At 69.7% G+C, this 111,740-nt stretch carries 106 protein-coding genes, 2 tRNA genes and 1 pseudogene (1 of these 109 running past the window's edge); 54 read left to right on the top strand and 55 right to left on the bottom strand.

All coding sequences use genetic code 11. The annotated features are described in order from the left end of the window. Nucleotides 1–127, bottom strand: the 5' end (the start) of a protein-coding gene (locus ACIPY8_RS00545; RefSeq protein ID WP_400813828.1) for an FAD-dependent oxidoreductase. Its footprint begins 1,064 nt before the window's first position; the window shows 127 of its 1,191 coding nt (coding positions 1–127); it begins with the start codon at nt 125–127; its stop codon lies off the left edge, out of view. Nucleotides 128–130: 3 nt separating this feature from the next. After that, nucleotides 131–1,285 carry a tyramine oxidase subunit B gene (locus ACIPY8_RS00540; RefSeq protein WP_400813826.1) on the bottom strand — a complete coding sequence of 385 codons (1,155 nt, stop codon included), beginning with the start codon at nt 1,283–1,285 and terminating at the stop codon, nt 131–133. A 148-nt stretch (nt 1,286–1,433) separates the two neighbouring features. On the opposite strand from ACIPY8_RS00540, the gene ACIPY8_RS00535 reads away from it, so the two are divergent. Further along, entirely contained in the window at nt 1,434–2,378 is a 945-nt protein-coding gene (locus ACIPY8_RS00535) for a LysR family transcriptional regulator (RefSeq protein ID WP_400813825.1), read from the top strand. Here the strand turns inward: ACIPY8_RS00535 and ACIPY8_RS00530 are convergent. Further along, on the bottom strand, nt 2,363–2,644 hold the full coding sequence (locus tag ACIPY8_RS00530) for a hypothetical protein (RefSeq protein ID WP_400813824.1): 282 nt from the start codon (nt 2,642–2,644) through the stop codon (nt 2,363–2,365). The genes ACIPY8_RS00535 and ACIPY8_RS00530 overlap by 16 nt on opposite strands. A 259-nt stretch (nt 2,645–2,903) precedes the next feature. Between ACIPY8_RS00530 and ACIPY8_RS00525 the strand changes: the two genes are divergently transcribed. Further along, complete coding sequence (locus tag ACIPY8_RS00525) at nt 2,904–3,353, top strand: hypothetical protein (RefSeq protein WP_400813822.1); 450 nt, start codon at nt 2,904–2,906, stop codon at nt 3,351–3,353. A 10-nt stretch (nt 3,354–3,363) separates the two neighbouring features. Here ACIPY8_RS00525 and ilvD read toward each other — a convergent pair whose 3' ends face one another. Continuing rightward, complete coding sequence (gene ilvD / locus ACIPY8_RS00520) at nt 3,364–5,268, bottom strand: dihydroxy-acid dehydratase (RefSeq protein ID WP_400813820.1); 1,905 nt, start codon at nt 5,266–5,268, stop codon at nt 3,364–3,366. Between the two features lie 76 nt (nt 5,269–5,344). Between ilvD and ACIPY8_RS00515 the strand changes: the two genes are divergently transcribed. After that, the gene (locus ACIPY8_RS00515; RefSeq protein ID WP_400813819.1) at nt 5,345–6,169 is read left to right on the top strand and encodes a helix-turn-helix transcriptional regulator; all 825 of its coding nucleotides are present in this window, start codon (nt 5,345–5,347) and stop codon (nt 6,167–6,169) included. A 47-nt stretch (nt 6,170–6,216) separates the two neighbouring features. Continuing rightward, nucleotides 6,217–6,699, top strand: coding sequence for a DUF3253 domain-containing protein (locus tag ACIPY8_RS00510; protein ID WP_400813818.1), 483 nt, complete (start codon nt 6,217–6,219; stop codon nt 6,697–6,699). Nucleotides 6,700–6,811: 112 nt separating this feature from the next. On the opposite strand, the gene ACIPY8_RS00505 is transcribed toward ACIPY8_RS00510, so the two are convergent. From ACIPY8_RS00505 to ACIPY8_RS00485, 5 genes are all read right to left on the bottom strand, one after another. Beyond that, nucleotides 6,812–6,884: transfer RNA gene (locus ACIPY8_RS00505), tRNA-Ala, on the bottom strand. A gap of 26 nt (nt 6,885–6,910) precedes the next feature. Continuing rightward, nucleotides 6,911–6,984, bottom strand: a tRNA-Ile gene (locus ACIPY8_RS00500). Nucleotides 6,985–7,070: 86 nt separating this feature from the next. Next, nucleotides 7,071–8,009, bottom strand: a complete 939-nt coding sequence (locus ACIPY8_RS00495; RefSeq protein WP_400813816.1) for a hypothetical protein — start codon at nt 8,007–8,009, stop codon at nt 7,071–7,073. Then, nucleotides 8,006–8,695: a LuxR C-terminal-related transcriptional regulator gene (locus ACIPY8_RS00490; protein WP_400813815.1), complete on the bottom strand. Its 690-nt coding sequence runs from the start codon at nt 8,693–8,695 to the stop codon at nt 8,006–8,008. The genes ACIPY8_RS00495 and ACIPY8_RS00490 overlap by 4 nt, the downstream gene beginning before the upstream one ends. Further along, a complete protein-coding gene (locus ACIPY8_RS00485; RefSeq protein WP_400813814.1) occupies nt 8,683–9,951 on the bottom strand; it encodes a histidine kinase in 1,269 nt (422 codons plus the stop codon). Before ACIPY8_RS00485 ends, ACIPY8_RS00490 begins: the two co-directional genes overlap by 13 nt. A 247-nt stretch (nt 9,952–10,198) precedes the next feature. On the opposite strand from ACIPY8_RS00485, the gene ACIPY8_RS00480 reads away from it, so the two are divergent. Next, nucleotides 10,199–11,464 (top strand): Fic family protein, encoded by a 1,266-nt coding sequence (locus ACIPY8_RS00480; protein ID WP_400813812.1) that lies wholly within the window; start codon nt 10,199–10,201, stop codon nt 11,462–11,464. Nucleotides 11,465–11,566: 102 nt separating this feature from the next. Here the strand turns inward: ACIPY8_RS00480 and ACIPY8_RS00475 are convergent, their stop codons facing one another. From ACIPY8_RS00475 to dnaA, 7 genes are all read right to left on the bottom strand, one after another. Continuing rightward, on the bottom strand, nt 11,567–11,971 hold the full coding sequence (locus ACIPY8_RS00475) for a DUF3566 domain-containing protein (RefSeq protein WP_400813809.1): 405 nt from the start codon (nt 11,969–11,971) through the stop codon (nt 11,567–11,569). Continuing rightward, nucleotides 11,968–14,535 (bottom strand): DNA gyrase subunit A, encoded by a 2,568-nt coding sequence (gene gyrA, locus ACIPY8_RS00470; protein ID WP_400813808.1) that lies wholly within the window; start codon nt 14,533–14,535, stop codon nt 11,968–11,970. Before gyrA ends, ACIPY8_RS00475 begins: the two co-directional genes overlap by 4 nt. Before the next feature lie 52 nt (nt 14,536–14,587). After that, nucleotides 14,588–16,657 (bottom strand): DNA topoisomerase (ATP-hydrolyzing) subunit B, encoded by a 2,070-nt coding sequence (gyrB, locus tag ACIPY8_RS00465; RefSeq protein WP_400813806.1) that lies wholly within the window; start codon nt 16,655–16,657, stop codon nt 14,588–14,590. A gap of 118 nt (nt 16,658–16,775) precedes the next feature. Next, on the bottom strand, nt 16,776–17,279 hold the full coding sequence (locus ACIPY8_RS00460) for a DUF721 domain-containing protein (protein WP_400813804.1): 504 nt from the start codon (nt 17,277–17,279) through the stop codon (nt 16,776–16,778). Next, complete coding sequence (gene recF, locus ACIPY8_RS00455; protein ID WP_400813803.1) at nt 17,272–18,432, bottom strand: DNA replication/repair protein RecF; 1,161 nt, start codon at nt 18,430–18,432, stop codon at nt 17,272–17,274. Before recF ends, ACIPY8_RS00460 begins: the two co-directional genes overlap by 8 nt. A gap of 66 nt (nt 18,433–18,498) precedes the next feature. Beyond that, nucleotides 18,499–19,641 (bottom strand): DNA polymerase III subunit beta, encoded by a 1,143-nt coding sequence (gene dnaN / locus ACIPY8_RS00450; protein WP_400813800.1) that lies wholly within the window; start codon nt 19,639–19,641, stop codon nt 18,499–18,501. A gap of 495 nt (nt 19,642–20,136) precedes the next feature. After that, nucleotides 20,137–21,531: a chromosomal replication initiator protein DnaA gene (dnaA, locus tag ACIPY8_RS00445; protein ID WP_400813798.1), complete on the bottom strand. Its 1,395-nt coding sequence runs from the start codon at nt 21,529–21,531 to the stop codon at nt 20,137–20,139. A 318-nt stretch (nt 21,532–21,849) separates the two neighbouring features. Between dnaA and rpmH the strand changes: the two genes are divergently transcribed. From rpmH to ACIPY8_RS00385, 12 genes are all read left to right on the top strand, one after another. Then, nucleotides 21,850–21,987, top strand: a complete 138-nt coding sequence (gene rpmH / locus ACIPY8_RS00440; RefSeq protein WP_022879826.1) for a 50S ribosomal protein L34 — start codon at nt 21,850–21,852, stop codon at nt 21,985–21,987. Between the two features lie 6 nt (nt 21,988–21,993). Continuing rightward, nucleotides 21,994–22,338, top strand: a complete 345-nt coding sequence (rnpA, locus tag ACIPY8_RS00435) for a ribonuclease P protein component (protein WP_400813796.1) — start codon at nt 21,994–21,996, stop codon at nt 22,336–22,338. Then, on the top strand, nt 22,335–22,685 hold the full coding sequence (yidD, locus tag ACIPY8_RS00430) for a membrane protein insertion efficiency factor YidD (RefSeq protein ID WP_400813794.1): 351 nt from the start codon (nt 22,335–22,337) through the stop codon (nt 22,683–22,685). The genes rnpA and yidD overlap by 4 nt, the downstream gene beginning before the upstream one ends. A gap of 3 nt (nt 22,686–22,688) precedes the next feature. Next, the gene (gene yidC, locus ACIPY8_RS00425; protein WP_400813791.1) at nt 22,689–23,759 is read left to right on the top strand and encodes a membrane protein insertase YidC; all 1,071 of its coding nucleotides are present in this window, start codon (nt 22,689–22,691) and stop codon (nt 23,757–23,759) included. After that, nucleotides 23,756–24,247 carry a protein jag gene (locus ACIPY8_RS00420; protein ID WP_400813789.1) on the top strand — a complete coding sequence of 164 codons (492 nt, stop codon included), beginning with the start codon at nt 23,756–23,758 and terminating at the stop codon, nt 24,245–24,247. Before yidC ends, ACIPY8_RS00420 begins: the two co-directional genes overlap by 4 nt. Nucleotides 24,248–24,281: 34 nt before the next feature. Continuing rightward, nucleotides 24,282–24,914 (top strand): 16S rRNA (guanine(527)-N(7))-methyltransferase RsmG, encoded by a 633-nt coding sequence (gene rsmG, locus ACIPY8_RS00415; protein ID WP_400813787.1) that lies wholly within the window; start codon nt 24,282–24,284, stop codon nt 24,912–24,914. A 409-nt stretch (nt 24,915–25,323) separates the two neighbouring features. Next, nucleotides 25,324–25,782 (top strand): AAA family ATPase, encoded by a 459-nt coding sequence (locus tag ACIPY8_RS00410; protein WP_400813786.1) that lies wholly within the window; start codon nt 25,324–25,326, stop codon nt 25,780–25,782. 439 nt (nt 25,783–26,221) lie between these two features. Then, on the top strand, nt 26,222–27,148 hold the full coding sequence (locus tag ACIPY8_RS00405; RefSeq protein WP_400813785.1) for a ParA family protein: 927 nt from the start codon (nt 26,222–26,224) through the stop codon (nt 27,146–27,148). Further along, nucleotides 27,148–28,113, top strand: coding sequence for a ParB/RepB/Spo0J family partition protein (locus tag ACIPY8_RS00400; RefSeq protein ID WP_400813783.1), 966 nt, complete (start codon nt 27,148–27,150; stop codon nt 28,111–28,113). Before ACIPY8_RS00405 ends, ACIPY8_RS00400 begins: the two co-directional genes overlap by 1 nt. 63 nt (nt 28,114–28,176) lie before the next feature. Then, nucleotides 28,177–29,625, top strand: coding sequence for a sugar porter family MFS transporter (locus tag ACIPY8_RS00395; protein ID WP_400813781.1), 1,449 nt, complete (start codon nt 28,177–28,179; stop codon nt 29,623–29,625). A gap of 9 nt (nt 29,626–29,634) precedes the next feature. Continuing rightward, complete coding sequence (locus ACIPY8_RS00390) at nt 29,635–29,970, top strand: tryptophan synthase subunit alpha (protein ID WP_400813780.1); 336 nt, start codon at nt 29,635–29,637, stop codon at nt 29,968–29,970. A gap of 18 nt (nt 29,971–29,988) precedes the next feature. Continuing rightward, entirely contained in the window at nt 29,989–30,504 is a 516-nt protein-coding gene (locus ACIPY8_RS00385; protein WP_400813779.1) for a GrpB family protein, read from the top strand. Nucleotides 30,505–30,586: 82 nt separating this feature from the next. Here ACIPY8_RS00385 and trxA read toward each other — a convergent pair whose 3' ends face one another. The 4 genes from trxA to ACIPY8_RS00365 form a co-directional block, all read right to left on the bottom strand. Beyond that, on the bottom strand, nt 30,587–30,910 hold the full coding sequence (gene trxA / locus ACIPY8_RS00380) for a thioredoxin (protein ID WP_144875479.1): 324 nt from the start codon (nt 30,908–30,910) through the stop codon (nt 30,587–30,589). A 66-nt stretch (nt 30,911–30,976) separates the two neighbouring features. Next, nucleotides 30,977–31,951: a thioredoxin-disulfide reductase gene (gene trxB, locus ACIPY8_RS00375; RefSeq protein ID WP_400813777.1), complete on the bottom strand. Its 975-nt coding sequence runs from the start codon at nt 31,949–31,951 to the stop codon at nt 30,977–30,979. A 93-nt stretch (nt 31,952–32,044) separates the two neighbouring features. Next, complete coding sequence (murJ, locus tag ACIPY8_RS00370; RefSeq protein WP_400813775.1) at nt 32,045–33,664, bottom strand: murein biosynthesis integral membrane protein MurJ; 1,620 nt, start codon at nt 33,662–33,664, stop codon at nt 32,045–32,047. Then, entirely contained in the window at nt 33,661–35,772 is a 2,112-nt protein-coding gene (locus tag ACIPY8_RS00365) for a DUF6049 family protein (protein WP_400813774.1), read from the bottom strand. Before ACIPY8_RS00365 ends, murJ begins: the two co-directional genes overlap by 4 nt. Nucleotides 35,773–35,870: 98 nt before the next feature. On the opposite strand from ACIPY8_RS00365, the gene ACIPY8_RS00360 reads away from it, so the two are divergent. After that, nucleotides 35,871–37,400, top strand: a complete 1,530-nt coding sequence (locus ACIPY8_RS00360; protein WP_400813771.1) for a methyltransferase — start codon at nt 35,871–35,873, stop codon at nt 37,398–37,400. A gap of 29 nt (nt 37,401–37,429) precedes the next feature. After that, on the top strand, nt 37,430–38,485 hold the full coding sequence (locus ACIPY8_RS00355; RefSeq protein ID WP_400813770.1) for an LLM class flavin-dependent oxidoreductase: 1,056 nt from the start codon (nt 37,430–37,432) through the stop codon (nt 38,483–38,485). A gap of 70 nt (nt 38,486–38,555) precedes the next feature. Here ACIPY8_RS00355 and ACIPY8_RS00350 read toward each other — a convergent pair whose 3' ends face one another. Then, nucleotides 38,556–39,155 (bottom strand): TetR/AcrR family transcriptional regulator, encoded by a 600-nt coding sequence (locus tag ACIPY8_RS00350; protein WP_400813767.1) that lies wholly within the window; start codon nt 39,153–39,155, stop codon nt 38,556–38,558. Between the two features lie 92 nt (nt 39,156–39,247). On the opposite strand from ACIPY8_RS00350, the gene ACIPY8_RS00345 reads away from it, so the two are divergent. From ACIPY8_RS00345 to ACIPY8_RS00335, 3 genes are read left to right on the top strand one after another with little or no spacing between them, the layout of a single operon-like run. Next, the gene (locus tag ACIPY8_RS00345; protein ID WP_400813764.1) at nt 39,248–39,943 is read left to right on the top strand and encodes a GPP34 family phosphoprotein; all 696 of its coding nucleotides are present in this window, start codon (nt 39,248–39,250) and stop codon (nt 39,941–39,943) included. A gap of 40 nt (nt 39,944–39,983) precedes the next feature. Beyond that, nucleotides 39,984–40,556 carry a small multidrug efflux protein gene (locus tag ACIPY8_RS00340; RefSeq protein ID WP_400813763.1) on the top strand — a complete coding sequence of 191 codons (573 nt, stop codon included), beginning with the start codon at nt 39,984–39,986 and terminating at the stop codon, nt 40,554–40,556. A gap of 53 nt (nt 40,557–40,609) precedes the next feature. Further along, entirely contained in the window at nt 40,610–42,616 is a 2,007-nt protein-coding gene (locus ACIPY8_RS00335; RefSeq protein WP_400813762.1) for a collagen binding domain-containing protein, read from the top strand. Between the two features lie 130 nt (nt 42,617–42,746). On the opposite strand, the gene ACIPY8_RS00330 is transcribed toward ACIPY8_RS00335, so the two are convergent. Together ACIPY8_RS00330 and ACIPY8_RS00325 are read right to left on the bottom strand one after the other, a co-directional pair. After that, nucleotides 42,747–44,504 carry an alkaline phosphatase family protein gene (locus tag ACIPY8_RS00330; protein ID WP_400813760.1) on the bottom strand — a complete coding sequence of 586 codons (1,758 nt, stop codon included), beginning with the start codon at nt 44,502–44,504 and terminating at the stop codon, nt 42,747–42,749. 107 nt (nt 44,505–44,611) lie between these two features. Then, complete coding sequence (locus ACIPY8_RS00325; protein WP_400813758.1) at nt 44,612–47,152, bottom strand: fibronectin type III domain-containing protein; 2,541 nt, start codon at nt 47,150–47,152, stop codon at nt 44,612–44,614. Nucleotides 47,153–47,284: 132 nt separating this feature from the next. Here ACIPY8_RS00325 and ACIPY8_RS00320 point away from each other — a divergent pair, with 132 nt between their 5' ends. The 4 genes from ACIPY8_RS00320 (at nt 47,285) to ACIPY8_RS00305 (ending at nt 52,300) form a co-directional block, all read left to right on the top strand. Next, entirely contained in the window at nt 47,285–48,727 is a 1,443-nt protein-coding gene (locus ACIPY8_RS00320; RefSeq protein WP_400813756.1) for a CCA tRNA nucleotidyltransferase, read from the top strand. A 100-nt stretch (nt 48,728–48,827) separates the two neighbouring features. Further along, entirely contained in the window at nt 48,828–50,150 is a 1,323-nt protein-coding gene (locus tag ACIPY8_RS00315) for a GAF domain-containing protein (RefSeq protein ID WP_400813754.1), read from the top strand. A gap of 118 nt (nt 50,151–50,268) precedes the next feature. Beyond that, entirely contained in the window at nt 50,269–51,834 is a 1,566-nt protein-coding gene (locus tag ACIPY8_RS00310; RefSeq protein WP_400813752.1) for an aldehyde dehydrogenase family protein, read from the top strand. A 61-nt stretch (nt 51,835–51,895) separates the two neighbouring features. After that, nucleotides 51,896–52,300: a DUF779 domain-containing protein gene (locus ACIPY8_RS00305; protein WP_400813750.1), complete on the top strand. Its 405-nt coding sequence runs from the start codon at nt 51,896–51,898 to the stop codon at nt 52,298–52,300. Between the two features lie 275 nt (nt 52,301–52,575). On the opposite strand, the gene ACIPY8_RS00300 is transcribed toward ACIPY8_RS00305, so the two are convergent. From ACIPY8_RS00300 to ACIPY8_RS00290, 3 genes are read right to left on the bottom strand one after another with little or no spacing between them, the layout of a single operon-like run. Then, nucleotides 52,576–53,406: a zinc-ribbon domain-containing protein gene (locus ACIPY8_RS00300; protein WP_400813748.1), complete on the bottom strand. Its 831-nt coding sequence runs from the start codon at nt 53,404–53,406 to the stop codon at nt 52,576–52,578. Between the two features lie 56 nt (nt 53,407–53,462). Beyond that, nucleotides 53,463–54,590, bottom strand: a complete 1,128-nt coding sequence (locus ACIPY8_RS00295) for a hypothetical protein (protein WP_400813747.1) — start codon at nt 54,588–54,590, stop codon at nt 53,463–53,465. Next, complete coding sequence (locus tag ACIPY8_RS00290; protein ID WP_400813745.1) at nt 54,587–55,585, bottom strand: hypothetical protein; 999 nt, start codon at nt 55,583–55,585, stop codon at nt 54,587–54,589. The genes ACIPY8_RS00295 and ACIPY8_RS00290 overlap by 4 nt, the downstream gene beginning before the upstream one ends. Nucleotides 55,586–55,680: 95 nt before the next feature. Between ACIPY8_RS00290 and ACIPY8_RS00285 the strand changes: the two genes are divergently transcribed. The 3 genes from ACIPY8_RS00285 (at nt 55,681) to ACIPY8_RS00275 (ending at nt 58,211) form a co-directional block, all read left to right on the top strand. After that, nucleotides 55,681–56,694, top strand: coding sequence for a hypothetical protein (locus ACIPY8_RS00285; protein ID WP_400813742.1), 1,014 nt, complete (start codon nt 55,681–55,683; stop codon nt 56,692–56,694). Between the two features lie 134 nt (nt 56,695–56,828). After that, a complete protein-coding gene (locus ACIPY8_RS00280) occupies nt 56,829–57,188 on the top strand; it encodes a hypothetical protein (RefSeq protein ID WP_400813740.1) in 360 nt (119 codons plus the stop codon). A gap of 168 nt (nt 57,189–57,356) precedes the next feature. Beyond that, nucleotides 57,357–58,211, top strand: coding sequence for a hypothetical protein (locus ACIPY8_RS00275; RefSeq protein ID WP_400813739.1), 855 nt, complete (start codon nt 57,357–57,359; stop codon nt 58,209–58,211). 37 nt (nt 58,212–58,248) lie between these two features. Here the strand turns inward: ACIPY8_RS00275 and ACIPY8_RS00270 are convergent, their stop codons facing one another. Further along, nucleotides 58,249–58,836 (bottom strand): Lrp/AsnC family transcriptional regulator, encoded by a 588-nt coding sequence (locus tag ACIPY8_RS00270; RefSeq protein ID WP_400813737.1) that lies wholly within the window; start codon nt 58,834–58,836, stop codon nt 58,249–58,251. 148 nt (nt 58,837–58,984) lie between these two features. Here ACIPY8_RS00270 and ACIPY8_RS00265 point away from each other — a divergent pair, with 148 nt between their 5' ends. The 5 genes from ACIPY8_RS00265 to ACIPY8_RS00245 are packed head-to-tail and all read left to right on the top strand — an operon-like array spanning nt 58,985 to nt 64,229. Then, complete coding sequence (locus ACIPY8_RS00265; protein ID WP_400813735.1) at nt 58,985–60,571, top strand: ABC transporter substrate-binding protein; 1,587 nt, start codon at nt 58,985–58,987, stop codon at nt 60,569–60,571. 14 nt (nt 60,572–60,585) lie between these two features. Continuing rightward, nucleotides 60,586–61,647, top strand: a complete 1,062-nt coding sequence (locus ACIPY8_RS00260; RefSeq protein ID WP_400813732.1) for an ABC transporter permease — start codon at nt 60,586–60,588, stop codon at nt 61,645–61,647. After that, a complete protein-coding gene (locus ACIPY8_RS00255; RefSeq protein WP_400813730.1) occupies nt 61,644–62,555 on the top strand; it encodes an ABC transporter permease in 912 nt (303 codons plus the stop codon). Before ACIPY8_RS00260 ends, ACIPY8_RS00255 begins: the two co-directional genes overlap by 4 nt. Then, on the top strand, nt 62,552–63,397 hold the full coding sequence (locus tag ACIPY8_RS00250; protein WP_400813729.1) for an ABC transporter ATP-binding protein: 846 nt from the start codon (nt 62,552–62,554) through the stop codon (nt 63,395–63,397). Before ACIPY8_RS00255 ends, ACIPY8_RS00250 begins: the two co-directional genes overlap by 4 nt. Continuing rightward, nucleotides 63,390–64,229 carry an ABC transporter ATP-binding protein gene (locus ACIPY8_RS00245; protein ID WP_400813727.1) on the top strand — a complete coding sequence of 280 codons (840 nt, stop codon included), beginning with the start codon at nt 63,390–63,392 and terminating at the stop codon, nt 64,227–64,229. Before ACIPY8_RS00250 ends, ACIPY8_RS00245 begins: the two co-directional genes overlap by 8 nt. A gap of 291 nt (nt 64,230–64,520) precedes the next feature. Here ACIPY8_RS00245 and ACIPY8_RS00240 read toward each other — a convergent pair whose 3' ends face one another. Next, the gene (locus tag ACIPY8_RS00240; protein ID WP_400813725.1) at nt 64,521–65,513 is read right to left on the bottom strand and encodes a LacI family DNA-binding transcriptional regulator; all 993 of its coding nucleotides are present in this window, start codon (nt 65,511–65,513) and stop codon (nt 64,521–64,523) included. A gap of 175 nt (nt 65,514–65,688) precedes the next feature. On the opposite strand from ACIPY8_RS00240, the gene ACIPY8_RS00235 reads away from it, so the two are divergent. The 8 genes from ACIPY8_RS00235 (at nt 65,689) to ACIPY8_RS00200 (ending at nt 74,608) form a co-directional block, all read left to right on the top strand. Beyond that, nucleotides 65,689–67,551, top strand: coding sequence for a glycoside hydrolase family 2 protein (locus ACIPY8_RS00235; protein ID WP_400813723.1), 1,863 nt, complete (start codon nt 65,689–65,691; stop codon nt 67,549–67,551). Nucleotides 67,552–67,591: 40 nt separating this feature from the next. Continuing rightward, a complete protein-coding gene (locus ACIPY8_RS00230; protein ID WP_400813720.1) occupies nt 67,592–68,902 on the top strand; it encodes an ABC transporter substrate-binding protein in 1,311 nt (436 codons plus the stop codon). A 60-nt stretch (nt 68,903–68,962) separates the two neighbouring features. Next, nucleotides 68,963–69,910, top strand: coding sequence for a carbohydrate ABC transporter permease (locus ACIPY8_RS00225; protein ID WP_400813718.1), 948 nt, complete (start codon nt 68,963–68,965; stop codon nt 69,908–69,910). Continuing rightward, complete coding sequence (locus tag ACIPY8_RS00220) at nt 69,907–70,827, top strand: carbohydrate ABC transporter permease (RefSeq protein WP_400813716.1); 921 nt, start codon at nt 69,907–69,909, stop codon at nt 70,825–70,827. The genes ACIPY8_RS00225 and ACIPY8_RS00220 overlap by 4 nt, the downstream gene beginning before the upstream one ends. Further along, complete coding sequence (locus ACIPY8_RS00215) at nt 70,824–71,432, top strand: hypothetical protein (RefSeq protein WP_400813715.1); 609 nt, start codon at nt 70,824–70,826, stop codon at nt 71,430–71,432. Before ACIPY8_RS00220 ends, ACIPY8_RS00215 begins: the two co-directional genes overlap by 4 nt. 61 nt (nt 71,433–71,493) lie before the next feature. After that, a complete protein-coding gene (locus tag ACIPY8_RS00210) occupies nt 71,494–72,537 on the top strand; it encodes an ABC transporter substrate-binding protein (protein WP_400813713.1) in 1,044 nt (347 codons plus the stop codon). Continuing rightward, entirely contained in the window at nt 72,534–73,565 is a 1,032-nt protein-coding gene (locus tag ACIPY8_RS00205; protein WP_400813711.1) for a FecCD family ABC transporter permease, read from the top strand. Before ACIPY8_RS00210 ends, ACIPY8_RS00205 begins: the two co-directional genes overlap by 4 nt. Next, nucleotides 73,562–74,608, top strand: a complete 1,047-nt coding sequence (locus ACIPY8_RS00200; protein WP_400813709.1) for a FecCD family ABC transporter permease — start codon at nt 73,562–73,564, stop codon at nt 74,606–74,608. Before ACIPY8_RS00205 ends, ACIPY8_RS00200 begins: the two co-directional genes overlap by 4 nt. A 193-nt stretch (nt 74,609–74,801) precedes the next feature. On the opposite strand, the gene ACIPY8_RS00195 is transcribed toward ACIPY8_RS00200, so the two are convergent. Next, nucleotides 74,802–75,503, bottom strand: a complete 702-nt coding sequence (locus ACIPY8_RS00195; protein ID WP_400813708.1) for a hypothetical protein — start codon at nt 75,501–75,503, stop codon at nt 74,802–74,804. A 223-nt stretch (nt 75,504–75,726) separates the two neighbouring features. Between ACIPY8_RS00195 and rpsF the strand changes: the two genes are divergently transcribed. From rpsF to rplI, 4 genes are read left to right on the top strand one after another with little or no spacing between them, the layout of a single operon-like run. After that, nucleotides 75,727–76,095, top strand: a complete 369-nt coding sequence (gene rpsF / locus ACIPY8_RS00190) for a 30S ribosomal protein S6 (RefSeq protein ID WP_050723583.1) — start codon at nt 75,727–75,729, stop codon at nt 76,093–76,095. A 5-nt stretch (nt 76,096–76,100) separates the two neighbouring features. Further along, the gene (locus ACIPY8_RS00185) at nt 76,101–76,607 is read left to right on the top strand and encodes a single-stranded DNA-binding protein (RefSeq protein ID WP_050723584.1); all 507 of its coding nucleotides are present in this window, start codon (nt 76,101–76,103) and stop codon (nt 76,605–76,607) included. A 50-nt stretch (nt 76,608–76,657) separates the two neighbouring features. Beyond that, nucleotides 76,658–76,912 carry a 30S ribosomal protein S18 gene (gene rpsR / locus ACIPY8_RS00180; RefSeq protein WP_017203799.1) on the top strand — a complete coding sequence of 85 codons (255 nt, stop codon included), beginning with the start codon at nt 76,658–76,660 and terminating at the stop codon, nt 76,910–76,912. Nucleotides 76,913–76,923: 11 nt separating this feature from the next. Beyond that, entirely contained in the window at nt 76,924–77,376 is a 453-nt protein-coding gene (gene rplI, locus ACIPY8_RS00175) for a 50S ribosomal protein L9 (protein ID WP_400813704.1), read from the top strand. 390 nt (nt 77,377–77,766) lie between these two features. On the opposite strand, the gene ACIPY8_RS00170 is transcribed toward rplI, so the two are convergent. Beyond that, on the bottom strand, nt 77,767–79,638 hold the full coding sequence (locus ACIPY8_RS00170) for a beta strand repeat-containing protein (protein WP_400813701.1): 1,872 nt from the start codon (nt 79,636–79,638) through the stop codon (nt 77,767–77,769). 111 nt (nt 79,639–79,749) lie between these two features. Then, complete coding sequence (locus ACIPY8_RS00165; protein ID WP_400813699.1) at nt 79,750–80,742, bottom strand: hypothetical protein; 993 nt, start codon at nt 80,740–80,742, stop codon at nt 79,750–79,752. 540 nt (nt 80,743–81,282) lie between these two features. On the opposite strand from ACIPY8_RS00165, the gene dnaB reads away from it, so the two are divergent. Both dnaB and ACIPY8_RS00155 read left to right on the top strand, forming a co-directional pair. Continuing rightward, nucleotides 81,283–82,656 carry a replicative DNA helicase gene (gene dnaB / locus ACIPY8_RS00160; protein ID WP_400813696.1) on the top strand — a complete coding sequence of 458 codons (1,374 nt, stop codon included), beginning with the start codon at nt 81,283–81,285 and terminating at the stop codon, nt 82,654–82,656. Nucleotides 82,657–82,808: 152 nt separating this feature from the next. Beyond that, complete coding sequence (locus tag ACIPY8_RS00155; RefSeq protein ID WP_400813695.1) at nt 82,809–84,005, top strand: serine hydrolase domain-containing protein; 1,197 nt, start codon at nt 82,809–82,811, stop codon at nt 84,003–84,005. Nucleotides 84,006–84,228: 223 nt separating this feature from the next. Here the strand turns inward: ACIPY8_RS00155 and ACIPY8_RS00150 are convergent, their stop codons facing one another. The 7 genes from ACIPY8_RS00150 to ACIPY8_RS00120 form a co-directional block, all read right to left on the bottom strand. Beyond that, on the bottom strand, nt 84,229–85,014 hold the full coding sequence (locus tag ACIPY8_RS00150) for a DNA/RNA non-specific endonuclease (protein ID WP_400813693.1): 786 nt from the start codon (nt 85,012–85,014) through the stop codon (nt 84,229–84,231). A gap of 80 nt (nt 85,015–85,094) precedes the next feature. Beyond that, nucleotides 85,095–85,991, bottom strand: a complete 897-nt coding sequence (locus tag ACIPY8_RS00145) for an SDR family oxidoreductase (protein ID WP_400813691.1) — start codon at nt 85,989–85,991, stop codon at nt 85,095–85,097. Between the two features lie 68 nt (nt 85,992–86,059). Further along, nucleotides 86,060–87,865, bottom strand: coding sequence for a glycoside hydrolase family 15 protein (locus tag ACIPY8_RS00140; protein ID WP_400813689.1), 1,806 nt, complete (start codon nt 87,863–87,865; stop codon nt 86,060–86,062). A 101-nt stretch (nt 87,866–87,966) separates the two neighbouring features. Next, entirely contained in the window at nt 87,967–88,191 is a 225-nt protein-coding gene (locus ACIPY8_RS00135; protein WP_400813687.1) for an RNA-binding S4 domain-containing protein, read from the bottom strand. 116 nt (nt 88,192–88,307) lie between these two features. After that, the gene (locus tag ACIPY8_RS00130) at nt 88,308–89,162 is read right to left on the bottom strand and encodes a hypothetical protein (RefSeq protein ID WP_400813685.1); all 855 of its coding nucleotides are present in this window, start codon (nt 89,160–89,162) and stop codon (nt 88,308–88,310) included. Nucleotides 89,163–89,219: 57 nt separating this feature from the next. Beyond that, complete coding sequence (locus ACIPY8_RS00125; protein ID WP_400813684.1) at nt 89,220–90,533, bottom strand: sensor histidine kinase; 1,314 nt, start codon at nt 90,531–90,533, stop codon at nt 89,220–89,222. Continuing rightward, nucleotides 90,526–91,203 carry a response regulator transcription factor gene (locus ACIPY8_RS00120; protein ID WP_400813683.1) on the bottom strand — a complete coding sequence of 226 codons (678 nt, stop codon included), beginning with the start codon at nt 91,201–91,203 and terminating at the stop codon, nt 90,526–90,528. The genes ACIPY8_RS00125 and ACIPY8_RS00120 overlap by 8 nt, the downstream gene beginning before the upstream one ends. 141 nt (nt 91,204–91,344) lie before the next feature. Between ACIPY8_RS00120 and ACIPY8_RS00115 the strand changes: the two genes are divergently transcribed. Next, on the top strand, nt 91,345–92,232 hold the full coding sequence (locus tag ACIPY8_RS00115) for a hypothetical protein (protein WP_400813682.1): 888 nt from the start codon (nt 91,345–91,347) through the stop codon (nt 92,230–92,232). 17 nt (nt 92,233–92,249) lie between these two features. Here the strand turns inward: ACIPY8_RS00115 and ACIPY8_RS00110 are convergent, their stop codons facing one another. Next, nucleotides 92,250–93,275 (bottom strand): SDR family oxidoreductase, encoded by a 1,026-nt coding sequence (locus tag ACIPY8_RS00110; RefSeq protein WP_400813681.1) that lies wholly within the window; start codon nt 93,273–93,275, stop codon nt 92,250–92,252. 85 nt (nt 93,276–93,360) lie between these two features. On the opposite strand from ACIPY8_RS00110, the gene ACIPY8_RS00105 reads away from it, so the two are divergent. After that, on the top strand, nt 93,361–93,903 hold the full coding sequence (locus ACIPY8_RS00105) for a TetR/AcrR family transcriptional regulator (protein WP_400813680.1): 543 nt from the start codon (nt 93,361–93,363) through the stop codon (nt 93,901–93,903). A gap of 47 nt (nt 93,904–93,950) precedes the next feature. Here the strand turns inward: ACIPY8_RS00105 and ACIPY8_RS00100 are convergent, their stop codons facing one another. Both ACIPY8_RS00100 and ACIPY8_RS00095 read right to left on the bottom strand, forming a co-directional pair. Continuing rightward, a complete protein-coding gene (locus ACIPY8_RS00100) occupies nt 93,951–94,154 on the bottom strand; it encodes a CDGSH iron-sulfur domain-containing protein (protein ID WP_400813678.1) in 204 nt (67 codons plus the stop codon). Further along, nucleotides 94,151–95,185 carry an iron-containing redox enzyme family protein gene (locus ACIPY8_RS00095; protein WP_400813676.1) on the bottom strand — a complete coding sequence of 345 codons (1,035 nt, stop codon included), beginning with the start codon at nt 95,183–95,185 and terminating at the stop codon, nt 94,151–94,153. The genes ACIPY8_RS00100 and ACIPY8_RS00095 overlap by 4 nt, the downstream gene beginning before the upstream one ends. Before the next feature lie 129 nt (nt 95,186–95,314). Between ACIPY8_RS00095 and ACIPY8_RS00090 the strand changes: the two genes are divergently transcribed. After that, nucleotides 95,315–95,845, top strand: a complete 531-nt coding sequence (locus ACIPY8_RS00090; protein WP_400813674.1) for a hypothetical protein — start codon at nt 95,315–95,317, stop codon at nt 95,843–95,845. Nucleotides 95,846–95,873: 28 nt separating this feature from the next. Here ACIPY8_RS00090 and ACIPY8_RS00085 read toward each other — a convergent pair whose 3' ends face one another. From ACIPY8_RS00085 to ACIPY8_RS00050, 8 genes are all read right to left on the bottom strand, one after another. Continuing rightward, nucleotides 95,874–96,323, bottom strand: coding sequence for a carboxymuconolactone decarboxylase family protein (locus tag ACIPY8_RS00085; protein ID WP_400813673.1), 450 nt, complete (start codon nt 96,321–96,323; stop codon nt 95,874–95,876). A gap of 173 nt (nt 96,324–96,496) precedes the next feature. After that, nucleotides 96,497–97,258 carry an HpcH/HpaI aldolase/citrate lyase family protein gene (locus ACIPY8_RS00080; RefSeq protein ID WP_400813672.1) on the bottom strand — a complete coding sequence of 254 codons (762 nt, stop codon included), beginning with the start codon at nt 97,256–97,258 and terminating at the stop codon, nt 96,497–96,499. Nucleotides 97,259–97,290: 32 nt separating this feature from the next. After that, the gene (locus ACIPY8_RS00075) at nt 97,291–98,088 is read right to left on the bottom strand and encodes a carbon-nitrogen hydrolase family protein (RefSeq protein ID WP_400813671.1); all 798 of its coding nucleotides are present in this window, start codon (nt 98,086–98,088) and stop codon (nt 97,291–97,293) included. Then, entirely contained in the window at nt 98,085–99,002 is a 918-nt protein-coding gene (locus tag ACIPY8_RS00070; RefSeq protein ID WP_400813669.1) for a LysR family transcriptional regulator, read from the bottom strand. The genes ACIPY8_RS00075 and ACIPY8_RS00070 overlap by 4 nt, the downstream gene beginning before the upstream one ends. Before the next feature lie 2 nt (nt 99,003–99,004). After that, nucleotides 99,005–100,690, bottom strand: a complete 1,686-nt coding sequence (locus ACIPY8_RS00065; protein WP_400813666.1) for an ABC transporter ATP-binding protein — start codon at nt 100,688–100,690, stop codon at nt 99,005–99,007. Further along, complete coding sequence (locus ACIPY8_RS00060) at nt 100,687–101,532, bottom strand: ABC transporter permease (protein WP_400813664.1); 846 nt, start codon at nt 101,530–101,532, stop codon at nt 100,687–100,689. Before ACIPY8_RS00060 ends, ACIPY8_RS00065 begins: the two co-directional genes overlap by 4 nt. Continuing rightward, nucleotides 101,529–102,482, bottom strand: coding sequence for an ABC transporter permease (locus tag ACIPY8_RS00055; protein ID WP_400813661.1), 954 nt, complete (start codon nt 102,480–102,482; stop codon nt 101,529–101,531). Before ACIPY8_RS00055 ends, ACIPY8_RS00060 begins: the two co-directional genes overlap by 4 nt. Before the next feature lie 7 nt (nt 102,483–102,489). Further along, the gene (locus ACIPY8_RS00050; RefSeq protein WP_400813658.1) at nt 102,490–104,070 is read right to left on the bottom strand and encodes an ABC transporter substrate-binding protein; all 1,581 of its coding nucleotides are present in this window, start codon (nt 104,068–104,070) and stop codon (nt 102,490–102,492) included. Nucleotides 104,071–104,334: 264 nt separating this feature from the next. Between ACIPY8_RS00050 and ACIPY8_RS00045 the strand changes: the two genes are divergently transcribed. Then, nucleotides 104,335–104,751 carry a hypothetical protein gene (locus ACIPY8_RS00045; protein WP_400813656.1) on the top strand — a complete coding sequence of 139 codons (417 nt, stop codon included), beginning with the start codon at nt 104,335–104,337 and terminating at the stop codon, nt 104,749–104,751. Here ACIPY8_RS00045 and ACIPY8_RS00040 read toward each other — a convergent pair. The 6 genes from ACIPY8_RS00040 to sigJ form a co-directional block, all read right to left on the bottom strand. Further along, the gene (locus ACIPY8_RS00040; protein ID WP_400813654.1) at nt 104,740–105,345 is read right to left on the bottom strand and encodes an HD domain-containing protein; all 606 of its coding nucleotides are present in this window, start codon (nt 105,343–105,345) and stop codon (nt 104,740–104,742) included. The two genes, ACIPY8_RS00045 and ACIPY8_RS00040, sit on opposite strands and share 12 nt — an antisense overlap. A 190-nt stretch (nt 105,346–105,535) precedes the next feature. Continuing rightward, on the bottom strand, nt 105,536–106,921 hold the full coding sequence (locus ACIPY8_RS00035) for an LLM class flavin-dependent oxidoreductase (RefSeq protein ID WP_400813652.1): 1,386 nt from the start codon (nt 106,919–106,921) through the stop codon (nt 105,536–105,538). Between the two features lie 76 nt (nt 106,922–106,997). Beyond that, nucleotides 106,998–107,726 carry a nicotinamide riboside transporter PnuC gene (gene pnuC, locus ACIPY8_RS00030; protein WP_400813650.1) on the bottom strand — a complete coding sequence of 243 codons (729 nt, stop codon included), beginning with the start codon at nt 107,724–107,726 and terminating at the stop codon, nt 106,998–107,000. Then, nucleotides 107,726–108,277, bottom strand: coding sequence for a GNAT family N-acetyltransferase (locus tag ACIPY8_RS00025; RefSeq protein WP_400813648.1), 552 nt, complete (start codon nt 108,275–108,277; stop codon nt 107,726–107,728). Before ACIPY8_RS00025 ends, pnuC begins: the two co-directional genes overlap by 1 nt. 78 nt (nt 108,278–108,355) lie before the next feature. Further along, on the bottom strand, nt 108,356–109,558 hold the full coding sequence (locus ACIPY8_RS00020; RefSeq protein WP_400813646.1) for a hypothetical protein: 1,203 nt from the start codon (nt 109,556–109,558) through the stop codon (nt 108,356–108,358). Between the two features lie 44 nt (nt 109,559–109,602). Beyond that, a complete protein-coding gene (gene sigJ / locus ACIPY8_RS00015) occupies nt 109,603–110,526 on the bottom strand; it encodes an RNA polymerase sigma factor SigJ (RefSeq protein WP_400813644.1) in 924 nt (307 codons plus the stop codon). A 138-nt stretch (nt 110,527–110,664) separates the two neighbouring features. On the opposite strand from sigJ, the gene ACIPY8_RS00010 reads away from it, so the two are divergent. Then, nucleotides 110,665–111,420 (top strand): SDR family oxidoreductase, encoded by a 756-nt coding sequence (locus tag ACIPY8_RS00010; protein ID WP_400813643.1) that lies wholly within the window; start codon nt 110,665–110,667, stop codon nt 111,418–111,420. A 69-nt stretch (nt 111,421–111,489) separates the two neighbouring features. After that, nucleotides 111,490–111,740 (top strand): annotated as a pseudogene (locus ACIPY8_RS00005) (HNH endonuclease); the annotation flags it as partial.

Raw genomic sequence — 111,740 nt, 5'->3', positions numbered from 1 at the left:
CGCGTTCGAGCACGATCACCTCGGCGCCCGACTGGGCGAGGCGCCACGCGGCCGCCGCCCCCGTGAGGCCGGCGCCGATGATCGCGTAGGTCGCGGACTCCCCGCGGGAGGACAGTGAGGCGTGCACGGGTCAGGCCAGGTCCGGGGTGTTCCACAGGTTGAGCGTCGTGCCGATGCCGAGCTGGACGGCGTTCTCGTACACCGTCTTCGCCCACGCGACGTCCTCGACGCCCATGCCCCCGACGCTGAACAGCACGGGTTGCTCGTCGAACTCGCGGCCGGGGACCGTGCCCTCGAACACGTCGCCGATGTTGACGACGCGCGACTCGTCGAGCTCGCCCGCGTCGATGAGGTCCTGCCAATACAGGCCGATCATGCCGAAGGCGGTCTCGTGGGAGGGAGCGGGGTACTCCTCCGCCCAGGCCTCGTAGATCTTCTTCGCGTCCGCGATCAGTCGCGCCTTGCCGGAGAGCGTGTACTCCTTGTCCATGCGGAGGTTTGCGGGGAGGCTCAGGAACGCGCCCGGCTTGATCCAGTCGCCGTCGATGTACGGGTAGTTCTCCGAGCCGACGAGCCCCGTCACCGCCTCGGACACGATGTCGGAGTCGCGTACCGCGGCCTCGACCGTCTCGGCGATCTCGATCGTCGTGAACTGGGGGTAGTGCTCGCGCACATAGTCGGCGAACGCCTCGGAGGTCGATCGGCGCCGGCCGTTGATGCGGATGGTGTCGAGCGTCGGACGTGCGGCGGTCATGGCGTGCAGGGCGCTCTTGTTCATGGCGCCGGGGCCGATGATGCCCAGGGACTTCGCGTTCAGGGGTGCGAGCTTCTTGGCCGCGGCTCCCGGAACGGCCGCCGTGCGGTAGGCGCTCTCGAGGTTGCCCGACATGATCGCGAACGGGGCGCCCGTCTCCTTGTCGTTCAGCACGATGAGGTGGATCGAGCGCGGCAGCCCCTTGTCGCGGTTGTCGACGTTCGAGCCGTACCACTTGACGCCCGCCGTGTCGAAGCGCCCTCCGAGGTAGGCGGCCATCGCCATGAAGCGCCGGTCGGCGGCATCCAGCGGCATGGTCGGGAACGGCGACGACTGCGGGAAGCTGATCTGCGCGCCGTGCGAGTTCGCCGAGTTGCCCGCCATCCGGTAGTCGCCCTTCGCGACGAGGACGAGGACCTCCTCCATGACCTCCATGCAGCGGTCCATGTCCTTCATCCCGGCGGCGATCACCTCGGGCTCGCTGAGGTACAGCATGTCGATCCGGGTGTCTGCGGCGGTCTCTGCGGTCATGGCGGCGGTCCTTCCATCGGGGGCGTCCTCTCCAGAGAACCTTCGACAACAACCCCTGGTCAAATACCTTTTTCGCCGCGTATTGATAGCGTTTCGCTCGCAATGCGCCCGTAACGCCGCGGTAATACGAGACCCGTATCGTGCGGACATGGAACTCCGTCAGCTGCGCTACTTCATGGCGGTCGCCGACGAGCTCCACTTCGGACGGGCGGCCCAGCGGCTGCACATGTCGCAGCCGCCGTTGAGCGTGCAGGTCGGCCGCCTCGAGCGCGAGGTCGGACTGCCGCTGTTCGAACGCAGCACCCGTCGTGTGTCGCTCACACCGGCTGGCCGGCACCTGCAGGAACGCGCCCGACGGATCCTCGACGAGGTCGACGCGGTGCGCGCCGAGATGCGCGACTACGTCGACGGCCTCGCCGGCCAGCTCACCGCCGGGTTCGTGAGCTCCGCGAACTACACGGTGCTCCCCGAGGTCGTGCGGCTGTTCCGCGCCCGCCGCGACCGGGTGAACCTCACGCTCCTGCCCCTCACCTCGGGGGAGCAGTTCGACCGCTTGCGCGACGGCTCGATCGACGTGGGGATCGTGCGCGACGAGGTCCCGGAGGTCGGATCGTCACAACCCCGCCTGGTGACGGAGGTCGTGTTCGAGGAGCGGCTCGTGCTGTGCGTGCCGATCGGTCACCCGCTCGCGCAGCGCGACGAGGTGACGGCCGAGGAGGTGTCGTCGGTGCCGCTGATCGCGTACCCGCGGTCGCTCATGCCCGGGTTCGTGGACCGCGTGCACGAGGTGCTCGGGCTGGGCGCCGGCGGCCTGCGGATCGCCGAGGAGGTCGTGCACCAGGAGACGGCGCTCGGCTTCGTCGCGGCCGGCGTCGGCGGCAGCATCCTGCCCGAGTCCGTGCGTCAGCTCGTGCCGCCGTCGATCGCGGTCGTGCCGCTCGCGGGGTCGCCGACGACGCGCCTTCTCGCCGCCCGACGAGCCACGGCGGACGACGACGCGATCACGGCCGCCTTCGTCGCGTGCCTGCACGACGCGGCCTCGGCGCTCGCGCCGCTCGGCCCCGACCGCCTCCGGGGTCACAGGAGGTCGTAGTACCCGCCGTAGGGGAACTCGAGGTCGCCGGTGTCGCGCGCATCGAACGCCACGGTCGCGACGCTGATGGTCACGTGCGTGCGCGGCGTGATGAGCACGCTCACCGACCGGTTGCCCACCACGGTCATGTCGACGAACGTCCCGGCCGTCTCCACGGCCTCCTCGATCCGACGGCGCAGGTCCTCCACTGCCTGGTCCTGAGAGAGGAGGAAGCTGGCCCCGTCGATGGTCACCTCTGTTCTGATCATCGTCTTCGCTTCGCTCATGCCGGGCACCGTACGCCGATCGCCCGTCTATCGAGAGGGGGTTGCGACATCGACCGCCGGATGGCAGTGGCACCCACTCGCCGCCGGCGACGACTCGGCCGCGCCCGCATCCTGAGGGACTCCTATGGAAGCGCATCCACAAGTCTGAGAATTGCCTGAACCCCTGGTCAGAGTTGTTAACAGATTCATCCACAGCTGTGGATGACTGTATGACTGTTCAAGGGTTGTGCAGACGACGACGATGCGTAGCGTGGAGGGCATGACGACCGACATCCCGACCCCCGATATGCGACGCATCGACGAGTACCTCGTCCGCTATGCGGAAGCACTCACCGCGTTCGACGCCGAGACGTCGGCCGCGCTGTGGTCGACACCCGGGATGATCGTCGACGACCGCGCCGCCGGAGTCCTCGACTCCCACGAGGCCATGGTGCAGGGTCTCGAGCAGTCGTACCCGCTCTATCAGAAGCTCGGACTCTCCTCGGTGGGGCACGAGCTCCTCGACGCCCAGCAGCTGTCGCCGAGACTCGTGCTCGTTCGGGTGCGGTGGCTGTTCCGGGACGCCGAAGAGGCGCCGCTCACCGACTCGACGAGCTTCTACCTGCTGCGCGACGGCGACGACGGTCTCCAGGCCTGCGTCTGCGTGGAGACCGACGCCGCCGAGAAACTCGGCGCCCTTGCCGCGGCGAAGGGCGTCGACCTCGGCTGACGGATCGCGCTCAGACGAGAGCGGAGGCCGCGCGCAACTCCTGCTCGCGGAGCGCGCGCTCGACCGCCTCGACGTCGCGCACCGCGCCGCGGTCGGCCGACGTCGCCATGGTGGCGTACGACCGCAGCGCGAGCGACACCGGACGCTGGCGGTCCTTCGGCCGGTAGCCGCCGTTCTCCACCAGAGCCGCACGACGCCGCTCGAGTTCTGCCTCGTCGACCTGCAGGGTGAGGTCGCGCGTGGGGATGTCGATCGAGATGATGTCGCCGTCCTCGACGAGCGCGATCATTCCGCCCGACGCCGCCTCGGGCGAGACGTGTCCGATCGACAGCCCGGACGTACCGCCCGAGAAGCGGCCGTCCGTGATGAGAGCGCACACCTTGCCGAGGCCGCGGCCCTTGAGGAACGACGTCGGGTGCAGCATCTCCTGCATCCCCGGCCCGCCCTTGGGCCCCTCGTAGCGGATCACGACGACGTCGCCCGGCTGCACCTTCTTGCCCAGGATCTTCGCGACGGCCTCCTCCTGAGACTCGCACACGACCGCCGGCCCGGAGAACACCAGGATCGACGGGTCGACACCGGCGGTCTTCACCACGGCGCCGTCCACCGCGATGTTGCCGCGGAGCACGGCGAGACCGCCGTCGACCGAATAGGCGTGCTCGGCGTCGCGGATGCATCCGTTCTCCGCGTCGGTGTCCAGCTCCAGCCAGCGCTCCGACTGCGAGAACGCGCTCGACGAGCGGACGCCACCGGGAGCGGCGTACCAGAGGTCCTTCGCCTCGTCGGTGACGGTGTCGCGCCGGATGTCCCAGGCGTCGAGCCACGACGCCAGCGAGGACGCATGGATCGACGAGACGCCCTCATTGAGCGCACCCGCACGATGCAGCTCGCCGAGGATGCGGGGGATGCCGCCCGCGCGGTGCACGTCCTCCATGTAGTACATGCGTCCGTAGGCGGGGTTCGGGGCGATCTTCGCGAGACACGGCACACGGCGCGAGACCGCGTCGATCTCGTCGAGCCCGAAGTCGACGCCGGCCTCATGGGCGGCCGCGAGCAGGTGCAGGATCGTGTTCGTCGATCCGCCCATCGCGATGTCGAGGGCCATGGCGTTCTCGAACGCGTCGAAGCTCGCCACGGCGCGCGGCAGCACGGAGGCGTCGTCCTCGTCGTAGAAGCGCTTCGTGATCTCGACGGCCACCTCGCCCGCGCGCTCGTACAGCGCGCGGCGGGCGGTGTGCGTCGCGAGCACCGAGCCGTTGCCCGGCAGCGCGAGACCGAGCGCCTCGACGAGGCAGTTCATGGAGTTGGCGGTGAACATGCCGGAGCACGACCCGCACGTGGGACAGGCGTTCTCCTCGATGCGCTGGATGTCGGCGTCCGAGACCGTGTCGTTCGCGGCCTCGGAGATCGCGTCCACCAGGTCGAGCGTGCGTACGCTGCCGTCGACGAGCGTCGCGCGGCCGGACTCCATCGGACCGCCCGAGACGAACACCGTCGGGATGTTCAGACGCAGCGCGGCCATGAGCATGCCGGGCGTGATCTTGTCGCAGTTCGAGATGCACACCAGCGCGTCGGCCTGGTGCGCGTTGACCATGTACTCGACAGAGTCGGCGATGAGGTCCCGCGAGGGGAGCGAGTACAGCATCCCGCCGTGACCCATCGCGATGCCGTCGTCGACCGCGATGGTGTTGAACTCCCGCGGGATGCCGCCGGCCGCGGAGATCGCGTCGGAGACGATGCGTCCGACCGGCTGCAGGTGCGTGTGACCCGGGACGAACTCGGTGAAGCTGTTCGCGACGGCGACCATCGGCTTGCCGAAGTCGGCGGCGTTGACGCCGGCGGCGCGGAAGAGGGCGCGGGCGCCGGCGGCGTTGCGGCCGTGCGTCACGGTGCGGGAGCGGAGAGGAGTGGGCATCGTTCCACTGTGCCCTCGCGTGCGCGTACGCGGAAGACGGCGCTGACACTAGTAGTGGGAGCACTAGGTTTGTCTCATGGCCTCGGACCCGCAGAAGCGCAGCGAGCTCGGCGCGTTCCTGCGGGCGCGACGCGAGCAGCTCGATCGCGGCACGTACGGTCTGCCCGCCGCCGGCCGTGGCCGCACCGTGGGCCTGCGCCGTGAGGAGGTCTCGTTCCTGTCGGGGGTGAGCGTCACCTGGTACACCTGGCTCGAGCAGGGGCGCGACATCAACCCGTCACGCCAGGTGCTGGATGCCGTCGCCACGGCGTTGCACCTCACGGTGGCGGAGCACGACTACGCGCTGACGCTCGCCGGCTTCGCCCCGCAGCGTCCGGCCGGCGGAGAGGCGGTGGAGACGGCGCCCCCGCACGTGCAGCGGTTCCTGGACGCGCTCGACGAGCATCCTGCCTACGCCCTCGCCGCCGATTGGGGCATCGCGGGATGGAACCGCGCCTACGAGCGGCTGTATCCCCACGTCGCCACGACTCCACCCGAGCAGCGCAATCTCCTGCGGCTGATCTTCACGGACCCGGCGGTCCGCTCGCTGCTCGACGACTGGGACGACACGAGCAGCCGGTTCCTCGCCGAGTTCCGCGCGGAGGCGGGGCCGCGTCTGGGCGACCCGCGGTACCGCGACCTCATCGGCCGGCTCCGGGAGGAGAGCCCCGAGTTCCGGGAACGCTGGGAGAGCCACGGCGTCGGCGGCTTCGAGTCGCGGGAACGCGTGTTCCAGCATCCGTCGCTCGGTCGACTCGTGTTCGAGCATCACCAGATGCGGCCGTCGGACCAGTCCGACATCCAGCTCGTGGTCTACACCGCGGATGCCGAGACGCGCGCCCGCTTCGCCCCATCGGCGTAGCGGTCAAGCCCCTCGGCCTCGCGCGATCCGCACGGCAGACTGCGGACATGGCCGAGAAGGATCGCGCACAGCCGACGGAGGACGGACATCACGTCGTGATCGACGGCCGGAAGTGGCGCGCGACGGATCCGTCGATCCCCGACTCCCTCCGGCAGGAGCTCGTCGACGAGCTGATGGCTGCCCGCCGCGCGGTGAAGGCGGGCGAATCCGACGCCCGTGCCCGGGTGAACGACGCGAAGACCGCGCTCGGCGAGCGGGGTCACCCGTGGTGGGAGGATGCCGCGGGGGCGGCCTTCGACGAACGCATCGCCGCCGTCATCCGTGCGCTCACCCGCAAGCGCGCCGAGTCGTCCATCTGCCCGAGTGACGTCGCCCGCACGATCGGCGGCTCCTCGTGGCGGGGGCGCATGGACGACGTGCGCCGCGTCGCCGGTGAGCTCGCCGAACGCGGAGACGTCGCGATCACCCAGAGGGGAGAACCGGTGCGGATCGCCGAGGTGAAGGGTCCCGTGCGTATCCGCCGCATCTGATGTCCCCGAAGGACCCGGTTGTTAACAGGGTTGTTAACACCTGTGGACAGGACGGGAGAGACGAGAAGGCCCCGCACTCGGCGGGGCCTTCTCGAACTGTCTCAACACAGTGTGGAGCCTAGGAGATTCGAACTCCTGACATCCTGCTTGCAAAGCAGGCGCTCTACCAACTGAGCTAAGGCCCCGTGAGGGTACTTCTTGAGTTACAGGGTGGGGCTACCAGGACTTGAACCTGGGACCTCTTCATTATCAGTGAAGCGCTCTAACCGCCTGAGCTATAGCCCCGTCAACCTCCAAGACTTTACCGGAGAATCTCGGAAATACCCAATCGAGGGCGAGGGGTCTCGCGGACCCCTCGCCCTCGACCTCGATCACCGCCCCGGTCGGATCGTGACGTCGCCCGCAGACAGCGAGACGTCGATCACATGACGAGCCCCCGAGGACTGGTCGACCTTCGCGTCCAGCGACCCGGCGCTGATGTCCTGCTCGATCGTGTACGACTCGTCCGGGACCGTGAGATCGACGGATCCGGCGCTCACGTCGATGCGCGTCTCCTCGGGGGCGTCGCCCGTGAGCTCCACGACGAGGTCCCCGGCCGAGACCCCGAGCCCGGCTTTCGTCACCCCGTCGAGGATCACGTCGGCGCGCCCGGCGCTCATGTCGATGTCGAGCGTCGTCGCCGATCCCTCCACGTCGAGCGCACCCGCGCTGATGTCCACGTCGAGCAGTCCGAAGTCGCCGACCACGTCGAGGCTCCCCGCGTCGAGGGTGAGGGAGGCGTCGATCGCCTCGCTCTTCAGGCTCTCGGGGAGGGTGAGGACGGCGGACTCCTCCTCGTCGCCGAACCAGCTGCCGAACCACCAGCCCCACTGGAAGTCGGGGCTCCGCACCACGATCTCGTCGTCGGTGCGGTCGAGGGTCCATCCCGGGCTCCGCCCGTTCGTGACCGAGAGCCTCGCCTCGTCCACGTCACCGAACTCGACGCGCATGTTGCCGGCGTCGACGTCGAGGTCGAGGCTGCGCACCCCGTCGGCATCCACGGTCTGGACCGAGTCGCTGCGCTCGGAGGACGCGGCCATGAGCGTCCCCCCGGCGGCGACCGCGGCCGTGGCACCGGTGCCGAGGAGGGCGAAGCCGCCGACGACGGCCGTGCTCACGATGATCGCGGTGACGCCAGGTCCTCGCTTCGTCCGTGACGTCCCCGTCTCCGTCGGGGGTGTGGGGCCCGCGGCCGGCGGCGGGGTGAGCGGAGTGTGCGCGTCCCCGGTCGATGCGCCCCGGTCCGGGGTGCTGTTCTGATCCGTGCTCATCGTGCGGCTCCTGTCTGGCCGGTGGGCGGAGTGGTTCCGCCGGTGTTCTCGATGTGGGCGAGGGCGGCGAGCACGCGTCGGTTGCCCGACTCGTCCGGCTCGAACCCGAGTTTCTGGAAGATGGCGGTGATGTGCTTCTCGACGCTCGCCTCGGAGAGGAACAGCAGTCCGGCGATCGCCTGGTTCGACTTCCCCTCCGCGATGAGCGCGAGCACGGTGCGCTCGCGCTCGGTGAGGCGCAACATGCGGTCGTCGCGGTTGCGACGGGTCAGCAGCTGGGCGACCACTTCGGGGTCGAGCACGGTCGCCCCCTCGGAGATCCGCTGCACGGAGGCGAGGAACTCGGCGACGTCGGCGACCCGGTCCTTGAGCAGGTAGCCGAGAGGTCCGCCCTGTGCGGCGATGAGATCCGAGGCGTAGCGCTCCTCGACATACTGCGAGAGGACGAGCAGAGGGAGTCCCGGGTCCGTCGAGCGCAGTTCGAGCGCCGCCCGGATCCCCTCGTCGGTGAACGTCGGCGGGAGACGGACGTCGAGGATGCAGAGCTCCGGGGCGTCGTTCCGCACGGCCGCGGTCAGGCCCTCGGTGTCGGGGAGGGCGGCGACCACGGTGTGGCCGGCGTCCTCGAGCAGTCGTACGAGTCCTTCGCGGAGGAGGACGGAGTCCTCGCAGATCAGGATGCGCATGGCACATTCACCTCCAGGCTGGTGGGTCCGCCGAGCGGGCTCTCGAGACGGAACGTCCCTCCCGCGGCGAGGATCCGGTTGGCGATGCCGTCGAGGCCGCCGCCGGGCTGCACCTGCGCGCCGCCCATGCCGTTGTCCTCGACGCGCGCCCACAGCAGCCCGCCCTCGCGGAGCCGTACGGTCACGCGCGCTTCACTCGCCCGGGAGTGCTTGGCCGCGTTGGTCAGCGACTCGGCGATCGAGAAGTACACGGCGGCCTCGGCCTCGCGACTGCAGCGCCCGTCCATGCGGACGTCGAGGTTCACGGGGATGTGCGAGCGGCCGGCGAGGGCCGACAGGGCGGCGTCGAGGCCGCGGTCGTCGAGCACCGAGGCGTGGATGCCGCGCGCCAGTTGACGCAGTTCGGTGATGGCCGCCTTCGTCGAGGTGTGCGCCTCGGCGATCAGTTCCTTGGCGGCATCCGGATCGTTGTCGATCTTCTGCTGCGCGAGCCCCAGGGTCATGCCCACCGAGACCAGTCGCGGCTGGACGCCGTCGTGCAGGTCGCGCTCGATACGGGTGCGCTCCACATCGGCCGCACGCACGGCGCCTTCCCGCTGCGCGGTGCTGGTGCGCACGCGCTCCGTGAGCTCGGCCTCCTTCGCGCGGATCACGATGGACAGCGACAGCACGCGGTGCAGCGCGGCGAGTCCGATCATGCCCACGATGCAGGCGGCGATGCCGAGGATGCCGACGAGCGGCGCCCAGGGCGCGGTGATCCCGCCGCCGCCGAACGGCCCCATGACGGTCTCGGAGCCGATGAGCGGCGCGAAGCTGATGGCGATCGACCAGACCAGGCCCCAGGCCAGGCGGAGCACGACCCAGCCGAGCACGGCGGAGATCGCGAAGTTGGCGATCGCGCGCCACATCCGTCCGTCGATCGCCTGTCGTCCGAGTGCGCGCACCCAGCCCGAGAAGCCCGGGCGGTCGCGAGGACGCCAGCGGAGCGGCGGGATCGGCATGCGGTAGAGGCCGCTCACCCGGGCGACCTCGAACCAGCCGACACCGAAGAGCGCGTAGACGAGGCCGACGAGCAGGACGATGCCGACCCCGGCCGCGAACAGCAGACCGAGTCCGGTGCCCAGCAGCCCGGTGAGGGTTCCGAAGATGACGCCGCCGATGACCCCGACGCCGGCGAGATGCAGGATCGTGAGGAAGAGGCGCAGCGGCGGCTTGGCGGCCTTCGCCTGCTGCGGCATGGCAGTCTGTGTGGTCATGGTTCCAAGGTACGGGCGGCCCGATCGCGCCGACACCGAGGCATCCCGACACCCCGCTTACGGATTTCCCTACTCCGGCGAGAGTCGGATCCGATGGTCCACTCCCCATCGCTCGCTGATACTGTTTCCTCAACAAAGCAAAATCGTCTCGAGTATTTTGTTTTCTTTGGGGGATTAGATGCCGCTTCGCCAGCCCGCGCCATCATTGGCAGACCTCCGCCGACGAGTGCTGGCGGATTCGGAGCGGATGAATGCACTGCTCTTCGCTCCGCCTCTCGACGATTCGCAGTACTACCACTGGGAGCAGCTACTGAGGAGAGATCCGCCATCGGATCTGAGTCATGAGGAGTGGTGGTTCCGGCTCAAGCTCCAGCGAAGCTCGCAGATGCGAACCGTGGCTTTGAGAGCCAAGGATGGATCACACTTCACCTTCGCCATGACCGACGAGTTGCTCCAACTGACCGAGGAGATAGGTCGGCGTGCGGGTGGCAGCGTCGTCGGCGGCGGGGCTGCCCTGACACCGGACGGCCGCGACATGTTCGTCGTCCGGTCGCTCGTTGAGGAGTCCATCACCTCCAGCCAGTTGGAGGGGGCTTCCACGAGCCGACGCGTCGCCGTGGAGCTCCTCAGCACGGGCCGCGACCCCCGGACCAAATCCGAGCGGATGATCCTGAACAATTATCGGGCGATGCAGATCGTGACGGAGTCCTCGCCGGACTCGCTCACGCCCAGGTGGGTCCTCGACCTGCACGCCGTGCTGACTGAGGGAACGCTCGATGATCCTTCGGACGCCGGCCGTCTCGAGACGCCTGACCACGAGCGCGTCAGCGTGTGGGCCGGGGAGACGCAGGTTCATGTACCGCCTCCCGCTCAAGAGCTGCCGCAACGACTCCTCGAACTGACAGCGTTCGCGAACGGGAGCACGACCGACTCTCCCTACATCCCGCCCATCGTTCGATCCGTCATCACTCATTTCATGTTCGGGTACGATCATTACTTCGCCGATGGCAACGGGCGTATCGCACGGACGGCCTTCTACTGGTCGATGCTCCACAACGGATACTGGCTTGCCGAGTATGTGACGATCTCCAAGATCCTTCGCGCCGCCCCGGGCAAGTACGGCGACAGTTATCAGTACACCGAGGATGACGACAACGATCTGACCTACTTCATCCTTCACCAGCTCCGTGTGATCAAGCGTTCCCTCGACGAGCTCGACGCGTACATCGCCTCGCGGCATCGCGAATCACTCCGGGTGCAGAACGCACTGAAAGGTGCCGTCCGCGATTTCAACATGCGTCAGACACAGATCATCGAGTGGCTCACGAGAGAGTCACCGCTGGCTGTCACCGCCACGGAGATCGCCAACAGATATCGCGTATCGACGCAGACGGCACGTAACGATCTCACTCACCTTGAGTCGTTCGGACTCCTCGAGCGGGGACGGGCAAAACACCCGATCGCGTGGAGTCCCGTGCTCGACCTCGCCGCGAGGCTGACCGAACTCGAGTGATCTGTCAGAAAAACAAAATGGTTCCTCGATTTTGTTTTCTTTGCGACTCCGGGAACGCGAGAGGGGCGGATGCCGCAGCATCCGCCCCTCTCGTGACACGCGTCAGTTGGACATGAAGCCCACGAGCAACCCGCCCGTGACTTTGACGGCCACGTTGTAGATGCCGGCGACCACGGCGCCGAGCACCGTGAACACGATCAGGTTCAGGATCGACACGACCGCGGCGAACGCCATGACCTGCGGCAGTCCGGCGATCTCGGACAGGATCACCGCGTTGTCGGTGATCGTGCCGATGAAGTCGTCGGCCTGGGCGAGGATGCCGGTCGCCTGGAGCACGAGGTAGATGAGGAAGAACGACACCATCGTGACGATGGCGAGCGCGACGGCCCCCAGGAACGAGAGCTTCACGGCCGACCAGAAGTCGACGTAGACCAGGCGCAGGCGGACCTGCTTGCCACCGGTCTTGCGCGTCGACTTCTTCGCCAGCTTGTCGGCTACTGTGCTCATGCGTCTGTGTCCTCAGGGTTCTCTGTCGTCTCGGGGGAGATGGTGGGGGAGTCCGCCTCCGCTTCGGCCGATTCGTCGTCGTCGGCGAGGCCCCGCTCGCCGTTGCGGGCGATCGCGAGGATGCGGTCGGCTTCCGTCGTCCGCGCGAACACCACTCCCATGGTGTCGCGGCCCTTGGCGGGCACCTCGGCCACGGCAGAGCGTACCACCTTGCCGCTGGACAGAACCACCAAGACCTCGTCGTCCTCCGAGACCATGAGACCACCCGCGAGAGTGCCCCGATCGTCGTTCAGTTTCGCGACCTTGATGCCGAATCCGCCGCGTCCCTGGACCCGATACTCCTCGATCGCGGTGCGCTTCGCGTAGCCGCCGTCGGTGACCACGAACACGTACTGACCGAGCGCGGCGACCGACGCCGACAGCAGGCAATCGCCCTCGCGGAACTTCATGCCCTTCACGCCGGCCGTCGCGCGACCCATCGGTCGCAGGGCCTCGTCCGTCGCGCTGAACCGCACCGACATGCCCTTGCGGCTGATGAGCAGGATGTCGTCCTGGGCATCCACCATGAGCGCCGAGACCAGCTCGTCCTCGTCGTTCAGACGGATCGCGATGACGCCGCCCTGACGGTTGGTGTCGTAGCTCGACAGCGCGGTCTTCTTCACGAGCCCGTCGCGGGTGGCGAGAACCAGGTAGTCGGCGACCTCGTAGTCGCGGATGTCGAGGATCTGCGCGATCTTCTCGTCCGGCTGCAGGGCGAGGAGGTTCGCGACGTGCGTGCCCTTCGCGTCGCGTCCGGCCTCGGGCACCTCGTAGGTCTTCGAGCGGTAGACGCGGCCCTTGTCGGTGAAGAACAGCAGCCAGTGGTGCGTGGTCGTCACGAAGAAGTGCTCGACGATGTCGTCGGCCCGCAGCTGCGCGCCCTTCACGCCCTTGCCCCCGCGGTGCTGCGAGCGGTAGTTGTCGCTGCGCGTGCGCTTGATGTAGCCCTCGCGCGTGACGGTGACGACCATCTCCTCCTCGGCGATCAGGTCTTCCATCGAGACGTCGCCGTCGAAGCCGTGGAGGATGTGCGTGCGGCGCTCGTCGCCGAAGCGGTCGACGATGCCGGTGAGCTCGTCGCGGATGATGTCGCGCTGCAGCGCCTCGTCGGCGATGATCGCCTTGAACTCCTCGATCTTCGCGCGGAGCTCCTCGGCCTCCTCGAGGATCTTCTGCCGCTCGAGCGCTGCGAGGCGACGCAGCTGCAGGGCGAGGATCTCGTCGGCCTGGTCGGAGTCGACGTCGAGCAGCGCGATGAGGCCTTCGCGAGCGTCGTCGACCGTGGGCGAACGACGGATGAGCGCGATGACCTCGTCCAGCGCGTCGAGCGCCTTGAGGTACCCCTCGAGGGTGTGCATGCGCTTCTCGGCCTTCGCGAGGCGGAAGCGCGTGCGCCGGACGATGACCTCGAGCTGGTGGGTGATCCAGTTCGAGATGAACCCGTCGACACCCAGCGTGCGCGGCACGCCGTCGACGATCGCCAGCATGTTCGCGCCGAAGTTCTCCTGCAGCTGCGTGTGCTTGTACAGGTTGTTGAGCACGACCTTGGCGACGGCATCCCGCTTGAGCACGACGACGAGACGCTGACCGGTGCGGTCGGAGGACTCGTCACGGATGTCGGCGATCCCGGTGATCTTGCCGTCCCTGGCGAGGTCGCCGATCTTCACCGCGACGTTGTCGGGGTTGACCTGGTACGGGAGCTCGGTGATGACCAGGCACGTGCGGCCCTGGATCTCCTCGACGTTCACGACGGCGCGCATCGTGATCGAACCGCGACCCGTGCGGTACGCCTCCTGGACGCCCTTGGTTCCGAGGATCTGCGCGCCCGTCGGGAAGTCCGGCCCGGGGATGCGCTGGATCAGGCCCTCGAGCAGCTCCTCGCGGGAGAGACCCGGGTTGTCCAGCGCCCACAGCGCGGCGGCCGAGACCTCGCGCAGGTTGTGCGGCGGGATGTTCGTGGCCATGCCGACCGCGATGCCGACCGAGCCGTTGACGAGGAGGTTCGGGAAACGCGCCGGCAGAACGGTCGGCTCCTGGGTCTGGCCGTCGTAGTTGTCGGTGAAGTCGACCGTGTCCTCTTCGATGTCCCGCACCATCTCGAGGGCGAGCGGGGCCATCTTGGTCTCGGTGTACCGCGGAGCCGCGGCGCCCATGTTGCCGGGGGAGCCGAAGTTCCCCTGACCGAGGGCGAGCGGATAGCGCAGCGACCACGGCTGCACGAGACGCACCAGGGCGTCGTAGATCGCCGAGTCGCCGTGCGGGTGGTACTGGCCCATGACCTCGCCGACCACGCGCGCGCACTTCGAGAACGACTTGTCGGGGCGGAAGCCGCCGTCGTACATGCCGTAGATCACGCGGCGGTGCACCGGCTTGAGCCCGTCGCGGACGTCGGGCAGCGCGCGCCCCACGATGACGGCCATGGCGTAGTCGAGGTAGCTGCGCTGCATCTCCGACTGCAGGTCGACCTGGTCGATCTTGCCGTGGTCGTGGCCCTCGTTGATGTCGGGGCGGTCTTCGTCAGTCATGTGTTCTCTACAGTTTCCGGTCGTTGAGCGAGCGAAGCGAGTCGAAACGCGCTCAGATGTCGAGGAAGCGGACGTCCTTGGCGTTGCGCTGGATGAAGCTGCGGCGGGACTCGACGTCCTCACCCATCAGCACGCTGAAGATCTCGTCGGCGGCCGCGGCGTCCTCGATGGTCACCTGACGCAGCGTGCGCGTTGTGTGATCCATCGTGGTCTCCCACAGCTCCTTGGCGTTCATCTCGCCGAGACCCTTGTACCGCTGGATGCCGGCTTCCTTCGGGATGCGCTTGCCGTTGTCGAGACCGTGCTTGAGCAGGGCGTCGCGCTCGGCGTCGCTGAAGACGTACTCGTGCGGCTGGTTGGTCCACTTGAGTCGGTACAGCGGCGGCATCGCGAGGTACACGAAACCGGCCTCGATGAGTCCGCGCATGTAGCGGAACAGCATGGTCAGCAGCAGCGTCGTGATGTGCTGACCGTCGACGTCGGCATCCGCCATCAGGACGATCTTGTGATACCGGGCCTTCTCGATGTCGAAGTCCTCGCCGATGCCCGTGCCGAAGGCCTGGATCATCGCTTGGACCTCTTTGTTGCCCAGAGCCTTGTCGAGTCGCGCGCGCTCGACGTTGAGGATCTTGCCGCGGAGCGCCAGGATCGCCTGCGTGTGCGGATCGCGACCCTGCACGGCGGAGCCGCCGGCCGAGTCCCCCTCGACGAGGAAGATCTCGCTGATGGAGGGGTCCTTGCTGGTGCAGTCCTTGAGCTTGTCGGGCATCGCGGCCGACTCGAACACGCTCTTGCGGCGGGCGGTCTCCCGCGCCTTGCGGGCGGCCAAGCGGGCGGTCGCCGCGTCGATCGCCTTGCGGATCACGTTCTTCGCCTGGGCGGGGTTGCGCTCGAACCAGTCGCCGAGCTGATCGCCGACCACCTTCTGCACGAACGCCTTCGCCTCGGTGTTGCCGAGCTTCGTCTTGGTCTGCCCCTCGAACTGCGGCTCGCCGAGCTTGATCGAGATGACCGCCGTGAGACCCTCGCGCACATCGTCGCCGGAGAGGTTGTCGTCCTTCTCCTTGAGGAGGTTGTTCGCGCGGGCGTAGCGGTTCACAAGCGTGGTGAGCGCCGCGCGGAAGCCCTCCTCGTGCGTGCCTCCCTCGTGCGTGTTGATGGTGTTCGCGTAGGTGAACACGTTCTCGGTGTACGAGGTGGTCCATTGCATCGCGACCTCGAGCGAGATCTTGCGCTCCGTGTCCTCCGAGTCGAACGCGATGATCTCCTCGTTCACGACCTCGGCGTGACGCACCTTGTTGAGGTACTCGACGTAATCGACGAGCCCGCGCTCGTAGAAGAACACGTCGCCGGGCTGCTTCGTGACGGTCTGCCCGTCGACCTCGACCTCGTAGGCGGATGCCGCGCGCTCGTCGGCGAGCTCGATGCGGAGTCCCTTGTTGAGGAACGCCATCTGCTGGAAGCGTGTGCGCAGGGTGTCGTAGTCGAACTCGACGGTCTCCTGGAAGATCTCGGCGTCCGGCCAGAAGGTGATCGCCGTTCCGGTGGTGTCGGCGGCCTCGCCCTTCTCGAGCTTCTGCTGGGGGACGCCGCCGTCGGCGAAGCTGTGCCGCCAGACGAAGCCCTTCTGCTTGACCTCGACCTCGAAGCGGGTGGAGAGGGCGTTCACGACCGAGGAACCCACACCGTGCAGACCGCCGGAGACCGCGTACGCGCCGCCGCCGAACTTTCCGCCGGCGTGCAGGATCGTCAGCACGACCTCGACCGTCGACTTCGAAGGGTCGGAGGAGTGCGGGTCCACCGGGATGCCGCGACCGTTGTCGATCACGCGGACCCCGCCGTCGGCGAGGAGCGTCACGAGGATCGTGTCGGCATATCCGGCGAGGGCCTCGTCGACCGAGTTGTCGACGATCTCGTACACGAGGTGGTGCAGACCGCGCGGCCCGGTGGAGCCGATGTACATGCCGGGACGTTTGCGGACCGCTTCGAGACCCTCGAGGATCTGGATCGAGTCGGCGCCGTACTCACCGGGCTGCTGCGCCCGGGGTGTCGTGGACTCCCCGTTCTCGGGGGTTCCTCCGGCAGTGGATTCCGGCTCGTCAGCAGGGGATTCAGGCGTCATCAGAGAGGTTTCTCCACATCGATATCACGAACTCCCATTCTAGCGGGCTTTCGAGACGATATGCGGCTCAAAGGCCGTCTGCGGCCCTCTGAGCGTGTCGGACCCCTTGCGTGGTGTCCTACCCGTAGGTATCGCGCGGACCCCGCCCTGGGACGACTCTGGGACCCCATTTCCAGGAGGGGACGTCCGGTCCGATGAAGCGGAGGTTCTCCACACCGGCATCCGGGTAGCGGCGCGTGATCTCCGTCATGATCGTCCCGCGCATGTACTGGAGGTTCTTCGCCCACGCGGTCGAATCGCACTTCACCGTGAGCAGCCCGCGCTCGAGCGAGACCGGCTCCGAGTGCTTCGCGGTGTCGGCGCCGGCGAGATCCGCCCACTGCCGAACGAGGTCCTCCCGCGCGAGCGTGGTCTGCCAGCCGGAGTCCTTGCTGAGCTTGTCCAGCACCGCGCCGAGCGATCCCGGATCGCGGCCGGGCGTGAACGGCGCGTTGTCGTCGTCGGTCACGACACGACGCTTGCGCTTCCAGTTCTTCGAGCTCGGCTGGAGTCCCCGGAGACGCAGGTAGGTCGCGACGGTCTCCGGAGTCTCGGGGGTGGGCGAGTCCGCGATGTCAGTCATCCTCCGCCTCCCGCTCGTCGCTGATGGTCCCCGCCGAGATGCGCACGACGTGGGCGTGCAGCACCTCGGGGATATCCTCCTCCACGGCCGCCGTGACCACCACCTGCTCGTACCCCGCGGTCAGAGCCGCGAGCCGTTGCCGCCGGTCGGCATCGAGCTCGGCGAAGACGTCGTCGAGGACCAGCACCGGATCCCCGGCGGGGGATTCGCTGCGCAGCAGCTCGGCCGAGGCGAGCCGCAGGGCGAGCGCGACGGACCAGGACTCCCCGTGCGATGCGTATCCCTTCACCGGGAGGTCGCGGACGCGGAGGACGAGGTCGTCGCGATGCGGTCCCGTGAGCGTGAGTCCGCGGTCGAGCTCCTGGGTGCGCTTCGCCAGGAGCGATGCACGGAACATCTCGGCGATGTCGCCCGTGGTCTCGGCCGTCGATGCCTCGCCCTCTTCGGGGTCGCCCCCGCGGACCGACAGCGCCCAGTCGAGCTGCGGCCGGTGGTCGGCGCCGGCGATCGCGGCATAGGCGTCGGCGACCGGCCGCTGCAGGTCGGCGGCCAGACGCTGACGCGCCGCGATGATCTCCGACCCGAGCGCGACGAGCTTGTCGTCCCAGACGTCGAGGGTGCTCAGCCCCTCGCCGCGGATGCCCCGCGCCCGCGCCGACTTGAGCAGAGCAGTGCGCTGCTTGAGCACGCGGTCGTAATCGGCGAGCACGGCCGAGAGGCGCGGAGTGCGCTGGATCAGGAGCTGATCCGCGAACCGGCGGCGGGAGGACGGGTCTCCGCGCACGATCTGCAGATCCTCCGGCGCGAACAGCACGACGTGCGCGTACCGCGGCAGCTCGCTCGTCTTCGACGGGGATCCGTTGATGCGCGCCTTGTTCGAGCCCTGGCGATTCACCTGCACTTCGGCCAGGACCTTCCGCTCCCCGTGCGAGAGCCGGGCCCGGATGATCGCGAACTCCTGGCCGTCGCGCACCATCGGCGCATCCGACGAGACCCGATGCGAGCCGAGTGTGGCGAGGAAGACCACGGCTTCGGCGAGGTTGGTCTTGCCCTGTCCGTTGCGCCCGACGAGGACGTTCGGCCCCCGGTGGAGGGCGAGTTCCGCGGTCGCGTAATTGCGGAAATCAACCAGGCTCAGGTGTTCCACGATCACGGGATCAGCCTACCTTCGGGGTCCGACAGCCCTCGGGCGAGAGCCGGACCGTCCGCGTGACGCGCGTCAGCGCAGCAGCAGGTTGGGCTGGAGCAGGTACTTGAACGAGTCGAGACCGGCCTGGTCGACCGAGGTCTGGCTCGTGATGAGAACCGGGCTGAGCTTGTTGGCGTTGTCGCTGGAGGTGAACGTCACGCGCACGAACTCGCTCTTCACCGCGCCCAGCGCCTCGATGAGGTACTGCGGGTTCAGTCCGAGGGTGACCTCGTCGCCGCCGGAGAGGATCGCGTCGACGGACTCGGACGCACGGGCGTGCTCGCTGCCGGAGGCGTCCATCGTCACGCCGTCGGAAGAGAACGTGAAGCGCAGCGGCGCCGCGCGGTCGAGCACCAGGGCCACACGGCGCACGGCCTCGACGAGATCGGCGGTGTTCACGACCGCGTAGTGATCGGTCTGCTCGGGGAAGAGGCGGCGGACCGGCGGGAAGTTGCCCTTGATGAGCAGCGAGGTGACGGTCTTGTTGCCCGCGGTGAACGCGATGATCTCGCGGTCGCCGGCCCCCGAGAACGCGATCTGGATCGTGCCGGCGTGTCCGAACGTCTTGCCGACCTCGAGCAGCGTGCGCGCAGGGACGAGGGCGGTGGTCTCGACCGCCTCGCCGTCCCACGGGACGTCGCGGAGCGAGACGCGGTAGCGGTCGGTGGCGACGAGGCTCAGGCTCTGACCCGTGACCTCCAGCTGGACACCGGTGAGCACGGGGGTGACGTCGTCGCGCGAGGCCGCGAAGCCGACCTGCGCGATCGCGGTGCCGAAGTCGTCGGCCGGGACGACGCCCGAAGACCCCGAGACCTCGGGGATCGAGGGATATTCCTCGACGGGCATGGCCGCGAGGGTGAACCGGGCGGAGCCGCAGGTGACCGCGATTCCGCCGTCGTCCTCGACCGCGATCTCGATCGGCGCGTTCGGGAGCCTGCTCGCGATGTCCGAGAGCAGGCGGCCGTGGACCAGGATCGTGCCGGGCGTCTCGACGGTCGCCTCGATCGTCGTGCGTGCGGAGGCCTCGTAGTCGAACGCCGAGAGCGTGAGTCCGGAGCCGTCGGCCTCGATCAGCACTCCGGCGAGGATCGGCTGCGGGTTGCGCTGCGGGAGCAGCTTGACGACGAAGGACACAGCCTCGCTGAAGACATCGCGGTTGACCTGAAACCTCACGGGTTCTCCCTTGTCGTCGTTCTGTGACGCGTCGTGATCGGTCCTGCCAGTGCAGGGCTTCCCATGCTAGCCCCACACTCGCTCGGATCCCTACGTCCGGTGGATTCCGTCCGATCGCCGGACTTTCCCCAGCGTCTGGTGATCGGATGGCCCCTGATCTGACTTAACTCCTTAACGGTGTTAACACCTGTGGATACTGTGGATAAGTCGGTGGAAAGCAGACGCGAGTAGGGAACTACACGAGTGTCAGTTGTGGAATCCCTGAGGAATCCGCGGGTGGACGGCATCCTTGGGTCGAATTCTCCATCCCGGGTTATCCACAGGTCGAGCCGTTTCCCCCACATTCGTCCCGATGTCGGACCCGGTCATCCACAAGTTATCCACATGTGCAAACAGGCATCGACCGGATGCCGGGAACGGCACGCACGCGCACGAGAAAGGGGGTGCAGCGTCCTCGCGGACCCTGCACCCCCTTTTCCGGAGTGGCGATGCGACTCAGCGACGACCGAGCTGCGTGGTGATCTCGGTCACCTGGTTGTAGATGGAGCGGCGCTCCTTCATGAGCTCGCTGATCTTCTTGTACGCGTACATGACGGTGGTGTGGTCGCGGTTGCCGAACAGCTGACCGATCTTGGGCAGCGACAGGTTCGTGCGCTCACGGCACAGGTACATCGCGATCTGGCGTGCGGTGGCGATCTGCTGCGATCGGCTCGATCCGTAGAGGTCGTCGACCGTCAGCTTGAAGTACTGCGCCGTGGCGGTGATGATGTCCGTCGGCGAGATGATGTTGTCCTCGGCCGTGTCGACGATGTCGCGAAGCACCGTCTGGGCCAGCGAGATGTCGAGCGGCGAGCGGTTGAGGCTCGCGAACGCCGAGACGCGGATGAGTGCGCCCTCCAGCTCACGGATGTTCGATGACACGACGGTCGCGATGTACTCGAGCACCTCGTCGGGGATGTGCAGCGACTCGCTCTGCGCCTTCTTGCGGAGGATCGCGATGCGGGTCTCCAGATCGGGCGCCTGGACGTCGGTGATGAGACCCCACTCGAAGCGGCTCCGCATCCGGTCCTCGAAGCCGGTGAGGAGCTTCGGCGCCACGTCGCTCGTGATCACGACCTGCTTGTTGTGATCGTGCAGCGTGTTGAAGGTGTGGAAGAACGCCTCCTGCGTCTCGGCGCGCCCCTGCAGGAACTGGATGTCGTCGATCAGCAGGATGTCGACCTCGCGGTACCGGGCCTGGAACGCGGCGCCGCGGTTGTTCGCGATCGAGTTGATGAAGTCGTTCGTGAACTCCTCACTCGACACGTACCGGACCTTGACTCCCGCGTAGAGGGACTGCGCATAGTCGCCGATCGCATGGAGGAGGTGCGTCTTGCCCAGTCCGGAGTCACCGTAGATGAAGAGAGGGTTGTAGGCCTTGGCCGGCGCCTCGGCCACCGCGACAGCCGCGGCGTGCGCGAAGCGGTTGGACTGACCGATCACGAAGTTGTCGAACGTGTACTTCGGGTTGAGGCGGGACTCGTGACGCATCGGCGCAGGGCTCTGCTCCATCGGAGACTCGATCCGCACCTGCTCCTGGCGGCCGAAGTCGGCGACCGCGATCGGAGCGGTCGGCTGGTCGGCGAGCTCGTGGTTCACGACGACGCGATACGAGGTGACCTCGTCGCCGATGTGCGAGAGGGCCTCCATGATGGGGAGACGCAGACGCTTGTTGATCTGCGCCGCGGTGAGGTCGTTGGGGACCTCGAGGTACAGAGTGGCCGCCATCACGCCCGCCGGCACCGCGAGGCTCAGGAACCCCTGCAGCTGCGGGGTCACCCGGTCGTCTGCCTCCAACAGCTCTTGCACCGTGGCCCAGATCGGGACGTCGGGCTGGGCTGGTGAGGACATGGCGCTCCGGGCGGGGATCGCGGAGGGGCGTCGTCGGACGGGGCCCACCTGTGGATAACTTCGGTTGCCACGGTAGTCATCGACGTCCTGAACGGCAACCTGGCCGGGGAAAACCGGGCGCGTGTTGCGTCGACGGTCGTGCTCGAGGTTGTGGATAATGGCTGTGCGGACCTCCTCGGGCGAGGAACCGGGTGTGCGCGCAGATTTGCTCTGCGCGCCGGCAGGACGTACCCTTAGTCGGTTGACTTATGCCTGTACGGCAGTTCCCTATGTCTCCGGACGCACAGATCCCGGTGACAGCATTCCCGGAGTGATTCCATGAGCAAGCGCACCTTCCAGCCCAACAACCGTCGTCGCGCCAAGAAGCACGGCTTCCGCGCCCGTATGCGTACCCGCGCCGGCCGCGCCATCCTCTCGGCCCGCCGCGCGAAGGGCCGCACCGAGCTCTCCGCGTAAACCGCTGTGCTCGCCCGCCCGTTCCGGCTGACCCGCGGGAGCGACTATCGACTGGTCGTTCGACGCGGATCGCGGTGTGGCGGAGCCCGGGTCGTCACCTCGATGTTGACGACGGGCGAGAGCAGAGCCGCGAGGTTCGGATTCATCATCAGCAAGCAGGTGGGCACCGCAGTGGTGCGCAACACCGTGCGTCGACGGCTCAAAGCCGTCTGTGCGGAGGCGCTCCCGCGGGTGCCCGAGGGCACGGATGTCGTCATCCGTGCCCTTCCTGCATCTGCGACCGCGAGCTTCGCCGAACTGAGTGCCGACGTGAACCGCTGTCTCGGTCGTCTCGCGCAGGTGCGAGCATGACCGCGCTTCCGGCGTCGTCGATCGGGACGGCGCATCTCGACTCGAGGGACGTGCTGCGCAGCATCCCCCTCGTGCCTCGCAACCTCGTGCTCGGATTCCTGGCCGGATACCGCCGTGTGATCTCACCGATGTACGGGGACGTGTGTGCGTACTACCCCTCGTGTTCGGCTTACGCTGTAGGGGCGGTGCAACAGCACGGCGCGGTGAAGGGGGCGGCGCTCTCGGCATGGCGCATCCTCCGTTGCAATCCCTGGACTCGCGGCGGCGTCGATGACGTCCGTCCGCACGAACACTTCCGCTACGACCTGACCGCTCACGGTTTCGTCGTCCCCTCCCGAAAGGACTGACCGGTGGGTCTAGACCTCCTGCTCGCCAGCACCACCCCGTCGCCGGAACCGGCGTCCGGCGGGTTCGACCTGCTCGGGACGATCCTGTGGCCGCTGAAGTGGCTCGTCGAGATGGTCCTCGTCGCGTGGCACTGGCTGCTCACCGCGGTCGGTCTCCCCGCGGCCTCCGGCCTCACCTGGGTGCTCTCCATCGTCGGTCTCGTGATCGTCGTTCGTGCGGCTCTGATCCCTCTCTTCGTGAAGCAGATCAAGAGCCAGCGGAAGATGATGGAAATCGCTCCTGAACTGCGAAAAGTCCAGGAGAAGTACAAGGGCAAGAAGGATCAGCTCTCACGCGAGGCCATGAGTCGCGAGACGATGGCGCTGTACAAGAAGCACGGCACGACGCCGATGTCGAGCTGTCTCCCGCTCCTCGTGCAGATGCCCGTCTTCTTCTCGCTGTACAGCGTTCTGAGCGACGTGAGCAAGCATGCCCGCGACAACATCGGTGGTGTCGGACTGCTGAGCCCGGAGCTCACCAAGGAGTTCTACGACGCCAAGCTGTTCGGCGTGGCCTCCCTGCACGAGACTCTCGGCAACGCGGTGGACGCCCAGAACACCACGGCGATCATCATCCTCGTCACGCTCGTCGTGCTCATGATCGCGTCGCAGTTCTTCACCCAGCTGCAGATCATCTCGAAGAACCTGTCGCCCGAGGCCAAGACCGGCCAGGCGTACCAGATGCAGAAGATCATGCTCTACGTGCTGCCGCTGGGCTTCATCTTCTCCGGTGTGTTCTTCCCGCTCGGCGTCGTCGTGTACTGGTTCATCTCTAACATCTGGACCATGGGCCAGCAGTTCCTCGTCATCCGCGAGATGCCGACCCCCGGCTCCGAGGCCGCCAAGGCGCGCGAGGAGCGTCTGGCCCGCAAGGGCAAGGCGATCGACTCCTCCGGCAAGGTCGTGTCGATGGCGGTCTACGAGGCGGAGCAGCAGCGGATGGTCGACGAGGCCGAGAAGGCCAAGGCAGAGGCACCGAAGCGTCAGCAGCCGGTGGGCAAGAAGCGCGCCAAGAAGAAGGGGAGCGGCTCATGACCGACAACCTGACCGAGACCGTCGAGCCCTCCGTGGCCGAGCTCGAGAATGAGGGCGACGTCGCCGCGGACTACCTCGAAGAGCTCCTCGACATCGCGGACATCGATGGCGACCTCAACCTGGATGTGCGCCAGGGCCGTGCCTACGTGTCCGTCGAGGCCGAGGGCGACGCGCTGGCTTCGCTGTCGGCGCCCGATACGGTTCAGGCTCTCCAGGAGCTGACCCGACTCGCCGTGCAGAACCGGACCGGATCGTTCTCCCGCCTCATCCTGGACATCGGCGGATCGCGCGATGCCCGTCGTCGTCAGCTCGAAACCCTCGTGAACGCCGCCGCAGCGAAGCTCGACGAGGGCGCATCGCAGGCGTCTCTGCCGGCGATGTCCAGCTACGAGCGCAAGCTCGTGCACGACATCGCGGCTGAGCACGGACTCGTCTCCGAGTCGTACGGCGAGGGTGCGGACCGTCACACCGTGCTGCGCCGTCACTGACGTTTCACGTGAAACATCGCATCGAGGATGCCGCGTGAGTGACGTCGAGGTCGAACCGTCCGCAGCGACGGAGCTGTTCGGTGAGCGCATCGACCTCGCCCGCCGCTTCACGGCCGCCCTCGCTGATCAGGGCGAAGAGCGAGGCCTGATCGGACCGCTCGAACTCCCACGCCTCTGGACTCGACACATCCTCAACAGCGCGATCGCCGCACCGCTGTTCCATGGCTCCGTCGCCGACATCGGCTCCGGAGCCGGGCTCCCTGGCATCGTTCTCGCCATCGCCCGCCCCGACGTGCAGTTCACGCTCATCGAGCCGATGGAGCGCCGAGTCGCCTGGCTCATGGAGCAGAAGATCGACCTCGGCCTCGAGAACGTCGAGGTTCTGCGCGCCCGCGCGGAGGATGTGCACAGGCCTGAAGGGTTCGACGTCGTCACGGCCCGAGCCGTCAGTGCACTGCGGACACTGCTGCCCTGGACAGCGCCGCTCGTGCGCGACGGGGGAGAGCTCATCCTCCTCAAGGGGATCAACGCCTCGAACGAGATCGATGCTGCGCAGAAGCAGATCAAGAAGTACCGCCTGTCGGACGTGCGGGTCGAGGTTCTCGGAGAAGGTGTGCTGCCGGCGGCTGAGGTGACGCGCGTCGTACGGGCTCTGGTTCGGGCCTGAGTTTCTTGGTCTTGGCGTAGTTCTCGGTCGGCAGCGTCTCGCTTCGCTCGACGACTGGGCTTGTGGTTCTTGTGTGTCGGGTTGCGGGGTGCTCCCCGGTGAGGAGCAGATCGGGGACCCTCCCGCTTCGCGGGCCCCTCCCGATGCTCCTCACCGGGGACACCCCTCCACCCGACCGTCCCACGGAAACGGGGGACATTCTGGTGAGACGGGTGGCGAGGTCGCAACGGCACTCTGGGTGGCTCGCTGTTGGTCGCAGCGTCATCGCTTCGCTCGACGACTGCGTGCGCTCTGGGGGAGCGGGATGTTGTGGGATCGGGGTGTGCGGCGGCGATGTTTCACGTGAAACAACGCCTGGAGTGTGGGGCCGGGGTGAATGTTTCACGTGAAACGTCGGTAGCGTGAAGGGATGGGACGCGTGTTGCTGACGGGGATGTCCGGCGTGGGGAAGTCCACGGTGATCGCGGAACTGACAGCGCGTGGCGTGTTGGCGGTCGACACCGATGACGGGCAGTGGAAGACGGCGTCGGGGGAGTGGGATCTGCATGCAGTACGAGGACTGCTGGATGCTCACGCCGACATCGTTGTCGCGGGGACAGTCGACAACCAGGGAATGGTCTACGACCTGTTCGATCACATCGTTCTGCTCGCGGCCCCGACGTCCGTGATGATCGAGCGCGTGATGCAGCGCACGGACAATCCGTACGGTTCCTCCGCGGAGGAGCGAGAGGAGATCCTCGAGTACACCCGGTCGGTGGAGCCACTGCTTCGCGCGACGGCGACCGAAGAGATCGACACGACACAACCTCTCGACCGGACCGTCGAGCAGATCGAACACCTCCTCTCCACACCTCGTCGTTTCACGTGAAACATCGCGAAGTCCGCCACGGGTGATCCGGGCAGCGTGGAACTCGCCACCGTGTTGCGTTCCGGGAACAGGGTCGACCGCTGATCCTCCAGCGCTCGCGCACATCTTGACGGAGCACCGTGCGCATCGACAATTCCACAGTTGAGCCATGGGGGAGCGACCTGAGGTCTGGCACGTAGGTGCCGGAACTGCTCATCCCGCTCGTCGACCGCCGAAGCGTCGGTACCGAATGCGGCGGTTGAGCAGCGAATGGGCGACCCACACGCGTCGTTTCACGTGAAACAACACTCCGGCGCGACGTATGCCGTGGTCCTAACGGGCGGTTCAGGCGAGACCGCCCGTCCGCGGATAAGGCCGAGCACCGCGCGATCCCGCTGCCTTCCGATCGGGCGACGTCGGCGATAACGATTAGAGTGGAAGACGGTCCCGAAAGGAGTGGATGTTTCACGTGAAACAGTCCGAAAAGGCATCACCGAAGGACGCTTTCGGGATGGATACGCCGCTCGCGCGGGAACTCGCAGACCTCTCCGCTCGCCGCCGCGCGCTGGAGGATGTGCACGTCGACTTCTCGGGAGAGACCCGCGTGCTGACGGTGTCGAACCAGAAGGGCGGCGTCGGCAAGACGACCAGTGCGGTGAATGTCGCGTCGGCTCTCGCGGCTCTCGGCGCCAAGGTTCTGGTGATCGATCTCGACCCACAGGGCAACGCCTCGACGGCACTCGGCGTGCCGCACAACGCGGACACCCCGAGCGTCTACGACGTCCTCATCGAGGAGTTCCCCCTGGCGGACATCGTGCAGCCCAGTCCGGAGAGTGAGAACCTCTTCTGCGCACCGAGCACGATCCACCTCGCCGGCGCCGAGATCGAACTCGTTGCCCAGGTCGCGCGCGAGCACCGTCTCCGCCGCGCTCTCCTGGATTACCTCGAGGACAACCCGATGGACTTCGTGATCATCGACTGCCCGCCGTCGCTCGGCCTGCTCACGATCAACGCCTTCACCGCGGCGTCCGAGGTCTTCATCCCGATCCAGTGCGAGTACTACGCGCTCGAGGGTCTGAGCCAGCTGCTCGGCAGCATCCAGATGATCCAGAAGCACCTCAACCCGGGCCTGCACCTGTCGACGATCCTCCTGACGATGTATGACGGACGCACGCGTCTCGCCCAGCAGGTCGCCGACGAGGTCCGCAGTCACTTCCCGACGCAGGTCCTGGAGACCGTCATCCCGCGGTCGGTCCGCGTGTCGGAGGCCCCGAGTTTCGGGCAGACCGTGATCGCCTACGATGGGCAGTCCGCCGGTGCGATCGCGTATCGCGAAGCCGCTGTCGAGATCGCGTCGCGTGCTGCGGCGCAGAGCAAGGAGAAATGATGGCCAAGCGCACCGGATTGGGCCGTGGCATCGGCGCACTCATCCCCACCGCCGATCAGTCGGAGCGTCCCGTCGACGTGTTCTTCCCCGGGACGAGCATCCGTCCCGCGGAGCAGGCCGTGCCCGAGGTCGCCGACGTGCCTGACCTCGAGACCGTCCCCGGCATCCACCTGATCCAGATCGATCCGCAGAGGATCGTTCCCAACCCGCGGCAGCCGCGCACGCACTTCGACCCCGAAGACCTCGCGGAGCTCGTGCACAGCGTCCGTGAGTTCGGCGTGCTGCAGCCCGTCGTCGTGCGCAGGAACGGCGACGGCGACTACGAGCTCATCATGGGGGAGCGGCGTACCCGCGCCGCCCGAGAAGCCGGACTCGACGCCATCCCCGCGATCGTGCGCGAGACCGCGGACGAGGATCTGCTTCGCGATGCGCTGCTCGAGAACCTCCACCGCTCGGAGCTGAACCCGCTGGAGGAGGCGTCCGCCTACCAGCAACTGCTGGAGGACTTCGGCATCACCCAGGAAGAGCTCGCCACGCGGATCGGCCGTTCGCGTCCGCAGATCAGCAACACGATCCGCCTGCTCAAGCTCCCCGTCCCGGTGCAGCAGCGCGTCGCCGCCGGTGTGCTGACGGCGGGTCATGCTCGCGCGATCCTCAGTCTCGACACCCCGGAGTCCATGCAGCGCCTGGCCGACAAGGTCGTGAACGAGGACCTCTCGGTGCGTGCCACTGAGGAGGCGGCGAAGAGCACGCCCTCGGCGCCCGGTCGCAGTGCGAAGCCGACGCCGGGTGCGCGTCGTGCGTACCTCGACGAGGTCGCCGGTAACCTCGGCGACCGCCTCAACACCCGTGTGAAGATCTCCCTGGGGGCTCGCAAAGGCCAGGTCACGATCGATTTCGCGTCGATCCAGGATCTCAACCGGATTCTTGAGGAGCTGGGTGAGTCGAGTTACGGCTCGGCGTGAATGACGGACCGTTGAGGCCCCTCGTCCCCTAGACTCGCCACATCGCGACGAGGGGGGACGACAATGTCCGAACAACAGACTCCGACAGGCATCCGGCGCAAGGTGATCGCCGTGAGCATCGCGGCGGCGCTGGGAGGCTTCCTCTTCGGCTTCGACACCGCGGTGATCAACGGAGCCGTGGATGCTCTCGCCGGCACCGTGTCGGGTTTCGACCTGGGCGTCGGCCTCAAGGGCTTCGCGGTGTCGTCCGCACTCATCGGCTGTGCGGTGGGTGCCTGGTTCGCCGGCCCCATCGCGAACAGACGGGGGCGCATCCCCGTCATGGTCGTCGCGGCGGCGATGTTCTTCATCTCCGCGATCGGCTCCGGCCTGGCGTTCAGCGTCGTCGACCTGATCATCTGGCGTGTGATCGGTGGACTCGGTGTCGGAGCGGCGTCCGTCATCGCCCCCGCGTACATCGCCGAGGTGTCACCGGCAGCGATCCGCGGTCGCCTCGGATCGCTGCAGCAGCTCGCGATCGTGACCGGCATCTTCGCCGCCCTGCTGTCGGACGCCCTCCTGGCGGGGATCGCCGGAGAAGCGGATCAGCCGCTGTGGGGCCTGACGGCGTGGCGGTGGATGTTCATGGTGGCCGCGATCCCGGCGCTCGTCTACGGGATCGTCTCGCTGAGGCTGCCCGAGTCCCCCAGATACCTGGTGCGCAAGGGCGATATCCAGAGAGCGTCGGAGGTGCTGCAGACCGTCACGGGCACGGTCGACGTGAAGGCGAAGATCACCGAGATCACCGGGACGATCGACACCGAGAAGTCCGAGTCGCTGCGCGACCTCCGAGGCAGTCGCCTCGGTCTCAAGCCGATCGTCTGGGTGGGCATCCTGCTCTCGGTTTTCCAGCAGTTCGTCGGCATCAACGTGATCTTCTACTACTCGACCACGCTGTGGCAGTCGGTGGGCTTCGACGAGTCCAGCGCGCTGCTCACCTCGGTCATCACGTCGGTCACGAACATCGTCGTCACGATCGTCGCGATCCTCCTGGTCGACAAGATCGGTCGCCGCATCCTGCTGCTCGTCGGATCGGTCGGCATGACCGTCACGCTGGGCCTCATGGCCCTCGCCTTCTCGTTCGGCACGCTGAACTCCGAGGGGACGGCGACGCTTCCCGATCCGTGGGCCACGGTCGCCCTGATCTGCGCGAACGGCTTCGTGGTGTTTTTCGGTGCGACCTGGGGCCCTCTCGTGTGGGTCCTGCTGGGAGAGATCTTCCCGAACTCGATCCGTGCCGGCGCGCTGGCGGTCGCGGCCGCAGCGCAGTGGGCGGCCAACTTCTTCATCTCCACCACGTTCCCGGCCTTCGCCGAGATCGGGCTCACGTTCGCGTACGGCTTCTACGCGTTCTTCGCCCTGCTGTCGTTCTTCTTCGTGTACTTCAAGGTTCCCGAGACCAAGGGCAAGGAGCTCGAGGACATGACGGACGAGTTGGTGGTCGAGCGCCGGGGACGTCCGAAGCCGACGTAGGCTGGAAGCATGACCGAGTCCGTTCCCCGCCGTGCCAGCCTCGAAGTGCTGCGCGCCGAGGCCGCGGACGAGCTCGCTGTGCTGATCCAGGAGAGGCTCCTGGGCGGCGAGGATCCGTGGGACTTCATGGAGGAGCTGCCGAGCGTCGACGAGCTCGTCGTCTACCTGCTCCGCGCCGACAACATCACGGCGAACGACGGCGTGCGTCCCAACGAGGCGCGTCATTACCGGGTGCTGCGACAGATCGCCCTGGAGTATCCGGAGCTTACGCCCGCGGTGTGGGGGCTCCTCGACGAGAAGCAGCGTCACCGCCGCTGGGACCCGACGATCGCGGACGCCTCCTGACGCATGCCGCGGATGCTGGTGGCCTACGACCCCTCGTGGCCCGAGCGCTTCGAGGCGCTGGCTGACGGCATCCGCTCCGTCGCGGATCCGGACTGGGTCATCGAGCACATCGGGTCGACGGCGGTGCCCGGGATGCGGGCGAAGCCGATCATCGACCTCGCCGTCCGCATCCGTGACGATGCGGACTTCGACGCTCACCGATCCGCGCTGGAGCAGGCCGGCTGGGCGATCGGCAGCTCCGTGCGCACCCACCGCGTGATGGTGCGCGAGAGCGACGGCATCCGCAGCGCGATCGCGCACTTCTTCCCCGCGGCGGTCTGGGACACGGTGAGTCAGCGCCTCCTGCGGGACTGGCTGCGCGAGCACCCGGAGGATGCCACCCGCTACGCTCACGCGAAGTGCGATGCCGTGGCCGTCGCGGCGCGGGGCATGGGGTCGTACAACGCCGCGAAGACACCGGTGATCCAGGAGCTCGTGGACAGGGCACGTGCCGCCCGGGGGCTGCCGTCCGTGCCCGTGTCGGACAAGGGCTGAGCGTGAGTGCGGCGAAGGCTCGACCGAGACGCAGAGAGGGCGCGGACCGTGCGGTCCGCGCCCTCTCCGTGCGATCGGGAGATCAGCCGATGTAGGCGGCGAGATCCTGCTCGAGAGCGTGCTTCGGCTTGGCGCCGATGATGGTCGTCTTGACCTCACCGCCCTGGAACACCTTCATCGCCGGGATGGAGGTGATCTGGTACTGCATGGCCAGCTGCGGGTTCTCGTCCACGTTCAGCTTGACGATCGTGATCTTGTCGGGGTTGTCGGCCTGGATCTGGTCCAGGACCGGCGCGACCATACGACACGGACCGCACCACTCGGCCCAGAAGTCCACCAGCACGGGACCTTCGGCCTGCAGAACGTCCTGCTCCCAGGTCGCCTGGCTCGTAGCCTTTGCACTCATCAGAGTTCTCCTTGTTCGAGGTTCGCCTGCTACAACAGCAGCCGGGGTGAAACTGTTCCCTGCCGGTCAGGCGGTGATGATCTCCGCGGCCTCGGCAGCCGGCACCTCGACCGAGGCGTCATCGAAATCCGCGAGGAAGTGCTCGGCGTCCAGAGCGGCGACCGTGCCGGAGCCGGCGGCCGTGATCGCCTGACGGTAGGTCGGGTCGATGACGTCGCCCGCGGCGAAGACACCGGGGACCGAGGTCTTCGACGAGCGGCCGTCGACCCAGATGGTGCCCTCGGCCGTGAGGTCGAGCTTGTCGTGCACGAGGTGCGTGCGCGGGTCGTTGCCGATCGCGATGAACAGACCGTCGAGCGCGAGATCCCGCTGCGAGCCGTCGACCGTCGAGGTGAGCCTAACGCCGGTCACCGAGTCGCCGCCGAGGACCTCGGCGACTTCGCTGTTCCACACGAACTCGATCTTCTCGTTCGCGAACGCGCGCTCCTGCATGATCTTCGACGCACGCAACGTGTCCTTGCGGTGGATGACGTAGACCTTGTCGGCGAAGCGCGTGAGGAACGTCGCCTCCTCCATCGCCGAGTCGCCGCCGCCGACGACCGCGATGGTCTTCTCGCGGAAGAAGAAGCCGTCGCAGGTGGCGCACCAGGAGACGCCGTAGCCGGACAGGCGCTCTTCGCCGTCGATGCCGAGCTTGCGGTAGGCGGAGCCGGTCGCGTAGATAAGCGCCTGCGCCTCGTGCACGGCGCCGCTGCCGAGGGTGATCCTCTTGACGGGGCCAGCGACGTCGAGCTCGGTGACGTCGTCGTAGACGACCTCGGTGCCGAACTTCTCGGCCTGCTCCTGGAACTTCGCCATGAGCTCGGGGCCCTGGATGCCCTCGGGGAAGCCGGGGTAGTTCTCGACCTCGGTGGTGTTCATCAGCTCTCCGCCGACCTCGACCGAGCTCGCGATGAGCAGCGGCTTGAGATTCGCGCGCGCCGCGTAGATGGCGGCGGTGAATCCGGCGGGGCCGGAGCCGATGATGATGACCTGACGCATGTGCTCTCCGTGATCAAGGCGTTGCAGAGACGTCGGAAGACGCTCGACTGGTTCAACCCATGGTAACCGCGTCGCATTCCCGCGCGCCGGGGCTCAGCGGCCTGGCAGGAACCGGCGGATCAGAGACCCGGCGACCTTGAGCTCGGGGGAGCGGAACAGGGCGAGGATGCCGAGGTACACGACGACCACGGCCGCGCCGATGATGCACGTGCCGAGCGCGCCCTGGACCTTGTCCGCCGTGGTCCAGCCCGTGGGGCCGCCGAGAAGGAGGAAGACGCCCCACCCGGCCAGACCCGCGGGGATGCCCGCGATCGCGAAGCGCGCGATCGCGGTGAGCCACGACCGGATCTGCAGGCCGCCGATCTTGCGGTGCAGCAGCCAGGCGGCGACGACGACCTGGATCGTGCTCGCGATCGACTGCCCGAGCGCGATCGTCGCGGCGAGAGCCGTGACCGGGATCACATCCGCGGCCAGCATCCACTGCGCGCCGAGAGCGCTCAGCACGACGAGCGCGCTCTGGAAGAGGGTGAACCAGAAGGGCGTGCGGGTGTCGCCGTACGCGTAGAACGTGCGCTGCACGATGAACAGCACGGTGAGCGGGATCAGGCAGACGAGGAAGCACACGAGCACGAGCGCCGCGTCCGCCGCATCCGACGCCGCGTTCGTGAAGATGCGGGACGCGGGGATCGCCGCCGCGACCACCGCCGCGACCGCCGCGACGATGAAGAAGAGCAGGGTGCGGATGCTCCGGGCGATGTCACCGCGGACCTCGTCGTCGCGCCCCGCGGCCGCGTGCTCGCTGATCTGCGTGAAGTACGGCGTCCCGATCGACAGCACGATGATCGAGTACGGGAGCATGAAGATGAGCCAGGCGTACTGGAACGTCGCCACGGAGGCACCCAGGTTCGACGCCTCGGTGAGGACACGCGTCTGCACGAGGCCGGCCAGCAGGCTCGCGACAGCCATGAGGAACGTCCATCCGGCGAGACGGCCGACGTTTCCGAGACCGACTCCGCGCCAGCGGAAGTCCGGTCGCAGCGCGAGTCCCGTGCGTCGCCAGAAGATCAGCAGGATGGCCGCCTGGATGACGATCCCCAGCGTCGCAGTGCCGCCGAGGGCCGCGATCATCGGCGGAGTCCAGTCGTCGATCCGCGTGAGCGGCCCGCCGAACAGCGCGCCGATGATGAGGAAGCCGATGATCGAGACGACGTTGTTGACCACGGGGGCCCACGTGAACGGCCCGAAGATACGGCGGGCGTTGAGCGCCTCACCCAGCAGCGCGTAGAGGCCGTAGAAGAGGATCTGCGGCATGCACCAGTACGCGAACGCCGTGGCCAGGGCGCGGAACCCCGGCGTGGCGTCATCCCCCGCGAACAGCCAGACGAGCCAGGGTGACGCGATCGTGGCGATCGCGGTGATCACGGCGAGGACGACGGTACCGAGCGTGAAGAGCTTCGATATGAAGGCGTTGCCGCCGTCGGCATCCGCGGTCGCCTTGACGATCTGCGGGATGATGACGGCCGTCAGCACCCCCACGGAGATGAGCGAGAAGACGCTGTTGGGCAGCTGGTTCGCGATCGCGAACGAGTCCGCGGCGCCGGCGGCGACCGATCCGATCACCCCGACCAGCACGATCGTGCGGACGAGGCCGGTGACCCGGGAGATCAGGGTCCCTGCGCCGATGATGGCGCTCGCACGACCCAGACCGCTCACGACGACTCCTCCGCGGCATCCACCGCATCCGCATCCGACGCGTCGGCATCGGCGCGTTCCCGACGCCGCCGCACGATCGTCCGGATCGTGCCGAGGCCGAGCAGCAGGACGATCAGGGCGCCGAAGACCACGAGACCGATGGTCTCCCACTCCGCGCGCACCGAGACGCGCACGGTCTCGACCTGTCCGATCGTGACGCCCGTCGGGCTCGAGAGCTGCAGACGCAGGTTGAGCTCGCCGCTGCCGACGCGCGCCGACACCGGGACCTTGATCCGCGTGGTCGTCCCCGGCTGCACCGTGGCCTCCTGCGGGGAGTCGACCTCCAGGCGCGGGTCGCTCGGCTCGACGGACAGCCGGATGTTCACCGGCCAGGGGAGGTCGTTGCGCACCGAGAACGGCAGGTCCGCGTTCGCGGACAGGAGCTGGATCGTACTGGCCGGGGGGATGTCGACCGCCTGCAGCGTCGCGAGCGTCGCGTCGCCGACCGCGGCGACCGCATCGTCGTACGCCGCGCCGCCCAGGCCCACGCTCGAGGCACGCATGATCTGGATGCGCTTGGGGCTCAGGAGCTGCTGGGGATCGTCGAGCATGGTCGCGAACTGGCCGAGGACCGGTTCGTCGGCCAGCATGCTCTGCAGGTCCAGAGCACGGTCGGTGTCGGCCTCCGACGTGAGCGTGGTCACGGCGGACTGCGCCGCGAGGATGCCGCTCAGACCGAAACCGAGGGTGTCGACCGCGCTGATCGTCTCCTTGAGAGCCTCCGCCGACCGGGTCTCGTCGCGGGAGAGGCCGACCAGCACCGGGGCGCCGGCGCTCGTCCGACCGGAGAGCGACAGGTGGGCGCTGGCCTCGGCCAGGAGCGCCTGACGCGCGGCGGCGTCGTTCTCGTTCGCGGCACGCGACAGTGCTCCGGATGCGGCGGCATCGGTCACGAGCACGTCATGGCCGTCGATCGTGGAGTGGCCGCCGATCGATCCGCTGGTCGAGGAGGACGGCAGGACCGAGACCGTCGAGGCTCCGAAGTAGTTCGCGAACGTCGTGAGGTCGGTCTCGACGACCGAACCGCGCGGCCAGACGATCCCGGCCGTCGCGCCGTCGACCGCCGTCAGCGTCGCGTCGTCCGGGAGGACCGGTCCGTCCCCCGGGGAAGGGGTCTGCGCGGGGGCCTCGGTCGGGTCGGCCGTCGGCGTGGTCGGTGCGGTGGCGAACCTGCTCGGGTCGAGGAACGGTGCGAGCGTCGTGGGTCGCAGCGGCGACGTGAGGCCCGCCTGCGACTGCGCTGCGACGTCGGCGTCGCCGAACTGCAGGGCGAAGCGCTCATTGGGGAGGGCGTCGAGGCGTCGGAGCCAGTCGGTCGCGGGCTCGGGTGCCGCCGAGCCCAGCACGCGGATCGACGCGAGGATGGCGGGATCGATCGCGAGCACCGACGAGGTCCCCGAGACGCCGTCGAGCACGGCCGTCAGGGCGCCATCGGCCGCGGTCAGCGTGGTGAGCTCCTCGGCCGTGAGCAGGGCGCCGTCGGCCGGCGTCGCCGTGATGGGCACGAAGATGGCGATGGGACCCGCGGTCGCGTCGGACACCACGAGCACCGAGGTCGACACGACCGGCTCGGCGTCGGACGCGTCCTCGGCGGCCCCGGTGAGACTCGCTCGCAGCGGGTAGACGCCCGGGGTGAGGTCGGCGAGCGCCTCCGCGGGGATCAGCAGGCTCGACGTGACGGATGTGTCCGGATCGACCGGAGACGTCGTGTCGGATCCGATCTCGTCGAAGTCCCCCGGAGCGTCGGCGTCGTCCAGCCACTCCGACAGCGCCGCCTCGTCGCCCAACGGCATGCGTCCGATCTCGACGGTGACGCGTCCTGTCGTGAGGCGCGTGTCGGAGCCGTTCTGCACCGTGAGGGAGGCCGTCGTGGCGGTGCCGGGGGCGACGGTTCCGCGGGTGCCGGCCGAGACGAGGAGCTCGACGGCGGGGTCGTCGCCGTCGGTTGCGGCCACGGCTGCCCCGCTGCCCGTCGCGCAGAGGCCGAGCACGGCCGCGAGGACGACGGAACCGCGCGCCAGGCGGTGCAGGCGCGCGCGCAGGCCGTTCTCGGTTGTGCTCGCGGTCATGGAGGTCTTCCTCGAGCGCCGGGACTCCGGGCCGCTCGTGAGTGGTGACCTTGCGATTCTAGGCGTCCACGCGGAGGAGAACCCTGAAGGCGCGTAGAGTGACGGCCGTGTCCGACACCCCCGCCCCCGTGCCCGATCCGACCCTGAGCACGGCCCTCGCAGCCGACCTCGATGCCGCGGACCTCCGGTCCGAGCCGCTCCGACGTCTGTGGGGGGAGGAGGCCGACGATGCGCTCGCCCGCGGGATGCGCGAGCCCATCCTCCGTGCGACACGGGACGACGACGGCGTCCTCGCGACTCTCGGACGACTCCTGGTGCTCGGGATGCCGCAGCCGACGACGGCGGTGGCGCGCGCCGTGCCGCGCACCGGCGTCGACGGTCTCGTCTCCCTCGGACTCGCTCGGCTCGACGGCGACGACGTCGTGCCGACGGCGCTGCTGCGTCCGCAGTCGTTCGTCGACGCCGACGGCATGGGCGAGTGGTGGATCGCGAGCGACCTCGACGAGGTGGCGCTCGACGGCGCCCTCCCCGCCGACCACGTTCTCGGTGTCGGGGGAGCCTCGCGCACGCTGGCCGAGATCATCATGCCGATCGAGGTCGACCGCGCTCTCGACCTCGGCACCGGATGCGGCATCCAGGCGCTGCTCGTCTCCCGGCACGCGGCGGCGGTCGTCGCGACGGACATCTCGGCGCGTGCCCTCGCCTTCGCGGAGCTGAACGCCCTGCTGAACGGCGTCGCGAACATCGAGTTCCGACTCGGGAGCATGTTCGAGCCGGTCGCGGGCGAGGCCTTCGACTTGATCGTGTCGAATCCGCCGTTCGTGATCACCCCGCGGGTCGACGGGGTGCCGGAGTACGAGTACCGCGACGGCGGGCTCGTGGGAGATGCGCTGGTCGAGCAGTTCGTGCGCGCGGCGCCGTCGTTCCTCACCCCGGGCGGGGTCGCGCAGCTCCTGGGCAACTGGGAGTCGCGCGGGGGTCAGGCCGCGCTCGCGCTGCGGGCCGGTTTCGATCGCCTCGGCTCGTGGGTGCCGGACGACCTCGACCTGTGGGTCGTGCAGCGCGAGGAGCTCACGCCGCTCGCGTACGCGGAGCTCTGGATCCGCGACGGCGGCATCACGCCGAGGGACGCGGCGTTCACCCCGCTGCTCTCGGCGTGGCTCGACGACTTCGACGAGCGGGGGGTCACGGGCATCGGATTCGGGTACATCCTCGTCCGTCGACCGACCGCAGAGGCGTCGCTGCGCCGTCTGGAGCACGTGTCGCAGCCGGTGTCGAACGTCGGCGGGGCGCTGCGCACGGGTCTCGCCGCGCACGACCGTCTCGCGGCGGGGCTGCCGTCGACGCTCGTGACGGCGTCCGATGTGACCGAGGCGCGCCACCTGCTCCCCGGCAACGACGATCCCAGCATCATCGAGCTGCGTCAGGGGGGCGGCTTCGCACGCACGGTGTCGGTGGACTCGGCGCTCGCCGCGTTCGTGGGCGCCTGCGACGGGGAGCTCACCGTGATGCAGATCGCGGCCGCGCTCGCGGACCTCTTCGAGGTGCCTTTCGCCGATCTGTGGAAGGACCTCGAGCCGCGCATCCGGGCTCTCGTGGTCGACGGCTTCCTGCTGCCGGCGGAATAGTCCCCGGCATCCATGCGTTCGCATAGAACATGAAGGCTTTCGGATTCCTCTCCTTCGGGCACTACGCGGACGTGCCCGGTTCGGCGACCCGCACGGCGGGCGACATGCTGAAGCAGACCATCGAGATCGCCGAGGGCGCCGACGAGCTCGGCGTGAACGGCGCCTCCGTGCGCGTGCACCACTGGGCGCGCCAGGCCGCCTCACCCATGCCGTTGCTGTCGGCGATGGCTGCGCGCACCGAGCGCATCGAGGTCGGCACCGGCGTGATCGACATGCGCTACGAGAACCCGTTCCAGTTCGCCGAGGAGGCGGCGGCGCTCGACCTCATCGCCGACGGACGGATCGCGCTCGGCGTGAGCCGCGGGTCACCCGAGACGGCTCTGCGCGGCTACGAGACCTTCGGCTTCCGCGACGAGGAGGATCCGGAGCGCGGCAGCGTGCTCGCCCGCGAGAAGTTCGACCTCTTCCTGCGCGCGATCGACGGAGAGGGTCTCGCCCCGGGCGACCCCCGCATGGTCGGCGCCGGGCGTTACCTGCAGATCGAGCCGCAGTCGCCGACGCTGCGCGACCACATCTGGTGGGGATCGGGCTCGCGCGCCACAGCCGAGGAGACCGGACGCAAGGGGCTCAACATGATGAGCTCGACGCTCGTGACCGAGGCGACCGGCCAGCCCTTCCACGAGCTGCAGCGCGAGCAGATCGACCTGTTCCGCGCGGCGTACAAGGAGGCCGGCCACACGGGTCGGCCCCGCGTCTCGGTGAGCCGCAGCGTGTTCCCGCTCGTGTCCGACATGGACCGCGCGTACTTCGGGCTGCGCAGCGAGGAGAACGCCGACCAGGTCGGCGTGATCGACGGCTTCCGCTCGACGTTCGGCAAGACCTACGCGGCCGAGCCCGACGTGCTGATCAGACAGCTGCTCGCCGACGAGGCCGTCATGTCCGCCGACACGCTGCTGTTGACGATCCCCAACCAGCTCGGACCGGAGTACAACCTCCACGTGCTCGAGGCCTTCGCCGAGCACGTCGCACCGGCGCTGGGATGGAAGCCCAACACCGAGGGTCCCGTCCAGGGCGACCCGGTGTGACGGCGGGCTGGACGACGAAGGGGCGGATGCTGCGGCATCCGCCCCTTCGTCGTCCTCCGTGAACCCGCGGTCAGGGCGTGGTGCGGGCGGGGAACGGCACGTCGAAGACGGCGTCGACCGTGCGGGCGAGGGTCGCGGCCTCGTCCTCGAGGTGCGTCGTGCGGCGGGGAAGGGCACGGGCGATCGAGAGTCCGTCGACGACGGTGAGGAGCAGCTGCGTGCGTCGTCGGGTGTCACCCGGGGCCAGCACGCCCTCCTCCTCGAGGATCGCGAGCCAGGCGCCGACGCGTCGTGCCGCCTGGTCCTCGAGCACCTCGTAGCCGGCACGCGCCTCGGGTGTCGCGTCCGGCCCGGCGAAGGCCTCGAAGATGCTCAGCCACACGTCGCGCGCGGCGTCGGGCCCGCCGAACGGTTCGAGCAGGCGCTGCAGGCATTCACGCAGACGCTCCCGCGGAGGAACCGTCGTGTCGCGGATGCGCTCGTCGGGCATGGCCTCGTCGTAGGTCGCGGTGAGGGAGGCGTTCAGCAGGTCGCGCTGCGTGGGGAAGTAGTGGCGCAGCGTGCTCGCGCCGATGCCGGCGCGGGCGGCGACGGCGCGCACGCTCAGCCGTTCGGCCCCCTCGCGGATCATCTCCGTCGTCGCGGCGAGGATGCGTTCTCGTGTGCCCATGCTGACCTCCGGCACCGAGTCTAGGCCGAACCGCGCGACGATCGCACACCGTACTGGTACACCGTGCTAGTACAGTGTGCTAATCTCATCTCATGACCCACGACGACCCCCGCGTACAGCGCACCGACACCCTTCTCGCCGAGGACGTGATCCTCGCCCTGTTCGATCCGTCCTCCGGCACGATCGCGGGGGAGAACACTCTCTTCTACGTCCTCGGCGGCGCCGTGCTCGCCGATCTCTCCGCGCAGGGCAGGGCCGTGAGCGAGGATGCCGGACTCCGCGGAGTACTCGTGCAGGCTGCCGGTGACGCGCCCGCCGACGACCTGCTCCGCCCCGCGTGGCAGTACATCTCCGAGAAGCCCCGGGGCATCCAGGGCGTTCTCGCGGGGATCGGCCCGACCCTGCGCTCGCCGCTGCTCGACCGCCTCGTCGAGCGCGGCCACCTCACCCGCACCGAACGTCGCGCGCTGGGGATCTTCCCCACCACGGCGCTGACGGAAGGCACCTCCGGACGCCGCGCGGAGATCATCGCCGAGATGCGCGCGATCCTCGTCGACGGCATGGAGCCGAGCGCGCGCCTCGCGTCGATCATCGCGCTCGTCTCGGCGAGCGGCGGCCTGCCGACGCTGCACCGCGAGATCCCCTGGTCGGGAGCGGTCGCGACGCGGGCCAAGCAGATCGAGCGCGGCGACTGGGCGGGCTCCGCCGCCGCGGCCGCCGTGACCCGCACGATGCTCGCCGTCGTCACCAACGCGCTCGTCGTGAGCGCCGTCGTCACGAACCGCTGACCTCGGGCCTCCGCCCTCAACGCCGATCGAGAGAGAGATCATGAACGTCTTCGAGTTCCTCCAGAACCTCATGTCCGAGGTCCCCCTGCTCGTGCAGCCCGTGATCGTGGCGCTCGCCGCCGCCATCCCGTTCGTCGAGGGGGAGCTCGCCTCCGTGCTCGGCGTGTGGGCGGGTCTCAATCCGGTCGTCGCGGCGCTCGCGGCGATCGCCGGGAACTTCCTGTCCGTGCTCGTGGTCGTCGTGTTCGGCGCCCGCATCCGCGCCACGGTCGTCGACCGTCGGGCCCACCGACGTCAGGCGGTCGCGGTCGGCGCGGAGTCCGCCGGGCGCGTCTCGACGGGAGCCGTCGACGCCGGAACGGAGGCGGATGCCGGTGCCGTGCCCGACTCCAAGGGCGTCGCGCGCTTCAAGCGCTTCCTCGTGCGGTTCGGCGTCCCGGGGGCCAGCATCCTCGGACCGCTCGCGCTGCCGACCCAGTTCACCTCGGCGGTCCTGGTGTCGGCCGGCGTCTCGAAGCGATGGGTCCTGCTGTGGCAGGCGGTGGCGATCGTGGCCTGGACCACGGTCACGACGCTCATCGCGACCGGTGTGCTCTCGCTCGTGACCGGCTGAACCGCGACGAACCACCCCTCCCCAGGGCGCTCTCATGCCGGTACTCTGGCCGCATGCGTGCGGCGAAGACACGGGGAACGAAGGCTCGGCGGACCACGACACGGAGTGTCCTGGCCGGAGCGGTCGCGCTCGCGGTCGCGCTGGTCGGGGCGATCCCGGCCGCCGCGGCCACCAGCACGACCTGGGCGACCTGGCAGCCGCTGGCCGGCGCACCGGGTGCCTACACGTCGTCCGTAGAGATCGCCGCCACCCCCGATCTCACCGCCACGATGACCAGTGACTCCCGCGGCGGGCAGGTCGGCGTGATCTCCGGAGCGTCCGTCTGGCTCGCCGAAAGCACCCCCGTCGGCGCGAAGTACGGGTCGAGCGTCGGCCAGTCGTATCTGAACCTGCGACCGCGCGCCGACAACGCGACGAGCCCCTCGACCACGACCTACTCCTTCGCCACGGCGACGCCGAGCGCGGGCTGGACCTTCGTGCTCGGCGACATCGACGCCGACTCCGTGCGCATCCAGGCCGTGGGGCCGAACGGGCAGACGCTCACGGCCGCGCAGCTCGGGTTCCAGGGAGGCTTCAACTACTGCGCGCCCGGCGTGACCGGCAAGCCCTCGTGCACGGGTGACGCCGCCGACGTCCCCACCTGGGATCCCGCGACGCTGACCCTCACCGGCAACGCGGCGGCGACCGACACGAGCGGGGCGTCGGCCTGGTTCGAGCCGTCCGCGTCGATCAGCTCGCTGTCGTTCGTCTTCACTCGCCGCGCCGGCTTCCCCGTGTACCAGACCTGGTTCGCCTCGATCGCACGCGACGTCACCGGCACGGTGACCGACCCCGCGACGACGCCGCAGGCAGGCGTCACGGTCACTCTCACGGATGCGAACGGTGCCGTCGTCGGCACCACGACGACGCTTCCCGACGGCTCCTACTCGTTCCCGGGGGTCGTGGCGGCGCCCGGGTACACGGCCCGCGTGACTCCGCCCGGCGGAACGATCGCCGTCGGATCGCCGACGCAGGCGGTCGACCTCTCCACGGACGACGCGATCGCCGACTTCCAGGTGCGCCCCATCGTGCCGGTCGCGGTCTCCGGGCGTGTGCTCGACGGCGACGGGAACCCACTCGCCGGGGTCGCGGTCTCTGTCGACGGGGGCACGCCCACCACCACGGACGCGAACGGCTTCTACGTCTTCGACACGGTGGGAGTGGGTCCGCACAGCATCGTCGTCACTCCGCCCCCGGGGTACTCGACCACGAGTCCGCTCCAGCCGGTCGTCGTGCCGCCGGGCAGCGAGGTGCCGATCCAGGACGTCGACTTCACGCTCGTCGAGAATCCGACTCTCAGCGGCACGGTGATCGCGAACGGTGCGGGGGTGTCCGGCGTGACGGTCACCGCGACCGCGCCGGGCGAGCCGACGCTCACGGCCGTCACGGACGCGAACGGCGACTACTCCTTCCCGCGACTGCCCGCGGGCGCCTACGAGGTCACGGTGAGCATCCCCGCGGGATACACCGCCGTCGGTGCGACGACGCGCACCGAGAGCGTCGCCGCGGCCGACGTGCCCGACGTGGACTTCGAACTCGCGCGCTTCGGCGCCTTCTCGGGCACCGTGCTCACCGACGACGGCGACCCCGTGAGCGGAGCGGTCATCACGGTGGACTCGGGCGCGGGCACGCAGCAGCTCACGACGGGCAGCGACGGCGGCTACGGACTCGGCGATCTGCCTCCGGGCACGTACACGCTCACGATCACGCCGCCCACCGGCACCACGGTCGTCGGTTCGGCCACCCTCAGCGTCGTGATCACCGCGGCGGGTGAGGTGGTCGTCGACCAGGACTTCACGCTCGCGGTCGACGAGGTCCCGCCGGTCGACCCCGGAACGCCGGGCACGCCGGGCGGTGGCACCGGCGGGTCGGGTACGGGAGGCGCGACCGGTGGACGACTCTCTGCGACGGGCCTCAGCCCCGACACCTTCGTCTGGGCCGGTGTCGGCGCGGGTGTTCTCGCGCTCGGCGCGATCCTGTTCGCGGTCTCGCGCCGCCGCGCTCGCCGCGAAGACGACTGATCGCACACGGGTCGCGCCACCGGCATCCGATCACAGCTGCGGAGCTCGCACGGCGACACGCCGTGAGAGTCGGATGCCGGACGGCGTGGCGCCGCCGGCATCCGAAGCCGTGCCCGCCACCCGACCGCTGTCAGGAGCCCTTCGGCGGGCCGAACAGCTCCTCGCCGTGCTCGTGCAGCAGCCGGTACGCGTCGGCGAACGTCTGCGGCTCGGGCTCGCCGGGTCGTCCGTACTTGGCGATCAGCAGCCCGAGGAGGCCGCGTGCGGGCGGGGTGAGGGGCTTCATCTGCGCCTCCGCCCCGGGCTGCGGCTTCTGCTCCTCGGGGTTCGGCGGCGTGTAGGCGGGAGTCGTGACGGGCCAGTCGGCCGGATGCCGCGGCCGGTCGAGGTTCACGACGTTGTCGAGCGTGTTCGCGGACTGGTCGCGGTCGTTCAGCGGCTCCAGTCCGTGCAGACGCGAGAGTGTGGCGATGACCGAGCCGTGGTGCATCTCGTCGTGGATGATGGTGCCGCGCTTCGTGTAGGCCGACACGGCGATGGCCGGCACACGGCATCCGAGGCGATCGAACGTGAAGTCCATCTCTCCCGGACCGGTGTCCTTCGTGGGTTTCGTCGCGGCGGGCGGGGGCACGTGGTCGTAGGTGCCCCCGTGCTCGTCGAACGTGATGAGCAGCAGCGTGTTGACCGCGTTCGAGCCCTTCGGCGACGCGCTCGTGCGCACGGCCTCGTAGACGTCATGGATGAGTCGGTCGCCCGCGCGGACGTCGGAGATCGCGCTGTCGAAGACCTCCCGCCCGTCGACGTCGCCCTCTCGGGGCGAGCCGAACGGCGGATGGAAGTCGTTGTGGTCGTAGACCATGCGCGGTTCGATGAACGCGTAGGCGGGCAGGGTGCCGGCCTTCGCCTCGGCGTAGAAGTCCTCCATGAAGCCGAAGTGCTCGGTGCGCCAGTACTTCTCGAGCACGGCGGTGTGCAGCATCCCTGTGTAGGAGACGAGCTGGAGCTTGTCGATGTAGATCTTCCAGCTGACCTTCTTGTCCTCGAGTCGGTTGAACACGGTCGGCGCCGCGGGGGCGGAGAGCCATTTGCCGAATCCGGCGCCGCCCTGGTTCGTCACGAAGCCGTGCGACGTCGAGGCGTGGAAGAACGAGCGGTTGCAGAACGTCTGCGACGGGACGCCGGCGAACCAGTGGTCGAACACCGCGAACTCGCGTGCCAGGGTCGACAGCACGGGCAGCATCTCCGGCGAGAACGACCCCATGATGTGCGCGGCCTCGGCCGGCGCGGGATCCTCGCCCTTGCGCAGGCGTCGGAAGTTGATGATGTAGTCCTCGAGGAACCCCGACATCGTCGCCTTCTCGCCGTGGGTGGGCGCGTTGAACGGCGCGGTCATCTGCTCGGCGAACAGGTCGGCGTTGCCCTTCGGATCGACCGTGCCGAAGATCTGCGTGTTGACGTGCGGGTACTCCTCGCCCGGGTCGGGGTCGGGGTAGCTCATGATGCGGTCGGTGTCGCCCGTGTAGACATGCGCGTCGACGACCGTGCCGTCGGGCGCCGTGTTGCTGTGCGTCCCGAACGCCAGTCCCTCGAACGTCTCGCCCGCGGGCACGGTCTCGGGCGTGTACAGGTAGCCGAGCAGGTTGTCGAACGACCGGTTCTCGCCCATCACGACGACGAGGTGGTCGAAGCCGGGCTCGCTGCGCGGCGTGAGCGCCGAGAACGGGTCGGGGTCGGAGGCGAACCCGTCGCGCGTGCTGCCGCCGACCGAGGCGCCGATCGCTGCACCGCCGGCGCCGCCCACGACCGCGCCGGCGATCGCCGCGCCGCCCATCTTCAGGAACCCGCGCCGCGAGGTGTCGCGGGGGACCCGCCCGTCGTCTGCCGTCACGTGCCCGATCTTAGGCTCCCCGTGCCGAGCCCGCACCCGTCCCCGGGGACAGAGGGAAAAGGGGCGCCGCCGGGATTGACCCGACGACGCCCCGAACGGATGCCGGACTACTCGGCGTTCTCCGTCGTGTGCGCCTGACGACGTCGGCGCAGCACGACCAGGCCGAGACCCAGCGCGAGCAGCACCACGGCCCCGATGATGTACGGCGTGCTGTCGGCGCCCGTGACGGCCAGGGCCCCGTCGGTCGCGCCGCCGGTGCCCGGTGTCGTCGCTCCGCCGCTGGACGCCGCGGCGGTGACCGTGAGCGTCGACGTCACCTCCGTGCCGTCCGCGAGGATCACGGCGAGCGTGTGCGTGCCGGCGGGAGTGCTCGCCGGGATGGCCAGCGTGCGGCGGAACGCGCCGTCGGCGTCGACCGTGGCCGTGCCCAGCTCGACCGGATCGGAGCGCAGCTCGAACCGCAGCGCCGCACCGGCCGTGAAGCCCGAGCCCGATACCGTGACGGTTCCGCCGGCCGTGACCGACGCCGTGCTCAGCTCGACCGCGGGCTTCTCCGGCTCCTCGATCACCGGGGGAGTCACACCCGCCTCGGTCACGTACTTCTCACCGGCATCCGACTTCGTCACCGTGAAGGTGTCGTACACCGCGCCGACGGGGAGGTCGGTGGTGGCGTCCGGCTGCTTCTCGGCGAGGTACGAGCGGTAGACGAGCTGGTTCTTCGAGACGTCGATCACCTGGTACGTGGTCACGCCCTGACCGCGCAGCACCTGAGTGGCCCCGTTGTTGGTCCACACGTTCTTCTCGGCGGTCTCGAGCTCGTAGTGCTTGGCGCCCGAGTTCGACACGACGTACACGGGACCCGTCGTCATGCCCGCGACGTCCGTCGCGTCGGTGTTCACGTAGCCGCGCGCGTAGGTGTGGTCGTGTCCCATGAGGACGAGGTCGATGTCGTTGCGCTGGAACACGGGCAGCCACTCGGCCCGGAGGATCGGCTCGTCACGGCCCTCGGAGGCCGAGAACACCGGCTGGTGGAAGGTCACGACGTTCCACTTCGACGGGCTGTTCTGCAGCAGCAGGTCGAGCCAGGCGGCCTGGAACCGCGTCCACAGCGTGGCAACCTGGGTCGACGGGCAGTCCGTGCCCGTGCAGGACGGCAGACCCGCCGGCGTGAGGAACGTCGTGTCGCGCGTCGCGTTCAGCGTGATGAAGCGCACGCCCTGGTAGTCCGTGTAGTACGCCGTCTCCGCGGCGAACGACGACCAGTGGTCGAAGTACGCGCGGTACTGCTGCGCCACCGGCGTGTCGCCCTTCGCGAGGTCGGCGAGCTCGCCGATCGTGCTGGTCGACGGGTTGTTGTGCGGGTACTCGAACGCGGCCTTCCACGCGGTCAGCAGCTTGTCGCCCGAGTACTCGTGGTTGCCCGGAGCGGCCATGACGTTCGTACGCACGGCCGAGTCCTCCATGCCCTTGAACCAGTTGAGCCATTCGTTCTCGTTGCTCGACGTATTGATGAGGTCGCCGGCGTGCACCGACCCGACCGAGCGCGGGGCGTTGGCCTCGGCCTGCTTCACGACGCTCGGCCACGTGGTGTCGAGGCCGATCTGCGCGTCGCCGTAGTAGATGAACTGGAAGTCCGTGGCGCTCGGGTCGGCGGTGCGGAACTCGAACCAGTCGCTCCAGCTGCCGGGGAGCCCCACGCGGTAGCGGTAGGAGGTCGCCGGCTGCAGACCGGTGACGGTCGCCGAGAAGTGCTTGTTCGGGTTGCCGTTCACGACACCCGCGTCGTAGGCGTCGACCGTGCGGGTCTCGCCACCCGCAGCGGGGGCGATCTCGACCTGGCCGACGGTGTGCGAGGCGTCGCCGGCGAGCCACGAGAACGCCTGCGAGACAGCGGGCTGCTCGGTGGGCGTGAGGATGACGCGGGTGGGCGGCGCGACGACGGGCGCGCCGGGCTCCGAGGCCTTCACGAGGGTGAGCGACGACATGTCGAAGTAGATGTCGGAGCTGGACGCGCGGTCCTGGAACAGGGCGACCGCGATGTCGTTCTCTCCGTCGTGCAGCAGGGTGCCCTCGGCGCTGAACGTGCTCGTGAGCGGGTCGCCGTTGGAGTCGCCCGCGTACTCGACGTTGACGGTGTCGGTGATGCGCCCGTCCACGTACCGTGCGACCTCCGTGCCGTTGATCCACACGATGAGAGCGTCGTCGTAGGTGACGGTGCTGCGCAGTGCCGCGACCTGCTCGGCCACGCCCGCCTCGAGGTCGAACGACGTGCGGAAGAAGTACGTCGGCACCGTGGGGGCCGCGGTGCCGTCGAGGTAGTGGTTGAGCAGCGTCTTCGGCGTCTGCGGACCGACCGCGGCGAGCTTGCCGTTCTTGGCGCCGAACGAACCGGGCGCGGTCTTCCACGCGCTGTCGTCGTACGCGGGCAGGGTCCAGTCGCGGAGCGCGGCCGGGGCGGGAGACGGGTCGGAGCCGTCGTCGAGGTAGCGCCAGGTGGTCTCGCCCGTGATGAGCGAGTCCGTGGGCACCTCGGGCTCGGGGGCGGCGACGGCGATCGGGGCGATGACGGCGCCGCCGAGCAGGGCGACGACGGCGGCGGACGCGAGTCCGTAGCGCCGCCACCGCACCGCAGGGGTGGGGGAGGTCATGAGTGTCCTTCGTGAGGGTGGGGGTTCCGTGCTCAGCCGCACGGGGCGCGTCCAGCCCATCGGAGCAGGATGACCGCGCGCTGACCCCGAGGCGACCGGGAGGTGAACTCGCCCCCGGGTACGCTGGAACCCATGCTCAACATGGCCGACGGCCTCGCCCGTCTCGGCGCGCTCGCCGAGGATCCGGTCGTCCGCACCCTCGCCGACGCCTTCGATGCGGCCGGTTTCGAACTCGCCGTGGTCGGCGGTCCCGTGCGCGACGCCCTGCTCGGACGACCGACGAACGACCTCGACTTCACGACGAACGCGTCGCCCGACGACATCCTGCGCATCGTGAAGCCGGTGTCGACCGCGCAGTGGGACATCGGCCGCGCCTTCGGCACGATCGGCGCGCGCGTGCCGCGTCCGGGCGGAGGCTCCGAGCAGGTCGAGATCACGACGTACCGGGCCGACAGCTACGACGGCGTGACCCGCAAGCCGACCGTCGAGTTCGGCGACACGATCGACGCCGACCTCGTGCGCCGGGACTTCCGCGTGAATGCCATGGCGTTGCAGGTGCCGGCCGTGAAGCTGATCGATCCGACCGGCGGCGTCGAGGACCTCGTCGCGGGTGTGCTGCGGACCCCGGCCGATCCCGCGGTGTCGTTCGGCGACGACCCGCTGCGGATGCTGCGCGCCGCGCGTTTCAGCGCCCAGCTCGGCTTCGCGATCGACGACGCCACGACCGAGGCGATCACGCAGCTGCGGGAGACCCTCGCGATCGTGAGCCCCGAGCGCGTGCAGTCCGAGCTCGTGCGGCTCCTGCAGACCGACGACCCCGTGCGCGGCATCCGTGTGCTGGTGGAGACCCGACTGATCGACGAGTTCCTTCCCGAGGTGAGCGCACTGCGCCTCGAGGTCGACGAGCACCACCACCACAAGGACGTCTACGAGCACTCCCTCACGGTGCTGCGTCAGGCGATCGAGCTCGAGCAGTCCCGGCATCCGGGGGAGAAGCCCGACGTCGCCCTGCGGCTGGCCGCGCTGCTGCACGACATCGGCAAGCCGCGCACCCGCAAGCTCGAGGACGGCGGCGCCGTCACGTTCCACCACCATGACGTGGTCGGATCGCGCATGGCGCGGAAGCGCATGCAGGCCCTGCGCTTCGACACCGCCACGACCGACTCCGTCGCGACGCTCATCGAACTGCACCTGCGGTTCTTCGGCTACAGCGAGGGCGCCTGGACCGACTCCGCGGTGCGACGGTACGTGCGGGATGCCGGTGACGAACTCGAGCGGCTGCACATCCTCACGCGCGCCGATGTGACCACGCGTAACAAGCGGAAGGCCTCGCGGCTGGCGGCGGCGTACGACGACATCGAGTCGCGCATCACGGCGCTGCGCGAGCAGGAGGAGCTCGACTCGATCCGTCCCGAGCTCGACGGCAACCGCATCCAGGAGGTGCTCGGCATCGGCCCGGGTCGCGAGGTCGGCGAGGCCTATCGCTTCCTCCTCGAGGTGCGCCTCGACGAGGGCGTCATCGGATCGGATGCCGCGGAGCAGCGCCTGCGCGAGTGGTGGGCGGCGCGGGCCTGAGCCCCGGATCCTGCATGCACGGGCGTGCGCGACGCCTACCGCCGACGGCATCCGACTCGTATGCTGAGGGCACGCTCCACCAACGACGATCGGAGACGCCGTGGTCGCGTCGTGGCAGGTGTCACGTGAGGGTCCCGAGGCCTCCCGCCTCCTCATCGAGCGCGCGCACGAGGAGCTGATCGCCGGCAACCTCGACGACACGCGGCTGCAGTCCGTCCGGCCGCTCGTGCGCGACTCGTGGGTCCGGTCGTGGCGCGGACGGGTGGGACCCGAGGGCGCACCGCCGATCGACCTGATGAGCGAGGAGCTCGAGGAGTACCGCCTGGCGCATCCGCTCGCCTCCGCCATGGAGATGATCCGGGCCCTCCTGCTTCCCGGTTCGCCGGAGGAGTCGGGTGTCGTGATCGCGGTCGGCGACCAGGCGGGTCGCCTGCTGTGGATCGAGGGCGACCGTCAGCTGCAGTCCCTCACCGAGGGCATGGGGTTCATCGCCGGAGCGAACTGGGCCGAGGATGCCGTCGGCACCAGCGCCCCCGGCACGGCTCTGACCCTCGGACAGTCGGTGCAGATCCGTGGCGCGGAGCACTACAACCGCCTCGTGCATCCGTGGTCGTGCACGGCCGCTCCCGTGCGCGACCCCGAGACGAAGCGCGTGCTCGGTGTGATCGACATCACCGGCGGTGACGAGGTCGTGACCACGCAGGCGCGTCTGCTGGTCGACGCGACGGCGCGCGCCGTGGAGTCCGAGCTCCTCGTGGCGCGGCTGCGGCAGAGATCCGAGGCGCAGCGACCCATCGCGGTCACCCCGCGGGCGAAGCCGACGACGCGCGCGACGCTGCACGTGCTCGGCCGCGATCGGGCGCGTCTCGAGACCGAGACCGAGCTGGAGGAGTCGGTGATCGAGCTGAGCGCCCGCCACGCGGCGATCCTCCTCATGCTCGCCCTGTACCGGCAGGGGCTGTCGGCCGAGCGGCTGAGTGAGCTGGTGTACGGCCCCGACGCGTCGCCTGACACGCTCCGCCCCGAGATGGTGCGCCTGCGCAAGGTGCTCGAGAAGCACGCGCCGAGCCTCGTCCCGGAGTCCCGTCCGTACCGCCTCGCCGTGCCGCTCGAGACCGATGCGCACGACGTCCTGTCGCTTCTCGATCGCGGTGCTCACCGTGTCGCGCTGACCGCCTACCGCGGACCGGTGCTGCCCGAGTCGACGTCCCCCGGGGTGGAGGAGTTCCGCGAGACCGTGCGCGCCGCGCTGCGCGAGGTGATGCTGTCGGAGGCGAGCCTGGACGTGCTCCTCGCCTACGCCGAGATCCCGGAGGGACAGGCGGATGCCGAGGCGCTGCGCCTCGCCCTCGAGATGCTCCCCGCGCGGTCGCCGAAGCGTGCGGGACTGGTCACCCGCATCGAGCGCCTCGAGCGCGGCTGACTCGCACGCGGTCCGCAACCTCCTGCAACGTTGCGCATCCGGGCGCAACGTCCGCCGACCTACCGTCGGAGGAACAGCCGCAGGGCATCGGAGCCGCGGCCCGTCGAAGGAGTCACCGATGACCATCGTCGAAGAAGACGTCGCAGCCGCCCCCGCCTCCGCCGTGTACGCGGCCCCCGGGCAGCAGGGATCGATCGCCGACTACCGCCCCCGCTACGGCCACTACATCGGCGGCGAGTTCGTCGACCCGGTCAAGGGCCAGTACTTCGAGAACGTCAGCCCCGTCACCGGCAAGCCGTTCACCGAGGTCGGCCGGGGGACCGTGGAGGACGTCGACCGCGCGGTCGACGTCGCCTGGAAGGCCTTCGCGGCCTGGGGCAAGACGAGCCCCGCCGAGCGCTCGGTCATCCTCAACCGCATCGCCGACCGCATCGAGCAGAACCTCGAGCGCATCGCCGTCGCGGAGACGTGGGAGAACGGCAAGCCGGTGCGGGAGACGCTCGCGGCGGACATCCCGCTCGCGATCGACCACTTCCGCTACTTCGCGGGTGTGCTGCGGGCTCAGGAAGGCGGCATCAGCCAGCTCGACGAGAACACCGTGGCGTACCACTTCCACGAGCCGCTCGGTGTGGTCGGCCAGATCATCCCGTGGAACTTCCCGATCCTCATGGCCGTGTGGAAGCTCGCGCCGGCGCTCGCCGCGGGCAACTGCGTGGTCATCAAGCCGGCCGAGCAGACCCCGGCATCCCTGCTGTTCCTGTTCGAGATCATCGGCGACCTGCTCCCGGCGGGCGTCGTGAACATCGTGAACGGCTTCGGCATCGAGGCGGGCGCTCCGCTCGCGCAGCACAAGCGCATCCGCAAGGTCGCGTTCACGGGTGAGACCACGACGGGCCGACTGATCATGCAGTACGCCTCGCAGAACCTCATCCCGGTCACACTCGAACTCGGCGGCAAGAGCCCGAACGTGTTCTTCGAGGACGTCGCGCGCGCGACCGACGATCCCTTCTACGACAAGGCGCTCGAGGGCTTCACGATGTTCGCCCTCAACCAGGGGGAGGTGTGCACGTGCCCCTCGCGCGCGCTCATCCAGCGGTCGATCTACGACGGATTCCTCGCCGACGGTCTCGCGCGGGTCGGCAAGGTCGTGCAGGGCAACCCTCTCGACCCCGCGACCATGATCGGCGCCCAGGCCTCGAACGACCAGCTGGAGAAGATCCTCAGCTACATCGACATCGGGAAGCAGGGCGGGGCACGGCTGCTGACCGGCGGGGAGCGCGTCGACCTCGGCGGCGACCTCAGCGAGGGCTATTACGTGGCCCCGACGGTGTTCGAAGGCACGAACGACATGCGCATCTTCCAGGAGGAGATCTTCGGACCGGTGCTGTCGGTCACCTCGTTCGACGACTACGACGACGCGATCTCGATCGCGAACGACACGCTCTACGGGCTGGGCGCGGGGGTGTGGAGCCGCAGCGGCGACACGGCGTATCGTGCCGGCCGCGCGATCGAGGCCGGCCGCGTCTGGACCAACACGTACCACCAGTACCCCGCGCACGCGGCGTTCGGCGGGTACAAGCAGTCGGGCGTCGGCCGCGAGAACCACAAGATGATGCTCGACCACTATCAGCAGACGAAGAACCTCCTGGTGTCGTACGCCGACGGTCCGATGGGCTTCTTCTGATCCGCAGACCCCGGGCGGGCGCCGATGCGCCCGCCCGGACCACGTCGAGAGGAGCGAGAGCGTGGTCAGCATCGGCAGATACCAGCGCGTGGACGTGTCGGATGCCGCGGCATCGCTGATCCGCGATCTCAGCGCGCAGCACGGGCCGCTCATGTTCCATCAGTCGGGTGGATGCTGCGACGGCTCCTCGCCCATGTGCTATCCGATCGGGATGTTCCTCACGGGACCGAGCGACGTGCTGCTGGGCGACCTCGACGTCGGACTGGACGCGCCCGTCGAGGTCTACATGTCGGAGTCGCAGTTCGAGTACTGGAAGTACACGCACCTGACCATCGACGTGGTGCCGGGGCGCGGCGCGGGCTTCAGCGTCGAAGGCCCCACAGGTATGCGGTTCCTCATCCGCTCCCGGATGCTGAACGAGGCCGAGCTCGAGTACTTCGACCTCGCGCCCGGAGAAAAACGCTGATATACGAATCCGTCTGTGAAATCGGTTGCGTGGCCCCCGGTTTCGAACCGGTTTGCCGAACGCAAGAACGAGATCGGTTGGCGCAATTCTGTGCAACGTTTGCGGGCATACCATTGCGGCATACGCGTTGATACGTCAGTCCCCAGCTGACCACGCGTGGCGGACGGTTCGACCGTCCTGCGGAGGGAGAGTCAGATCTTCTTCTGATCCCGAGGGGGGATGGGGTGGGCAGCTGATCCCCAACAGCACCCACCCCCACACCTCCGCACACGCCGTCAGCGCAGGTACGCGTCGACCAGGAGATCGCCGCGGATCACGCGGAGGACGTCGAGCAGCCGCGTGACCCCCGCCGTCCCGATCGACGACATCTGCAGGTCGTGCGGTCCGAGGGGCTCGAGCTTTCCGATGCGAAGGCGGACGACCTCCCAGCCGGCGGCGCGCAGCGCACGGTCCTTGCGCAGATCGGCGTCCTGCCGCTTCCCCACGTGCTCCAGACCGTGACGGCCGACCGTGTCGTACTCGACCGCGACGCGCAGCTCGGGCAGCACGATGTCGGGCCACACCTCGGTGTGCCGGAAGAACGGGCGGGCGACCTTGACCGCGTTCGCCTCCGTGTCGAACCGCAGCCGGGAGGTGAGCTCGGCGCGCAGCCGACCCTCCGCGGCGGACGCCGGCTTCGGGGCGCACTGGCTCGTGAAGGCCGTGCCCGTCGGGACATCGGGCGTCTTAGTGCAGAGCGCAGGCTCACGACGGCGAGGGGCACGGGGGATCGCTCGGGGCTCACCGAGGATCACGGGCTGCGGACGCGCGAGCGACGAGCACTCCGGACACCACGCCGACCGACGACGCACGCGACCCGGACGCTCCCGTTGCTCGGACGGTGTGGCCGCGAACCGGTGCCCCACGGCGCACTCCCAGCAGAGCAGCACGTCGGCGGCCAGCGGGATCTGCGACAGGACAACCCCGTGGTTGAGTTCGGGGTGGTACTGACGGATCAGCTCGGGGTAGGCGGCCCAGGCGGCACGGAACGTCCCGACCGCGTAGGGCACGTCGACGCCGCGGGAGAACTGTCTCCGCGCCCACCACTGCCGTACCGGCTCCGCCATGCCGCGACAGTAGCGCCGGGCACCGACACGGCCCGGGCAGGCCAGGGCCGGGTCGGTCAGAACGCGCGGGACAGGAACCAGAACGCCGCGAACCCGATGACGACCACGATCGGGAGCCACTGGACGCTCCGCTTGAGGCGTCGACCCTCGGCGGCGACGCCGGGAGGGGGAGCGAGCAGGCCGGCGGGTGGGGCGAACGGCAGATGCGCGGACGCGGCCTCCGGGGCCACCGCGGCGGGAGCGGATGCCGGGGCGTTCGCCCGCGCCTCCTCGAGTCGTTCGTCGCGCCAGCGCGCCCACTGGTCGAACTTCGTGATGAGGGCGCCGACGGCGCCGAACAGCCACGCCCACGTCGCGGGGTCGAGCGTCGACACACGACGCTGGGTGTAGAGGAACAGCCAGTCGTCGACGATCTCGACGTCGAGCTCGGCGGCGTTGTCGATCAGTCGCGCCATGATGTCGGGAGTGAAGAGGTACAGCGCATCGCGCTCGTAGCCCTCGGGGCAGTACAGCGTGAAGTGCTGGTCGAAGTCGCCCTCGAGGGAGAGGCGCTGCGCGCGCTGGAAGGACGCAGGCAGGTTCGACCCGAAGGCGTTGTTGCCCTTCGCATCCAGCACGATGTTCGGCAGCGGCACGTCGAGCTTCACCGCGACGTAGCCCCAGCGGTACGTCGTGGAGTTCTTCCCCGACTGCACCGTGTACCGGTAGTTGCCGAACTCGACGAACCGCGGACGCGTGCCGCGCACGAGGTCGGTCGACAGGCGCGAGCGGCCCAGGCTGAAGATCATGCCGGGCAGCGGCGGGTCGGCGATGCGGCCCTCGTACGTCATGCCGTTCGCCCGGGCGAAGCGGTCGAGGCGATAGCGGGTCTCCCGTGCGCGCCGCCAACCGAGGAGCGCACCGACGCCGAGACCCACGCCGATCAGGCCGAAGACCAGCAGCCCGATCCCCGCGAACCCGAACGATCCCGGGCGCGTGAACAGCCCGACCAGCACCGACCCCGCGATCGGGAGGGACACGAGCACCACGATCCCGACGACGACGGCGCCGATGACCGTCGAGACCGACGCCCCCGTGCCGCCGCGGGCGCGCAGCTCGGCCGCGAACGTCCGCACCGCCCGGGGATCGACCGGGTCCGTCAGCGGACGCGCGTCGAACGTGGTCGCCGGCTGCGGTGTCGTCACCGGTTGACCTCGTCGGCGTCCCAGTGCAGGTCGGAGCCCTCCGCGAGCGGCACGACCTCGAGGGCCGGATCGGCGCTCAGTGCGGCGATCAGCTCGGCGGACCCGGCGACGACGGTCGAGTCGAAGTCGATCTCGCTCACCAGGACCCAGGCGCGGTCGTCGGGCCAGAGGAGGGTGGGACTCTGTGCGCTCGGCGGGAACCCGTGCGCCTCGCCGGGGAGGTCGCGCCACGGCGCGTGCAGGATCCACTCCGGGTCGGCGAGCTCGCGCGCGGACGCGGAGAACAGCACGTACGTGCGGTCGACGAGCGCGAGCCGCGGGCCCTCGGAGACCTCGCGGGACAGGATGCCCTCCTGCCAGGTCGGCTTGCGGAACGCGGTGTTGAGCGGGTCGTGGATGCTGCGGTCGAGCATCGCCCGGTGATTCGGGTCCGCGCGGTTCGGATCGACGTCCCCGTCGCCGCCGATCGAGAAGAAGACGCGCGAGGGCCCGTGGCCGAGGTGGCCCAGCAATCCGCCGAAGCCCTCCCAGAGGGCCGCGATCCCGGCATCCGGTGTCGTCGTGTGCCCGGCGAGGTGCGCCGCGATCGTGGCGACGGTCTCCGCCGCCAGCGCCCCCTCCATCGGCGCGGTGAACTCGCGCCCGTCTGGCGCGATCCGGGTGCGCCAGTCGCCGTCCGTCGGCGTGCGCACGAGCCGCTGCCACTGCGCGAGCGGGTGCAGTGTCGTGCCGAACGCGGCGGCGGTCTCTGCCCACGTGACCGGCTCGTCGCGGAACAGGTCGATCAGCCGGTCCTGCTCCTCGAGCGGCAGCCGCTGCCAGTCCTCGATCGACGGCACCGGCCGGTCGGGGAGCGACCGCACGACCCCGGGGTGCAGGAGGCGGGCGTACGCGGGGTATCCGCGCGGCACCACGCTGTGCATGGAGGAGGTCCACGGGTCGTCGAGGCGGCCGCGCAGCCACTCGCCGGTCGACGGGTCGGAGATCCAGTGCATGCGACCCACGGTACCCGCGAGCCTCGGTCCGATGGCGCAGGTGCGCGGATGACCGCTACTGTGCCAGAGGAAAGTCCAGAGCGGGGGAGAGTCGCATGGTCGATGGGGTCTCGGTGGTGGCGGACGGACGGGTGTTCCGTCGTCATCCGGTGCGCGCGGTCGTGAGCGCGATCGTGCTGACAGTCGTGCTGTCGGCCGCGACGCTGTTCATCCTGCCGCGCTTCCTTCCCCGGCAGATGGACATCGAGACCCGCGGGATCATCGTGCTCGTGGTGGCCGTCGCGCTCACGGTCGCGGTCTGGCTCGGCATCTTCTGGTTCCGCAACGTGCGCATCGCCGTGCACCCCACCACGGTGGAGATCGGCCGCGGGGGCAACCGCGAGACCTTCGACCGCGCGTCCACCGCGTTCCGATCGAAGATCACCGAGCACCGCACCAACGGGCTCCGCAGCGGCGTCACCCGCGCGCTCCTCGTCTACAGCGGCGGACGCGAGATCACGGTCGAGCTCCCCGGCTTCACGCGCACGGACTTCAACGAGCTCATGGCCGTCCTCACCCCTCTCGACGAGCCCCGGGCCGCCGACCCGGTCGACGCGGCGCGCGCCCGTGCGCACCTCCCGACCTCGTTCAGCGTCGATTCGTCGAAGGAGCGCGGGTTCGCCACCGGTCTGACGGTCGGCGCGGTGATCGCGCTCGCCGTGGCGCTCGGTGCGCTCGCCCTCGCGTTCACACCCGGCTTCCTCGACGGCGACCTGTCGGCGCTCGTGATGCTCGTGCCGTTCGCGGGCGTCGCCGGCATCGGACTCCTCATCGGCGCGGTGCAGCGGCGTCGTGTTCTCGTGGCGATCCCGTCGCACATCGGCGTCAGCGCGCAGGGTCTGCGCCTCGACGACGAGGACCTGCCCTACTCGCAGCTCGCCCGCGTCTGGCTGACCCCGACCGGGTATCCGGTGCGGCGGATGAAGCTCGAGCGCGCGGCCGGTCGTGCGCGCACGATGGTGCTCGGATCCTCGCGCGTGCAGATGACCCCGGACTACGCGGACTTCCTCGTCACCGTGCGCGCCCAGACAGCGCACCTTCCCGGTCTGCTGCGTCTCGACCTCGAATGACCCGATGGACGAAACCGCGTCGAGGATGCCGCGATGCGTCGTTTCGTCTCGACAGGGCCAGGCCGCGGATCGGTGTACGAGACCCCTCATCGACGTCGTCCTCACAGGCGACACCGCTCCTCCATAATCGGAGGGTGACCTCGACAGCATCCATCCCCTCGCTCGACGGCCGCCGCTTCCGCATGGTGTCCTCGACGACGTCTGCGGTCGACCCGGAGGGTCCCAGCGAGTTCGTGTACCGGGAGAAGGACGGCGCGATCTGGGGTGACTACACCGGTGACACCGTGACCTTCGGGCGCTTCGTCGGCACCCGCACCGCCGACACGATCTGGGTGTCGTTCGTGCACGTGCTCGTCGCCGACGGCACGGTCGTGACGGGCGACGGCGAGAGCGAGCTCGAGCTCACCGACGACGGGCTCATCCGCCTCGTCGAGCACTACGAGATGCACGGACTCCCGCAGCTCAGCGTGTGCGAAGAGGTCCCCGCCTCCTGATCGGAGGGCGTTTCGTCTCGCTGCGCTCGTTCGACGACCGCCGGGGTGCCCTCGTTCGGTGCCCACCGGCTGAGCATCCGTGGCATCCGCCACTGATATTCCAGAATCTGATCGGCGGGGTCCGGTCCGGACCTCCCGCACCGCCGTGCCGACAGCGAGGATGATCCCATGACGACTCCCCGTGCCGCCCTCGCTCCCCGTCGCGTTCCCACCGGCGCCGAACTCGACGTCCTCATGCGGCTGTACGGATATCGGTTCACCCGTACCGGAGCGGTCGCCGGTGCGGAGGCCTCGACGGATTCCGCCGACCTCGCGGGCGCAGCGGCGCTCGGGTGGCCGATCCGGGTGCCCGAGCGTCTCACCGCCGGCGAGATCTTCGAGCGGTCGCTCGCCGCCGCGATGACACTCGACGACGACGCCGTGCTCCGCGCGTTCGTCGCCGGACTGCACAGCGCTCCGCGGGGACGGCAGACCGTGATATCGGTCGGATGGTGCCGTCACCTCGCAGCAGCAGCCCTCGCCGCGGACGGCATGCCGGACTGCGGTCTCTCGGTCGACGCCCCCGACGGGATGCACGACGTCGACGTCACCGAGGAGCTGCTGCGACTCGCCCTCGGCTGGTCGTGGAACGAGCAGCCGCACCACTATCTGTCCGACCTCGAGGCCGCGAGCAGCGAAGGACTCCCGTCGCCGACGGACGACGACAGGGAGCGCCTGCGCGCCCTGCTCGACCTCATCGCGGGCCTGCCGGACGGCACGCGGCCCGGCGAACTGGAGAAGGCGGTGGCGCGTGCGAAGATCGTCCCTCGCGCGGACAAGTATCAGCGCTACGGCATCCTGCTCGGGCTCGCCGAATACGGTGTGCTTCGCGGCAGTATCACGCCGAGCTGGGACGGTTTCGTCTCCCGACGCGAGATCGCCGAGGCGTGGACCGGAGGCCCGCGGTCGGATGTCCCGCCGCCGCTCTCGGGGTGGCGCGGTGGGATCGACGAGCGGAAGGCCTCTTCCCTGCGGAGCCTCTGAGCGCCGCGGGGTGCGCTTGCTCAGCGCCGCCGCCCGATCAGCGGGGCGGGAGGGCGTCGCGGCCCGGGGAGGCCGGGGTCCAGCGCGTCATCCCGAGCGGCACCGCCATGTCCCGCTCGGGCAGATCCGTCGGCAGCAGGTACGAGCGGCGGATGACCTCGTCGAGCACGACCACGCTCACGACCGTGCGCACCTCGGGCAGCTGGGCGATCACGCCGGTCGAGAACTCGTGCACGCCGCTCACGTCGACCGCCCGGATCAGCAGCATGGCGTCGTGCTCGCCCGTCGTGATCGCGCACCACTCGACGTCCGGCATCTCGATCACGCGCTCCCGGAACGACGCCCACGCCTGCGGGTGCACGGTGACGAACACGAGCGCGCCGATCGACAGGCCGGCCTTCGCCTGGTCGACCGTGGCGCTGAACCCCGTGATGACGCCCTCCTGCATGAGCGTCTCCACCCGCGTGTAGGCGTTCGCGCGGGAGATGCCGACGGTCTCGGCCAGTGCGGCGATCGAGATCCGACCGTTATCGCGCAGCGTGTCGAGGATTCTGTACGTGATGTCGTCCAGAGGGGTGGCACTTCGTCCAGTTTGCTTCGACGCTTCGGCGCTCTTGCTGGACATTCTGCTCCTCACGGGCGAGGGACTGGACAGACCGTGATGACGATCGCATCCTCGCTGGACACATAGTCCCATATGATGCGAATCTGATCACCGGTCGTCCACCTCAGTGGCGTCCATACCCGATGAATCCTCGCCCTGGGAGGCCCTCATGTCGTCACGTCGCAGCACGTCCGTCATCGCGATCGGAGCGGTCGCGCTCCTCGCGCTCGCCGGTTGCTCGGGAGGGAACTCCGCGAACAACGGGGGCGACTCCTCGGCATCCGGTTCGCTCGTCATCGACACCGCCTTCTCGATCGAGACCGCCGACCCGGGACACAGCTACGACCCGACCGGCAACATGATCGCCAAGGCCCTGTACGAGACCCTCGTCGACTTCGAGGGCTCCGACGTCTCGACGCCCGTCCCCGGTCTCGCGTCCTGGGAGCAGAACGACGCCGCGACCGAGTTCACCTTCACGCTCGAGGGCGACCGCGTCTTCTCCGACGGCTCTCCGATCGAGGCGAAGGACGTCGTGTTCTCGCTGCAGCGCATCCAGGGCATGGAGGACGCGAAGCCGAACTTCCTCCTCGCCGGCCTGACGATCAGCGAGGTCGACGACAAGACGATCTCGATCACGTCCGAGACGCCGCTGCTGCAACTGCCCGCGATCCTCGCGAACCCCGCGCTCGGCATCCTCAACTCCGACGTCGTGATCGAGAACGGCGGCGCGACCGACGGCACCGACACGGCGCAGAAGTTCCTCGACGGCGAGTCGGCCGGCTCCGGGCCCTTCGTGCTCGACACGCTCGACCTCTCCTCGCAGGTCGTGCTCACCAAGAGCGACGAGTACGACGGCGACGAGGAGGCCGGCTACGACCGCGTCGTCGTCCGCAACGTCTCGGAGAGCGCCACGCAGCTCGCCAACCTCAAGGGTGGCGACTCGATGGTCGCGATGGACCTCAACGGCGACCAGGTCGCCGGTCTCGGCGACGGCCTCCAGGTCGAGTCGGTGCCCTCCGGCCAGACCATCTTCCTGCTGCTGAACCAGTCCTCGGCCGTGGCGGGCGACCTCGCGAACGTGAAGATCGCCGAGGCGATCCGGTACGCGCTCGACTACGACGCGCTGCTCGAGCTCGCCGGCGCCGGCGCGGTGCAGGCGACCGGCGTGATCCCGCCCGGGTTCGAGGGCGCCCTCGACAGCGGTGTGGAGCAGGACCTCGAGAAGTCGAAGGCCGCGCTCGCCGAGGCGGGCTACACGGGCCAGACCCTGAAGCTGCAGTTCCCGAACGACTACCCGGTCGGCGGCGTGGAGTTCACGCCGCTCGCCGAGCGCGTCCAGGCGCAGCTCGAGGACGCCGGCATCACGGTCGAGCTGGCCCCCGCGCCCTTCGCGACCGAGCTCGACGCCTACGTCAACGGCACCGAGGGCTTCGGCCTGTGGTTCTGGGGCCCGGACTACGCCGACTCCGCGAACTTCCTGCCCTTCGCTCCCGGACTGAAGGTCGGCCTGCGCGCCGGCTGGGCCGCCGAGGCGAACCCCGAGATCGCGGGCATCGCGGCCGGTGCCGCCGCCGCGACCGACGAGGCGCAGCGCAGCGAGGCGTTCACGGCGTTCGCCGAGGCCATGCAGGCCGACGGACCGTTCGTGCCGCTGATCGTCCCCGGTCGCAACATCGCCACGGCGGATGCCGTCACCGGCGCCGTGTACAACTCGGTGTGGGAGATGGACATCGCCGAGATCCAGCCCGCCGGCTGATCGGGCGACCGCGCATGACGACGGTGGCCGTGCAACGGCAGGCGCAGCGACGCAGATCGCCGCTCGTCGGCTACCTGCTGCGCCGGATCGGGACCTCCCTGCTCCTGCTGGTGGGCGTGACGATCGTCACGTTCCTGCTCACCAACCTGGTGCCGGGAGACCCGGTCTCGGCCGCGCTCGGCGAGGGCGCGTCGCAGAACCCCGCGACGCGTGAGGCCTTCATCCGGGAGCACGGGCTCGACCAGCCGCTGTTCGTGCAGTACTTCATCTACATGGGGAACCTCCTGCGCGGAGACCTCGGCACGTCGCTGGTGACCGGACGCCCGGTCACCAGCGACCTCGCCACCGCGGTGCCGGCGACCATCGAGATCGCGATCGCCGCGATCGTCCTGAGCCTCGCCGTGAGCGTCGTGCTCGGCACGCTCGCCGCCTACCGCCGCGGGCTCGTGACCGACCAGGTCATCCGCGTCGTCACGCTGGTCGGCCTCAGCGTCCCGACGTTCTGGCTCGCGCTCGTGAGCTTCTACGTGTTCTTCCTCGAGCTGCGCATCGCGCCCGGGTCCGGCCGGATCTCGCCGTCGATCACCCCGCCCCCGCGGGTGACGGGCCTCTACACGGTCGACTACCTGCTGAACGGCGACGGCGTCGGGTTCTTCGACGCCCTCGCGCACCTCGCGCTGCCGGTCATCGTGCTGTCGCTCGTGACGATCGGCCTCCTCACGCGGTTCATCCGCACCTCGGTCCTGGAGGTGCTCGGCAGCGACTACGTGCGCGCCGCCCGCGCCAAGGGCCTCCCCGCGATGCGCGTGATCGTCGGCTACGTGCTGCGCGGAGCCTCCCTCCCGATCCTCACCGTCGTGGGTGTCGCGTTCGGATCGCTGCTGTCTGGCACCGTTCTCGTCGAGTCGGTGTTCGCGTGGCCGGGGCTCGGCACGTACGCCTACAACTCCGCCGCGAACCTCGACCTGCCCGGCATCATGGGCGTCGGCCTGGTGGTCGGCGTCATCTACCTCGTCATCAACTTCGTCGTCGATCTGCTCTACGGCGTCCTGGACCCGAGAGTGAGGATCGCATGAGCCGCATCGACTCGGCGTCCGGGCCCTGGCGGTTCCGGTTCCGCTGGCCGCGCGCCTGGCGCACCCCGCTCGGCGTGATCGGCACCGTGATCGCCGCCGCCTGGATCGTCGTGGCGTTCACCGCGCAGTGGTGGGTGCCGTTCGGGCCCAACGCACAGGTGCTCCCGCGTCTGCAGGAGCCCGGTATCGACACCCTGCTCGGCACCGACGGCAACGGGCGCGACATCTTCTCGCGCCTCATGACCGGCGCGACCGTGAGCCTGCCGCTCGCGCTCATGCTCGTGATCGCCGCGATGGTGATCGGCACCGTCATCGGCGCGGTCGCCGGGTACTTCGGTCGCGCGGTCGACGAGACGCTCATGCGCATCACCGATCTGTTCATGGCCTTCCCGACCGTGATCCTCGCGATGGTCGTCGCGGCGTCCCTCGGACCCTCGCTCTTCAACGCCGTGATCGCCGCGATCGTGGTGTCCTGGCCGCAGTACGCCCGTGTCACCCGCAGCATCGTGATCGGCCTCCGTGGTCAGAACTACGTGATCGCGGGTCGACTGCTCGGCCACTCGCCGCTGCGGACGCTGTTCGTCGACATCCTGCCGAACATCGCCGGCCCCATGCTCGTCCTCGCGACGCTCGACATCGGCGCCGCGATCCTCCTGCTCTCCGGTCTGTCGTTCCTCGGGCTGGGCGCGCAGCCGCCGACCGCGGAGTGGGGCTCGATGATCTCGGCTGCCATGCAGAACTTCGACGCCTGGTGGCTCGGCGTGTTCCCCGGCCTGGCGATCCTCACGGTGGTGCTGGCGTTCAACTTCCTCGGCGACGCGATGCGCGACGTGCTCGACCCGACCGCCGAGGTCACGCACGAGAAGCAGGCCGATCACGCGGCGTCCGCGAAGGGGGCTTCGGCATGAACGCACCGTCGACCACGCCCGCGCTGCGGATCAGCGACCTCACGATCGCGATCGGCCGCCCGCTCGTGCACGGCATCTCGCTCGACCTGCACGCGGGACGCATCCACGGCCTCGCGGGGGAGTCCGGCTCGGGCAAGACCCTGACCTCGCTCGCGGTGCTGGGCCTGCTCCCGCGCACGGCCCGCACCGGCGGATCGGTCGCCCTCGCGGGGCAGGAGCTCCTGGGTCTGCGCCGACGTGAACTCAACCGCATCCGCGGGAAGCGCATCGCGATGGTGTTCCAGGACCCGTCGGCGTCGCTGCACCCGCAGCTGCCGGTGGGGCGCCAGCTCACCGACCACATGCGCGTGCACCTCGGACTCCGCGGCGCCGCGGCGAAGGCCAGAGCGATCGAGCTGCTCGAGACCGTGCAGGTGCCGAACCCCGAGGGCGCGCTCGCGCGGTACCCGCATCAGTTCTCGGGCGGCCAACGCCAGCGCATCGCGATCGCCTGCGCTCTCGCCTGCGACCCCGAGGTGCTGCTGGCCGACGAGCCGACCACCGCGCTCGACGTGACGGTGCAGGCCGGCATCCTGCGACTGCTGCGCGACCTCGCGACCGAGCGGAACCTCGCGGTGCTGCTCGTCACGCACGACCTCGGCGTCATGAGCGCGATCGCCGACGAGGTCGCCGTCATGAAGAACGGCGAGATCGTCGAGCGCGCCGACCGCGAGACGCTGTTCCGCTCCCCGCAGCACGAGTACACGCGCACGCTGCTCGCGGCGCTTCCCGGCTCGCGGATCGAGTCCGCACCGGATGCCGCGGGCGACGCGGTCGACGAGAAGGAGGATGCCGATGAGTGAGGTGGCCGTCCTCGACGCCCGTGACGTCACCGTGCGCTACCCGGGCACCCCGCCGGTCGTCGCGGTCGATCAGGTGTCGCTGCAGGTGGCGCCGGGCGAGACCGTCGCGCTGGTGGGGGAGTCCGGCAGCGGCAAGTCGAGCCTCGCCCGCGCGGTCGTCGGCATCGAGAAGCTCGCGGGCGGCACTGTGCTGTTCCGCGACGAACCGGTCACGCCGCTCGGCATCCGCCGTCGCGCGCTCGCGCTGACCGGCATCCAGATGGTGTTCCAGGACCCGTCGACCTCGCTGAACCCGAGGCGCCGGGTGGGCGACCAGATCGCCGACGGCATCGCCACCGCCCGCGCGCGCGGCGCCGCCGGGTCGACCGTCGCCGAGTGGCTCGAGCGGGTCGGCCTCCCCGAGAACGTCGCGACGCGGTTCCCGCACCAGTTCTCGGGCGGACAGAAGCAGCGGATCGCGATCGCCCGCGCCCTCGCCGCCCGGCCGTCGCTGCTCGTGGCCGACGAGCCGATCTCGGCGCTCGACGCCTCGACCCAGACGAGTGTCGCGGGGCTCATGCGCGACCTCGTGGCGGAGTCGGGTGCGGGCATGCTGTTCATCTCGCACGACCTCGCGGTGGTGCGACGCATCGCCGACCGCACGTTCGTCATGTACGCGGGCCGGGTGCTCGAGTCGGGCGCCACCGACCGCGTGTGGGCCGACCCCGGGCATCCGTACACGCGTGCGCTGCTCGCCGCGATCCCCGAACCGGACGGCGCCGGCCGCATCCCCGCCGCCCCCTCGACCGAGGAGCGACTGGCCTGGTCGGAGATCCCGCCCGTCCTGGGCTGACGGGGGTCGTCCGGCATTCGGCCCTCGGCGTCCGCTTCAGTCATCCGACGTCTCTTCGGTCGTTCCGGTCGCAGTTCGTGCCGTGGACGATCGACATCCATCGGTTCCGGTCGCAGTTCGTGCCGCCGAAGCCGCGATGCGGCGGCACAAAGCGCGACCGGAGCGAAGATGGGCGGGCTCCGCGCGGCGCAGACTGCCACCGGAAGCGGGTCGGCGGCCCCGGAAGCGGGCCGACGTCGGCGCCGGGCCCCGGATGACGACTGTCAGGCCTGACCGTGACGGCGCTCCCGATCAGCGGGCGATGAGCCGGTGGGGCACCTCGTGGTGCGAGCCCGGGACGGATCGCGGGTCGTGCAGGATGTCGAGGATCGTGGATGCCGCCTGCTCCACGCCGTGATCGACGGTCGAGAACGCGGGGATGTGGAAGCGTCCCTCCTCGATGTCGTCGAAGCCCATGACCTCCACGCGATCGGGTACCGCGATGCCGTGGCTGCCCAGCGTGTAGAGCGCCCCGAGCGCGAGGCTGTCGCTGAAGCAGAACAGCGCGTCGAAGTCGGCGCCGCTCGCGATCAGTCGCTCGACCGCCAGCGACCCCTCCGCGCGGTTGAACTGCTCGACCGTGGCGTACAGCGCAGGGTCGTCAGCGATGCCCGCGTCGGCGAGGGCTCGGCGGTATCCGTCGAAACGCAGACGTGAGGTCGCGGTGGGGCCGGACCCCTGCACCCCGACGGCGGCGATGCGGCGCCGGCCGTTCGCGACGAGGTGCGCGGTCGCGGCGGCTGCGGCGGAGACGTTGTCGATGCCGACGTGATGCACAGCGGCCGTCCGCAGCGACTCCGCCTGCTCGCCGATCAGCACGAGAGGCGGCGCGGCGGGCCGGTCGTCGAGGTCGCCCGGCTGGAGGGCGAGCGGACTCATGACGATGCCGTCGAGCGCGGGGAACCCTTCGCCTGCCATCATGGCGAGCTCCGTGGCGCGGTCGGCGCCGGTCTGGGCGATCAGCACGGTGAGAGCGCGCGCCTGCGCCGTGGTGACGAACTGTGCGGCGAACTCGGCGAAGTAGGGCTCGCGGAGGTCCGGGAGCACGAGCGCGATGAGGCCGCTGCGGCCGTTGCGCAGCTGACGGGCGGCGAGGTTGGGGCGGTAGCCGAGCTCGTCGATCGCCACGAGGATGCGCTGCCGCACCTCGTCGCCGACCCAGCCGGTGCCGTTCACGACGTTCGACACCGACTTGGCGCTCACGCCGACGCGGGCCGCGACGTCGGCGAGGGTCACGCGGGGCATGCTGTCTCCTCCCGTGTGCACGGATCGTAGGTTCCCAGTTGACTATAGTTCAACGTGGAACTAACGTGTCCTTCAACGTTGAACGGGAAACGTTTTCCCGCTCACCCTCCGATGACGGAGGGGCCAGTTCGATGACGAAGGCCGGCAGCGGATGCCGGGAGAGGGAGCACCACCCGTGGCGAAGCACGACACCGACCGAGCGATCGACGCCGTCCGCGCGAGCAGACTGGAGACGGCCCGCCCGCGCCCGCAGCTCGTCCGCGACTCCTACCTCGAGATCGACGGGGAGTGGGGCTTCGCGCATGACGACGCCGACCAGGGGCTCCGCGAGCGCTGGTTCGACGGACGGCAGCTGCCCGACCGCATCCGGGTGCCGTTCCCGCCGGAGTCGCCCGCGTCCGGCATCGGCGCGACCGGCTTCCACCCCGTCGTCTGGTACCGCCGCGACCTCACCGGCGCGGAGCTCGACGAGATCGGCCACCACGACGGAGCGCGGGCGATCCTGCACTTCGGCGCCGTCGACTACCGCGCCACGGTCTGGGTCGACGGTCAGGCCGTCGGCGCGCACGAGGGCGGACACACACCCTTCGCGGTCGACATCACCGACGCGCTCGACCCGGCCTCCGCGTCGCACGTGATCGTCGTGCGCGCCGAGGACGACCCGCACGATCTCGCCCAGCCGCGCGGCAAGCAGGACTGGGAGGAGCACCCGCACACGATCTGGTACCACCGCACGACGGGCATCTGGCAGACCGTGTGGCTCGAGTCGGTCTCCCCGCAGCACGTGACCGGCGTCAACTGGACGAGCGACCTGTCGGCCGGCACCGTGACCGTCGACGTCGCGCTCAAGAGCGCAGGCGACAGCGTCGTGCGCGTGCGCATCGCCCACGAGGGCCGCGAGCTCGCCTCCGCGAGCGTGCGCGTGACGGGCGAGGCCACCGCTCTCACTCTGCCCCTCACCGGCCAGACCAACGGTCAGGGCTACGAACAGCTGCTGTGGCGTCCCGGGCAGCCCACGCTGCTCGACGCCTGGGTGACCGTCGAGCAGGAGGGCGCGGTGACCGACGCCGCCGCCAGCTACCTCGGGCTCCGGAGCGTCTCCTGGTCCGACGGGGCGCTGCTGCTCAACGATCGTCCGATCACGCTGCGTTCCGTTCTGAGCCAGGGATACTGGCCCGAGTCGCACCTCACCGCGCCGACCCCCGAGGCGCTGCGCCGCGAGGCCGAGCTGATCGCCGAGCTGGGCTTCAACGCCGTCCGCGTGCACCAGAAGGTCGAGGACGAGCGCTTCCTGTACTGGGCCGACCGCCTGGGACTCCTGGTGTGGGGCGAGATGGCGGCGACCTACACCTTCAGCCCGCGCTCGGTGCAGCGCACGACCGCCGAGTGGACCGAGGCCGTGCTCCGCGACCGCGCCCACCCGAGCGTCATCACGTGGGTGCCTCTCAACGAGAGCTGGGGCGTGCAGCACATCGCCTCCCGCGCCGATCAGCGCGCCTTCGCCGAGGGGCTGTACCAGCTGACCAAGGCCCTCGACCCGACGCGTCCCGTGATCTCCAACGACGGCTGGGAGCTGGGCACCTCGGACCTGTGGACCCTGCACGACTACGAGGCCGACGGCCGAGTGCTCGCCGAGCGGTACGACGTCGACGAGGCCGCGCTCCGCGCCTACATCTCCGGCATCGGCCCCGCGGGACGCCAGGTGCGCCTGCCCGGCACGACCGACGAGGGTCAGCCCGTGCTGCTCACCGAGTTCGGGGGCGTGAAGTGGGCGGCCGACGCGAGTCCCGATGACTCGTGGGGCTACTCCGAGGCCGCCGGCGCGGAGGACTACACCCGCATGATCGCGGCGATCCTCGGTGCCGTGCAGTCCGGGACCCGGGGACACCGCGGCCGCGCGCGCGGGCTCTCCGGCTGGTGCTGGACCCAGCTCACCGACACCATGCAGGAGCGCAACGGCCTGCTCACCGAGATGCGGGAGCCCAAGCTCCCGATCGAGACCCTCCGCGCCCTGATCCAGGGCTCCGCCCCTGCCTGACCACCCGATTCCGCACAGCCACTCGATGAGGAGAAAACACATGACGAAGAAGAGACTGCCCGCCCTGGTCGCCCTCGCGGGCGCCGCCACCCTCGTGCTCGCCGGATGCGGCGGGGGAGGGGGCTCGAACGCGGCCCCCGAGGACATCACGTTCGACGAGGACACCACCGCCGAGATCAGCTTTTCCTGGTGGGGCAACGAGGACCGCGCCGACAGGTTCGAGCAGGTCGTCGCGCTGTTCAACGAGCAGTACCCGAACGTCGAGGTCGTCCGGAACTTCAACGCCTGGGGCGACTACTGGACGGCGCGCAACACCGAGGCCGCGGGCAAGTCGCTCCCCGACGTCGTGATGATGGATGCCGGATACCTCGGCGAGTACGCGAGCAAGGGCCTGTTGGCGGACCTCTCGCCGTACCGCGACTCTCTGCTGCCGCTCGACGGCATCACCGACCAGGTCCTGGGTTCGGGCACGGTCGACGACCAGCTCGTGGGCGTTCCGCTCGGCACCAACGCGTGGTCGATGATGTACAATAAGGACCTCCTCGACCAGTTCGGCATCGACTACCCGACCGACGACATGACGTGGGACGAGCTCGACGACTTCATCCTCGAGGTCAACGAGGCGGGAGCGGCGTCCGACCCGAAGATCTACGGCGCCGAGGACTACACGGGCGGCCTGCCCAACTTCATCTACCACCTGATGCAGTCCGGCAACGAGGTCTTCACCGAGGACGGCGCCCCGGCGTTCGACGAGGGCGACGTGGTCGACTACCTCGACAGCGCCTCGTCGCTGCGCGAGGACGGCGAGTTCTACCCGGTCGAGCGCAGCGTCGCGCTGTCGCCGAGCGGGGGCTTCCTCGCCGGCGAGGCCGCGATCTGGTTCAACTTCTCGACCACGGTGCTGCAGGGCATGACGGATGCCGGCACCGAGAACATCGGCATGGTGCAGCCGCCGCTCGAGAAGGGCGAGAAGGAGCACGTGCTCGCGCCCAAGCCCAGCATGCTCCTGAGCGTCGCGAAGAACTCGGACCAGCAGCAGGCCGCTGCGGCGTTCGTGAACTTCCTCACGACGTCTCCCGAGGTGGCCACGGTCTTCGGCACCTCGCTCGGCACCCCTCCCACCGAGGAGGGCCGCGCCGCGATCGACCAGACGCCGGCCGACACCGTGAACCTCGACTACCTCGCCTCGGTCGACGACGAGCTCACCGCGAGCTACCCGATCCTGCCCGCGGGCTACGGCACGATCGAGGCCAAGTGGGGCGAGCTGCACGAGCAGCTGCGCTACGGCGACCTGACCACGAAGCAGTTCGCGCAGGAGCTGTTCTCCGAGATCTCGCTGGTCCTCGGCTGACCCTCACGCACGACCTGCCGCTCGGGCGCGCCCGGCTGCAGGAGGAAGGATGACACCCTCATGACTGCTCCTGCAGCCACGGCCGCCCCGGCGCGGGCGCGCACGAAGAACGTGCGCGCCCGCCGGGAGACGCGTTCCGGCTATCTGTTCCTCAGCCCCTGGCTGATCGGGTTCTTCGCGCTCACGGCCGGTCCCATGGTCGCCTCGCTCGCCCTGTCGTTCACGGACTACAACCTGTTCAACGATCCCGAGTTCGTCGGCCTCGACAACTACGCGCGGATGCTGACCGACCCGAACTTCCTCCAGGCGGTCAAGGTCACCGGCATCTACGTGCTCGTCGGCACGCCGCTCAAGCTCGTCGCCGCTCTCGGCGTCGCGATGCTGCTGAACGCGCCGCGCCGCGGTCAGGGGTTCTACCGGTCGGCGTTCTACCTCCCGTCGCTGATCGGCGGCAGCGTGTCGATCGCGATCGTGTGGAAGGCGATGTTCATCGACAACGGCATCGTCGCCCAGATCGGGTCGTTCTTCGGGGGTCCGCCGGCATCCGAGGGCGGCTGGGTCGGAGACCCCGCGCGCACGCTGCCGCTGCTCATCCTCCTGACGGTGTGGCAGTTCGGCGCGCCGATGGTGATCTTCCTCGCGGGGCTCAAGCAGGTGCCGCCCGAGCTCTACGAAGCGGCATCCGTCGACGGCGCGGGTCCGGTGCGGCGCTTCTTCTCGATCACGATCCCGATGCTGTCGCCCGTGCTGTTCTTCAACCTGCTGCTCGAGACGATCCACGCCTTCCAGGTGTTCAACTCGGCGTACATCATCTCGAACGGCAGCGGCGGACCCGCGGGGTCGACGCTGTTCTACACGCTGTACCTCTACCTGCGCGGCTTCCGCGACTTCCAGATGGGGTACGCCTCGGCCATGGCCTGGGTGCTCGTGATCGCCGTCGGCATCGTCACGCTCATCCTGTTCCGCAGCTCCAGGGCCTGGGTCCACTACGCGGGAGACGAACGATGACCACGACCGTCACGCACACCGAGCTCATCACCACCGAGAGCGCCCCGGGCGGGCGTGGTCGTCCGGGGGTCGGGCATCGACGACAGAGCGCCCTGCGCGCGACGATCTTCCACGTGCTCACCGTCGCTGTGCTGGTCGTGATCCTCTACCCGGCCGTGTGGATGGTGATGTCGTCGTTCAAGCCGGGCAACGAGATCATCGGCTCGGTCAGCCTCATCCCCGAGAGCTTCTCGTTCGACAACTACGCCAAGGCGCTGTCGGGCATCGGCGGGGTCTCGTTCTGGACCTTCGTGGTGAACTCGCTGATCCTCGCGGTCGCCTCCGTGCTGGGTGTGGTGCTGTCGTGCTCGATCACCGCGTACGCGTTCGCACGCATCCGGTTCCGCGGCAGCAAGCTCTTCTTCCTCTGCATGATCGCGACCATGCTGCTGCCGTTCCACGTCGTGATCATCCCGCAGTACATCGTGTTCAACCAGCTCGACATGATCAACACGTACTGGCCGCTGCTGCTCGGCAAGTTCCTCGCGGCGGATGCCTTCTTCGTGTTCCTCATGATCCAGTTCATCCGCGGGCTGCCGCGCGACCTCGACGAGGCTGCTCGCATCGACGGCGCCGGTCACGTCCGGACCTTCGCGTACGTGATCCTGCCGCTCATGAAGCCCGCGCTCGTGACGAGCTCGATCTTCGCGTTCATCTGGTCGTGGAACGACTTCTTCGGACCGCTGCTCTACCTCAAGGATCCGGGCATGTACACGATGCCGCTCGCGCTGCGCCTGTACGTCGACCAGACCTCGACGAGCGACTACGGAGCGCAGATGGCCATGGCGATCCTCGCGCTCCTGCCGGTGGTGCTGTTCTTCCTCGCGTTCCAGCGCTACCTGGTTTCGGGGGTCGCGACCGAGGGGCTCAAGGGATGAGCGGGGTCGGATCGCGCGCGCGGCGCGAACAGGCGGCGTTCGGCGGCGCGCGGCTCGGCGCGTTCGGCGAGATGCTCGTGGTGGGCCTCGGCGTCGCCGCGCTGTCGCTGCCGCTCGTGACAATCGTCCCGGCGGTCGCCGCCGGAGCTCGTCACCTCGATGCGCACCTCGAGCACGAGACCGACTCGGTGCGGCGACTGCTGATGCTCGGAGGGCAGGCGATCCGCTCGGGATGGTGGTTCGGTGCGGCCTCCGCCGTGGTCGTGGGGATGCTGCTGCTCAACACGCTCGCGGCGATGCAGGGTCTGCTGCCCGGAGGCGTCGCGCTCGGCGCCGTGAGCGGTGTGCTCGCGACGCTCGTCGCGCTCGCCGCGTTGCGCACCGCCGCCCTGTGGGAGCCGCGCGCGCGGTGGAAGGATCTGTGGCGTGCGGGCCGCGACCTCGTGATCGACGACCCGATCGGCGATGCGTTCGTGCTGGTCGGCCTGGGGGTGAGCGTCGTCGTGGTGTGGATGCTCCCGCCGCTCGTGGTGATCGCGCCGGGTCTCGTCGTCGTGGCGCTCGTGGCAGCCGAGCGGCGGCGCCGGGCGGTGACGTCGGCCTGACGCGAACGTGGCGGGATGGATAAGCTTAGGCAACCCTTATCTCACATCGACAGGTTCCGCCATGCCCCGCACACGTACCAGGGCGTTCGCCGCCCTCCTCGCCGCCGTCGCGACCGCCGCCGCGCTCACCGCCTGCAGCCCCACGGCCGACACCGCCGCCGACGACCTGCCCGCCGTCGCCGACGACGCCTTCCCCGTCACGGTCGAGCACGCCTACGGCGAGACCACCATCCCCGAGCAGCCGAAGCGCGTCGTGTCGGTCGGCTACACCGAGCAGGACACCCTGTGGGCCCTCGGCGTGAAGCCCGTCGGCGTCACCGACTGGTACGGCGGCTACGACTTCGCGTCCTGGCCGTGGGCCGACGACGCCCGCGGCGACTCCGAGCCGGAGGTCCTCACCACGAGCGACGGACTCGACTTCGAGGCGATCGCCCTGCTCGATCCCGACCTCATCATCGGCACGAACGCCGGCATGACCGAGGAGGACTTCGACCGTCTGTCGGAGATCGCGCCGACCGTCGCGCACTCCGGCGACTTCTCGATGTACTTCGAGCCGTGGGACGTGCAGACCCTGCAGATCGGCAAGGCCGTGGGTCTCGAGGACGAGGCGCAGGAGCTGGTCGACGACATCGAGGCGCAGTTCGCGGATGCCGCGGCCGCGCACCCCGAGTTCGCAGGGAAGCCGGCCGTGTTCCTGCAGAACGCGATCTACGACGGGTCCGCGATCGCCTACCAGGACGGCCTGAGCACCGACTTCCTCACCGACCTCGGATTCACGATCCCCGCCGACATCGACGCCTACGCGCCGGAGGACGAGTCGGGCGGGCAGGCGTACATCCCGGTCGAGAACCTCGACGTGCTGAATGCGGCCGACGTGCTCATCTGGGGCACCGAGAAGGAGGAGGACGTGACCGCGCTCGAGGGCGAGGCCTTCGTGACCGCGCTCCGCGCCATGCAGAGCGGCTCGGTCGTGTACACCGACGGCGTCACCGCCGGGGCGATCTACTTCACCTCGCCGCTGAGCCTGCCCTACGTGCTCGACGCACTGGTGCCCGCCCTGAGCGACGCCGTCGCCGGCAACGGACCCGCACGCACCGCGGAGTGACGACCACCGCACGCACGACGCACGGTCCACGACGGCGCACAGCCGCGCGGACCGTGCTCGTCGTCGTGCTCGCGGTCCTCGCGGTCGTGGTCACCGTCGGGATCGGCCTGACCGTCGGCACCAAGATGATCGGCCTCGGCACCGTGGTCGACGCCGTCGCGCGGTTCGACGGCAGCGATCTCCAACTCGTGGTGCGCGAGTCGCGCATCCCGCGTACGGTCCTCGGCATCGTCGTCGGGCTGGCGCTCGGCGCTGCCGGAGCCGTGATGCAGGCGCTCACCCGGAACGCGCTCGCCGACCCCGGGATCCTCGGCGTCAACGCCGGAGCATCCGTCGCCGTCGCGATCGCGGTCGCCGCGCTGGGGGTGAGCGACTTCCCGCACCTGATGGTGTTCGCGCTGCTCGGGGCGCTCGTCGCGACGGTGGGCGTCGTGCTGCTCGGCGCGGCAGGGGGAGGGAGCCCCGTCACCCTCGTGCTGTCCGGCGTCGCGCTCGCCGCGGTCCTCGGAGGCATCACGACGGCGCTCGTGCTGCTCAACCCCACCGCGTTCCTGCACATGCGCAGCTGGGAGTCGGGAGCCCTGGCCGGCCGGGACCTCGCGCTGCTCCAGTTCGCCGGGCCCGCGATCGCGCTCGGACTCGTGATCGCCCTGCTCATGACGCGCAGCCTCGACGTGCTGGCGCTCGGCGACGACACCGCCGCCGCACTCGGCGTGAAGATCGGCCCGCTGCGCACCGCCGCCGTCGTGGCCGTCACGCTGCTGGCCGGCACCGCCACCGCGCTCGCCGGACCGGTGGCGTTCCTGGGCCTCGCCGCCCCGCACATCGCGCGCGGGTTCGTCGGCGCGTCGCAGAAGGCCGTCGTGCCGCTCGCGGCGGTCATCGGGGCCGTCGTGGTCGTGCTCGGCGACGTCGTCGGCCGCGTGATCATCGCCCCGCAGGAGGTGCCGGTCGGCATCGTCATGGCCTTCGTCGCCGCGCCGTTCCTCATCTGGATCGGCCGCAGGAAGAACCCGGTGCAGCTGTGACCGCCGCCCCGCGCTCCGATGTCGATGCCCGAGCACTGATCCGCAGGGCACGACGTCCGCTCGACCGTCGCGGCCGCATCGCGATGGGGGCGCTCGTCGCGGCGCTGCTCGTCTCGTTCCTCGCGAGCCTCTCGATCGGCGACACGGTGCTCTCGCCGATACGGGTGGTGCAGGCGCTGTTCGAGACGCAGGGCGGCGTGCGGATGGTCGTGGTGGACTGGCGGCTGCCGCGTGCGCTCGCCGCGGTCGTGTTCGGCGCCGCCCTCGCGTTGTCGGGCACGATCTTCCAGACCATCACCCGCAACCCGCTCGGCAGTCCCGACGTGATCGGCCTCACCACCGGTGCGTACACGGGCGCGCTCGTGGTCATCACGACCGGGGGCGGCTCGCAGTTCAGCGTGGCGATCGGCGCGATCCTGGGCGGCTTCGCGACGGCCGGGCTCGTCGCACTGCTCGTGGCCGGTCGAGGAGCGCTCGGCTACCGGATCGTCATCGTCGGCATCGGGGTGAGCGCCGTGCTCGCCGCCCTCAACGCGTGGATGCTGCTGCGCGCCCGCCTGGAGGTCGCGATCTCCGCCGCGATCTGGGGCGCCGGTTCCCTGAACGGCGTCGGGTGGACGCAGGCGACGCTGCCGATCGTGGTCGTCCTCGTGCTCCTCGTGCTGCTGGCCTGCGCACGGCGCGGACTGTGGCTCGTCGAGCTCGGCGACGACGTGGGCACGGCCCTCGGCGGACGGATGGGCCTCGCCAAGGCGGCGCTGGTGGCGATCGCGGTCGGCCTCACCGGCGTGGTGACGGCCGCGGCGGGTCCTATCGCCTTCATCGCGCTCGCCGCTCCGCACCTCGCCCGCCTCGTCGTCAAGAACGGCGCCGCGCACCTCGTGGCCACCGCGCTCATGGGGGCGACGCTGCTCTCCCTCGCCGACATCATCGGCCAGAACGCCGTGCCGAAGCACGCCCTCCCGGTGGGCGTCGTCACGCTCGTGCTGGGCGGCGTGTACCTCATCTACCTCGTCATCCGCACGGCTCGCCGCCGCCCGTAGACGCACGCGTCACCGGCATCCGCGTTCGGTTCCGCCTCCGGTCGCACTTCGTGCCGTCGAAATCGCATCCCGACGGCACGAACTGCGACCGGAACGAGGATGGATGCCGATCGCGCGACGTCCGTGCCGGGGGCACCCCGAACGCACGGAGGGCCGGGGCGCATCGCCCCGGCCCTCCTTCGTCGCTCCTCGATCAGATCGGGGCGACGATGTCCTGCTTGACGTCCCACTCGGTGATCTCGAGCGAGGTGTCGATCGTCTGACCGGCCGCCTCGGTGGTGCCGGTGGTCGCGAGCACGACGTAGTCCGCGGTGATCTCGTACGTCATCTCCACGGAGACGCCCTCCTGCTCGACGGTGCCGGTCAGGATGTAGACGTCCTGGCCGAGGCGCGAGCCGGTGCCGGTCACGGTGAACTCACCCGACAGCCCGGCGGCAGCGACCGCGGGGTCGGCGTCGTTGGCCGTGGCCGCCGCCTGGCTCAGACCGGCGACGATCGGGTCGGAGGAGTTCGCGTCCGCGACCTGCCAGTCGGTGGTCGAGGACTTCACCCAGGCGTCGTCGCCGATCACGACGACGGATCCCATGGGCGTGCTCCAGGCGACGGCCTCGGTCGCCGGGTCGTACTGGGCGGTGGTGTCCATGCCGAGCACGGTCATCTTCGCGGCGTAGCCCTGGGTGTCGGTCATCGCCTCGGCGATGCACGTGCCGAGCGCGGTGCCGTCGACGGTCGCGCCCTCCTCGAGCTTCGGGCAGTCGGCCGAGGGAGCCGTGGTCTCCTCGGTGGTGCTGGCGGACGTGTCGTCCTTGGGCTCCTCGGCGGCCGGAGCCGAGCAGCCGGTGAGCAGGATGGCGGCGGCCAGGATGATCCCGGCTCCGATCTTGGTGACGCGCATGCGTGTGTCCCCCCTTGGGTCGTGCGGACGACGGTCGCCGCGCACCAGACCAGCATGCCAGTCCCCGTCGACACGCCTGACAGCAGCGCGCAGGAAACTCCGCTAGACTGTTCAGGTTGTCTGCCCTCGGGCATCCATCGGATACCCGTGCCGACGACGTGCACACACCCTCCTGCTCCCGGGAAAGTCCCGAGAGCCGTTCTAGTCCGAAGGAGGTGGGTAAGTGACGCACCAGTACGAACTCATGGTCATTCTGACCCCCGAGGTCGACGAGCGCCAGGTCGCTCCTACGCTCGACAAGTTCCTCAAGGTCATCACCAACGATGGCGGTTCGATCGACAAGGTCGACATCTGGGGCAAGCGCCGCCTGGCGTACGAGATCCAGAAGAAGAACGAGGGCATCTACGCCGTCGTCAACTTCACCGCGACCAGCGAGGCCACGCAGGAGCTCGACCGTCAGCTCAAGCTGAACGAGCAGATCATGCGCACCAAGGTCCTCCGCTCGGAGGAGGCTCAGGCGATGATCGCGTCCGAGGCCAAGCGCTCCGAAGAGAAGGCTGCCCGCAAGGCCGCCAAGGCTGCGAAGGCCTGAGTCCGATGGCCGGCGAAACAGTCATCACCGTGGTGGGAAACCTCACGGCCGACCCCGAGCTGCGCTACACGCAGAACGGACTGCCGGTGGCGAACTTCACCATCGCTTCGACGCCTCGGAACTTCGACCGCGCCGCGAACGAGTGGAAGGACGGCGAAGCGCTGTTCCTCCGCGCGTCGGTGTGGCGTGAATTCGCCGAGCACGTGGCGGGCTCGCTGACCAAGGGCATGCGTGTCATCGCGCAGGGCCGTCTGCGTCAGCGCTCCTACCAGGACCGCGAGGGCAACCAGCGCACCGCGATCGAGCTGGAGGTCGACGAGATCGGCCCCTCGCTCCGGTACGCGACCGCGCAGGTCACCCGGGCGGCGTCGAACGGCGGCGGCGGTGGCGGGCAGTCCCGTCCCGCACAGCAGCAGCAGGTGTCGGAGGAGCCGTGGTCCACGCCCGGCTCGTCGACCAGCGCGGACGCCTGGAGCACTCCGGGCAGCTTCGGCGACGACACCCCCTTCTGAATCAGGATCTCCGGATGCTCCGGCATCCGTCTCATAACTAAGGAAAAACAATGGCTGGAAAGTCGAGCGGCGACCGCCGCAAGCCGCGGAAGGGCGCGAAGAACGCTGCTCCCGCGAAGTCGATCCGGGTCGGAGTCATCGACTACAAGGATGTCGCCACCCTCCGCAAGTTCGTCTCGGAGCGCGGCAAGATCCGCGCCCGTCGTATCACCGGTGTCTCGGTGCAGGAGCAGCGTCTGATCGCCACCGCGATCAAGAACGCACGCGAGATGGCGCTCCTGCCCTACGCTGGCGCAGGCCGGTAAGGGGTAGCGACATGGCAAAGCTGATTCTCACGAACGAGGTCGCCGGGCTCGGTAGCGCCGGTGACGTGGTCGAGGTCAAGAACGGGTACGCCCGCAACTACCTCATCCCCCAGGGCTTCGCTACGGCGTGGACCCGCGGTGGCGAAAAGCAGGTCGCTTCGATCCAGGCTGCTCGTCAGGCGCGTGCGATCCACGACCGCGACGAGGCCGTGGCGCTGAAGAACTCCATCGAGTCCACCAAGGTGCGCCTGGCCGTCAAGGCCGGCTCCGAGGGGCGTCTCTTCGGATCGGTCAAGACCGACCACATCGCGGACGCCGTCGCGGCCGCGGGTCTCGGTTCGATCGACAAGCGCAAGGTGCACATCCCGTCGGCGATCAAGTCGACCGGTGAGCACGAGGCCACGGTCCGTCTGCACGACGACGTGACCGCTGTCATCACCCTGCAGGTCGTCGCCGCCAAGTAAGGCCCGACACCCGCGCGAACGCCCTCTGTCCTCCGGGACAGGGGGCGTTCCGCATTCTCGCTGCCGTTCTCCGCCGGCGCCCCATCTGCGTGTCGGCGCCCCGGCTCCCTGCGCCCAGACCCACCATGCGCGTCGAGACCCACCAACGCCGACGTCTGGGGAGGTGGGCTTCGACGCGGCTGGTGGGTCTCGGCGAGGGAGGTGCGGCAGAAAGAATGCCGGAGGGCATGGCGGATGCCCCGTGCTGGGGACACGGGGCATCCGCAGACTGCGCGGCGCCGCAGGCGACGGAAGGGCTGGGGACCCTGTCGACCCGACGACCCGGGGCCCGCGCACCGGCGGCACAGCATCTCCTCCCCCGAGGATGACCGCGCCACCGGGACCTGCGGGCTACGCGGACAGGCGGCGGCGGAGCAGCATCCCTCCTCCGAGGAGCAGGAGCAGCAGCGCCATGGCGGTGAGCGCCGTCGAGGACGCGTCACCGGTCATCGCGAGGCCCTGAGACGAACCGGCCGCCGTCACCGCGCCGCCGGAGGTCGAACCTCCGACTGCCGTGCCGGGGTCCGTGCCCGGGTCGGTTCCGGGGTCGGTGCCCGGGTCCGTTCCCGGATCCGTTCCCGGGTCGGTGCCGGGGTCCGTTCCCGGGTCGGTGCCGGGGTCCGTCACCGTGCTGTCACCGGCCACGGAGATGGCGTTGCCGCCGATCGTGATCGGCAGCGTGAGGGGCGCGGTGATCTGGCTTCCGCCCAGGATGCCGTCGTCGCCGGTGGTGACTCCGCCGGCGGTCGGGACCTGTCCGGCAGGGGTGGCCGGAGCTGCCGTGCCGCCGTCGACGGCGCTGTCCCCCAGGAGGGAGATGGCGTTGCCGGTGGCGGTCACCGGGGCGGTGACGGGTGCGGTGACCTGGGTGCCGCTCGCGACGCCGTCGTCACCTCCCGTGGTGGCTCCGGTTGCCGGTGCGGTCGATCCTGCGGGAGCGGCCGGGGCCGTCCCGCCCGTGACCTCGCTGTCTCCCAGGAGGGAGATGGCGTTGCCGCCCACGTTCACCGGGGCGGTGACGGGTGCGGTGACCTGGGTGCCGCTCGCGACGCCGTCGTCACCTCCCGTGGTGGCTCCGGTTGTCGGTGCGGTCGATCCTGCGGGAGCGGCCGGGGCCGCCCCGCCCGTGACCTCGCTGTCTCCCAGGAGGGAGATGGCGTTGCCGCCCACGTTCACCGGGGCAGTGACCGGTGCGGTGACCTGCGTGCCGCCGAGGATGCCGTCATCGCCCGAGGTCGAGGCCTCGGTCGACGGCATCCCGGAACCCGCGGGGGCGGTCGGCGTCGCGGCGTTCTCGACCGCGCTGTCTCCCAGGAGGGAGATCGCGTTGCCGCCGAGGTTCACCGGAGCCGTGATCGGAGCCGTCACCTGGGTGCCGTTCCCGATGCCGTCGTCGCCCGAGGTCATGCCGCCTGCCGCGGGCGTGCTCCCGGATGCCGGGGCGGCAGGTGCCGCTCCGCCCTCGGCCCAGCTGTCGCCGAGCAGCGAGATCGCGTTGCCGCCGACCGTCACCGGGGCGGTGACAGGAGCGGTGACCTGAGTGCCTGAGGCGATGCCGTCGTCACCCGAGGTGGCCGGCGCCGCGGCGTCGCTCGTGGCGGGTGCGGATGCCGGTGCCGCAGCATCCTGTCCCGTGGCCGAGCTGTCGCCGAGGAGCGAGAGCGAGTTGCCGGTGACGGTGATCGGCACGTCCACGTCGATCAGCGCCTGGGTGCCCGAGAGCAGTCCGTCGACGCCGTTCGTCGTGATCGCTGCCGACGGTGCCGGGGCGGCGGGTGCCGCGGCCGGTGCCGCAGCCTCGCTCGACGAGTCGCCGAGGAGCGAGATCCCGTTGCCGCTCACCGTCACGGGGACGGTGACGTCGATGACCGCTTGCGTCCCCGACGCGGTGCCGGAGTCGCCGCTCGTCACCGGAGCCGGAGCCGGAGCGGGAGCGGGGACGGGCGCCGGTGCCGGAGCAGGGGCGGGTGCCGGTGCCGGAGCAGGGGCGGGTGCCGGTGCCGGCGCAGGTGCCGGACCCGGCTGCGCGGAGGAGTCTCCGAGCAGTGAGATCGCGTTGTCCACGATCGTGACGGGGACGGAGATCGGAGCCTCCGCCTGGGTCCCCGAGAGCAGTCCGTCGTCTCCCGAGGTCTCCGCCGCGTTGGCGGCGGTCGCGCCGAACAGGGTGACCCCGCCGGCGATGAGCGTGCCCCACAGGACCCGCTTGAGAACAGTACGCATGATGACCTTCTCCTGACTTCGTTGGTGTGCGTCTGGATGGGTGCGTGCGAGAAATGGTGTGTGCGCGCGCAGCACGGCATCTGCCGTTCCGGAGAACGGCGCGACGGACCGTCAGTCAGGAGAGACGTCGGTGTCGGCGACCAGCGACGTCGGCAGGACGTCGTCGGATGCGCCGGAGCTCCGCTCCACGGCACGGAGCGGAGAGAAGCCCACGTCGCTGGTGCGCGCGTGGGAGAGAGCGGATGCTCCGCCGGAGCCGGCCGAGGAGACCGGCGCTGCGGGGGAGTGGCCGGAGGCCGGGAGCACGGGGTCGCCGTCAGCGTCTGGCGCACTCGTGTCCGGGGCCACGGAGGCGGCGCCCGGCTGCTGAGCATGCGCGGGCAGAGCCGTCCCCTGCAACGCTGCGGGCAGAGGCGTCGCCGGAGCCGACGAGACGACGGGCGGGATGCTCTGGCCGTCGATGGCGTGCGGCCGGGCCGGCACGAGAGCCTCGAGCACGGGTGGGACGGTGTTCTCGACCACGCCGCCGACGAGGGCGGTCGCGTCGTCGAGCACGCCCACGACGCCGGTGAGCAGCGTATTCACGCCGAGCTGATCGACGAGAGCTCCCACGACGGGGATCCCGTGGAGGACCGCCTGCACAGGGGCCACGATCTGTGAGACGGGCGCGTCCTGGAGGAGGTCGGTCACCGGGGCGACGACGTCGTGCGCGGTGTCCGCGACGGCCTCGACGACGGGTGCGGTCGCCGGGCCCACGACGGGGACCGCGGCGACGGTGTCGGAGACGTGCTCGACCACCGGCGGGACCGCCTCCTGCACGGGGGCGACGACCTCGGTGACGACCGGGGCGACCACCTGGGTCACGACGGGCGCGACGATCTCGGTGACGACGGGCTGTGTCACGGCGGTGACGGTGTCGCCGACGGCGGTGACCGTCTGGCTGACGAGAGAGCCGACGCCGTCGAGGAGCGAGGGGTCGGACTGGTCGTCGGCGTGAGCCGAGGAGCCTCCGGTCAGAACCGTGATCGCCGCCCATGCGAGCGCTCCCAAGCCACCCCAGAGGGCCACGGCCGGTACGCCGCGTCGGGTTGCTTGTGCGTTCACGTCCGCTTCCCTCCCCGAAAGCTGATCGTCTGCGTGCATCCTGCGTCGATGTGGAGGCGACGATACTCCGGGCATATCGGCTTGTAAACCCCGTCTCGCCGCAAGAACGATGACATCTCGCGCAATATATCCATCGTTTGGAATCATGACGCGCCCGGCGAAATGTCCGCTTGACTTTCCCCAGGTTCTGCACATGGGATGCGCGATGCGGCGAACCTTCAATGTGCAGTTGAGACCGGTTCCCATCCACAGGCTGGGGAAACCGTAAATGCCTGATCCTGGGGAAAAAGAAAGTTCGGCGGACGGATACTCCACGGGGTTATCCACATGGGTTCTGCACAGACACTCCGGACTTGTCCGCACTCTCTCCACACGGTTATCCACAGGCTGTGTTGCGACCGGAATCCGCCGCTCGTAGCGTGGTCCAGCGACCCGATGTCGGAAGTTCCTGATGTGCTTCGCAGAAGGTCCCTCCCCGCTGGAATCACCGCGGGTGAGGTCGCGTCCCCCGCGGGGGAACGTCACAGCGAAGGGAGAAGCGTGTCGATCGCGGACATCTCAGAGGAGCGCCTCGGCGGCCAGCGGAAGCCCGAGCGCACCCCGCCGCACGACCTTCTCGCCGAGCAGAGCGCGCTGGGCGGCATGCTCCTGTCGAAGGACGCCGTCGCCGACGTGATCGAGACGCTCAAGGGCGCCGACTTCTACATCCCGAAGCACGAGCTCATCTACGAGGCGATCCTCTCGCTGTACTCGCACGGAGAGCCGACGGACGTCGTCGCCGTCACCGACGAGCTCATCAAGACGGGGGAGCTCAGCCGCGCCGGCGGAGCCGACTACCTGCACACCCTCACCTCGATCGTCCCCACCGCGGCCAACGCCGGCTACTACGCGGGGATCGTGTCCGAGCGCGCGATCCTCCGCCGTCTCGTCGACGCCGGGACGCGCATCGTCCAGCTCGGCTACGACGGTCAGGGCGACGCGACCGACATCGTCAACAACGCGCAGGCCGAGATCTACTCGGTGACCGGATCCGAGACCGCCGAGGACTACGTCCCGCTCACCACCGCGGTCGATGCGGCGATCGAGGAGATCGAGGCCGCGAACGGCCGCGACGGATCGATGACCGGCATCCCCACCGGCTTCAAGGAGCTCGACGAACTGACCAACGGCCTGCACGGCGGGCAGATGATCGTCGTCGCCGCTCGTCCCGCCATGGGTAAGTCCACGCTCGCGCTCGACTTCGCACGCGCCGCGTCGATCGGCCACGACTACCCGTCGATCTTCTTCTCGCTCGAGATGGGCAAGAGCGAGATCGCGATGCGTCTGCTCAGCGCCGAGGGCGCCATCCCGCTGCAGCACATGCGCAAGGGAACCCTCGACCCCCGCGACTGGACGACCGTCGCCTCGACCCGCGGGCGCATCAACGACGCGCCGCTCTACATCGACGACAGCCCGAACATGACCCTCGTCGAGATCCGCGCCAAGTGCCGTCGACTCAAGCAGCGTGCCGGCCTGAAGATGGTCATCATCGACTACCTCCAGCTCATGACCTCGGGCAAACGCGTCGAGTCCCGTCAGCAGGAGGTCTCGGAGTTCTCGCGAAGCCTCAAGCTCATCGCCAAGGAGCTGCAGGTCCCGGTCATCGCGCTCTCGCAGCTGAACCGTGGCCCCGAGCAGCGTCAGGACAAGAAGCCCGCGATCAGCGACCTCCGCGAATCCGGCTCGATCGAGCAGGACGCCGACATGGTGATCCTGCTGCACCGCGACTCCGTGTACGACAAGGACGTGCGCCCCGGCGAGGCCGACCTGATCGTCGCCAAGCACCGCAACGGCCCGACCGCGACGATCACCGTCGCGTTCCAGGGTCACTACTCGCGCTTCGCCGACATGGCCCCGGGCGGCGACTTCAACTGAGTGCCGAGCGCGCGGTGGTATGGCACCGCGCGCGGACAGTGGTGCCGGGAGAACCCTCCCGGGGTACCACGTCGACGATCCCGTCGCACGATGCGGCGCCGAGGGGTGCGAACAGACGATGAGAGCACATCGTTCCCCACAGAAGGCGCATCATGCTCTCACGTATCCGCTCCCCCCGCTCGATCCTCTCCCTCGTGGGAGGGATCGCGGTCGCCGGGGTCGTCCTCGCCGGCTGCTCGGCTCCCCCCTCTTCGTCGGAGTCGTCGTCCGCGAGTCCGTCGGCCCAGTCGGAGTCCACGCCCTTCGACCCCGAGACCGTGAAGGCGCTCGACGGCATCCTCGACGCCGCTGTGACCGAGCACGGCATGCCCGGCGTCACGCTCGCGGTGTGGAGTCCTGACGGCGACTACGTGTCGTCCGCCGGTCATGCCGACGTCGACGCGAAGACGGCCATGACCCCCGAGCTCCACCACCGCATCGGCAGCGTGACCAAGACGTTCGTGATCACCGCGCTGCTCCGCCTCGTCGATCAGGGCAAGGCGTCGCTCGACGATCCGATCTCCGAGTACGTCGACGGCGTGACGCGGGGTGACGAGATCACTCTGCGGCAGCTCGCCGCCATGACCGCCGGTGTGCCCGACTACACCGAGGACCCCGAGTTCGTCGGGATGTACCTCCCCGACCCGCAGGTGGCGCTCACCCCGCGCGACCTCGTCGACGAGGTCAGCGGGATGCCGCTCACCGACGAGCCCGGCGCCGAGATGTCGTACTCCAACACGAACACCGTGCTCGTCGGCATGGCGATCGAGAAGATCACCGGAGAGCCCCTCGCCGAGGTGCTGCAGGAGGAGGTCGCCGAGCCGCTCGGACTCGAGAACACGTTCCTGCCCACGGCCACCGAGTTCCCCGAACCGCATGCGCAGGGTTACACGGCCCAGCAGAGCGACGACGGATCGGTGACGGCCGCGACCGACTGGAACCCGTCGTGGGCCTGGGCGTCCGGCGGGATGATCTCGACGCTCGACGACCTCCGGATCTGGGTTCCCGCTCTCGCGACGGGAGAGCTCCTGTCGCCGGAGATGCAGAAGGAGCGGCTGACGGTGACGCCGGTCAACCCGGAGCAGCCGGACTGGGGATACGGCCTCGGGATCTTCAACCTCGGCGGATGGATCGGCCACAACGGCAGTCTGCCGGGCTACAAGACCGTGACGATCTACCTGCCCGAGAAGGAGATGACGATCGTGGCGTTCGTGAACTCGGACGCCCCCGGGTCCTCCGACCTCGGCTCGGGGCTCGTCACCCCGGTGACGGAACTCCTCACGCCGGAGGCGCCGTACGTGCTCGACTGACTCGTCGAGAAGTGTGCGGCAGGCGGGACGCCCCCACCACGGGGGAGGCGGCGGAAAGGGCGCCCCGCCTGGCGCCGCTATAGGAACGACGCCACAGGCATCCGCATCGCAGCGCGAATGACCGCGTCGCAAGCGTGCCACCACCGGGGGGCGCGCGCAAGTCCCAGGATCACGGGGATGTCGCGAAGTGTCGTTCTCGTGATCGACGGCCGTCGCGGGAAAGTCAGAGCACGATGTCGTCGACGCTCTCGAGTTCGAGCCGGGACGCCGGTCGCACGGTCCGGAGGGGCAGCACATCGGCATCCGCCAGCGCCCCGAGATCGACGCGGGCGATCGCCTCGATCTCGACGAGCGGGACCTGGAAGGTGCGGAACCCGCCGAGCGGCGGCGCCGCACGCAGGCCCTCGGAGAGGTCCACGAGGTCCGACTGGTCGAGGAGGAATCCCGCGGCGGCGAGACCGTCCGGCCCCTCCCAGGCCGCGACCTTCCAGAAGCGCAGCGGGATGCGGATGCCACGATACGGAGGATCGTCGTCGGCGAGGACGGGCGCGGTGAAGACCGATACGCGCTGATCGGTCGCCTCGGCGTAGGCGATGACGTGGTCCTCCAGACCGAGCCAGAGGTCCTTCGACTGGTTGAAGCCGGCGGCCTGCGGGGCGGCGTTCGGGTAGAAGAACGTCGCCTCGGTCGCGGCGCGGGCCTCGGCCGCATCGCCCCAGCCGGGATCGCGCCGACGCACGAGGTGGCCCCGGTCCAGGTCGTTGCGCGCGTAGACGGCGGGCCCGGTCTGCAGCTCCTCGTCGATGCGCGGGTCGAGGCGCCAGTCCCCTGACCTCGGCACCTCGCGCAGCGCCCCGCCGTCGATGGTGACGCCGGTGACCGCGGCCAGTCGTCGAGCGGGGTCGAGCAGCACCGTGAAGCGCGGGTAGGTCAGCTCTCGCACGGGCTGCGCGGGTCGGGGGAGCGGGACGGGCGTGGGCAGGAAGTCGAGGTCGTATCCGTCGGCCATGCCCCCATCGTGCCGTGCCCCGCCGACACGCGCGACCGCCCCGTCCGCACACGGCGGGCGGGGCGGTCGGAGCGCGGTCGTCAGGGAGTCGGCATGCCGCCGTTGACGTTGAGCGTCTCGCCCGCGACGTAGCTGGACTCCGCCGAGGCGAGGAACACGTAGGCGGGGGCGAGCTCCGCGGGCTGGCCCATCCGACCGAGCGGGGTCTGCTCGCCGAACTCGTCGATCTTCTCCTGCGGCTGTCCGTCGCTCGGCTGCAGCGGCGTCCAGATCGGTCCGGGCGCGACCGCGTTCACACGGATGCCCTTCGGAGCGAGCTGCGCCGCCAGGCCCTTCGTGAACGCGTTGATCGTCGCCTTCGTCGAGGCGTAGTCGACGAGGATGTCCGACGGCGCGTACGCCTGGATCGACGTCGTGTTGATGATGGTCGAGCCGGGTGCGAGGTGCGGCAGCGCGGCCTTCGTGATCCAGAACATCGCGTACACGTTGGTCTTGAACGTGTCGTCGAACTGCTCGTCGGTGATGTCGGTCAGCGACTCCTTGTAGATCTGCTTGCCGCCGTTGTTCACGAGGATGTCGAGGCCGCCGAGCGCCCCCACCGCCTCCGACACGAGCGTGCGGCAGTACTCCGCGTCGCGCAGGTCGCCGGGGATCTGGGCGACGGTCACGCCGGCCTCGCGGACGATGCCGGCGATGCGGTCGGCATCCTCCTGCTCCTCGGGCAGGTAGGAGATCGCGACGTCGGCTCCCTCCCGTGCGAAGGCGATCGCGGTGGCGGCGCCGATGCCCGAGTCGCCACCGGTGATGAGGGCCTTGCGGCCCGCGAGGCGGCCACTGCCTCGGTAGCTGTCCTCACCGAGATCGGCCTTCGGCGTGAGGTCAGCGTCGAGACCCGGCTCCGGCATGTGCTGCTTCTCGGGCTGGATGTCGGCGTAGAGCTCGGCGGGGTTCACGAAGGTGTACTGGTCACGAGACATGGTGTGTCCTCTCCTTGATTTCCGGTGGTCGTGGTGGTCGGTCGGTCTGGTCGGTGTCGCCGGGTGCCTCAGCGGTCGCGGAGCTTCGCGGCCGGGACGACCTCGCGCACGGTCATCGCGGCGGACAGGAACGCGAGGTGGCTGAGCGCCTGCGGGGTGTTGCCCCACGCCGACCCGTCGCGCGCGTCGATCATCTCGGCGTAGATCCCCACGTCGTTGGCGAGCGTGAGCAGCTTCTCCATGCGCTCGATCGCCTCGTCGTGGCGGCCCACGCACGCGAGAGCCTCGACCCGCCAGAAGGCGCAGGCGACGAACGTCTTCTCCTCGGCCGACACCCCGCTGTACCGGTACATCAGGGAACCCGCGCCGAGTTCGACGCTCAGGGCGTCGATCGTCGACGACATGCGCTCGCCGCGGTCGAAGCCGCTCGGCGCGTGCAGCAGCACCGACGCGTCGAGCTCGTCGCCTCCGGCGTAGAAGACGTAGGCGCCGCGCGCCTCCGACCAGCAGTGCTCGTCGATCCAGGAGCGGATGCGGTCGCGCTCCGCGCGCCAGCGCTCGGCACTCCCCGGGATCGCACCCGCCTCGGCGAGGGCGACCGCGTCTTCGAGCGCCTTCCAGCACCCCATCTTCGACGAGGTGTAGTGGCGTTCCTCCGGCAGCTCCCACATGCCGGAGTCGGGGTTGCGCCACACATCGCACGTGCGGTCGGCGATGCGCGACAGCATCCGTCCGGTCTCGACGTCGAGCACGTTGCCCGCGTCGACGTAGGTGCGGCAGATGGCGATCAGGTCGCCGTAGACGCCGAGCTGCAATTGGTCGCCGGCCGGATTGCCGGTGACGACGGGCCCGATGCCGCGCCATCCCGAGACGTCGTACGCGGTGGGCTCGGGGACGAGTCCGCCGTCGAGCGCGTACATGACGTGCAGCTCCGATCCGTGCGCGCGGATCGTGCGCAGCAGCCATGACAGCGCGGCGTGCGTCTCCTCGCGCAGGCCGAACCGCACGAGCGCGTGCGCCGTGTACGCCAGATCGCGCACCCACGCGTGCCGGTAGTCCCAGTTCTTGCCCCCGGATGCGCTCTCGGGGAGGGAGGTGGTGGCTGCGGCAGCGATCGCCCCGGACGGGCTGTAGATGAGCAGCTTGAGGGCGAGAGCGCTGCGCTGCACCTGATCACGCCAGGGTCCGTCGTAGGAGAACACGCGCGACCAGTGCTGCCAGTTCGCGATCGTCCGGTCGATGCCGTCGTCGACGTTGTGCGGGTCGGGCAGGTGCAGCGGCTCGTCGTGCGTCGCTGCGAGCGCGATCAGGTGCCGCGAGCCGGGCACGGTCGTGAAGGCCCCGTCGAGCAGCGGACCCGAGGGGCCGTCGGCGTCGGCGTCCGCGGGGCCGTGGTCGAAGCCGGTCACCGCGAGCGCGGTCTCGCCGCTCCGGATGATCTCGCCGTGCTCCGCGCGCTCGAGCCAGGGGGATGCCGTCTGCAGCGACGATCCGGGCTGCACCCGCCACCGCATCCGCACGCTGCCGTCGATCCCGTCGATACGACGCGCGAGCTCGGCCCAGGGCAGCCGCCCCGCGACGCCGGAGACGAGCGCGTCGGTGACACGGACCGACCCGGTCTCGGTCGTGAAGGTCGTCTCGAGCACGTTGGTGTCGGGCACGTAGCGACGCGTGCTGCGGAAGTCCTCGACCGGCCGGAGCTCCAGGCATCCGCCGGTCGTGTCGTCGAGCAGCCGTGCGAACACGGGGAGGTCGGTGAGACCCGGCAGCGGAAGCCAGTCGATGCGCCCGTCGTCGCCGATCAGCGCCACCGTGCGTCCGTCGCCGATCGGCGCGAACGACTCCAGGGGGCGGGGAGCGTGGACCTCGGGCATGCGTCCATGCTCGATCCGACGTCCGGAGCCTGCAAACGCCTTGCGCGTGACGCGGAGTGTGGGTTACACGCGTGCGCGTCGTGAAGGAGCCGCGGCTGCGATCAGGGGCGCACGCGGACCGTGCGGCCCTCGAACGTCACGAGGTCGCCGTCGTGCAGCTGGCGGCCGCGGCGCCGATCGACCTCGCCGTTGACCTTCACGAAGCCGTCGATCACGACCTCCTTGGCGTCGCCGCCGGAGTCGAGCAGCCCCGAGTACTTGAGGAACTGTCCGAGGCGGATCATCTCGCCGCCGATGGAGACGTCGGTCGGTTCGGGGGTGGCCATGTCCTCAGCGTAGTCGCGGTGCCGGACGCGACCGTGCCGCCGACCTCGGGTGGTCGGCGGCACGGTGTCCCCGGGGGGAGGGGAGGGATGCCGGGCGGCGGCGCGCCGGCATCCGGTCAGTCGTCGGTGTCGGTGCCGACGACGGCGAAGTCGGCGCTGAGGTCGATCTCGATCGACCGCCGATCGTCGGTCAGGACGCGGACGTCATAGGGGCTGGAGGCGTCGTCGTCGGCGTCGAGATCGGTGATGAGTCCGTCCGCCTCGTCGAGAGCCGCGGCGACGAGCGCGCGGATCGCGGCCTCGTCGAGCGTATGGGCCGGGGCGGTGTCGTCGTCGTCCTCGTCGTCGGACGACACGACGGTCGCGGTGCCGTCGGCCGCGACCCGCACCTCGGTCTCGCCTCCGGTCGATCCGGTGAGCTCGACCTCCCAGGTGCCGTCCCGCTTGGCGTCGATGGAGGTGACCTCGCCGTCCGCGGCGCCGCGTGCGGCGTTCGCGACGTCGACGATCTCGTCGGCCGACGCCGAGCCGATGCCGGTGACCGGGCCGCCCTGTCCGCCCGCACCGGGGCCGTCCTCGGGCGTTCCGTCGCCACGACGGTCGTCGCCGTCGGGGCGGTCGTCCTGGCCCTGGCCGCGGTCGCCGCGATCCTGGTCGTCGTCACGGGGTCCGTCGGAGAAGGGCGCACGGTCGTCGTCCTGGTCGTCGGCGATCGCGGCGCCGACCGCGATGCCGCCGCCCACGAGGATCACGGCCGCGGCGATGCCGCCGCCGATGAGCAGGCCGCGGGTGAGGCCGGTCTTCTTCGGAGCCGCCGTGGCAGCGGGAGCGGGGGCCGCTGCTGCGTCAGGAGCGGGCTGCGCGGCGATCGGAGTCTGCGGCGCGGTGGGGAGGTCGGATGCCGGGGCGACGGGAACCGTCGGCGCATCCGGAGTCGTGGAGTCGTCCGGGGTGGGGTTCTTGTCGTTCATGTCTCCGATGGTGCCCCTGGGGCGCTGAAGCGTTCCTGAAACGACCTGAAGGCGTCTTCAGGGAACGGGGAGGGTCACGACGAAGCGCGCCCCACCCCAGCGGGAGTCGTCGATCGTGACGGTGCCGCCGCTCGCCGTGGCGATGCCGCGGGCGATCGCGAGTCCGAGCCCGCTGCCCCCGGCATCCCGGCTGCGCGCCTCGTCCAGCCGCACGAACCGCTCGAAGATCCGCTCGCGCTCCTCAGGCGGGACTCCGCGGCCGTCGTCCTCCACCGTGACGTACACCGTCGCGCCCGACGACGTCACCCCGATCGCGATGCGTCCGACGGCGTGCCGCGCGGCGTTGTCGGCGAGGTTGCGCAGCAGTTGGCCCATCAGCCGCGGGTCGGCGTGCACCCGGGCGGCATGGATCCCCGAGCCGTCGACGTCGAGCCCACGGGCCCGCAGCCGTCGCACCTCGCTCAGCGCGATGTCGTCGAGGTCGATCGGCTCCGCGTGGCTTCCGGCGCCCTCGTCGAGCCGGGCGAGCAGCAGCAGCGACTCCACGATGCCCTGGAGGCGCAGCCCCTCGTCCGACACGACCTCGGCCAGCTCGCCGATGCTCGTGGTCGCGGGGTGCGCCTGAGCGAGCTCGGCGTGCTGGCGGATCGTCGCGAGCGGGGAGCGCAGCTCGTGCGAGGCGTCGGACACGAAGCGTCGCTGCGCCGTCGCCGAGGCGTCGAGCCGATCGAGCATCCCGTTCATCGTGGTCGCGAGCGCGGCGATCTCGTCGGCCGACGGCGGCACCTCGACCCGCCGGTGCAGGCGTTCGGCCGTGATGCCGTCGACCTCCTCGCGGATGCGCGTCACCGGCCGGAGGGCCCGCCCGACCACGAGCCAGGTCGTGACCGCGACGAGCACGAGCAGCAGGGGCACCGCGATGGTGAGCAGGAGCGCCACGACCTCGAGCGCGTCGTCGTCATCGTCGATCGGCACCGCCAGGACGAGCGTCTGATCGCCCTCGGTGTCCTCCGAGACGACGAGCATCGGAGTGCCGTCGATCGTCACGATGCGCGGATCGTCGTCGACGGGCAGGGCGGAGGACCCCAGTTCGTCCTGCGCCTCCTCGCTCGCGGCGCGCACCGCGCCGCTGCCGTCGACGATCTGCACGATCTCGTCGTCCAGCGCGCCGACCCCGCGGCCTCCCGGCCCGTCGAGTCGATGGGCGAGCTCCTCGGCGCGCTGCTCGGCCGCGCTCTCCGCGCTGGAGCGGATGCTCGCATCGAGGACGCCGTAGAACGTGAACGCTCCGGCCAGGAGTGCCACCGCCACGACCGCGGTCGCCCCGAGCGTGGTCCGCCCGCGGACCGAGCGCCAGCCGCGCTCAGCCACCGTCGGCCGCCAATCGGTAGCCCGCGCCGCGGATCGTCTCGATCGCCTCGCGGCCGAACGGCTTGTCGAGCTTGCGCCGCAGGTGCCCGACGTAGACCTCGACGATGTTGGGGTCGCCGTCGAAGTCGTCGTCCCACACGCCGTCGATCAGAGCCCTCTTCGACAGCACCTGGCCGCGGTGGCGCATCAGGTGCTCGAGCACGGCGAACTCGCGGGCGGTGAGGGGGATCAGAGCGTCTCCGCGCCACACGCGGTGGGCGGCGGGGTCGAGGCGGAGATCGCCGGCTTCGAGGATCGCGGGTCGCGCGACGGCTCCGCGACGCACGAGGGCGCGCAGTCGGGCGACGAGGATCGCGAACGAGAACGGCTTCGTGACGTAGTCGTCGGCGCCGCTCTCGAGAGCCTCCACCTGGTCCCACTCGCCGTCCTTCGCGGTGAGCATCAGCACGGGGGTCCAGTTCTCCTCCGCGCGCAGCGCCTCGCAGACCTTCCAGCCGCTCATGCCGGGCATCATGAGGTCGAGAACGATCGCGTCGTATCGGGTCTCGCGCGCACGCCACAGTCCGTCGACGCCGTCGTGCGCCACGTCGACCGCGAACCCCTCGGCCTCGAGGCCTCGGCGCACGGCATCAGCCAGACGCACCTCGTCGTCCACCACCAGGATCCGCATGCCTCCAGTGTGGCGTGCCGACGCTGAATCAGGCCTGAAGCGCGGGAACCCGTCGGGAGGTTCTCGCCGCCGCGGTCACCTTCTGTCAGGATATCGCCTGTCCGGGCGTGGACGCCGGGACGGATCGAGGAAGGATCAGCCGTGGGGGTCGACCAGAGCGAGACGTCCGTTCCCGCAGCGAACGCGTTCGCCCGCAGGTTGCGCGAGGCGGTGACCGCTCGCGGGGTCTCGTTGCGCCGTCTGCAGCAGCGGCTGCGCGATCGCGGCCTCGACATCAGCGTCGGCGCGCTGTCGCAGTGGCAATCCGGAGTGCGTCGACCCGGTGGGGGCGCGTCCGCCGACATCGTGCGCGAGCTCGAGGACCTCCTCGGCCTGGAGGAGGACGAGCTCGCGGGACTGATCACACCGAACCGACGGGTGACGGCCGACGACAACGTGCCGTTCGCCCACCTCATCGGCCTCGACGTCAACGAGGTGACCGACGAGGGCGACTTCCGTCAGCTCTCCGAACGCGCCGCGACGTTGATGACCTGGGTCGACGAGCACGGCCGCATCGCACGCAACGTGCTGCGCAACGTCTGGCAGGTCCGTGTCGACGGCATCCCCGCGGTACCCACCTTCATCACGATCGAGCCCGAGGAGACGGGGCCGCCCGAACTGCGTCCGCTGATCGGCTGCGAGCTCACCGACATCGTCACCGACACCGAGCAGCGCATCATCCGGATGGTGTTGCGCTCCCGTGCGCCGATGCTGCGTGGCGACCTGCTGCTCACGGAGTGGGAGTCGGTCGGGCACGAGTACATCGACGGTGCGATGAGCGAGCTGCAGGGGTTCGGCGCCGTCCGCCGGATGTCGCAGGCGGGAGTCCTCGTCTTCTTCCACCCCGAACTGCTGCCGCGGAGGTGCTGGGTCACGGTCCAGAGCGGCGACGAGGAGCAGGTGATGCAGCTGCGCCTCATCGACGGGTGCGCCTCCCACATCGAGTTCGACTTCGGCCCGGGGACCATCTTCATCGACTGGGAGTGGTGACGCCGCCCGCTACGCCCTCAGACCCCGATGCCGTGCGCGAACAGGCTCTCCGCCGTGTCGACGAGGCTGTCGCCGACGGGTCGGGGCCGCCAGCCCAGCAGGCGCTGCGCCTTCGCGCTCGTCGAGTCGAGGTCGTAGCCGAGTTGCGGACGCATGGCCCGCAGCTGCGGGTTGACGAGGGAGAGGGCGCGCGCGGCGAGGAGGGGGATCTCGCGCGTCGGCACCCGGGTCGCCCGAGCCCCGAGGCGTTCGCGGAGCAGGCGGGCGAGTTCGACCATGCGGAGGCTGTGACCGGACGTCGCGAGGAAGCGCTCGCCCGCGGCCGCCGGGTCGACCATCGCGCGCAGGTGCAGGTCGGCCACGTCGCGCACGTCGACCCATCCCGTGCCGAAAGGCGGGCAGACGGGCAGCGCGCCGGTGAGCATGCCGCGCACCGTGCGCAGGGAGGGCGGGTCGTCGTTGCCGAGCATCGGGCCGAGCACGGCGGTGGGGTGCACGGCCGACAGCTCCATGCCGCGACCCTCCGCGGCGATGAAGTCCCAGGCCGCGCGCTCGGCCAGCGTCTTGGAGCGCTGGTACGGCGGGATCGCGGCATCCACGTCGGTCCAGTCCTCCTCGGTGAACGGAGCCGTGTGCGAGCGCGGGTGCCCGTAGACGATCGCGCCGGAGGCGCTCGTGAGCACGACGCGGCGCACGCCGGCGTCCCGTGCGGCGCGCAGGACGCGCAGCACGCCGTCACGTGCGGCGGACACCATCTCGTCGACGTCCATGGGGCCGCTGCGCAGGGTCGGCGAGGCGACGTGCAGCACGTACTCGACGTCGGCGACGGCCTCGGCCCATCCGGCGTCCTGCTGCAGGTCGGCGCGCACGATCTCGAGACGCGCGTCATCGAAGTCGGCCGCGCCGTGCAGACCCGCCCGCACCGCCTCCGCCTTGCGCAGGTCGCGCACGGTCGCGCGCACGTCGTAGCCCGCCTCCAGGGCGGCGAGGATGCACCACCCGCCGATGAACCCGGATCCGCCGGTGACCAGTACTCGTGACATGTCCTCGTCCTTTTCGCTAGAGTAAGTGGAGAAGTCTCCGATTACAGTAGCGGAGAACTCTCCACTTACGCAAGGAGGAATCGCCGTGGTGCGATCGGACGCCCGCGAGAACCGCGAGAAGATCCTCGCCGCCGCCCGAGATCTGTTCCTCGAGAGCGGCGAGGCGCCCTCGACCAACCAGGTCGCGCAGCGCGCAGGAGTGGGCGCCGGCACGCTGTATCGCCACTTCCCGACGCGCGAGGCCCTGGTGCTCGCGGTCTACCAGGACGAGGTCGACCGGATCATCGCCGATGTGCCCGAGATCCTGGCCCGCGAGGCACCGCTCGAGGCGCTGCGTCTGTGGACCCTCGAACTCGTCGCCGGCATGCGTCGCAAGCACGGCCTCGGCGACGCCCTCGGCGCGAGCGCGCACCAGTCGATCGCCGAGCAGACGTACGGTCCCGTGATCGCGGCGATCGACACGATGCTCGACGCCGGCAAGGCCGACGGCACGATCCGCGCGGACGCCGAGGCCGGCGACTACCTGCAGTTCACCGGAGCGCTGTGGCGGGCGGCGCCCGGACCCGAGGACCGTGCCCCCCGCATGCTCGCACTCCTGCTCGACGCGCTGCGCGCCGACCCCGCCTGACGCGGGAGGGGCTCTCGCCGCCGGGTCACACGTCGGTCGCCGCCGGGTCACACGTCGGTGCGGAACCCCGCGGCCTTGTGCGTGCCGTCGCAGAACGGCTTGATCGTCGACAGGCCGCAGCGGCACAGCGCCACCGTGCGCCGGGTCACCTCGATCGGCTCACCCTCCACGGTCTGCAGCGCCGCCGCGCCGCGCACGAGCAACGGGCCGTCCGGGTACGCCGTGATGGTCACGCCATCGGACCCGCTCACCGTCCCGCTCCCGTCCGCAACGCCGACTCCCCGCGCCCCCAGGCGTCGAGCATGTGCGCGGCGGCCCAGCCGTCGACCGCGAGGCACGCGGCGGCGCCGAACATGATGTCGGGCAGGAGATCCGTGCGGTCCTCCGCGAGAGCTCCGGCGAGGTCGCGGGCGGCGATCTGCTCGTGCACGGCATCCGCCTCGACATGCTCGTCGAAGTAGTCGGTCACGTCGTCTCCGTACTCGAGTCGACGCAGTCCCTCCGCGTAGAGGCGGTTCGGGATCGACGAGGTCATCTCGAAGGCGGCGAGGTGGCCGACGATCGCGCCGACGAGCCGACGGTTCAGTCCGAACAGCGACATCGTGTTGTGCGAGGCGAGCGTGATCGCGGGCGCGTCGTCGACGTAGGCCCCGTACGTGTCGTCGAGACCGGCGCCGCGCATCGCACGGGCGAAGATCTCGGCGTGCACGCGCTCGGGACGCCCCCCGCCGTACTCGTCGGACTGGATCTCCACGAGGGCCGCCTTCGCCCGGCCGTGCAGACGGGGGATCGCCCACGAATGCGGGTCGGCCTCGCGGAGGGTGTAGATCGACCGCAGCATGAAGAACTCGGTCATCTGCTCCCGCGTGGCCTTCTTCGCGACGTACCGCGACAGGCTCGGTCCCGTGTCCGCCTCGGCGAGGGCGAAGAGGGCTCGCCCCACGGCATCCACGGTGGGTTCGGGAAGATCCGGCCCCGGGACGGACGCGCGCAGCGCGGCCTCGAACGACTCCTCCAGCACGAGCCGGGTCGCGATGAGCGCGGCATCCCACTCCCGCGCGGGGTCCATGCCGGGCAGCGATCCGTACGACGAGGCGTAGAGCAGGAAGAGCGCGAGCTGCACGTCGTCGTCGTGGATCACGTCGTCGGTCGTCGCGAGCGCTGCCGTCGCGACCTCGGCGGGCGGGGTGTCGGCCCGGCCGTGCAGCTGCGCGATCACGGCGTCGCTGATCGGGCCGCGGGCGGTGATGCTGTCGAGCGCGGTGTGCGCGAGCGCGGTCATCGAGGGCTCCCATCGTTCGGATGCTCGCAGTCTCGCCGCCGCCGGACTTCTTCAGAAGGGTCTTGACGGCGCGACCCATGAGGACCACTGATGCTCGACGCGGGGTGCGAGCTGTGATTGCATGACGGCATGATCGCACTGCGCCGCCGGAAGACGAGACGGATGCGGGTGCCGGTCGGCCTCACGGCGATGACGGCCGCGACCCTGCTGCTCGCCGGGTGCGCCCTGGCCACGCCGACCGATGCCGACGCGCCACCGTCGCCCACGCCCACTGCCGCGTGCCCCCAGGTCGAGGGCGTCGACCTGCCGCCCGAGTGCGCCCCCTACGATCCCGAACAGAGCATGGCGCAGAACGATCGGTACCGCGACCGCATGGACATGCCCGAGGGGTCCCAGGCCGCCGCCGACGAGGCCGCCGCGCTGCTGCGGACGTCCCTCGAGAGCATCCGCACCTCCACGGCGATCTCGGTCGACGCCGTCGAGGAGGCCGCGCGCGGCGCCGGCCTCTCCGACATCACCGCTCGCGGTGACGCGCGCTCCGTCGAGTTCGGAGCCGCCGCGCCCGAGGGCGGCTGCGTGTTCGGTCAGATCTCCGCCGACGCGGTCGCGGTGGAGGTCGGCGGCTACATCATGGACGGCGGCTGCCTGCCCATGCAGTGAGCACCCGGGCGCGCGCCGGGCCTGAGCCCTAGGGATGCACGGGGTAGTGGCTGGAGATCGCGATGCGGTTCCAGCTGTTGATCACGACGGCGAACCACGTCACGGCCGCGATCTGCTTCTCGGTGAGGATGCCGTCGACGTCGACCCCGCGATCGGCGAGCCGCCCGTGGTCGCCGATCATCGTCACCCGCTCGGCGATCTGCAGCGCCGCCTGCTCCTCGGGGCTGAAGTACTGCGACTCCCACCATCCGGCCACCACGGCGAGCCGGTCGGCGGTCTCGCCCGCCGCGATCGCGTCGGCGCAGTGCATCCGCAGGCAGAACGCGCAGCCGTTGATCTGCGACGCCCGCACCTTGACCAGCTCGACGAGCAGCGGCGACAGCCCGGCATCCACCCCGGCGGCCACGGCCTGGTCGTTGAACTCGAGCATGGCCTTGTACGGGCCCGCGTAGGTCTTGCCGATGTTCACGTGCGACACGTTCTCTCCCTCGTTCTGGGCGCCGGATGCGCCTCCACTGGGATGACGACGCGGCCCGCGGATGTGTGAGGTCGGTCAGAGATGGAAAACGCCTCCGAAGCGATGGCTTCAGAGGCGTTTTCCATCTCCCAGCCCCTTCGACGCGGGGGACGGAGGGACGGCGGCGGGCGGGGTCAGGAGGCGACGGAGACGGATGCGTCGGCGATGAGGCCGTCCATGAGCGTGCGGGCGTTGCCGTAGCCCTCCGAGATCGCCGCGTGCTGCATGGTCAGCAGCACGTAGTCGGCGTTCTCCGCGATCGCGAACTCCTTCTCGACCGTGGTCCAGGCGGGGAGCACCCAGGGCTTGTCGTTCGCACGGGCGGCGGCGATCACACGGCGGAAGTCGTCGAAGTCCGCCTCGGTCTGCCGGTACGCGCCGCGGCCGCTCATGGCGGCGAGGTCGCCGGGGCCGATGAAGATGCCGTCGACCGTCGGCAGGGCCGCGATCGCCTCGACGTCCTGCAGCGCGCGCGGGTCCTCCACCATCGGGAAGACCTTGATGTCGCGGTCCTGCGCGGCGATCCACTCGTCGGAGTATCCGCGGTAGCCCATGGTGCGACCACCCGCGAGGCTGCGCGAGCCGAGCGGCGGGAACTTCGCGAAGTCCGTGATGCGCTTCGCGTGCTCCAGCCCCTCGATGTGCGGAATGATGACGCCGTCCGAGCCGAAGTCGAGCGCCTGCTGGATCGCTCCGCGCTCGGGCACGAGCACCTTCGACAGCACCTCGAGGCCGAGGCCCTTGAGCAGGGGGATGAACCGTTCGAGGATCGCGAGGTCGAACGATCCGTGCTCGATGTCCAGCACCACGAAGTCGTAGCCGAGGCCCGCGACGATCTCGCCGATCGCGCTGCTGCCGTCCGAGAGCCAGGCCCCCTGCTTGAGTGTGTGAGTCATGATGTTCCTTTCGATGTTGCGGGGTGACGGCGTCAGGCGGACGCGACGACGGTGAAGCGGCGGTTGGCGAGCGAGGGGTTCACGGACCGCACCTGTGCGACCCGCTCGGGGGAGGCGTCGGCCACGGCGATGCCGCTCCGCTCGCCGATCTCGCCGAGCGTGATGCCCATCGGGTCGACGATGATGCTGCCTCCCGTGCCGACGCCGGGGCCCTGCGAGACGGCCGCGACGTACAGGGTGTTCTCGATCGCGCGGGCGCGGGCGAGCGTGTTCCAGTGGTCCTCCTTGCGGGCGCCCGGCATCCATGCGGCCGGGTAGAGCAGCAGGTCGACGCCGGCGTCGGCGTGCTCGCGGGCGACCTCGGGGAAGCGCAGGTCGTAGCAGGTCAGCATCCCGATCTTCACGTCGTCGATCGTGAAGGTCACGGGGCCGTCGATGTCGCCGGGGCGGATGTGGTCGGACTCCAGGAAGCCGAACGCGTCGTACAGGTGGAGCTTGTGATAGACCTGCGACAGCCCCTCCTCGGGCGTCACGAGCACGAGCGTGTTGTAGCCGCGCGGCTCGCCTTCGATGCGCTCGAGCATGCCCGCGACGATCGCGACGCCGGTGCGGCGCGACAGCTCGGCGAGACCCGTCACGAACGGTCCGTCGAGGGCCTCGCCCTGCTTGACGAACTCCGCGTCGAGCGTGGGCACGTCGAACATCGCGAACTCGGGGAACACGACGAGACGCGCGCCGTCGGCCGCCGCCTCCTCCGTGAGCCGGGTGATCTCCGCGAGGTTCGCGGCCTTGTCGTCGCCCGAGACCATCTGGCCGATCGCGAACTTCATGATGCTCCTTCTTTCGAGATGAGGCTCTCCGGGACGGAGAGCTCGGTGATGCAGTGCTGGACGAACGCCCGGCCCACCGCGTCGAGACGGCGGTCGAACCAGGAGATCGAGCTGGTGAGACCCACCGACGGGTTCACGAGCGTGCGGTACACGACGTTGTGCTGCGGGATGTCCGACAGCGACTTCGGGATGAAGCACACGCCCATGCCCGCCGACACCATGGCCGCCTGATCGAGGTACGAGCCCATGACCTCGAGCGAGCGCGGGGAGAACCCGGCGCGCATGCAGGCCGTGACGACGGCGTCGTAGCCGGTGGGGTTCGCGGTGCGCGGCCCCTGCAGGATGCGCTCGTTGCGCAGCATCGCGAAGTCCACCTCGTCGACGCCGGCGAGAGGATGATCGTCGGGCAGCGCCACGAGGTACTCCTCCGAGAACAGCGCGGTCGACGAGAGGTCCTTGAGGTCGGGCTGGGTGAGCAGGATCGCCACGTCGATCGACCCCTGTTCGAGCTCGTCGAGCAGCAGGGAGGTGGCGATGCTGCGCACCTGCACCGCGGCCGTCGGATGCGCGCGGATGAACTGGCGCACCGCCCGCGCGGGCGAGCTGAACATCATCGCGGGGACGATCCCGACGCGCACCCGCCCGAACTCGTGACTGCGCTGGTCGTCGAGCAGCTGGGTGATGTGCTGCATGGCCTCCAGCACCCGGCGGCAGCGGTAGTAGAACTCGCGTCCGGCCTCGGTGGGCGTGATCGGGCGCGTGGTGCGATCGATCAGTGCGACGCCCACGTCCTTCTCCAGTCGCGAGATCTGCTGCGACAGCGCGGGCGCCGTGATGAAGAGGCTGTCGGCGGCCTGCTTGAAGCCCCCGGCATCCACGAGCGTGACGAACAGCTCGAGCCGTCGTGTCTCCACGGTCACCTCCTCCTCAGGGCGAGGCGCTCGGCACGCCGCACCCGCTGGATCTCGGGGTCGGGCACGGGAGCCGCCGCGATGAGCCGCTTCGTGTACTCGTCCGTCGGGTGGTGCAGCACGTCCTCGGTCGGCCCCTCCTCGACCACGTCGCCGTGCCGCAGCACGACCACGCGGTTCGACAGCGTCTCGACCACCGAGAGGTCGTGGCTGATGAACAGGCACGAGAACCCGAGCTCCCGCTGCAGCGCGAGGAACAGGTCGAGCACCTGCGCCTGCACCGAGACGTCGAGCGCCGAGGTGGGCTCGTCGGCGATCATCAGCACCGGATCGGTCGCGATCGCGCGGGCGATGCCGATGCGCTGGCGCTGACCCCCGGAGAGCTCGTGCGGGTAGCGGTCGGACCAGTCGGGGTTGAGCTGTACGCGCTCGAGCAGCTCCTTGGCGCGGGCGCGACGCGCTCGCGGATCGCGCACGAGTCCCTGCCAGAGCAGCGGGTCGGAGATGGCCTGCCCGATCGTGCGGCGGGGATTCAGCGAGGATGCGGGGTCCTGGAAGACCATCGTGACGTGGCGACGCAGTTGCCGAAGCGCCTTGCCCGGGCGTCCGGTGATGCGCTCGCCGCGCACCTCGAGCACGCCCTCGGTGACGGGCAGAAGCCCGATCGCGGCCTTGCCGATCGTGGACTTCCCCGATCCCGACTCGCCCACGAGACCGACGATCTCGCCGCGCTGCACCTCGAGGTCGATCCCGTTGATGGCCTGGAAACCGGGGCGCCGCCAGCGTCCGGGGTAGCGGATCACGGCATCCTGCAGGCGCAGCACCGTCTCGGGCAGCGGCGTCGCGGCCGTCACGCCGTCGATGCGGAGCTTGTTGTTCGCCGCCGACAGGAAGTCGTCCGCCTTGCCGAGGTGCGGCACGGCCGCGAGCAGAGCCTGCGTGTACGGCTCCTGCGGGTCCTTGAACAGCCGGGCGGAGGGCGCCTCCTCCACGACGCGACCGTCCTTCATGACGACGACCTCGTCGGCGACGTCCGCCACCACTCCCATGTCGTGCGTGATGATCAGCACCGCCATGCCCATGCGCTCCTGGATCTCGGCGATCAGGTCGAGGATCTCGGCCTGCACCGTGACGTCGAGCGCGGTGGTCGGCTCGTCGGCGATCAGCAGGTCGGGCTCCGACGAGATCGCCATCGCGATCATGGCCCGCTGACGCTGACCGCCCGAGAGCTGGTGCGGGTAGTGGTCGACCTTCTCCTCGGGGGCCGGCATGTGCACGTCGCGCAGCAGCTGCACCGCGCGCTCCCGTGCCACCTTGTGGTCGAGGTCGTGGTGGCTCGTGAGGGCCTCGATCAGCTGATGGCCGATCGTGTAGACCGGGTTCAGCGCGGTCATCGGCTCCTGGAAGATCGTCGCGATGCGGGATCCGCGCAGGGGACGCAGGCCCTTGTCGCGCATCGGCACGAGATCCACGCCGTCGAACAGGATGCGTCCGGTGCGACGCGCGTTCGGCGGGAGGAGGTCGAGGATCGACATCGCGGTGACCGACTTGCCCGACCCGGACTCGCCGACCAGTGCGAGGGTCTTGCGGCGGTCGACGCTGAACGACACGTCGTAGGTGACCTGACGCCAGCCGTCGGGGGTGGCGAACTCGACGGACAGGCCGTCGACCTGCAGCAGCGGTTCGTTCATGAGCGCTTCTTCGCTTTCGGGTCGAGGAGGTCGCGGAGGGCGTCGCCGAGGATGCCGAACGCGAGGATCGTCAGCACGATGACCGCACCGGGAACGAGCAGCACGTGCGGGTCCGTCGTCAGGTACCGCTGACCCTGGGCGACCATCGAGCCCCACGACGGAGTCGGCGGGACGACCCCGAGGCCCAGGTAGCTGAGCCCGGACTCCATGAGGATCGCGGCCGCCATCGTGAGGGAGAACTGCACGATGATCGGCGCCGAGACGTTGGCGAGCACCGTGCGGAACAGGATCACGACGGTCGGGGCGCCGAAGGTGCGCGCGGCGTCCACGTACTCCTCGCGCTTGGTCGACAGCACCTGCCCGTAGGTGATGCGGGCGAAGATCGGCGCGAACAGCACGCCCATCGCGATGATGAGGGTGATCGGCCCCGGTCCGTACAGCGTCACCGCGAGGAGCGCGAGGACGATGGGCGGGAAGGCGAGGATCACGTCGACGATCAGTCGCATCGTCACGACCTCGGTGAGGCCGTTGAAGTAGGCGCCGAGGAGGCCGAGCAGCGTGCCGAGGACGGTCGCGAGCAGGGTGGCGCCGAGGGCGATGAACAGCTCGACCTGCGCGCCGAACATGATGCGCGAGAGGATGTCGCGGCCGAGCTCGTCGGTGCCGAGCAGGTGCCCGGGGCTGAACATCGGCTGCAGGCGGATCGCCACGTTCTGCGAGATCGGGTCGTAGGGCGCGAGCAGCGGCGCGAACGCCATGAGCACGAGGATCACGACGAGGTACACCACCATGACGACGCGCAGCGGGGTGATCGCCTGACGGAGGCGGGGGCTGAGTTTCATGCTCGCCTCACTCGGGGGTCGAGGATTCCGTAGGTGATGTCGACGACGATGTTGATGGCGATGAACAGCATCGCGATCACGATCACGACGCCCTGCACGACCGGGTAGTCGCGGGTCGTGACACCGTCGACGAGGAGGCTCGACAGGCCGGGGTAGTTGAACACCCGCTCCACGAGCACCGTCGACCCGAGCAGGGTGCCGAAGCCGATGCCGACGACCGTGACGACCGGGGTGAGGGAGTTGCGCAGCACGTGGCGGCGGAACACCGTCATCGGGGCGAGGCCGATCGACTTGGCGGTGCGCACCCAGTCCTGCGTCTGCACCTCGAGCACGGCCGATCTCGTCATGCGCGCGATCTGGGCGGCGAACCCCACCGCGAGCGACACCGCGGGGAGCGTGAGGCTCTTGATCGCACCGAGGAAGTCCTTCGACGGATCCACGTAGCCGCCGGCCGGGAAGAGGCCGAGCGTGATCGAGAAGACGAGGATCAGCACGGCGCCGAACACGAACACGGGGAGGGCCACGCCGATCGAGCTGAGCGCCGTGACGAGCGTGTCGACCCAGCCGCCGCGCCGAGCGGCGAGGGCGCCCATCGCGACGCCGATGACGATCGAGAGGATCGTCGCGTAGGCCACGAGCAGGAGCGTGCGGGGGAGGCGGGCGCCGATGGCCTCGAGCACGGGCTGCGAGGTGCGGAACGACTCGCCGAGGTCGCCGGTGAAGACGCCGCCGAGGAACGAGAAGTACTGCGCGAGCAGTGGCTGGTTGAGGCCGAGCTGCTCACGGAGCGCCGCCACGGCCTCCGGGCTGGGCGCCCCGCCGTCACCGGTGCTGAGCAGCAGCACGGCGGGGTCGCCCGGTACGAGTTGCAGTGCGGAGAAGATGAGGGTGAGGACCAGCAGGACCAGTCCCACCCCCATCGCCAGCCGCTTCGCGATGAAGAGGATCACGGCAGGGTCACTCCACGGAGGCGTGTGCGAGGTTCAGCGAGCTGTAGAACACGAGGAAACCGGGGAGGGTCTCGAAGCCCTTGACCTTGTCGCTGTAGGCGTAGGCCTGCTCACGGGTGTTGATCGAGGCGAAGGGCACGTCCTCGGCCCATATGTCGGCGATCTGCTCGTAGATCTCCTTCTTCGCCGCGTCGTCGTCGGCGGCGCGCAGGCCGTCTTCGATCAGGCCGCGCAGGGTGTCGTTCGAGTAGCCCCAGCCGACGTTGAAGTTGCGGCTGTCGACGACCCAGTTCAGCAGGTACGACGGATCGGTGATGACGCCGGCGTCACCCGAGACGGCGATATCGTACTCGCCGGCGTTGCCCTTGCTGACACGCGTCGACCAGTCGGGGGCGTCGAGCGTGACGTCGATGCCGACCGCGCGCAGGTCCTCCTGCACCGACAGGGCGTTGTCCTGCAGGAAGGTGTACTGCGAGGTCGACAGCAGCGTCGCCGAGAACCCGTCGGGGTAGCCGGCCTCGGCCAGCAGGTCCTTGGCCTTCTCGGGATCGTAGCTCCAGAGCTCGGCGGCCTTCGGGTCGTACGCGGGGTCGTCCTCGGGGATCACGATGCCGTCGAGCGGGGCGCCGTTGCTCTGGAACGCCGCGGTCACGGCGTTCTCGCGGTTCAGCGCGTAGGCCACGGCCTGGCGCACCTTCGGGTCGGCGAACGGCCCCTCGGTCACGTTGAACTGCACGTACTGGAACGGTCCCTGCTGCGCGTCGACCGTGAGCCCGGCATCCGACACCCGCTGGAAGTTCTCCCACGGCACGTACTCGATCATGTCGACGTCGCCGCTGAGCAGGGCGTTGGTGCGGGCTTCGCCGTCGGGGTAGAACTTCACCTCGATGCTGTCGAGCGCCACGTCGGCGGCGTCGTAGTAGGCGTCGTTCTTCTCGACCGTGAGGCCGATGCCCTGGTCGAGGTTCGTCATCTCGAACGGGCCGGCGCCGACCCAGTTGGGGGTGTCGGGGTTCAACGAGGCGTCGGGCACGATCGCCGCGAAGGGGAGGGCGAGGTACTGCAGGAACGCCGTGTTCGGCTGGGCGAGCGTGATGGTCACGGTGTCGCCGTCGGCCGTGATGTCGGTGATGTCCTTGAGTCCGGCGGCGAGCTGCGAGCCGTTGGCGGGGTCGCGGTAGTAGTCGAGGGAGTTCTTCACGTTCTCGGAGGTGAGCGGCGAGTCGTCGCTGAACGTCATGTCCGGGTACAGGGTGAAGACGTACTTCGTGGGGTCGCTCGTGTCCACCGACTCGGCGACGCCCGGGACGACCGCGCCCGTCTCGTCGTAGGTCATGAGGCCGCGGTGCACGAGGCTCAGCAGCTGGTTGACCGCACCGCCCTGCTGCATGCCGGTGATCGGGGTGGCGGGGTCGGCCGAGAGGCCGAACGTCAAGGTCTGCGGGCCGCCATCGCCACCGGCGTCGCCGGAGTCTCCGGATCCGCCGCAGCCGGCGAGGACGAGGACGGATGCGGCGCCGAAGGCGACGGCGCCGATCCAGCGGGCGGACGTGCTCCCGGGGCGACGGAGGTGCGGAGAAGCGGGCATGACGAAGTCCTTCCATGGCGCGCACGGGCGCCATCGCTCGAGGTGTCACGAAACACGGAGCGTCGTCATCGACGGCTCCGTTGCTCGTCGGGGGGTGAAGGCCGGGTGGTGGGTTGAACCTTCGTGAACGATTATGTCGACCGCGCACATAAGTGGGAAGTTCGACTTCGCATACTGAGATAACGAAATACTTAACCTGTCAGCGCGAACAGGGATTTCTCACCTTTCGCCTCACACAGGGCGACGCTCTGCCGTCATCGGGGTATGAGACGAGTGCACCTGATCGCCCTGACCGCGTCCGCCCTGCTCGGACTGTTCGTTGGCGGGTGGGCCTACGGCGCCCCGCTGTCCTTCTACGACTCGTTCCCCGGAGTGCTCGGCTCCTGGGTGTCGGTCGACGGCCCCTTCAACGAGCACCTGATCCGCGACGTCGGGGCGATGTACCTCGCGCTCGCCGCGGCCAGCGTCGGCGGCCTGATCTGGCGGCACGTCGTCGCCTTCCGAGTGCTCGGCCTCGCGTGGACGGTGTTCGGCGCCCTGCACTTCGCGTACCACGCGCTGCACCTGGAGCACATGTCGCTGGAGTCGGCGATCGGAGAGATGGTCGCCCTCGGTGTGAGCCTGCTGCTCGGCATCCTGCTCCTGATCCCCGACCGCGTGGACCGGGCGTCAGGCGAGTGACTCCAGCGGGTTGTCGCGCAGCTTGCGCACGACCCCGCCGTCGACGAGACGGCACGCGGCGGTCGACGGCTTGCGCTCGGCCTGGTCGACGACCGCGGTGCCGAACTCGTGCGCGAGCTCGAGGCGCGGGTGCGCGGCGAGCACCTCGCGCCGGAAGTCCTCGGGCAGGGCGTCGGGTCGTGCCCCCGAGATGTCGAGGCCGGTCGCGATCTCGAGCAGGTGGCCCTCGACGTCCTCCGCGGGGTCGACGCTCGGCCAGTTGTGCTCGACGATCACATCCAGCACGCGACGCCGGCGCGCGGCATCCCATCCGGCACCCGCGGTCAGCGCGACGCCGACGTGCCCGCCCGCATGCTCGTATGCGAGGGTGTGGTTGTCGAACTCGGGGGTGAGGCCGATGTCGTGCAGGATCGCCGCGACGTAGAGCAGCTCGTGGTCGACGTCGTCGAAGCCCCCGACCCGCGCGAACGCCTCCGCCCACAGCCACGACCGCGTGACGTGGTTCCGGAGCGTGGGCGAGTGGTACTCCTGCGCGAGGGCGAGCGCTCCGCGGGCGGCGGAGGTGTCGGGCACGGAGAAGTCGGCGATGCGCATGGCCTCAGTCTCGCGCTCGGAGCGCCCCTCCCACGAGCATCCCGACCGCCAGCATCCCGCCGATTCCGGCCATCCCGCGCGCACAGATTCGGAGCCCGAGTCCGACACGCCGGGTGTGGCGGGGCGAGCCGGCGCGTCGCGGCATCCGCTCCGAATCTGTGCCCGGGAGCAGGATGCCGACGGCGCGGCCTCAGACCGCGGGAACCTGCGCCCCGACCCGATACCGCGCCGCGCGGTGCGAGTCCTGCACCCGGTCGCCCCTGCCGTGGAGCTTGTGGCGCAGCGTGCCCGGCGTGTACTCCTCGGGGTAGACGCCGCGCTCGCGCAGCACCGGGATCACGTGCTCGATGACGTCCTGCCAGGTGCCGGGCGTGACCGCGTAGGCGAGGTTGAAGCCGTCGATGTCGGTCTCGTCGATCCAGGACTGCAGCTCGTCGGCGATCTCCTCGCCCGAGCCGACGATCGTGGGGCCCAGGCCGCCGATCGCGTTGTGGCGGCCGAAGTCGCCGACGGTCCACTCGCGTCCGAGGTCGGCCTCCTCCTTGAGATGCTGGAGCACCGACTGGATGGCGTTCGACTCGACGTTCCCGACCGGCTCGTCCTCGGCGTACTGCGACAGGTCGACGCCCATCCACCCCGACATGAACGTCAGAGCGCCCTCGGGGCTCGCGTAGGACAGGTACTCTTCGTGCTTGGCCGCGGCCTCCTCCGAGGTCGCCGCCGTGATGATGGTGAGCAGCGTGTAGATCCGGGCGTCGTAGCGGTCGCGGCCGGCGGCCTCGAGCGCGTCGCGGATGCGCTTCACGGTTCCGGCGAGCACCTCCTTCGACGGGGCGGCGACGAAGATCGCCTCCGCGTTCTCGGCCGCGAAGGCCACTCCCCGGGGGCTCGCGCCCGCCTGGTAGATCACGGGCGTGCGCTGCGGCGAGGGCTCGGAGATGTGGATGCCGGGGACGCTGAAGTGCTTCCCCTCGTGGCCGATCGGGTGCACCTTCGCCGGGTCGGTGAAGATGCCGCGCTCGCGGTCCTCGACGACGGCGTCGTCCTCCCACGACCCCTCCCACAGCTTGTAGAGCACCTCGAGGTACTCGTCGGCGTGGTCGTAGCGGTCGTCGTGCGCGAGCTGATCGGTCTGGCCCATGTTGCGCGCGGCGCTGGGCAGGTACCCGGTCACCACGTTCCAGCCGACGCGACCCTGTGTCAGGTGGTCGAGCGTGCTCAGGCGCCGGGCGAACGGGTAGGGATGCTCGAACGCGGTACCGGCCGTGACGCCGAAGCCGAGATGCTCGGTGACGGCGGCCATCGCGCTGACGAGCAGGATCGGGTCGTTCACGGGCACCTGGGCGCCGTTGCGGATCGCCGCCTCGTTCGTGCCGCCGTACACGTCGTACGTGCCGAGCACGTCGGCGATGAAGATGCCGTCGAAGGTCGCGCTCTCGAGGAGCTTCGCGAGATCGGTCCAGTACGAGATCGTGTTGTACTGGCGCGAGCGGTCGTCGGGGTGCCGCCACAGACCGGACGACTGGTGGGCGACGCAGTTCATGTCGAAGGCGTTGAAGCGGATCTGACGGGTCATGCCGTCCAGGGAACCCCGTCGACCTGTGTCTCGGCCAGTGTCCGCGACACACGACGACACATACCCGGATTCCGCTTCAGTCGCGCGGATCGACCGTCTCGGTCGGCTGCGTGATCGGTCGGGGGTCGAGCATGAGGGTGTCGACCTGCGGTTTGGCGTTCGCCTGGGCGCGGCACCACACGACGAACCCGATCGCCGTGAACACCCCGTAGAACACGTACATGAACCCGGTGGCGTAGAACCCGGCGGCGAAGAGCAGCGGGACGCCGACCACGTCGACCGCGATCCAGATGAGCCAGAACTCCGTCCAGCCCTTGGCCATGCCGTAGGTCGCGAGCAGCGAGCCGACGAAGGTCCAGGCGTCGGCCCAGACGGGCTCGTACGAGCCGAGCGCGCGGAACACCGGTGTGAGGGCCACCGTGCCGATCACGAGCACGAGCACGAGGCCGATGCGCGCGCTCGTCGGCGCCCACCGCGGGGTGACGCGTCCGTCGTCGCTCGACGCCTGCTTCCACCGCACCCATCCGTAGATCGCGACCGCGATGAACATGATCTGCCGACCGGCCTGGCCGAGCAGGTGCGGCAGCTGCTGATCGGGGCTGAGGATCGTGCCGAGGAACACCGTGAGCAGCAGGGCGTTGCCGATGATGCCCACGGGCCAGGCCCACACCTTGCGGCGCATGCCGCCGAGCGCGCTCGCGAGTCCGAACACGTTGCCGACGACCTCGCGCACGAGCAGGGCCTGCCCGCCGGGGAGGATCCACTGGGAGTTGAAGGCGTCGACCAGCCAGAGGAGCGGGTTCATCAGGGGCGGTCCTGGATGCCGTCGGCGGGCGGCTCCGGCGGGAACGGGCGGTCGTCGAGCACGAGCTGCAGGAACGTGAGGTCGAGCCACCGTCCGAACTTGGCGCCGACCTGCGGCATCCGTCCCACCTGCAGGAAGTCGAGGCGCTTGTGCAGCACGATCGACGGGAGGTTGCCGCTCTCCACCGCGCCGACGATGACGTGCACGCCGAGGCTCCGGGCGCGCTGGATGAGTTCGACCATGAGGATCCGGCCGATGCCCCGACCGCGCTGGTCTCCGCGCACGTAGACCGAGTGCTCGACGGTGTGGCGGTAGCCGCTGTGCGGACGCCAGTCGCCGAACGACGCGTACCCGACGACGCCGGTGTCGTCCGCGGCGACGATCACCGGGAAGCCGCGCTCGCGACGGGCCGACAGCCACGCGGAGCGGTCGGCCACGTCGACGGCCTCCTCGTTCCAGATCGCCGTAGTGTGCACGACGGCGTCGTTGTGGATGGCCGTGATCTGCTCGAGGTCGGTCTCCTCGGCATCCCGGATCTGGGGCTCGCTCATCGGGTCTCCTGCGTTCGCGCTCGGGTGCGCAGGGATGACGCTAGCAGGATGCTGTGGCGCCGGCGCTCTCGGCCGGGGTCAGCGGTGCGCGTCGAGCACGTCCCGCACGACGATCGCCCGCCGCATGTCGGCCATGATCGGGTCGAAGAACCTCTCCCGGTATCGCGCCTCGCTCACCGCGGAGAACACGAAGGGGAGCGTCGCGATGAGCGAGAGCAGGGTCGCGGCCTTCAGGAGGTTCACGGTGATCGGGAGCGTCGTCTCGCCGATCCGCCACGGTTCGACCGCGAGCGGCTGGGTCGCGCTGCCGGAGCCGACCCAGAGCTCGACGATCCCGATCGGCACCGCGATGCTGCCGATCACCACGAGCAGTGCGCACAGCAGCGCGGCGAAGAACAGGGCCTGCACGAGCTGGGCGAACGTCATCGCCAGCAGGATGTTCAGACGCTGCGGGGCGCGCAGGCGACGACGGGGCGCGGCGGCCGCGTCGAGGTGCTCGGCCGGGGTGTCGATCACGAGCGCGGCGCGCTGCTCGGGCGACGGCGCCTGCGATCCGTCGTCGATCTCCGAGGCGCTGACCCGCAGCACGACGAGGACGGCGAGCACCGCGACCACGAGTCCGACGAGCGCGATCGACCCCCACGACAGCGCGGAGGCCATCTGCCACACCTCCGACGAGAAGAACGCGAACACCACGAGCATGAGGATCACCGGCAGGGCGATCGACGCCATGTGACCGATCGCCGCCGCGTTCTGCACCGCCAGGCGTGACGCCCAGGAGATGAGGGCGCCGCCGCCCATGCCGGTCACGAGGACGCAGAGTGCGACGATGCCGAGCGTCTCGAGGATCGGGCCGACCGTGGCACCGGGGCTGAACTCGTAGCCGTCGACGATCATCCACACGGCGCTCAGCACGATGAGCGCCGTCGCGACGATGGTGCCGGCGAGCACGGGGAGCCGCCGCAGCAGCAACCGCACGAGCAGATAGAGCGTCCACGCCGCGGCGATGCCGACGAGGGTCATGGCGAGCACGACCGCGGCGACGATCAGGTCGTCGTCGGCGTCGTCACTGGTCGTGACCTCGAGCACGGCGTCGAGCACGACGACGAACACCTCGAGGAAGAACCCCACGAACGCGACCCACACGACGAGCGGCGCGACGCGGCGGGGGAGGTCGGTGAACCAGCGGCGCAGCGGCACGAACGTCGGCAGGCCCTGCTCGCGGAACCAGCGGTCGGCATCGCGCTTCGCGCTCCGGAGCTGCCGGGATGCGGTGGACATGGTGCGAGGATACGACACGCCTCGTCGGGCGATGCTGTCCGGGGTCAGTCGGATGCCGGGGTCGTGCCCCACTGCGTGAGCTTGGCCGGGTTCAGCACGATCCACAGTCGGGCGATGCGGCCGTCCTCGACGCGGAAGTCCATGACCGACTGCACCTCGACGCCGTCGCGGAACACGAGACCGACGCCGTCGCCGCGCGGCTGCTCCTCCATCGTGAGCTCCGGATGCTTCGCCGCGATGCCGAGCAGGAACCGTGCGACGTTGTCGGCGCCGGACACGACGTTGCGCGCCGCGCGGACGACCCCGCCGCCGTCGCTGCGCAGCTCGACGTCGGGGGCGAGGATGCTCACGAGACCGGCGACCTCCCCCGTACGGGTCGCCTCCTGGAACGCGCGGACGACGCGGTCGTGCTCGGCCCGCGGCACGACGGTCGCGCGGTTCTCGCGCACGTGACGGCGCGCCGAGGACGCCAGCTGACGCACGGCCGCGGGGGAGCGGCCGACAGCGGCGGCGATCTCGTCGAAGGGCACGTCGAACACATCGTGCAGCACGAACGCCACGCGCTCGGCCGGCGTCATCGCCTCGAGCACCACGAGCAGCGCCGTGGAGACGTCGTCGTCGAGCGTCACACGGTCGAGCGGATCGGCATCCGTGTCCGGCAGGAGGCGCCGCGGAACCGTGCCGTGGAAGACGCCGGCGGGCACGGGCTCGGGCAGCCACTCGCCCACGTAATGCTCCCGACGGCGTCGAGCCGACCCGAGCAGATCGAGCGCGACGCGGCCGGCCACGGTCGTGAGCCAGCCCGCCGGATTCGCGATCGCCTCGCGCTCCGCGTCGTCGAGGCGGTACCAGCGCGCGTAGGTCTCCTGCACGATGTCCTCGGCGTCCGCCATCGTCCCGGTCATGCGGTAGCCGAGTGCGAGCAGCCGTCGCCGTTCACGGAACACTTCGTGCAGGTCGTCGTCCACGGTCTCCCTCTCGCCGGTCTCCTGCAGGATATGACGATGTCCGGGGGTGAGGTGTGAGGGGATTCCCTCACACCTCGGCGCGCTGCGCCGTCATCCTGGTGAGGGGTCGGGTGCGGCCCGCGGAGGAAAGGGAGTCGGATGAGGATCGCTGTCGCAGGAGGCACGGGAGTCGTCGGCCGTCATGTCGTGGGCGCGGCCGAGCGGACGGGGCATGACGTGGTCGTGCTCGCGCGGTCGCGGGGAGTCGACGTGCTCACGGGCGAGGGGCTCGCCGCCGCACTGTCGGGTGTGGATGCCGTGATCGACGCCGCGAACAGCGGGACCACCCTGTCGGCGAGGAAGGCGACGAGGTTCTTCGAGACCGCGACGCGGAATCTGCTCGCCGCGGAGACGACGGCGGGCGTGGGACACCATGTCTCCCTCTCCATCGTGGGCATCGACGACATCGACGCGTCCTATTACGCGGGCAAGCACGCGCAGGAGCGGGCGGTCGCCGCCGGGTCCGTGCCGTACTCGATCGCCCGCGCCGGTCAGTTCCATGAGTTCGCGGGGCAGCTGCTCTCGGGCATGGGCGGTCCGGTCGCGGTTCTGCCGAAGGTCCTCATGCGGCCTGTCGCCGCGCGCGAGGTCGGAGAGCATCTCGTCCGGGTGGTCGAGGGCGGACCGGTCGGGCGGGCGAGGGACCTCGTGGGTCCGCGCGACGAGGTGCTCGTCGACGTGGCGCGGCGGCAGCTGGCGTTCGACGGGATACGGCGGCCGGTGCTCGAGGTGCGGCTTCCCGGGACGTACGGGCGGGGACTGGCGTCGGGCGCGCTGCGCGGTGGGGCGGATGCCGTGCACGGGCGGATCACGTTCGATGAGTGGCTGCGGAGCGAGGATCACGGGCGTGTGTGACGTCTGTCGGTGGTGCGCTCTGTACTGGCATTCCGTTTGAGTTTCGAATGTTTGTTCTAGACTGGGGGTATGAGTTCTTCGCATCTGCTCCCGCTCTTGGAGGCCGTTCACGGTCTCGAGGTGGCGTGGGGTGATGCGGGGAACGGGGCGGAGTTGTCGCGGTCTCAGTTGGTCGCGGCGCATGACGCGGTGGGGGTGTTGCGGCGCCGGTTGGATGGTGTGCATGCGGAGATCGCGGCGGGTATCGCGCGGGAGTCGCGGCCGGAGTTGGGTGCGGGCGGGTTGGCGAAGGAGCAGGGTTTCCGGTCGCCGGCGGCGAT

This window comes from Microbacterium sp. NPDC089696, from assembly GCF_044749125.1.
Classification (GTDB): Bacteria; Actinomycetota; Actinomycetes; order Actinomycetales; family Microbacteriaceae; genus Microbacterium.
This window is presented reverse-complemented; position numbering and strand designations above follow the sequence as displayed.

Excerpts from the sequence above, each read along its gene's own strand:
- ACIPY8_RS00170 (WP_400813701.1), bottom strand. The coding sequence starts at position 79,638 with ATGCGTACTGTTCTCAAGCGGGTCCTGTGGGGCACGCTCATCGCCGGC.
- yidD (WP_400813794.1), top strand. The coding sequence starts at position 22,335 with ATGACCGCGCTTCCGGCGTCGTCGATCGGGACGGCGCATCTCGACTCG.
- ACIPY8_RS00310 (WP_400813752.1), top strand. The coding sequence starts at position 50,269 with ATGACCATCGTCGAAGAAGACGTCGCAGCCGCCCCCGCCTCCGCCGTG.
- ACIPY8_RS00110 (WP_400813681.1), bottom strand. The coding sequence starts at position 93,275 with ATGTCACGAGTACTGGTCACCGGCGGATCCGGGTTCATCGGCGGGTGG.
- ACIPY8_RS00215 (WP_400813715.1), top strand. The coding sequence starts at position 70,824 with ATGAGCGGGGTCGGATCGCGCGCGCGGCGCGAACAGGCGGCGTTCGGC.
- ACIPY8_RS00195 (WP_400813708.1), bottom strand. The coding sequence starts at position 75,503 with ATGCGCGTCACCAAGATCGGAGCCGGGATCATCCTGGCCGCCGCCATC.
- ACIPY8_RS00355 (WP_400813770.1), top strand. The coding sequence starts at position 37,430 with ATGAAGGCTTTCGGATTCCTCTCCTTCGGGCACTACGCGGACGTGCCC.
- ACIPY8_RS00320 (WP_400813756.1), top strand. The coding sequence starts at position 47,285 with ATGCTCAACATGGCCGACGGCCTCGCCCGTCTCGGCGCGCTCGCCGAG.
- ACIPY8_RS00260 (WP_400813732.1), top strand. The coding sequence starts at position 60,586 with ATGACGACGGTGGCCGTGCAACGGCAGGCGCAGCGACGCAGATCGCCG.
- ACIPY8_RS00150 (WP_400813693.1), bottom strand. The coding sequence starts at position 85,014 with ATGGCCGACGGATACGACCTCGACTTCCTGCCCACGCCCGTCCCGCTC.
- ACIPY8_RS00020 (WP_400813646.1), bottom strand. The coding sequence starts at position 109,558 with ATGTCCACCGCATCCCGGCAGCTCCGGAGCGCGAAGCGCGATGCCGAC.
- ACIPY8_RS00480 (WP_400813812.1), top strand. The coding sequence starts at position 10,199 with ATGAATGCACTGCTCTTCGCTCCGCCTCTCGACGATTCGCAGTACTAC.
- ACIPY8_RS00410 (WP_400813786.1), top strand. The coding sequence starts at position 25,324 with ATGGGACGCGTGTTGCTGACGGGGATGTCCGGCGTGGGGAAGTCCACG.
- rplI (WP_400813704.1), top strand. The coding sequence starts at position 76,924 with ATGGCAAAGCTGATTCTCACGAACGAGGTCGCCGGGCTCGGTAGCGCC.
- ACIPY8_RS00325 (WP_400813758.1), bottom strand. The coding sequence starts at position 47,152 with ATGACCTCCCCCACCCCTGCGGTGCGGTGGCGGCGCTACGGACTCGCG.
- ACIPY8_RS00245 (WP_400813727.1), top strand. The coding sequence starts at position 63,390 with ATGAGTGAGGTGGCCGTCCTCGACGCCCGTGACGTCACCGTGCGCTAC.
- ACIPY8_RS00135 (WP_400813687.1), bottom strand. The coding sequence starts at position 88,191 with ATGGCCACCCCCGAACCGACCGACGTCTCCATCGGCGGCGAGATGATC.
- ACIPY8_RS00395 (WP_400813781.1), top strand. The coding sequence starts at position 28,177 with ATGTCCGAACAACAGACTCCGACAGGCATCCGGCGCAAGGTGATCGCC.
- rpmH (WP_022879826.1), top strand. The coding sequence starts at position 21,850 with ATGAGCAAGCGCACCTTCCAGCCCAACAACCGTCGTCGCGCCAAGAAG.
- ACIPY8_RS00540 (WP_400813826.1), bottom strand. The coding sequence starts at position 1,285 with ATGACCGCAGAGACCGCCGCAGACACCCGGATCGACATGCTGTACCTC.
- ACIPY8_RS00050 (WP_400813658.1), bottom strand. The coding sequence starts at position 104,070 with ATGCCCGCTTCTCCGCACCTCCGTCGCCCCGGGAGCACGTCCGCCCGC.
- dnaA (WP_400813798.1), bottom strand. The coding sequence starts at position 21,531 with ATGTCCTCACCAGCCCAGCCCGACGTCCCGATCTGGGCCACGGTGCAA.
- ACIPY8_RS00120 (WP_400813683.1), bottom strand. The coding sequence starts at position 91,203 with ATGCGGATCCTGGTGGTGGACGACGAGGTGCGTCTGGCTGATGCCGTG.
- ACIPY8_RS00390 (WP_400813780.1), top strand. The coding sequence starts at position 29,635 with ATGACCGAGTCCGTTCCCCGCCGTGCCAGCCTCGAAGTGCTGCGCGCC.
- ACIPY8_RS00290 (WP_400813745.1), bottom strand. The coding sequence starts at position 55,585 with ATGCACTGGATCTCCGACCCGTCGACCGGCGAGTGGCTGCGCGGCCGC.
- ACIPY8_RS00065 (WP_400813666.1), bottom strand. The coding sequence starts at position 100,690 with ATGAACGAACCGCTGCTGCAGGTCGACGGCCTGTCCGTCGAGTTCGCC.
- ACIPY8_RS00515 (WP_400813819.1), top strand. The coding sequence starts at position 5,345 with ATGGCCTCGGACCCGCAGAAGCGCAGCGAGCTCGGCGCGTTCCTGCGG.
- ACIPY8_RS00080 (WP_400813672.1), bottom strand. The coding sequence starts at position 97,258 with ATGACTCACACACTCAAGCAGGGGGCCTGGCTCTCGGACGGCAGCAGC.
- ACIPY8_RS00130 (WP_400813685.1), bottom strand. The coding sequence starts at position 89,162 with ATGAACGACAAGAACCCCACCCCGGACGACTCCACGACTCCGGATGCG.
- ACIPY8_RS00240 (WP_400813725.1), bottom strand. The coding sequence starts at position 65,513 with ATGCCCCGCGTGACCCTCGCCGACGTCGCGGCCCGCGTCGGCGTGAGC.
- ACIPY8_RS00485 (WP_400813814.1), bottom strand. The coding sequence starts at position 9,951 with ATGACCACACAGACTGCCATGCCGCAGCAGGCGAAGGCCGCCAAGCCG.
- pnuC (WP_400813650.1), bottom strand. The coding sequence starts at position 107,726 with ATGAACCCGCTCCTCTGGCTGGTCGACGCCTTCAACTCCCAGTGGATC.
- ACIPY8_RS00400 (WP_400813783.1), top strand. The coding sequence starts at position 27,148 with ATGGCCAAGCGCACCGGATTGGGCCGTGGCATCGGCGCACTCATCCCC.
- ACIPY8_RS00185 (WP_050723584.1), top strand. The coding sequence starts at position 76,101 with ATGGCCGGCGAAACAGTCATCACCGTGGTGGGAAACCTCACGGCCGAC.
- ACIPY8_RS00060 (WP_400813664.1), bottom strand. The coding sequence starts at position 101,532 with ATGAAACTCAGCCCCCGCCTCCGTCAGGCGATCACCCCGCTGCGCGTC.
- ACIPY8_RS00405 (WP_400813785.1), top strand. The coding sequence starts at position 26,222 with ATGTTTCACGTGAAACAGTCCGAAAAGGCATCACCGAAGGACGCTTTC.
- ACIPY8_RS00045 (WP_400813656.1), top strand. The coding sequence starts at position 104,335 with ATGAGACGAGTGCACCTGATCGCCCTGACCGCGTCCGCCCTGCTCGGA.
- ACIPY8_RS00350 (WP_400813767.1), bottom strand. The coding sequence starts at position 39,155 with ATGGGCACACGAGAACGCATCCTCGCCGCGACGACGGAGATGATCCGC.
- ACIPY8_RS00365 (WP_400813774.1), bottom strand. The coding sequence starts at position 35,772 with ATGACCGCGAGCACAACCGAGAACGGCCTGCGCGCGCGCCTGCACCGC.
- ACIPY8_RS00145 (WP_400813691.1), bottom strand. The coding sequence starts at position 85,991 with ATGTCTCGTGACCAGTACACCTTCGTGAACCCCGCCGAGCTCTACGCC.
- ACIPY8_RS00075 (WP_400813671.1), bottom strand. The coding sequence starts at position 98,088 with ATGAAGTTCGCGATCGGCCAGATGGTCTCGGGCGACGACAAGGCCGCG.
- ACIPY8_RS00345 (WP_400813764.1), top strand. The coding sequence starts at position 39,248 with ATGACCCACGACGACCCCCGCGTACAGCGCACCGACACCCTTCTCGCC.
- ACIPY8_RS00140 (WP_400813689.1), bottom strand. The coding sequence starts at position 87,865 with ATGCCCGAGGTCCACGCTCCCCGCCCCCTGGAGTCGTTCGCGCCGATC.
- ACIPY8_RS00025 (WP_400813648.1), bottom strand. The coding sequence starts at position 108,277 with ATGAGCGAGCCCCAGATCCGGGATGCCGAGGAGACCGACCTCGAGCAG.
- gyrB (WP_400813806.1), bottom strand. The coding sequence starts at position 16,657 with ATGACGCCTGAATCCCCTGCTGACGAGCCGGAATCCACTGCCGGAGGA.
- ACIPY8_RS00155 (WP_400813695.1), top strand. The coding sequence starts at position 82,809 with ATGCTCTCACGTATCCGCTCCCCCCGCTCGATCCTCTCCCTCGTGGGA.
- ACIPY8_RS00210 (WP_400813713.1), top strand. The coding sequence starts at position 71,494 with ATGCCCCGCACACGTACCAGGGCGTTCGCCGCCCTCCTCGCCGCCGTC.
- ACIPY8_RS00525 (WP_400813822.1), top strand. The coding sequence starts at position 2,904 with ATGACGACCGACATCCCGACCCCCGATATGCGACGCATCGACGAGTAC.
- ACIPY8_RS00035 (WP_400813652.1), bottom strand. The coding sequence starts at position 106,921 with ATGACCCGTCAGATCCGCTTCAACGCCTTCGACATGAACTGCGTCGCC.
- ACIPY8_RS00225 (WP_400813718.1), top strand. The coding sequence starts at position 68,963 with ATGACTGCTCCTGCAGCCACGGCCGCCCCGGCGCGGGCGCGCACGAAG.
- gyrA (WP_400813808.1), bottom strand. The coding sequence starts at position 14,535 with ATGACTGACGAAGACCGCCCCGACATCAACGAGGGCCACGACCACGGC.
- ACIPY8_RS00090 (WP_400813674.1), top strand. The coding sequence starts at position 95,315 with ATGATCGCACTGCGCCGCCGGAAGACGAGACGGATGCGGGTGCCGGTC.
- ACIPY8_RS00255 (WP_400813730.1), top strand. The coding sequence starts at position 61,644 with ATGAGCCGCATCGACTCGGCGTCCGGGCCCTGGCGGTTCCGGTTCCGC.
- ACIPY8_RS00530 (WP_400813824.1), bottom strand. The coding sequence starts at position 2,644 with ATGAGCGAAGCGAAGACGATGATCAGAACAGAGGTGACCATCGACGGG.
- trxB (WP_400813777.1), bottom strand. The coding sequence starts at position 31,951 with ATGCGTCAGGTCATCATCATCGGCTCCGGCCCCGCCGGATTCACCGCC.
- ACIPY8_RS00300 (WP_400813748.1), bottom strand. The coding sequence starts at position 53,406 with ATGGCGGAGCCGGTACGGCAGTGGTGGGCGCGGAGACAGTTCTCCCGC.
- ACIPY8_RS00460 (WP_400813804.1), bottom strand. The coding sequence starts at position 17,279 with ATGACTGACATCGCGGACTCGCCCACCCCCGAGACTCCGGAGACCGTC.
- ACIPY8_RS00510 (WP_400813818.1), top strand. The coding sequence starts at position 6,217 with ATGGCCGAGAAGGATCGCGCACAGCCGACGGAGGACGGACATCACGTC.
- ACIPY8_RS00010 (WP_400813643.1), top strand. The coding sequence starts at position 110,665 with ATGAGGATCGCTGTCGCAGGAGGCACGGGAGTCGTCGGCCGTCATGTC.
- ACIPY8_RS00265 (WP_400813735.1), top strand. The coding sequence starts at position 58,985 with ATGTCGTCACGTCGCAGCACGTCCGTCATCGCGATCGGAGCGGTCGCG.
- ACIPY8_RS00335 (WP_400813762.1), top strand. The coding sequence starts at position 40,610 with ATGCGTGCGGCGAAGACACGGGGAACGAAGGCTCGGCGGACCACGACA.
- ACIPY8_RS00095 (WP_400813676.1), bottom strand. The coding sequence starts at position 95,185 with ATGACCGCGCTCGCGCACACCGCGCTCGACAGCATCACCGCCCGCGGC.
- ACIPY8_RS00495 (WP_400813816.1), bottom strand. The coding sequence starts at position 8,009 with ATGAGCACGGATCAGAACAGCACCCCGGACCGGGGCGCATCGACCGGG.
- ACIPY8_RS00285 (WP_400813742.1), top strand. The coding sequence starts at position 55,681 with ATGGTCGATGGGGTCTCGGTGGTGGCGGACGGACGGGTGTTCCGTCGT.
- ACIPY8_RS00340 (WP_400813763.1), top strand. The coding sequence starts at position 39,984 with ATGAACGTCTTCGAGTTCCTCCAGAACCTCATGTCCGAGGTCCCCCTG.
- ACIPY8_RS00270 (WP_400813737.1), bottom strand. The coding sequence starts at position 58,836 with ATGTCCAGCAAGAGCGCCGAAGCGTCGAAGCAAACTGGACGAAGTGCC.
- ACIPY8_RS00250 (WP_400813729.1), top strand. The coding sequence starts at position 62,552 with ATGAACGCACCGTCGACCACGCCCGCGCTGCGGATCAGCGACCTCACG.
- ACIPY8_RS00275 (WP_400813739.1), top strand. The coding sequence starts at position 57,357 with ATGACGACTCCCCGTGCCGCCCTCGCTCCCCGTCGCGTTCCCACCGGC.
- trxA (WP_144875479.1), bottom strand. The coding sequence starts at position 30,910 with ATGAGTGCAAAGGCTACGAGCCAGGCGACCTGGGAGCAGGACGTTCTG.
- ACIPY8_RS00475 (WP_400813809.1), bottom strand. The coding sequence starts at position 11,971 with ATGAGCACAGTAGCCGACAAGCTGGCGAAGAAGTCGACGCGCAAGACC.
- ACIPY8_RS00220 (WP_400813716.1), top strand. The coding sequence starts at position 69,907 with ATGACCACGACCGTCACGCACACCGAGCTCATCACCACCGAGAGCGCC.
- ilvD (WP_400813820.1), bottom strand. The coding sequence starts at position 5,268 with ATGCCCACTCCTCTCCGCTCCCGCACCGTGACGCACGGCCGCAACGCC.
- ACIPY8_RS00040 (WP_400813654.1), bottom strand. The coding sequence starts at position 105,345 with ATGCGCATCGCCGACTTCTCCGTGCCCGACACCTCCGCCGCCCGCGGA.
- ACIPY8_RS00420 (WP_400813789.1), top strand. The coding sequence starts at position 23,756 with ATGACCGACAACCTGACCGAGACCGTCGAGCCCTCCGTGGCCGAGCTC.
- ACIPY8_RS00490 (WP_400813815.1), bottom strand. The coding sequence starts at position 8,695 with ATGCGCATCCTGATCTGCGAGGACTCCGTCCTCCTCCGCGAAGGACTC.
- ACIPY8_RS00230 (WP_400813720.1), top strand. The coding sequence starts at position 67,592 with ATGACGAAGAAGAGACTGCCCGCCCTGGTCGCCCTCGCGGGCGCCGCC.
- rpsR (WP_017203799.1), top strand. The coding sequence starts at position 76,658 with ATGGCTGGAAAGTCGAGCGGCGACCGCCGCAAGCCGCGGAAGGGCGCG.
- ACIPY8_RS00535 (WP_400813825.1), top strand. The coding sequence starts at position 1,434 with ATGGAACTCCGTCAGCTGCGCTACTTCATGGCGGTCGCCGACGAGCTC.